Here is a 110533-nt window from a genome sequence, read left to right as displayed (position 1 = left end):
TATGCCGGCTCCGGGGCGACAGGACTGGGCCTTGGGCCAGCCAGCCGAACACCAGGCCGAGGACGGTCCACAGCACTACGTGGATGCCGAGCGAGGCGATACGGAAGTTCCACAGCAACGAGGCGGAGAACTCTTTCGGTACCTCGTTGATGGTCGGGAACAGTTTGCCAGCTACCGACATGATCACGGTGTAAAGCACGATGGCCATGACCGCTGCAGTCCAGCCGCCGCTGCGGGCTAGCAGCTTGCGGAACAGGTTGACCGCTACCACCAACGCAGCGATCGACACTACCAGCATCAGGAAGAACAGCTTGGTGCGCTGCCCGATGGTTTCGGGATCACCGACCGCCGGCGGGTTGGCTGGATACTTCAGGGCGGGCACCAGGATCACGCTGATGAATGCCAGCACGGCAAGAATAGCCGCCAGCCCACGGGGGCCGATCCTCAGGCTTCCCATGCGACCCATGGCGAAGGCGAACACCAACGCGAAAATGCCGCCGATGGACACGCTGTAGACCACCATGCCTGTGAACAACCCGATGGTGCTCTGCACTTCCCGGCTGACCAACTCTTCTTCTTCGTCAGCGGCGCCATCGCCGTGATCATGGCTGTGCGTCATGGTTTCTTCGAAGGCGATGGCCTGGTCGACAGAGGGCTCACCGAACACCTTGGCGAAACCAAAGGCGAGGATGCCCGCCAACAGCCCGGCTAGCATGCCGCGCAGCAGGAGATTACCAATCATGTCGCGTTCCTCGGTCAGTGGCAGGGAAAGCCCAGCATGTGGCGGCCGTCGTGCACGAACTCATGCACATAGGCACCCGAGATCAGTGAGGTGGCACCTTGTTCTGCGCCGACGAAATAGATGGCCAGCAGCAGTAGCAGGCCAGCGAAAATCGCCCAGGGCAGGATTTCGCTCAGTGGCAGCGAGGGCAGCGACAAGTCGCTATCGGGGTAGTGGCAACGGTAGTGGCCATGCGAGGCTCCTGGAGAATGACGCGTTCGGTCAGGATGTTGTGGTTGTCGACAAAACTGGGGTCTGGCTCTCGGGTATCGATTACAGTGGCGCGACCGCACCGGGCTTTCACCGGCTTCCCAATTCGTAACAAAATAATACATTCCTGTTGCTAACTTCGCTCGTGAAGGTTGCTCCTGATGAAACGTATTCTGTTAAGGGTAGATCGTAGCGGGCCTGCCAGGACTTTTCGTTGGGGGCGTTGAAGTCGGACAACTGCACGGCGTTGCCGATGAAGATCGCGCCACGGGTGACATAGTCGAACGGTGTATTGCCATCCACCTGCTGCCAGCCGAGGCTGAAGGTATGCGGACCCTGGCTGTAGCGCGAAATGACGCTCCAGGTGGTGTTGTCGATGCGTCCGAAGAGGGCCTTGCCGGTGTCGGTGGTGCGATACAGGTTCAGGTCTAGGCTCAGGCTCCGTCGATCGTCCAGGGCATGGCTCAGCGCGATGCCGTGTACTTCCCGCAGGTGGAAGTGATCGCTGACATCGCCAACGCCGTGTGGCAGATCGCCTGACCAAGATTGCTGTTACGTGGTCGAACTTGCGTTGGTAACCCGCTGCAGATTGCTCGCTTGTTAGATGGCGTGAGTAGCCGGAACCGTTTGATTCAACATCACCGACGAGATGGTTCCTACAGGGTATTGCGCACCCTTGGAGGAGCCGGGTTGCGATATCGCCAAGCACACGCAGACAGCACATCCATGTGATAGGTATATGGGCACATCCATTTATATATGCCGGCCAAGCTCATGATCGGCGCCGCTCGTTTGCTGCTGCATGTGCAAAGGGCGAGTGTTTGAGTTACTTCGTCCCAGTCAATTAACTTCAGAAATTCCAGTCGCTTAATGGTGACTGGATTTCTTATGTCTCACGGTTTAGGAAACAGTGGTCATTTGCTCAGATTTTTTCAGGGGGAGTTCCAGGTTATCCTTCATGGAAGGGTTGCCATGGGCTAATACCAACAGCTGGATGTGTGATAGTGGATGTTTCACGTGTGTGGGGTTGTCACTGACTGCACAAAAAATAAAAGGGCACGGAATGTTTCCGTGCCCTTGCATATTAGTGAATGCCGACAGGTTTGTCGTTCTTGTCATAGCAGATCGGATGTTCGCAATATCCGCCAGCGTTTAGAACTTCCAGTTCATAAACCTCTGGGAGGTAGTGCTTAAGCTCCGCCTTAGTTACTTTATTTCCGTTGATAGTGCACTCGTCGTCCGCACGTGGGTTGCACCATGCTTCCTTTACTTCGATATTTTTTGTGGGTTTTGTCATGACGTTTTCTTCAGTCCGAGGGGTAACATCACTGGAAGAGCTAATCCCAATTTGCGCGTCAAGGCTATACGCTCCGACAGTGTCTTTTACAGTCGTTGAACTGATGCCGTGGTCGAGTAAAAATTCTTGCAGTGTTGTTCGTGCTTGCGCGTAGGTAACTTCTTTCCCTTTTTTGTGGGGACCACCATCCATGCGATAGGCAATCGGGTAGCCATCTTTGCTTTCATATATGTAGTAGTAAATGGACAGGGTAAAGCTGAGGTCTTGTCCGTACATGCCATAGGCGCCCGAGCCATTGGACGCACGACAGGTGCCACGCTGGCATGCGCCGCTTATCTGATTACTGAAGCTAATGTTACGCTGTTGTTGAGCGTCCCACCTGGTAATATTTCTAGGTAGGGTGTACCAAGTGCAGCGATAGAATTTAGCGCCATACTGATTTTTGGCTTCTGCGCAGGGAATTGCATAAGGTAAATCATTCATTGATTTTTCGTTGGGTAGCGTGCTTGGATATAGATACCCATAGTCAACATCCGCTTGAGCATTAAGCGAGAATAATAGTGGTAATAAGCCTGCTGTTTTCAGTATGCTTGATTTGGCTTTCATGTGCTTTGTCTGCGATGATTTGAGAAGGTTTATTTATTTTTTGTTTGCCCGTTTTTTATAGGCTACTTTGAGTTTTTTATTGACGTAATCTTTTACGATTTCATAGTCCGGGTCGTAAGTTGCGAGCGTATGGCCAACCCCCGCTGCTGCGGTCAATGTGGCAAGGGCCAATGTGGCGGGTGTAGATACCACGCTAAAGACTGCTCCTAGGGCTCCGCCTTGGATCAGGGATCCTTTAACATCTGTCCTGACTCGGCACTTCATGCCGAGGGCCTCTATCTTGGTTTCTACCAGCTTGATCCCTTCCATGAAATTTCCTCTGAGGCCGACTACCTCGAAGGACGATTTGCCTCTCACGAGACCTTCAATCTGCGCTTCATTCAGACCAGTTACGACGATCATGCTGCTTTGTGCTCCCTGCTTGGGATTTGAATTGGCGAGAAGGTCGAATATCAACCTTTAGGGTTGAGTATCGGCTCGCGAGGTCCTTCATGTCAACAGGTTGATGGCCAACCATTCAGGTTGCTCTGGAGGACGGCATGTCAAAAACCGATTCGAAGCAGTTGGCTGAGGTTGTGGGCCAAGCGATTGCGCGCCAACGAATGCGTTGTAAGTTGAGTCAGGAACAGGTCGCTGAGCGATTGGGGATCGGTAGTGAAGCCGTATCACGTATCGAGCGCGGGGTCGTTATGCCAAACGTGGAGCGTCTGGTTGAACTCGCTTCGGTTTTCGGCTGCGAGACAGCTGACCTACTGACCGAAGGTAGCTCGCGCCCGGAGGATCAGGCGCGCCGCCTGCAGAACTTACTATCTATCCTGACGGCGGATGATCGGACGCTGGTGCTGGAGATGGTGGAGCGTCTGGTGGAACGTCTCAGCCGCAGCTGACCTGGCTGCTTACGTGGAATGGTCACTGCAAGGAGGTGGTGGCTTTGTCGGTGTTGCCTCTGATGTCCGGAACACTTTCAGCAGTAGGCAAAGAATCCAGCATGCCAGCAGCGCGGCGATCAGTAGTGGCGGAAAGCGCACCAGTAAAATCACCAACAGCAAGAGCGCCAGGCAGCCAGCGAGAATGCCAACGAACATAAACACGGCAGCCAAGACCCGTAATAGCGTCATCTTCATTTTCTCCTCACAGGTGACCCTGTTCTGCCAACGATAGGCAGCCTTCGCGACCTACGATGATGTGGCCCAGCGTCCGCACCCCGACTAGGTACAGTGCCTCCTTTCGCTTGTGGAGCAGGTTGCGGTCCGCCTGGCTTTCGGGCCCCCTGAGGGATGGTTGTGCACTTGGATCAATGCAGCGGCGTTGTGCTTCAGAGCTGCCTTGAGGGCGGCTATCAAGGTGGAGAAGGGCAAAAACCTCATGCTCGTAATCGCCCAGCGGCGCCTGCAGGTGGCTGGACACCGTCTTTGGAGAGGTCTGCGAACGTCCGCGGCGCATACGCAGATTCGCCAACTGCAGGGCCATCAATAGAATGTCGGTTTCGGTGATCGGTGACTCGATCAGGTAGGTGCGGGGCGAGTCATTGGCCTTCAGCTTGTGCAGACGCATACTGGGCTCCTTGGTATTGATCAATCAGTGGGGTATGCCAGGTGGTTGCCGGAGGCTGTTAATAGAGGGTGCTTTCATTTGTTCACCTTACAGATACAAAAACGCCCGGTCAGCGCAGAGCTGATCGGGCGTTATGGGGAATGAAAGTGGGGACGGAGGTCAGCCGCAGAAGCGGCTTCTAGGTCGGATGGGACAATATGCAGTGTTCGGGGCGGCGACCGTAGCGCCGAGTCCGAAACACGCTGGGTTATGGGGCGTTAGCGTATTGAGACGACTTTTCTCTTCTGGTTGTCATTGATGGCTGAGACCGACAGGTTGCCAGTAGCTGCTTCTTGGATGTACTCGGTCCACCACGCTGTCAGCGGGCAGTTACGTTCACTGATGTGGTGTTGTTTGTCTTCCAAGAGTCCAGCATGTCTGCCCATTGCTGCATCATCTCGGTCCGGTCATTCAGATACTCGGCATGGTTGTAGGTGCGTCTGACTGCGTTCTGTTCAGTATGTGCGAGCTGTCTCTCGATCCAGTCTGCGGAGAAACCCATTTCATTAAGTCTGGTGCTTCCTGTCGTCCGCGTTGCATGTGGACTGTACTTACCGCCCCAGCCTAGTGTGTTGAGCATCTGGCGGAACGAGGCTGAGACCATCGGGCGAGTGCGCTCGTCTCGGTGTGGGAACACATGGGCGTATTTGCCGGTGATACCTTGAAGAGCCTGCAGCATCTCCACCGCCTGCCTTGGGAGTGGGGTAGTGTGCTCCTTTCGCTTTTTCATTCGCTCGGCAGGGATGCGCCATAGGGCCTTGTCTAGGTCGAACTCAGACCAATGAGCCTCCACCGCTTCATTTGGCCGGCACAAAGTTAGCCACATGAGTCGGAAAGCGCAGAGGGTTTCATGGCGTCCGCCGTGGGATTCGACATCTCGCAGTAGCTGGCCAATTTCATCTGTAGAGAGTGGGCGTTTGTGTTGTGTCTTATTGGCAGGCAGTGCTTTTCGGACTGGGTGTACGGGATCACTGTTGGTACGTAGCGTTGAGATTGCCAGCTCGAATACGCCGGACATGGTTCGTTTGGCTTCGGCAGCTACAGATGGGCCATTGTCCTGTGCTGCTCCTTTGAGCACTTCAAGGATGTGGGCGGGGGTGATGGCTTTGATCGGCAGATTTCCGATTTTCGGAAAGACGACGCGTTTGAGCATATTGAGTCGTCTAGATTTGGTGATCTCCTCCCACTCCTTCAGCGACAGCCACTCTTTAGCGACCGCTTCAAACGTGATCGTTCTCTCATGCTCGCGTTTCACCCGCTCTTGTTGGCGATGGTGCGCAGGGTTGATACCTTGTACAACCAATGACCGCGCCTTTATGCGCTCATCACGGGCTTCTGAAAGGGTAAATCGACGTCCTCTTCGGCGCTCCTCGGATTGCTCGGGCGTTTCACCCTTGGGGGCGATCACATACTCCCCGATGGCGAACACACTTTCTTTCCTAGCGCTGCCGTCGCTCAGTTCGAATCGATAGCGCCACGCCTTAACTCCGTTGGGCTTCACCTCCAGATAGAGCCCGTTTCCGTCTGTTAGTTTGTAGGGCTTTTGCTTTGGCTTAGCAGTACGGCACTCGGTGTCGGTAAGCGGCATGGCTGAATCTCTCTATCTGTACCCGGTATTTTGATGGTGGCATCAGAGCTGTACCCGGTAGCGTACCCGGTAACATCGCGGATCGTATAGAGTCTTAATAGATCTTGCTGGAAAAGAAAAACCCCTTAAAGTGGCGTTCTTTAAGGGGTTTGGTGTCCTGTAGCGTCCGATAGAATCTAAATTTCTATTTAGACGTTGAAGCGGAAGTGCATCACATCGCCGTCCTTGACGATGTAGTCCTTGCCTTCCAGGCGCCATTTGCCGGCTTCCTTGGCACCGCTTTCGCCTTTGTACTGGATGAAGTCGTCATAGGCGACCACTTCGGCGCGGATGAAGCCTTTCTCGAAGTCGGTGTGGATCACGGCCGCGGCCTGTGGCGCGGTGGCGCCGACGCGGACGGTCCAGGCGCGGACTTCCTTCACGCCGGCGGTGAAGTAGGTCTGCAGGTTGAGCAAGCCATAGCCGGCACGGATGACGCGGTTCAGGCCAGGCTCTTCCAGGCCCAGGGCCTCGAGGAACATGTCCTTCTCTTCACCGTCGTCCAGCTCGGCGATTTCGGCTTCGATCTTGTTGCACACCGGTACCACGACCGCGCCTTCTTCCTCGGCGATGGCCTTGACCACGTCCAGGTGCGGGTTGTTCTCGAAGCCGTCTTCGGCCACGTTGGCAATGTACATCACCGGCTTGGTGGTCAGCAGGTGGAAGCCACGGATCAGCGCCTTCTCTTCTTCGCCCATGTCCTTCATGAGGCTGCGCGCGGGCTTGCCTTCGGTGAAGTGGGGGATGAGCTTCTCGAGGATGGCCTTCTGCGCCAGGGCGTCCTTGTCACCACCCTTGGCATTGCGTGCGACCTTCTGCAGTTGCTTTTCGCAGCTGTCGAGGTCGGCGAAGATCAGCTCAAGGTCGATGATCTCGATGTCGCGCTTGGGGTCGACGCTGTTGGAGACGTGGATCACGTTGTCGTCTTCGAAGCAGCGCACCACGTGGGCGATGGCATCGGTCTCGCGGATGTTGGCGAGGAACTTGTTACCCAGGCCTTCACCCTTCGAGGCACCGGCGACGAGGCCGGCGATGTCGACGAATTCCATGGTGGTTGGCAGCACGCGCTCGGGCTTGACGATCTCGGCCAGGGCGTTCAGGCGCGCGTCGGGCATCGGTACGATGCCGCTGTTCGGCTCGATGGTGCAGAAGGGGAAGTTCTCCGCCGCGATACCGGACTTGGTCAGGGCGTTGAACAGGGTGGACTTGCCGACGTTGGGCAGGCCGACGATGCCGCAATTGAAACCCATGGGAATTCCCCTCTTGGTGAAATCAGGCCTTTTGGCCGTGCAGTTCGCGCATCGCCTTGGCGAAATCGCCGACGAGGACATCTGGCAGCACGCCGAGGGCAAAATCGATACTGGCGTCGAGCTTTTCCTGTTCGGCACGCGGTGCGCGGCCCAGGACAAAGTTGGAGACCAGCTTGGCGTCGCCCGGGTGGCCGATGCCGAGCCGCAGGCGATGGAAGTCGTTCTGGTTGCCGAGCTGCGCGATGATGTCGCGCAGACCGTTGTGCCCGCCATGGCCGCCGCCTTTCTTGAGTTTGGCGACGCCCGGAGGCAGATCGAGTTCGTCATGCGCCACCAGGATGGCCTCCGGTTTGATCCGGAAGAAGTTGGCCAATGCCGCCACGGACTGGCCGCTGCGGTTCATATAGGTGGTGGGGATGAGCAGGCGAACGTCGTTGCCCTGATGGCTGAATTTAGCCGTCAGGCCGAAATACTTGCGGTCAGCGGTCAGGGTGACACGCTGGGCGCTGGCGAGGCGTTCAACGAAAAGAGCCCCTGCGTTATGCCGGGTCTGTTCGTATTCGGGGCCGGGATTTCCCAGGCCGACGATCAACTGGATGGCGGTCACGTCAGGGGCTCTTCCTTGGAGTTGGTGGGTTACAGTGCGCGGCACTGTAACCCGGTCAACACCGGCGCGCGAGTGATTACTCGGCAGCGCCTTCTTCAGTCGCTTCTGGAGCAACGCGCGGTGCGTGGACGTTGGCAATAGCCTTGTCATCACCGTGGGCCAGGGCCACGAACTCAACGCCTTTCGGAGCTTTCAGGTCCGACAGGTGGATGGTGGTGCCGACTTCGGCGTTGGCCAGGTCTACTTCGATGAACTCAGGCAGGTCCTTGGCTTCGCAGGAGACTTCGATCTCGTTCTCGGTGTGGGAGATCTCGCCGCCTTTCTTGGCCGGTACTTCTTCGTTGATGAAGTGAACCGGGACCTTGGCGGTCAGCTTCTGGCCAGCAACGACGCGGACGAAGTCGGCGTGCATGATGAAGCCTTTGGCTGGGTGACGCTGCATGGCCTTGACCACGACGTTCTGCTTGGCACCGTCGACGTTCAGTTCGATAACGTGGCTGAAGGCAGCTTCGTTTTCGAACAGCTTGGTGATTTCCTTGGTCAGGATGGTCACGGACTCGGCGTCCTTGTTACCACCGTAGACAACGGCTGGGATGCTGGCGGCATGACGCAGGCGGCGGCTCGCACCTTTCCCCAGGTCAGTACGCGCTTGGGCGTTCAGGGTGAAGTCAGTCATTTTGTTTCTCCAAAATAGCCTCCCGGATGGCGTTTGCGACCAGCGCCAGGCGGGGTTGGCAAAAAAGCCCCGCCCCAACAACAGGTGTTGGGGCGGGGCGCGTTTCGTCAACGGAGGTTTCGCGTAGGGCAGGGCCCTTAGCGGAACATCGCGCTGATCGATTCTTCGTTGCTGATGCGGCGTACCGCTTCAGCGACGACCGGTGCGATATCCAACTGGCGGATACGGTCACAGGCTTGTGCAGCAGCGGACAGCGGGATGGTGTTGGTCACCACCAGCTCGTCCAGCACGGATTTCTCGATGTTCTCGATCGCCCGACCCGACAGGACAGGGTGCGTGCAGTAGGCATAGACCTTGGCCGCGCCGTGTTCCTTCAGGGCCTTGGCCGCGTGGCACAGGGTGCCGGCGGTGTCGACCATGTCGTCTACCAGGATGCAGGTGCGTCCTTCGACGTCGCCGATGATGTGCATCACTTCGGAGTGATTGGCCTTTTCACGGCGCTTGTCGATGATACCCAAGTCGACACCCAGGGACTTGGCAACCGCACGTGCACGCACGACGCCGCCGATATCTGGGGAGACGATCATCAGGTTCTCGAAACGCTGGTCTTCGATGTCGTCGACCAGTACGGGCGAGCCGTAGATGTTGTCGACGGGGATATCGAAGAAGCCCTGGATCTGGTCAGCGTGCAGGTCGACAGTGAGTACACGGTCGATACCGACGACAGTGAGCATGTCAGCGACGACTTTCGCGCTGATGGCTACACGTGCCGAACGCGGACGGCGGTCCTGGCGGGCGTATCCGAAGTAAGGAATCACGGCGGTGATTCGGGAGGCTGAGGAACGACGGAAGGCATCAGCCATCACGACCAGTTCCATCAGATTATCGTTGGTTGGCGCGCAGGTCGGCTGAATGATAAATACGTCCTTACCGCGGACGTTTTCATTAATCTCAGTGCTGATTTCGCCGTCGGAGAACTTGCCGACAGAAACATCACCCAGTGGGATATGCAGCTGACGTACGACACGCCGAGCCAGATCGGGGTTGGCATTCCCCGTGAAGACCATCATCTTGGACACGCGCAGTACCTGAAGGCTGAGGGTATACCTGGATGAGTATAAGGAAAATGGCAGGGGCGGCTGGATTCGAACCAACGCATGGCAGGATCAAAACCTGCTGCCTTACCGCTTGGCGACGCCCCTGTATCTGTTGCTTCGAGTACCTGATACTCGATTCCTAGAGCAGACTTTGTAGCTTGCGATGCAACATCGATATGTTGCTTCCTTTTGCCACAAACCCTGTTTGGGTCTCTGAAAGAAGGGCCAGAACTTTACCAGCTTCAGCTTTGCTTGGGAAGGCCCCAAACACACAACTTCCAGTTCCGGTGAGCTTTGCATCGGTGAATTTGCCTAGCAAATTCAATGAGTTACGTACTTCCGGATAACTCTGCTCTACTACCGGTTGGCAGTCATTTCGACTGTTTCCCTTGGGAACGGGGCGCATCTTAAGGGGCAAGGAATCACGTGTCAACAGCGGATGTGAAAAAATTTCTGCTGTACTAACAGAGACTTGCGGGACCAGCACGACATACCAGGGTTCGTCGGGGTTGACCGGGGTGAGCTTTTCTCCGACACCCTCGGCGAAAGCGGCATGGCCACGGACGAAGACTGGCACGTCGGCACCCAGGGTCAGGCCCAGTTCGGCCAGTTGGTCTTCGCTCCAGCCTAGCTGCCACAGGTGGTTCAGACCCAGCAGGGTGGTCGCGGCGTCCGAGCTGCCGCCGCCGATGCCGCCGCCCATGGGCAGGATCTTCTTCAACCAGATATCGACGCCCAGGGTGCAACCGGCCAGTTGCTGCAGCTTGCGCGCGGCGCGGACGATCAGGTTGCTGTCGTGGGGCACCGAGTCGATTTCGCTGTGCAGACGGATTTCGCCGTCGTGCCGCACGGCGAAGGTCAGCTCATCGGCGTGTTCGAGGAATTGGAAGACCGTTTCCAGCTCGTGGTAACCGTCCGGTCGGCGACCGATGATGTGCAGCCAGAGGTTGAGCTTGGCTGGGGCGGGCAGGGTCAGGGTGTTCGCGTGCATGATCAATGCCCCAACTGGCGTGGTTGCCAGTCCTTGACCACCAGGGTGACATCCAGGTTCTGGCCATGCAGTTTCAGGCGCTCGGGCAGCCAATAGCCGTTCTGTTCGGTGTAGCTCAGGTACTGCACCTGCCAGCCGTCCTGGGTGAGGCTGGCCAGGCGGCTGTCGCCGTCCAGGGTCAGTTGGCTCTTGCTGTCGGGGGCGGGTAGGCCGCGGACCCACCAGACCAGGTGCGAGACCGGCAATTGCCAACCCAGTTGCTCCTCGAGCAGGGCCTCGGGGCTGGCTGCTTCGAAGCGGCCCTGGTTGGCCACTTCCAGCACGACGCCGCCGGGGCGTCCGGTCAGGCGTGCGGCGCCACGGCCCAGTGGGCCGGCCAGGCGGATGTCGTAGTAGTCCTGGCGCTGCAGCCAGAACAGTGTGCCGCTGCCGGAGTCGCGCGGTGCGCGGATGCCGACTTTGCCGTTGATCTGCCAGCCATCCAGGGTGCTCAGGTGCTGCTTGTGTTCACGCCACTGCTGTGGGGTGCCGTGACCCTGCAGGGCCTCCCGGGAACCGAAGCCGGCACAGCCAGCGAGCAGAGCGATCAGGGTAAAGGTAATGCAATGGCGCAGGAACATGGGGCTACAGGGTCTCGGATCCGGTCAGGCGCAAGAGCGTCTTGCGCAGGATAGGGCTGTCAGGCTGGGCTTCGAAGGCCTTGGCCCAGACTTGCCGGGCTTCGCGGCGCTTGCCGTTGGCCCAGAGTACTTCGCCCAGGTGGGCAGCGACTTCATGATCGGGGTAGCGCTCCAGGGCCTGGCGCAGCAGTCGTTCGGCCTCGTCGAGGTTGCCTAGGCGGTAATGGACCCAGCCCAGGCTGTCGAGCACGGCCGGATCGTCCGGGTTGAGCTGGTGCGCCTTGTCGATCAGCGCTTTGGCCTCGGCATAGCGGCTGGTGCGGTCGGCCAGGGTGTAGCCGAGGGCGTTCAGGGCCATGGAGTTGTCCGGCTCGCGGGCGATGATGGTGCGCAGGTCTTTCTCCATCTGCGCCAGATCGTCGCGCTTCTCGGCTAGCATGGCGCGGGTATAAAGCAGGCTGGGGTCATCCGGGTAGAGCTTGATGGCCTGTTCCAGCACCTGGTTGGCCTGGGCCTCCTTGCCGTTGTTGCCCAGGGTCTCAGCCTCGATCAGGTAGAGCTGGATGGCGTAGTCCGGCTGGGCTTCGCGGGCTTCGGCGAGCAGGCGCGAGGCTTCTGCGCTGCGGCCGTTGGCGATGAGGATGTCGGCCTGACGCAGTTGCGCCGGCAGGTAGTCGTTGCCCGGGCCGACCAGCGCGTACTCGCGCAGCGCGCCCTCGGGGTCGTCGCGCTCTTCGCGGATGCGCCCCAGGTTCAGGTGCGCGGCGTCGACATTGCTGTCGCGCTCGATCAACTCCTGCAGATAGCTTTCGGCCTCGTCCCAGTCCTTGTTCTCCAGGCTTACCAAGGCCAGGGAATAACGCAGCTCGTCATCTTCCGGATATCGCTGGACCAGGTCGACGAACTCGGCCTTGGCTTCGATCAGACGGTCTTGCTCGACCAGCATGCGCGCGTAGGTCAGGCGCAGGCGCTTGTCTTCGGGGTTCTCGCGGATGGCCTTGCGCAGCAGTGGCAAGGCTTCGGAGCCACGGTCCACGTTCTGGAGCAGGCGGGCGCGCAGCAGCACCGGGGCGATCTCGCCTTGCGTCGGTGGGTGCTCCTCGAGCAGGTCGAGGGCAGCCTGGGAGCTGCCATCCTGTTGCAGCAGCAGGGCCTTGCCGAACACGAGCTGGCTGTTGTCTGGGTACTTGGCCAACAGTTGGTCGAAGCTCTTCTGCAGGCCGTCGCGGGTTTCCTGGTCGGTTTCGGCGGCCGATAGGGCAAGGAAGTCGAAATGGGTGTCGCCCTGGCCCTGCAGCACCTTTTCCATATAGGTCATGGAGTCGTCGTAGCGTCCGACGCGGGCCAACTGAATGGCTGCGGCACGCTGGGCGTCGAGGTTCTGCGGGGCATTGCGTGCCCAGATCAGTGCGGTATCCAGGGCCGGTTGGTCGGCCCCCAGGTACTCGGCTATGCGGTAGGCGCGCTCGGAGATGCCGGCATCCTGGGTCTTTTCGGCTTGGTTGACGTAGTTCTCCAAGGCGAGATCGAAGCGATTGCGCTGACCGGCCAGCTCCGCGACCAGCAGGCTGTACAGGGTGTCCTGGCTGAAGGAGCCGTACACCACCGGCTCGGCTGGCTCCGTGGTGACCGGGGGCTCGGCGTCCGGGCTCTGTGGAGCCAGGCTCTGGCAGCCCTGGAGCAGGGCAAGGACAAGCAGCAATGCGTAGGGTCTATTCATATAGCGAGGCTTAGGAGGACTAACCGGCGGTCGGAGCATCATGACACAAGCGCTGGGGCAAACCCACCAGCGATGGTCGTGGTTTATTGAGACAATAGCGAACGGTGGTTGTTCTGAAACCTGCGAAGTAGGACAATTATCGGCTTCTCGTCACAACCAGCGACCTTGCATGGCCTTTCTTGCCCTCGGTATCAATCATAAGACTGCCTCGGTAGACGTACGCGAGCGCGTGGCGTTTACGCCTGAGCAGCTGGTCGACGCCTTGCAGCAGCTCTGTCGACTGACCGCCAGCCGCGAGGCGGCGATCCTCTCGACTTGCAACCGCAGCGAGCTATACATCGAGCAGGACCACCTGGCAGCCGACAGCGTCTTGCGCTGGCTGGCCGAGTACCACCAACTGAGCCTGGATGAGTTGCGCGCCAGCGCCTACATCCATGAAGACCATGATGCAGTACGGCACATGATGCGGGTGGCCTCGGGGCTCGACTCGCTGGTGTTGGGCGAGCCGCAGATCCTCGGCCAGATGAAATCGGCCTATGCCGTGGCCCGTGAGGCTGGGACCATCGGTCCCTTGCTCGGGCGCCTGTTCCAGGCCACCTTCAGCGCTGCCAAGCAGGTGCGCACCGACACCGCCATTGGCGAGAACCCGGTGTCGGTGGCCTTTGCTGCGGTCAGCCTGGCAAGGCAGATCTTCAGTGACCTGGGGCGCAGCCAGGCATTGCTGATCGGCGCCGGCGAAACGATCACCCTGGTTGCCCGGCACCTGCATGAGCAGGGCGTGCGTCGCATCGTCGTCGCCAACCGTACCTTGGAGCGGGCCAGCACCCTGGCCGAGCAGTTCGGCGCCCATGCCGTGCTGCTGTCCGACATTCCCCAGGAGCTGGCCAGCAGCGACATCGTCATCAGTTCCACCGCCAGCCAACTGCCAATCCTTGGCAAGGGCGCGGTCGAGAGCGCGCTGAAACAGCGCCGGCACAAGCCGATCTTCATGGTCGACATCGCCGTGCCACGGGATATCGAGCCTGAAGTCGGCGAGCTGGATGACGTCTACCTCTATACCGTCGACGACCTGCACGAGGTGGTCGCTGAAAACCTCAAGAGTCGTCAGGGCGCGGCCCAGGCGGCTGAAGAACTGGTGTCCGTGGGGGCAGAGGACTTCATGGTGCGCCTGCGCGAGCTGGCGGCGGTGGATGTGCTCAAGGCCTACCGCCAGCAGAGCGAGCGCCTGCGCGATGAAGAACTGAACAAGGCCCAGCGCCTGCTGGCCAATGGCGGCAACCCCGAAGAGGTGCTGGCTCAACTGGCGCGTGGCCTGACCAACAAGCTCCTGCACGCCCCCAGCGTGCAACTGAAAAAGCTCTCTGCCGAAGGCCGCCTCGATGCGCTGGCCATGGCTCAGGAACTCTTTGCCCTCAACGAGGGTTCGACGGATAAGACCCCGCAATGAAAGCGTCGCTGCTCAATAAACTGGATACCCTCCAGGACCGCTTCGAGGAACTGACCGCCCTGTTGGGTGATGCCGAGGTCATTTCCGACCAGACCCGCTTCCGCGCCTATTCCCGCGAATATGCCGAAGTCGAGCCGGTTATCGTTGCCTACAAGGATTGGCGCAAGGTGCAGGATGACCTCGAAGGTGCCCAGGCGCTGCTCAAGGACAACGATCCGGACCTGCGCGAGATGGCTGTCGAGGAAGTCCGCGAGGCCAAGGAACAGCTGATCGTGCTGGAGACCCAACTGCAGCGCATGCTGTTGCCCAAGGATCCCAACGATGGCCGCAACGTGTTCCTGGAGATTCGCGCTGGCACCGGTGGTGACGAAGCAGCGATCTTCTCTGGCGACCTGTTCCGCATGTATTCGCGCTATGCCGAGAAGCGTGGCTGGCGGCTGGAGATCCTCTCCGAGAGCGAGGGCGAGCATGGCGGCTACAAGGAGATCATCGCCCGGGTCGAAGGCGACAGCGTCTATGGCAAGCTGAAGTTCGAGTCCGGCGCGCACCGTGTGCAGCGCGTGCCGGAGACCGAGTCCCAGGGCCGTATCCACACCTCGGCCTGCACCGTGGCGGTGCTGCCGGAGCCGGACGAGCAGGTGGCGATCGAGATCAACCCGGCCGACCTGCGTGTCGACACCTACCGCGCTTCGGGCGCCGGTGGTCAGCACATCAACAAGACCGACTCGGCCATCCGCATCACCCACTTGCCCACCGGCATCGTGGTGGAGTGTCAGGAAGAGCGCTCCCAGCACAAGAACCGCGCCCGCGCCATGTCCTGGCTGTCGGCCAAGCTCAACGACATGCAGACCAGCGCCGCGCAGAATGCCATTGCCAGTGAGCGCAAGTTGCTGGTGGGCTCGGGCGACCGTTCCGAGCGCATCCGTACCTACAACTATCCACAGGGCCGGGTGACCGATCACCGTATCAACCTGACTTTGTATTCCCTCGACGATGTCCTGGCCGGTGGTGTCGGTGCCGTGATCGAGCCGTTGCTGGCCGAGTACCAGGCCGATCAACTGGCCGCCCTGGGTGAGTAAATGACCATCATCGCCAGCCTGCTGCGCGCCGCGCAGTTGCCGGACTCGCCCACCGAGCGCCTGGATGCCGAGTTGCTGCTCGCGGCCGCCATCGGCAAGTCACGCAGCTACCTGCATACCTGGCCGGAGCGCATTGTCAGCAGCGAGGCGGCGCAGACGTTCGCGGGTTACCTGGCGCGCCGCCGCGCTGGCGAGCCGGTGGCCTATATCCTGGGGCAACAAGGCTTCTGGACGCTGGACCTGGAAGTGGCGCCGCACACCCTGATTCCACGTCCGGATACCGAGCTGCTGGTGGAGAGCGCCCTAGCCCTGGTACCTACCACGCCAGCACGGGTACTTGACTTGGGCACCGGCACCGGCGCCATCGCCCTGGCCCTGGCCAGCGAGCGCCCGGCCTGGCAGGTCACTGCTGTGGACCGGGTAGAGGAGGCCGTGGCCCTGGCTGAACGCAACCGCCTGCGCTTGCACCTGGACAACGTTCAGGTATGTGCCAGTCATTGGTTCGACAGCCTGAATGGCCAGCGTTTCGACCTGATTCTCAGCAACCCGCCTTACATCGCCGCCGAGGACCCGCACCTGGCCGCTGGGGATGTGCGCTTCGAGCCCAGCAGCGCCCTGGTGGCGGGCAAGGACGGTCTGGATGATCTACGCGTGATCATCGCTCAGGCGCCAGGCCACCTGTTGCCGAACGGCTGGTTGCTGCTCGAACATGGCTATGACCAAGCCGCAGCGGTACGCGAGTTGTTGACCCAGCAGGGCTTCATCGAGGTGGCCAGCCGTCGGGACCTGGCCGGACATGAACGTATCAGTTTGGGGCGCCAGCCATGTTGAGCGATCAGGAGCTTCTACGTTACAGCCGGCAGATCCTCCTGGCTCAGGTGGATATCGACGGCCAACTGCGCCTCAAGCAAAGCCGGGCGCTGATCGTCGGTCTGGGTGGGTTGGGGTCGCCGGTCGCCCTCTATCTGGCGGCGGCGGGGGTCGGCGAGTTGCACTTGGCCGATTTCGACACGGTCGACCTGACCAACCTGCAACGCCAGATCATCCACGACAGCGCCAGCGTCGGCCTGAGCAAGGTCGACTCCGCGCTGCAGCGCCTGCAGGCGATCAACCCGGAGATCACGTTGGTCGCGCACCGCCAGGCGCTGGACGAGGACTCCCTGGCGGCGGCGGTAGCGGCGGTCGACCTGGTGCTCGACTGCTCGGACAATTTCGCCACTCGCGAAGCGGTCAACGCCGCTTGTGTGGCCGCTGGCCGGCCATTGGTCAGCGGCGCAGCGATCCGCCTCGAGGGGCAGTTGTCGGTGTTCGATCCACGCCAGGCGAATAGTCCCTGCTACCACTGTCTTTACGGTCATGGCAGCGAGGCCGAGCTGACTTGCAGCGAGGCCGGTGTGATCGGGCCTCTGGTTGGCCTGGTCGGTAGCTTGCAGGCGCTCGAGGCGTTGAAACTGCTGGTCGGTTTCGGTGAGCCACTGGTGGGCCGCCTGTTGTTGATCGACGCATTGGGTACGCGCATGCGTGAACTGCGGGTCAAGCGCGACCCTGCCTGTGCGGTGTGCGGGACGCGGCATGGCTGAGCGTTCGGCGCCGGTGGGCGTGATGGATTCGGGGGTCGGCGGCTTGTCGGTGCTCGCGGAAATCCAACGCCTGCTGCCCAATGAATCACTGCTCTATGTGGCGGACTGTGGTCACGTCCCCTATGGCGAGAAGACCCCGGACTACATTCGCCAGCGCTGTCGGGAGATCGCTGGATTCTTTCGTGCCCAAGGCGCCAAGGCCATGGTCCTGGCTTGTAACACTGCTACCGTGGCAGCGGTTGCCGACCTGCGCGAGCTTTATCCGGACTGGCCGCTGGTAGGTATGGAGCCAGCGGTGAAGCCGGCGGCAGCGGCGACCCGTTCTGGCGTGGTCGGGGTCCTGGCTACAACCGGGACCTTGCAGAGCGCCAGGTTCGCAGCCTTGCTCGACCGTTTCGCCAGCGATGTAAGGGTGGTGACCCAGCCATGTCCTGGGTTGGTCGAATGCATCGAGGCGGGTGACCTCGACAGTCCGGCCCTGCGCCAATTGCTGCAGGGGTATGTGCAGCCGTTGCTGGCCGCGGGTTGCGATACCCTGATCCTGGGCTGCACCCATTATCCTTTCCTGCGGCCCTTGCTGGCCGAGCTGGTCCCGGCTGATGTTGCCGTCATCGATACGGGGGCCGCCGTGGCGCGGCAACTGCAACGTCTTCTGGCCGAACAGCAGTTGTTGTCTGAGGGGCCTGCGTGCAATGCGCAGTTCTGGACCAGCGCCAATGCGGAACACCTGAGAAAGATTCTGCCAATGCTGTGGAATAAATCGGGCGGTGTGCAAAGCTTTCCGTTGTAAGAGAGACGTGAAAAGCCCTGCTTCAAGCTGAACTATCGTACTACTGCCGATTTCTATTGATCTGTCTGACAGCGGCAGACCAACTAACAACAGCATTAGGAAAAGGATGTTTCTCATGAAGAAACTGCTTTGCTTGGCGGCTGCTGCCGCTGTGACATTGGGGCAAGCAATGACTGTTCAGGCTGCAGACGTTTCCTTCGCGGTAGGGCAGACCGGAGATTCAACCATGGTCTACCGCCTTGGACTGCAGTCGAACTGGGATGTAAGTTGGTGGCCAACCAGTGTCGGTCGCCTGACCGGCTACTGGGATGGGGGCTATACCTATTGGGATGGGGACAAGACGGCGAGCAATCACAGCCTTTCGTTCGCGCCGGTGTTCGTTTATGAGTTCGCTGGCGAGTCGGTCAAACCCTATATCGAAGCGGGTATTGGTGTCGCTGCCTTCTCCAGTACCGAACTCGAAAACAACAAACTTGGATCGTCTTTCCAGTTCGAAGATCGCATCGGTTTCGGCCTGCGCTTTGCCGGTGGGCATGAAGTCGGTGTACGCGCTATCCATTACTCCAACGCTGGGCTCAAGACACCCAATGACGGTGTCGAGAGCTATACCCTGCATTACCGCATGCCACTTTGAGTCGTTCGCTCGCCCAAGGGTTGCAACCGTTTCATTCGCACTATCAATGAAGCAGGAGCAGGCCTTGGGTGATGCCCCTCATTGGGGCAATGGCCAAAGGCTGTTGAGGTCCAATGCTTCAAGCACCAGTTCATGGTGATGCTCTGGTAGGCGCTGGAGAATCGCCTCGGCGGCGCTGTCCGGCGACCATCGCTGCGGGAGAACCTGGATTGGCGTCACAGGGGCCTTCAGTGATTGCGGTGCCACTATGCTCAGCTCGATGCCTTGGCTCTTCAGGGTCTGGCGTTGTTCTCTGAACCAATGAGGCAAGCTGTTCCTAGCGGTGAGGGGCTGGGTGGGCTCGTGCAACTGCAATGCTGAATAGCGGCTCAATATGGCCACGACCTGGGGGGACCGCCCTTTTGCCAATAACGGCAAGGCGCAGGTCAAGCAATGTTCGCTGGCGCGCAGGTTGCTGTTGACGATGTCTGTGAACAGGTCGGCCGGCTGCAAGTCGGCGGGTAGGTAATCACAGGTACCGGCATTGATGATCAAGGTGTCCAGCGCTCCCCACTGGCGTTGAAGTTCGCTGGCTGCCTTCGCGGCTCCCTCGGCGTTTTGCAACTGCCCGGGCAATCGCAGCTCACGGCCTTCGAGCCTTTCTGCAACCTTCTCAAAGGCCTGTGGAGCCCGTGCGCTGGCGGCAACCCTGTCGCCCCGCTCGAGAATGTGTTCAACGAGTGCCAGCCCAAGTCCGTTGGTGGCTCCTGTTACCCAGAATTTGCGCGACATGCTCAAGATACTGCCCTCTGATCTTACTGAGTGGAAACTGCCCTCAAGGCGTCCACTACGCGCTGGCGACTGCTACCGAGATTCACAGTAGGACATGAGTAATTTTTTGTAGCAAATATCTTGCCGTGACTTGTTGTGATGTGGGTGCTTTTTTGATAGCGGCGGCCGACTTCGGTAGTCACTGGGGGGAGAAAACCACTGCAGGTGTGATGTATGAGTCGTGCCCGAGGCACGATACCTTGGCGGTATTGGGCTGCGGTTCAGCCTTGCGGCCGTTGTAGAGCATGTTGTCCCCTACCAGACGGGCACTGATGGCGATACGAGGAAGGCGCTGATCATCACCTTCTCTAGAGGTTTTTGTACAAGAAATTTTTTATGTACAAAATTAAGCTCCATCGAAGTGACAAGAGCATCAAGCGTTTTTTATACGGAGGCCTGCGGCCGAGGTTATTCGAGATGTTCCAGCAGCCTGCGGGCAGCTTCCTGCCCACTCAACCAGGCACCCTCGACACGGCCGGACAGGCACCAGTCGCCGCAGGCATACAGCCCTTGGTCGGCATCGGCCAGGGCGCCCCATTCATGGTTGCCCACTGGCCGTGCATAAAGCCAGCGATGAGCCAGGGCGAAGGAGGGGGCCGGTACTACGCAACCGACCAATTCGGCAAATTCACCCCAGAGTTGTTCGATCACCGCTTCCTTGGGCAGGTCGATGTGCTGCCTGCTCCAGCTTGACGAGGCGTGTAGCACCCAGGTGTCCAGGTGTTCGTCCCGGCCTGGTTTGCTGCGGTTGCGGGCCAGCCAGTCGAGTGAATTGTCCTGTACGAAGCAGCCTTGCATTGGCGTATCCAGCGGAGCTTGGAAGCCCAGCGCAATGGCCCAGGTCGGCTCCATTTGCACGCCAGCGGCGACAGCGGCCAGCTTGGGCGTGGCAGCCAGCAGCGGCGTGGCCTGGGGGGCTGGCACGGCGATCACCACACTGCTGAACGGGCCGTGGCTGCAGCCCTCGGTGTCTTGCAGATGCCAGTACTGTTTGCCACGGAAGACTTCAGCGATGCGGCAACCGAAATTCACCGTGACATCCTTGAGCAGTCCCCGGGTAATCGCGCTCATGCGTGGCACGCCGACCCAGCGCACCTGTTCGTCGGGCGAAGGCGTCAGTTCACCGTTGCGGTAGTTGTACAGCTGGGGCTTCCACTGCGCGGCCCAGCCGGCGCTGACCCATTGCTGGACCTGGTCAACGAAACGCCGGTCGCGAGCAGTGAAATACTGGGCGCCAAGGTCCAGAGCGCCAGCGTCGCTGCGCTTGCTGGCCATGCGTCCGCCACTGCCGTGGCCCTTGTCGAACAGGTGGACGGTCTGCCCGGCCTTTTGCAAGGCCTGGGCGGCAGAAAGGCCGGCGATACCGGCTCCGATGATGGCGATAGGTACTGTCATGATGGCCTCTTCGAACCTTGCTGTGAGCAGCCTACGCTGCCTGGCAAACCTGTACAATGCATAAAAGTTGTATAAGGTTATTCCGCTCGATAAGACAGGTTGGCCTATGTTTATCCGAGAGCGTTCGGTCAAAAAAGTGCCTTGATCTTAAAAATAGACCACTGGCGCCCGCAGAGAGGACACAGCCATGCATATATTGCTGACCGGCGGTACGGGTTTGATCGGCCAACATCTTTGCCAGTTCTGGCGCGACCAAGGGCACCGTCTGACGGTGTGGAGTCGAAGTCCCGAGCAGGTGCCCAAGCGGTGTGGAAGCGGTGTGCGAGGCATCGCCAGGCTGGAAGAGTTGGCGGCAGATGATCCTGTGGATGCCGTGATCAACCTGGCCGGCGCACCGATCGCCGACCGGCCCTGGACCGCCGCGCGGCGGACCTTGCTCTGGGCCAGCCGGATTACCCTGACCGAACGCTTGCTGGCCTGGCTGGAAAGCCGCGAGCAGCGCCCCGAAGTGCTCATCTCCGGCTCGGCCGTGGGCTGGTATGGTGACGGAGGCGAGCGTGAGCTGACCGAGGCCTCGCCCCCGGTCAAGGAGGATTTCGCCAGTCAGCTGTGCATTGCCTGGGAGGAGACCGCGCAGCGCGCGCAGTCGCTCGGCATCAGGGTGGTGCTGGTGCGCACGGGGTTGGTGCTGGCCGGTGATGGCGGCTTTTTGTCGCGCCTGCGTGTGCCCTTCAAACTGGGGCTGGGCGGGCCTCTGGGCGATGGACGCCAGTGGATGCCCTGGGTTCATATCGATGACCAGATCGCCCTGATTGATTTTCTCTTGCAGCACAAGGATGCCAGCGGTCCTTATAATGCCTGCGCGCCGGAGCCTGTGCGCAACCGCGAGTTCGCCAGGCGTCTGGGGCGGGCTTTGCACCGGCCAGCGTTGTTGCCGCTACCGGCGTTGCTGCTGCGGGCCGGGCTTGGCGAGCTGTCGATCTTGTTGCTCGGCGGCCAACGGGCCCGTCCGGTGCGTTTGCTGGCCGCGGGTTTCACCTTCCGCTTCAACGATCTGCAATCGGCCCTGGACAACCTCTCCAGGCGCCTCTGACATAGGACGCTGCATGACCGATCACGCTCTGCTGCTGGTCAACCTGGGCTCACCGGCCTCCACCTCGGTGGCCGATGTCCGCCGCTATCTCAATCAGTTCCTGATGGACCCCTATGTGGTCGACTTGCCCTGGCCGCTGCGCCGCCTGCTGGTATCGTTGATCCTGATCAAGCGCCCCGAGCAGTCGGCCCATGCCTATGCCTCGATCTGGTGGGACGAGGGGTCGCCGCTGGTAGTGCTGACCCGGCGACTGCAGGCGGCGATGGCCGAACATTGGCCCCATGGCCCTGTGGAAATCGCTATGCGTTACGGCGAGCCAGCCTTGCCTTCGGTGCTGGAGCGCCTGGCCGCCGAGGGTGTACGCAAGGTGACTCTGGCACCGCTTTATCCACAGTTCGCCGACAGTACGGTGACCACGGTGGTGGAGCTGGCGAAGCAGACAATCAGCGAGCGTCGGCTACCGTTGCAGATGAGCGTGCTGCAGCCGTTCTATGACGACCCTAAGTACATCGATGCCCTGGTCGCCAGCGCCAAGCCGTATCTTGAGCAGGAGCATGACCACCTGCTGCTGAGCTTCCATGGCCTGCCCGAGCGCCACTTGAAGAAGCTCGACCCCACGGGTCAGCACCGCTTCCAGGACCCGGACTGTTGCAAGGACGCCAATGCTGAGATGCGCGCGGTCTGCTATCGCGGTCAGTGTCTGGCTACGGCCAAGGCTTTTGCGCAGCGGATGGGTATCCCGGATGGCAAGTGGTCGGTGTCGTTCCAGTCGCGCCTCGGCCGGGCCAAGTGGATCGAGCCCTACACCGAGACGCGCCTGGATGAACTGGGCAAGGCTGGCGTGAAGAAGCTCTTGGTGATGTGCCCGGCCTTCGTCGCCGACTGCATCGAAACCCTGGAAGAGATTGGCATGCGCGGCCGCGAGCAGTTTATCGAGGCAGGGGGAGAGGAGCTGGTGCTGGTACCGTGCCTGAATGATCACCCGCAGTGGGTGCAGGCCCTCAATACGCTTTGCTCTAACGCTTAGCGTCAAGCTGCAAGTAGAAGTAGGGTATGCCAGGCTTTTACTTGCAGCTTGAAGCCGCTCAAGCGGCTTCTTTCTTCTTCCAACCGTCATTGCCCGGCAACAGCAGGTTCAGGGCAATGGCGACCACGGCACACAGGGCGATGCCCTTCAGGCCCCAGTCATCTGGGCCGTCGCCGCTGCCGATCAGTACGCCGCCGATGCCGAACACCAGGGTGACCGAAACGATTACCAGGTTGCGTGCTTCGGAGAGGTCGATCTTGTGGCGGATCATGGTGTTCATGCCCACCGCCGCGATCGAGCCGAACAGCAGACAGAGAATGCCACCCATCACCGGAACCGGGATGCTTTGCAACAGCGCGCCGAACTTGCCGATGAAGGCCAGGACGATGGCGAAGACTGCCGCCCAGGTCATGATCTTCGGGTTGTAGTTCTTGGTCAGCATCACCGCGCCGGTCACTTCGGCATAGGTGGTGTTGGGCGGGCCGCCGAACAGGCCCGCGGTGGTGGTGGCCAGACCGTCACCGAGCAGAGTGCGGTGAAGGCCGGGTTTTTTCAGGTAATCGCGCCCGGTCACGCTGCCCACGGCAATGACGCCACCGATGTGTTCGATCGCCGGCGCCAGCGCGACTGGAACGATGAACAGGATGGCTTGCCAGTTGAACGCCGGGGCGGTGAAGTTCGGCAGTTCGAGCCAGGGGGCGGCGGCGATCTTGGCGGTGTCGACCACGCCGAAGGCGAACGAGAGGGCGAAACCCACCAGCACGCCGGCGATGATCGGCACCAGGCGGAAGATGCCCTTGCCGAACACGGCGACGATCAAGGTGGTCAGCAGCGCAGGCATGGAAATCATCATGGCGGTGCTGTAGGGCAGCAGCTCGCTGCCGTCGCCCGCCTTGCCCATAGCCATGTTGGCGGCGATCGGTGCCATGGCCAGGCCGATGGAGATGATCACCGGGCCGATGACCACCGGTGGTAGCATGCGGTCGATGAAGCCGGTGCCCTTGATCTTCACCGCAAGGCCCATGAAGGTGTAGACGAAGCCGGCTGCCATCACGCCGCCCATGGTCTCGGCCAGGCCGAACTGCCCTTTGGCGAGGATGATCGGCGTGATGAACGCGAAGCTGGAAGCCAGGAAAACCGGGACCTGGCGGCCAGTCACCACTTGAAACAGCAAGGTCCCGAGACCGGCGGTGAATAGCGCGACGTTAGGGTCCAGGCCGGTGATCAGGGGCATCAGCACCAGCGCGCCGAACGCCACGAAGAGCATCTGCGCGCCCGAGACGACCTGGCGCCAGAGCGGGTCGTTGAAGCCGTCCTGCATGGTCAGGCGTCCTTTTGCTTGGTGCCGAAGATCTTGTCGCCGGCATCGCCCAGACCGGGAATGATGTACCCATCTTCGTTCAGGCGCTGGTCGATCGATGCGGTGTAGATCTGTACGTCGGGATGGGCCTTCTCGACCATGGCGATGCCTTCGGGGGCGGCAACCAGGACCATGGCGCGGATGTCACGGCAGCCGGCTTTCTTCAGCAGGTCGATGGTGGCGACCATGGAGCCGCCGGTAGCCAGCATCGGGTCGATGATCAGCGCCAGGCGCTGGTCGATTTCCGGCGCGAGTTTTTCCAGGTAGGTGTGCGCCTCGAGGGTTTCCTCGTTGCGCGCCACGCCGACGGCGCTGACCTTGGCGCCCGGGATCAGGCTGAGCACGCCATCGAGCATGCCGATGCCGGCACGCAGGATCGGCACTACGGTGATCTTCTTGCCGGCGATCTTCTCGGCTTGCACTTTGCCGCACCAGCCATCGATTTCGTAGGTTTCCAGGGGGAGGTCCTTGGTCGCCTCATAGGTCAGGAGGGCGCCGACTTCCTGGGCAAGTTCGCGAAAGTTCTTGGTGCTGATATCGGCACGGCGCATCAGGCCGAGCTTGTGGCGGATCAGCGGGTGGCGGATCTCACGAGTAGGCATAGGGGAGGGCTCCGGGAGGCGGGCAAAAAAACCGCGCTAGATTAATCTATTCAGTCCCGCATGTCGTCTAGTCATTCTGGACGTTAGTCCATAAATGCTTGATCTGGGACCGGCGGATGCGTACCTTTGCCCGCTTTTCTCATTCGCAGCCCCTGGAGAGCGCCATGTCCGCCGATCTCGAGCACATCCGTCAAGTCATGAGCGAGGCTGACTGCCTGTACACCGAAGCTGAGGTCGAAGCGGCCATTGCCCAGGTCGGCGAGCAGATCTGCCAGCGCATGGCCGACAAGAACCCAGTGGTCTTCTGCGTGATGAACGGCGGCCTGATCTTCGCCGGCAAACTGTTGACCCACCTGCAGTTCCCTTTGGAGCTGTCGTACCTGCACGCCTCGCGTTATCGCAACCAGACCAGTGGCGGCGAGCTGTTCTGGAAGGCCAAGCCAGAGATCTCGTTCATCGACCGCGAGGTGCTGATCGTCGATGACATCCTCGACGAGGGCCACACCCTCAGCGCCATCATCGACTTCTGCAAGCACGCCGGCGCCCGTGCCGTGCACACTGCCGTGCTGATCGACAAGGACCACGACCGCAAGGCCAGTCCGGAGCTCAAGGCCGACTATGTGGGCCTGCCGTGCGTCGACCGCTACATCTTTGGCTATGGCATGGACTACAAGGGCTACTGGCGCAACGCCAACGGTATCTTCGCCGTCAAGGGGCTGTGAGCCATGCGCCGACCGGCCTTCATCGACCAGTCGTTGTTTGCCGGGCTGGCGGAAAAAGCCTCTGCCAATCCGCGTGGGCGCCAGCACCACAGTTTCCATGAGATGGCAGAGCCTTGCCATCGCATGGCGGTCGGGCTGCAGCCCGGCACTTACATTCCGCCGCATCGCCACCTCAGCGATGATAAGGCCGAATGCCTGATCGTGCTCAAGGGCGCTTTGGGCCTGCTGATCTTCGACGACCAGGGCGAGGTGATCGACAAGCGCCGGCTCGAGGCTGGCGGCGAATGCCTGGGCGTGGACCTTGCTCCGGGTACCTACCATGGCCTTGTGGTGCTGGAGGCTGACAGCATCTTGTTCGAATGCAAGGCGGGTCCTTACCGTCCGGTTGGCGAGGGCGAGATGGCCCCTTGGGCACCGCGCGAAGGCGAGGACGGGGTGGCCGAATACCAGGCTTGGATGCACGCGCAATTCGATTGAGCCATCTGTCCGATCGCATGCTCTTGGATCGGCCTCTGCAGGCTTGTCCAAATCCGTCTCCACCCCATGCTAGAGTGCCTCTTCGATGCCAAGGAGCCCTACATGCGTGCGATTCTTCCCTTCCTGCTGGCAGTGAGCCTGCCGCTGTCTGCGGCGCCGCTGCACAGCCAGTTCCTTCCGCCCGACGACCTAGCCCTGCGTCAGGAAGCGCCAGAGAGCCAGCAACTGCTGCAGGTAACCGACTATTCGATCGTGGTTGGCACCCAGCGCCAGTCCAGCCAGCAACCGATCCCGATCACCTCATCCTTGCTGATGCGGCTGAAGGGCAAACCTTTGAGCAAGGGCGCGAGCGTCAGCCAGGTGCTGATCAGCTTCGACGGCGATGGCGGCAAGAGCCTGAAGAAGCCGGTCTACGACAGCAAGACGCGCATCCTGAAGCTGAACTACCCCATGAGCGACTATCCGGTGATCATCGACCTGCTGCGCCATGACACCCTTTATGTGCAGTTCCTCAGTTACCCGAATGGCCATGTCTGGGCCGATCTGCATACCGGTACCGTACGTACGCGTTGAGACGCGCCGCCAGCGGGGGGTAAACTGCCGGCCTTTGAAGTATCCGTGATGGCCCAGTTGGAGTCGGCAATGCGTAAAGACAAGAAACAAGTGATTGGTGACGAGATCAGCGACGACTACGTCAAGTCGTTCCTCATATTCGAGCCGGCCGATGGCGTGACCTCGCCTTCTCTGCACAAGCTGATCAAGGCCTACCGCGGCCTGCGCGTCGATGACTTCGAGCGTTTCGTCGGTTTCTTCGTCGAGGCCGGCCTGGACCTGGACGGCAAGGATGAGCACGGCAAGACGTTCGTCGAGCTGATCGCCGACCAGCGCAATGCCGCCGAGTACATTGAGATCATCGACAACGCCCGCAGCTGAACCGCTGCGCCCACCGCTACAGCGCGCTCTACAGATTTAGCGCTGTAGTGGTGGGCGATGAGTGTGTCCTTGTCGCACAGGCACAAAAAACGCCCCGAGGGTAATGCTGTTCACTTAAGACTTTGGGGCCGCTGCGCGCCCATCGCGACACAAGGCCGCTCCCACAGAGGGTTTGCCTTGTGGGAGCGGCCTTGTGTCGCGATGGGCTGCGTAGCAGCCCCACTTGGAGGCGCTCCAGCTTAAGTGAACAGCATTACCCCGAGGGGCGCTTTTCTTTGCTTAGGTGTTTCAGGCGTAGTGCTGGGCTGGGCTGTTTTCCACCAGTTCCAGAGCTTCGTCGTTGTAGGCGCTGATCTTGTGGTACAGGGCGGCGTCGGTCGCCAGGGTCTTTTCCCGGGCCGGGAAGATTTCCTTGAGCTTGGCGGCCCAGGCACCCTTGGCCTGTTCGGGGAAGCAGCGCTCGATCAGTTCGAGCATGATCGACACCGTCACCGAAGCACCTGGCGACGCGCCCAGCAGGGCAGCCAGGCTGCCGTCCTTGGCCGCGACCAGTTCGGTGCCGAACTGCAGGATGCCGCCTTTCTTCGGATCCTTCTTGATGATCTGCACGCGCTGGCCAGCCACTTCCAGACGCCAGTCCTCGGCCTTGGCCTCTGGATAGAAGCGGCGTAGGGACTCCAGGCGTTGCTCCATCGACTGCATCACTTCGCTGACCAGGTATTTGGTCAGGTCCATGTTGTCACGGGCCACGGCCAGCATCGGACCGATGTTACCCATGCGTACCGACAGCGGCAGGTCGAGCAGCGATCCGTGCTTGAGGAACTTGGTGGTGAAACCCGCGTAGGGGCCGAACAGCAAGGACTTCTTGCCGTCCACCACGCGGGTGTCCAGGTGCGGTACCGACATGGGCGGTGCGCCGACCGCGGCCTGACTGTAGACCTTGGCTTGGTGGCGCTTGACGATCTCGGGGTTGTCGCAACGCAGCCATTGGCCGCTGACTGGGAAGCCACCGAAGCCCTTGCTTTCTTCGATGCCCGACAGCTGCAGCAGTGGCAGGGCCGCGCCGCCAGCACCGAGGAAGACGAAGCGGGCATCGACTTCACGGGTGCTGCCGCTGTTGACGTCCTTGATGCTGACGGTCCAGCCGTTGGCGTTGCGACGCAGGCCGGTGACCTTCTTGCAGTACTTGACTTGAGCGTTCTCGGCGTTGCCGAGGTGCTTGAGCAGCTTGTTGGTCAGGGCGCCGAAGTTGACGTCGGTGCCCTTGATCACACGGGTGGCGGCGATGCGTTGGTCAGCCGGGCGGCCCGGCATCATCAGCGGCATCCACTCGTTCATCACTGCCTTGTCCTCGGTGTATTCCATCTCGGCGAAGGCGTGGTGCTGCTTGAGCAGCTCGAAGCGCTTCTTGAGGAAGGAAATACCCTTGTCACCCTCGACATAGCTCAGGTGTGGGACGGGGCTGATGAATGCGCGTGGCGAGCCGAAGCCGCCTTTCTTGCTCAGGTAGGCCCAGAACTGCCGGGAAACCTCGAACTGGGTGTTGATATGCACCGCTTTCTTGATGTCGATGCTGCCATCGGCGGCCTGGGGCGTGTAGTTCAGCTCGCACAGGCCGGCATGGCCGGTACCGGCGTTGTTCCAGGGATTGGAACTTTCCGCGGCTCCGGAGTCCATCGCTTCGACGACTTCCAGCTTGATCGTCGGGTCGAGTTCCTTGAGCAGTACGGCCAGGGTGGCACTCATGATGCCCGCGCCTACCAGTACTACATCAACTGCTTCGTTCTGCGCCATTTAACGCGTCTCCAAAATCTACAGCACCAAATTGACAGCATAGGATCCCTGGGGTCGCCAGGATCGCCATGTCCGATTCTTCGCAGTTCTTGCAACTTCCGCGGACACCGCCAACCGGTCTTTGCGTTCGTGTTATTGAACGCTTCTTGCCGCCAGTGCGGCAATTCGACTTATGGTCAAGGGTACCCGTCGTGCGTTGTGGACCGGCTTCAGGCACCCATCCAGGATGAGCACTTTTGCCAGCTGTTCGGGGCTGTTCGGGACGTATCTGTCGCTTTTGCACATGCCAGACTGTTCATTTGCTCGCCACACTCTCGTGAAGTTGTGAAAACCCGTTTTTTCACGCTCTTTTGGAGTCGTGAACCTCAAAAGGACTGCGCGATGGCAACCCGCAGGTTCGTGCAGAGCAGAAGGCCGGAAACGCAGGCGCATCAGCTGGTGCAAGACCTGAAGTGGAAGGCTCTCTGTGGGCGAAGCGGAAGGGTGCCGTTGGTCATTTCGGCGATTTGCGGGGCCCGATCAGGAGACGTCCTTATAATCGGGGGGAGATTATAACGATGTCTCGGGCAGAAAAGGTCTTTCTTCGCGACTTTTCTTACGGTTTTTGTCAAGCGGGCAGGATGCGTTGTTGCCAGCGACGGCTTGCACGGGCGCAAACCCGGGCGCTGGCCGGCAGCGGACGGCCCAGCCAGCCCAGATTGGTTTCATTGACCTGGACCCAGCCGCTGCTGGCCGGTGGCTGGGTGCATTGCTTGAACGCCAGGCAATTGCCCTCGGCATCCAGACGGACGTAGCTGTTGTGGCGCGGGCGGTGGAAGAGCAGGGTCCAGAGCGAGGCCATGGCGAGGTGTCCTGTTTGTGTGTCTGCGCCGATCATAACGTCGAGGTCGTTAAGCCATTGTGACAGGGGCGCGGGATGCTTCGGAGCCTGGGGCTGTGTCCGTTTCACTCTCCTGTGCGGTCGTGAATGAAACGGGAACAGAGCCTGGGTATACTGGCGCCTTTGCGGCTTTTTCTGGAGAAATACGCATGTTGCAACGTCTGTTGTTCGGTTTGATCGCGGTGGCCAGCCTGAGCCTGGTCGGTTGTGCCCACAGTCCGCAACAACTCAGCCCGCAACCCAAGCTCACCGCCCAGCTGGCGCCGGTCGGCCATGGTCAGCCGGTGGTGGTGAAGGTAGTCGATGGCCGCTCGTCACAGGCCTTGGGCACCCGTGGCGGCCTGTACCCCGAGACCAGCACCATCACTGTCAGCGGCAACGACATCCTGCCCAAGTTGCAGGCCCAGGCCGAAGCTGCGGTGCGCCTGCTCGGTTTCACCCCGACGGCCAATGCCAACAACGCACCGCAACTGACCGTGACTTTGGCGGAGCTGAAGTACCAGTCGCCCAAGGAAGGCCTGTATGTGACCGAAGCCACCATCGGTGCTACCTTCCGCGCTGACGTATCCAACGCCACCCGCCGCTACAGCGGCCGTTATGGCGCCTCGCTGGACCAGCGCTTCGGCATGGCGCCGAACCAGGAAACCAACACCAAGCTGGTCGGCGATGTGCTCAGCGATGCCCTGACCCGCCTGTTCAAGGACCCGACCATCGGTCAGGTACTGGGCGAGTAAGCTTCTGCGACCAGCATGAAAAAGCCCGCTGCCTGGCGACCAGGCAGCGGGCTTTTTCGTTCCCGGGGCGTCAGGCAGCTTCGACGTAGAGGTCGAGCATGCTGATACCCGTCTGCGCATCGACTTCGGGCAAGTCTTGGTGGGCATGGCCACCAAGGGCGCAATAGACCAGCCACTGCCGGTCTTGGACATTGATGGCGAAACCGTCGATCAGCGCTTGCTGTTCGTCGCTCTGGGCGACCAGATAGAGGCGATCCTGGTTTTCGGCGTGCAGCATGACAAGCTCCGGTATGAGGCAAAGGCCGACAGGGTGGCTTGTCTGGATGACGAGCGTGTGACAGATGAAATCAACCGTCATTTTGTCGCAAAGGGCAGGCGGGTAGGGCTGGCTTGGGTAGAATGCCGGCCTTCGCTGTATTTTTTCGAGGTTCTGCGATGTCGTTGCAAGTGCTCTGGGGGCTGCTGGCCGCCCATCCGGCCAAGCTGATCAACCTGCTGGCCCTGCTGATTACCTGCCCTGGCGGCCTGTTGCTGCACAGCGCCCGGCGCCGCGAAGTCTTGGTCCGTGAAAGCCTGGCGACCGATGACACGCTGGTCGATGACCTGAGGCAGCGTGTGCACCGTTTCTACTACATCCTGGGCTTTTCCTTTCTGGCCATGGCGCTGTTGCTGTCCTGGTTCAGTACCTGGCTCTGAGCGAGCCTGCCGCTAGGCTGCAACCCCGGCAGAGCCCATGGGCCTACAAGACCGGGCTGGCTGCCTTGACCTGGTACTGATTGCGCACCGGCGTCGCATACTGCTGGATCAGGTACGGTTGGTGCTCGATCGGGCAGGCGTCCAGGCGACGCTGCCATTCTGTCCGGGCGGCTGCCAGTTCCTCGGCCGGGAACAGCGTGTCCACCGCTGGCACCGTCAGCGTAGGGTCAGCCTCGGCCCACGCCGCATACGCCAGGTAATGCACCGGGAACAACCGGTAGCCACCGAGGATCAGGCGGTCGATTTCCCCTGCCAGTTGCTTGGTGTCCTCGAAATACTCGGTCACCGGCGGGGCAAAGTTGATGTGCACGCGGCCTTTGTAGCCGGTGATGCCTTGGGCGATGCTGATGTCATCTTCCCCGGGCTCCTTGCTGTAGGTGCCCGTGGTGGCGCGGATGTACAGCTCCCGGGCCTTGGCCAGGTCGCAGGGGTCGTACTCGTAGCTGATCGACACCGGGATCAGGTTCAGGCTCTGGATCACCGCGCCGAACGGCTCGCTCTTGCGGCTCATGTGGAACATTTTGAGGATCGCTGAGTCGGTGCGGTCGTCACCGTCCTTGGCGCGTCCTTCAGCTTGGGCGATCCAGATCGATACGCAATCGTTGCGGATCGAATGATTGATGTAGGCCGACAGCAGTTGGTAGGCCGCGAGCTTCTCGCGGCGGCCACTGAGCGAGCGGTGCACGATGAAGCTCTTGTTCAGGCGCATCATGTCGCTGACGAAAGGCTTCTGCAGCAGGTTGTCGCCGATGGCGATGCGTGGCGTCGGCAGGCCGGCGTGGTACACCGCATAGTTGACGAAGGCCGGGTCCATGACGATGTCACGGTGGTTGGCCAGGAACAGGTAGGCGGTGCCTGACTTGAGTTGCTCGACCCCGGTATAGGTGACGCCATCTGTGGCGCGTTCGATGGTTTGGTCGACGTAGTACTCGACTTTGTCTTGCAAGGTCGAAACGCAATTGACTCCAGCGAACTCCTTGCGCAGGCGCCGGGCGATCAGGGGTTTGAGCAACCAGCCGAAGGCACCGGCCGCACGTGGGAAGCGGAAGTGGGTGAGGATATCGAGGAATGCCGGGTCGCTGAGCAGGCGTGCCAGAACGGCAGGGACCTCAGCGTCGTCGTACGGTCGGATGGCATCGAATTCGCCCATCATGCTCTCTTGTTGGAAACGGCTAGGGTAATAAGGTAAGGCCGGGGGCCGAAAAAAAGGCTCGGACACACACAGGACCTGTAAATAGACCGGCAATTATACGCACAAGTCACTGCGGAGGCCGCGATGCTGGAAACTGCGATCTACGATTGTCCTTATTGCGGTGAAGAGGTCGAGACCACCCTTGACCTGTCGGGCGGCGACCAGACCTATATCGAGGATTGCCAGGTCTGCTGCCGTCCGGTCGTGTTCATCCTGCAGGTACATGGTGACGAATGGATGCTCGATGTGAAACGCGAGGATGACTGATGCGGCGAATCTACGAGCCGGAGAGCCTGCTGGAGGCCGAGCTGCTGATCGGCATGCTTGATAGTGAAGGTATCGAGGTGCACTTGGTCGGGCGTGACCTGATGGGCGCGGTCGGCGAGCTGCCGATGCAGGGGTTGTTGGGCCTGGCGGTGGCCGACGAGCAGGCCGATTACGCACGGCAGCTGATCGCCGAGTACAATGGCGCCCAGCCACTTGCCGGCGACGAACCGGAGAGCATTCCCGGAACCCTGATTTGCTAGGTCTTGATCGCTCATGTGTGGACGCTACGCCCTGTTTCGCTGGTCCCCGGCTTTTGCCGCCTTGCCAGGTTTTCCTGCTGACCAGCAGGCGCAATGGAACATCTCCCCCGGCGCCTCGGTGCTGATCCAGCGGCAGCTTGACGGCCAGCGGCAGCTGGCACGGGCCCGTTGGGGGCTGACCCCCCCCTGGTTGACCGACCTGTCGCGCACGCCCGCCCATGCCCGTGCCGAAACCTTGGTGGAGCAACCGATGTTTCGCGAGGCGTTTCGCCTGCGCCGTTGCCTGATGCCGGCCAACGGTTTCTATGAGTGGCGCGGCAACGTGCGCAAACGCCCTTACTGGCTGACGCCGGGGGAGGGCTCGTCGCTGTACTTCGCCGCGATCTGGGAGGCCTACCCGGTACAGGAGCAGGTGTGGCTGAGCTGTGCCGTGGTGACCCAGGCCGCGATGAGCCAGCGCCGGCCACTGATCCTCGATGCCGAAGGCCAGGCAGCCTGGCTCGACCCGGATACGCTGCTGCCGCGCTTGCATGAGTTGCTGGCCAGCGACCCGGTGAGCTTGCGCGAGCGGGTGCTGGCGACCTTTGTCAACGACCCGAAGCTCGATGCGCCGGAGTGCCTCACCCCGGCCTGATGGGGCACTCCCGGCTCGGGCTGCCGCCGGGAGAAAACTTCCTAGTGGCTATAGCGGGGTCAGGCAAGTCGGCCTAGGATACGCGGCATGTAAAAAGGGAGTGTTTTCATGCGTAGATCCTTTGTTGTCAGTGTACTGGGCGCCAGCATCCTGCTGGCCGGCTGTCAGGCGGTGAACACCACCAGCGGTGGCGCGGTGGGTGTCGAACGCAAGCAGTACATGTTCAGCATGCTCTCGACCGACGAGGTCAATCAGATGTATGCCCAGTCATACCAGCAGACTCTGGGCGAGGCTTCGAGCCAAGGTGTGCTGGACAAGACCAGCGCTAATGCCAAGCGGGTCCAGGCCATCGCCGACCGGCTGATCGCCCAGGCGCCGCAGTTCCGCCCAGATGCCGCCCAGTGGAAGTGGGAAGTCAACCTGATCCAGAGTGACGAACTCAATGCCAACTGCGGTCCTGGCGGCAAGATCATCTTCTACAGTGGCCTGATCACCAAGCTCAAGCTGACTGACGACGAGATCGCCGCGGTCATGGGCCACGAGATCGCCCACGCCCTGCGTGAACACGGGCGTGAAGCCATGTCCAAAGCCTATGGTGTGCAGATGGCCCGCCAAGGTGCAGGTGCCTTGCTCGGCCTGGGGCAGGACAGCTTGGCGGTAGCCGATACGGTAGTGCAGTACGCCATGACCTTGCCCAACAGTCGCGCCAACGAGAACGAGGCCGACCTGATTGGCCTGGAGCTGGCGGCTCGCGCCGGCTACGACCCGAACGCCGCGATCACCCTATGGAACAAGATGAGCCAGGCCTCGGGCGGTTCGCAGCCGGAGTTCATGAGCACGCACCCGGCGTCCGACAGCCGGATTGCCTCGTTGCAGGCGGCGATTCCGAAGGTGATGCCGTTGTATCAGGCGGCCAAGAAGTAAGTCGCTGGCGTTGCCCGGGCCCATCGCAGGCGGTGTGTCGGTAAGCGAGGGCTTTGCTCTCGATGGGCTGCCGGGCAGCCCTGCCTTTGGCAAGGCTGCGCTTTGCATCGCCAGTTGACGCAGGCTCCTACAGGGGGCTGCGGCGACCGCAAGAGTGGAGGCATGCAGAAAGCCTGTGCTGTCTGCGATGGGCCAGTAAGGGCAATGTATCACTTGTGCCCGCCCCCTGGAGTCGCCCCCGATCCCTGGCTTATCCAATCCAGCCGCTGGCCTTCATCGCCGAGTAGACCGCCACGATGGCGAGGACGAAGAAGGCGGTGGCAGCCAGGCGGCGGATCAGCGTCAGCGGCAATTTCTCGGCTGCGAAGTTGCCCGCCAGTACCACCGGTACGTTGGCGATCAGCATGCCCAGGGTGGTGCCGATGATGACCATGATCAGGTGCGGGTACTGGGCCGCCAGCATTACCGTGGCGACTTGGGTTTTGTCGCCGATTTCGGCGAGGAAAAAGGCGATCAGGGTCGTCACGAACGGGCCGAAGCGGCGGGCGGAGCTGGATTCGTCGTCATCCATCTTGTCTGGGACCAGGGTCCACAGGGCTGTGGCTGTGAAGCTGGCGGCGAGGATCCAGTGCAGGACCGTTTCACTGAGGAAGGCGCTGACCCAGGCACCTACCGCGCCGGCGGCGGCATGGTTGGCCAGGGTGGCGGCGACGATGCCGGCGATGATTGGCCAAGGCTTGCGAAAGCGGGCCGCGAGAATGAGCGCGAGCAATTGCGTCTTGTCACCGATTTCGGCAAGGGCGACGATCGCGGTCGGGACGAGCAATGATTCCAGCATCAGGATTCCTACGGGGGCGGGTCGACACGGCTATGACACGTACGACCTCCCCGCCCCGGGTAAGGTGTGCGTGTCATAGGTCTTGTCAAACCCTGGATCCGTCTGCGCGGATCTCTCTTTTCAGAGCTGGGTCGCACGCGCCATGGCCTGTGGGCCAAGTGTGTTGACGCGTGCCGGGCGAGCAGGGTGCTCGCGGGAGACTACTCCCCTAGGACGGGGCGGATTCTGCCTAGGTGATCCGCTTTGCGCAAGCCCTGTTTTTATCCGCGTGTTGCTTGGTAAATCCGAAAACCCTGGGCTTCAGCACGGGTCTGGCAATTGCCCAGGGCGCCTTCGATCAGTGGTTGATAGCGCAGGAAACTATTGGCTACTAAGCGTAGTTCGCCACCTTTTCGAAGATGTTCGCTGGATTTTTTTAGCAGGCTTTCCGAGGCCTGATAATCCGTGCGCACGCCGGTATGGAACGGTGGATTGCTCAGGATCAGCACCAGGTCCTGGGGCGCGGCAGCGATACCATCCCCGCTGATCACCTCACCTTCCAGACCATTGGCAGCCAAGGTCAGGCGGCTGCTGGCAACCGCGAAGGCATCGACATCCAGCAGGGTCACCTGGCTGGCCGGGTAGCGGCGTTTCACCGTCGCGCCGAGGATGCCTGCACCGCAGCCGAAGTCCAGCACATGGCCGACCGGCAGATCGTCGAGATGCTCCAGCAACAGGGCTGTGCCTTTGTCCAGGCGGCCATGACTGAATACGCCTGGCAGGCTGACCACCTGCAGCGGGCCGTCGGACAGCGGCAGTTCGAAGCGTTCGGCCAGGGTCTCCAGGGGCTTGGCTTCAGGCACGTTATCCACCGTTACCTGCCACAGCTGGCAGTGACGCGCACTGTCGAGCTTGCGCGGTTTGCCGAAGGCCTGCAGTTGCTTGGCCGCGCCTTCGATGCCGCCACGCTTCTCGCCGACCAGGTACAGCTCGCGGCCAGCCAGGCGCGCCGCCAAGGCATTGAGCAGGTAGGCCGCCAGTTCGCGGGATTTGGGCAGGAACAGCACGGCGGCGTCGAAGGCGGCGCCGGGCACGTCCACACCATAGTGGCTACGGCCGTGGAAGCGGCTGTCGAGCAGGGCCTGGTCGCCGGCATGCCAGCTCCAGCCGCTGGCCTTGGGCAGTTGGCCGAGCAGGTCATCGGCGGGCAGTCCGGCGAGCAGCAGCGGCCCTTGGAAAAGTTCGGCCTGACGAAGCAACACTTCACTGCGCGGGTCCATGAACGACGCCTCCTGAAAAAAGTGGCGGAGTGTATCAGAGCAGGCAGGTGCTTAGCCCACTACCCGCCGTGGCTGGCCAGCGAAGTAGGCCTGGGCGTTCTCGCTCAGTTGCCCGACGATGCGCTGGCGTGACTCCACCGCTCCCCAGGCACTGTGCGGGGTAATGATCAGGCGCGGAATGTCCGGCTCCAGCAGCGGGTTGCCGTTGACCGGCGGTTCGACGCTCAGCACATCGCTGGCGGCGCCACCCAGGTGGCCGTTGCGCAGAGCGTCGGCCAGCGCCTGTTCGTCGATCAGCCCGCCACGCGCGGTGTTCACCACCAGGGCGCCAGGTTTGAGCAGCGCCAGTTCGCGGGCAGCGATCATGTGCCGGGTCTGTTCGTTGAGTGGGCAGTGTAGGGTCAGGGCGTCGACTTGCGGCAGCAACTCGTCCAACGGCAGGCGCCCTTCGCGCGCCGGGCGGCCTGGAATCTGCCCGAGCAATACGCGCATGCCGAACGCTTCGGCCAGCCGTGCCACGGCTCCACCGAGTTCGCCATGGCCGAGCAGGCCGAGGGTTTTGCCTTCCAGCTCGACGATGGGGAAGTCCAGCAGGCAGAACTGGCTGGCCTTTGCCCATTGTCCCTCGGCAACGGCCTGGCGGTAGTCGCATAGGCGCGTGGCCAGGGCCAGCAGCAAAGCCAGGGTGTGCTGGGCCACCGATGGCGTGCCATAGCCCTGGCAGTTGCAGACAGTGATGCCTTGGGCGCGTGCGGCTTGCAGGTCGACATTGTTGGTGCCCGTGGCGGCCACCAGGATCAGTTGCAGTTGTGGATTGGCCGCCAGGCTGGCGGCATCGAGCATGACCTTGTTGCTGATTGCCACGGTTGCGCCCTGGAGGCGCTCGGCGACTTGCTCGGGGGCAGTGGCCGGATACAGCTGCAGGCTGTCGAACTGCTGTTCCAGATGACTCAGATCGAGGTCCCCCAGGTCCAGGGACTGGTGGTCGAGAAACACGGCGCGACGCAGGCTTGGCATGGGGACTCCGGTGGTGGCGGTGAGGCGTTGGGCTTCAGGTCGTGGGGCAATGGCTGGGCACGTTAACGCCTTTTAGAGGCGGATGTCATGCCGCGCCGCAGGCACAGATACACCTCAACTGTACCTGTCGCTCGGAAGGACAAGTCAGTAATCTACACCGCTTGTATCCAATTGTTGCAAGGAGCCAGTCCCATGTACTGGGCAGAATTTCTCACCGTTGCCCTGATTCACCTGCTGGCCGTGGCCAGCCCCGGCCCGGATTTCGCCGTGGTGGTGCGCGAAAGCGTGACCCATGGCCGTCGCGCCGGGACCTGGACCGCCTTTGGCGTGGGGACTGCGATCTTCCTGCATGTCGGTTACTCGCTGCTGGGGATCGGGCTGATCGTGTCGCAGTCGATCATGCTGTTCAACGCCCTGAAATGGCTGGCTGCCGCCTACCTGTTGTACATCGGCTTCAAGGCCTTGCGCGCCAGGCCGGCGCCAACGGCGCAGGAGGGGATGCAGCCGACTCCGGCGCTGCGTAGCCGGCGCGCCGCCTATGTGGCCGGTTTCATGACCAATGGCCTGAACCCCAAGGCCACCTTGTTCTTCTTGTCGCTGTTCACCGTAGTCATTGACCCCCACACTCCGTTGCTGGTGCAGGCGGGCTATGGCGTCTACCTGGCGTTGGCGACCGGGCTGTGGTTCTGCCTGGTGGCCCTGTTGTTCAGCCAGCAGCGTGTGCGCGCCGGGTTCGCCCGCATGGGCCACTGGTTCGACCGCGCCATGGGCGCTGTGCTGGTGGGGTTGGGAGTGAAGATCGCCTTGACCGAGATGCATTGAGGGCAGGGCCGTTGTGCCGCCGCTGTTCGGGGTTTTGCAAGACCATTGGCCCCGGCATAAAGGCACATGGCCACTCATACCCGCAGCGGTCAAATCATTCCTTTGGCTGATTTGACCGCTGGAGCTCCGTTCTAGAGTAAGGGCTGAATCGCCCAACCTGTGTTACTCCAGATAAGGGACTCCCATGCTGCAGACTCGCATCATCCCGCCTGCCGAAGGCGCCTATTCCTTTCCGTTGCTGATCAAACGTCTGCTGATGTCCGGCGGCCGCTATGAAAAGACTCGCGAAATCGTCTATCGCGACCAGTTGCGCTTCAGCTACCTGCAACTCAACGAGCGCATCGCGCGGCTGGCCAATGTGTTGACCGAGGCGGGGGTCAAGGCCGGCGACACCGTGGCGGTGATGGACTGGGACAGCCATCGCTACCTGGAGTGCATGTTCGCCATTCCGATGATCGGCGCTGTGGTCCATACCATCAATGTGCGGCTGTCGCCGGAGCAGATCCTCTACACCATGAACCACGCCGAAGACCGCTTTGTGTTGGTCAACAGCGATTTCGTCGGCCTCTACCAGGCCATCGCCGGGCAACTGACCACGGTCGAGAAGACCCTGTTGCTGACCGATGGTGAGGAGAAGACTGCCGATTTGCCCAACCTGGTCGGCGAGTACGAGCAGTTGCTTGCCGCTGCCAGCCCGCACTACGACTTCCCGGACTTCGACGAGAATTCGGTGGCCACCACCTTCTACACCACGGGCACGACCGGCAACCCCAAGGGGGTGTACTTCACCCACCGCCAGTTGGTGCTGCATACCCTGGCTGAAGCGTCGGTCACCGGCAGCATCGACAGTGTGCGCCTGCTCGGCAGCAACGACGTGTACATGCCCATCACTCCGATGTTCCATGTGCACGCCTGGGGCATTCCTTACGCGGCCACCATGCTCGGGATCAAGCAGGTCTATCCGGGGCGCTACGACCCGGAGCTGCTGGTCGAGTTGTGGCGCAAGGAAAAGGTCACCTTCTCCCACTGTGTACCGACCATTCTGCAGATGCTGCTCAATGCCAAGTCGGCCCAGCAGCAGGACTTCGACGGCTGGAAGATCATCATCGGCGGCAGCGCGCTCAACCGCGCCCTATACGAAGCGGCCAAGGTCCGCGGTATTCAGCTGACCGCTGCCTACGGTATGTCGGAGACTTGCCCGCTGATCTCCTGCGCCCATCTCAACGACGAATTGCTGGCCGGCAGCGAGGATGAGCGTGTCACCTACCGTATCAAGGCCGGTGTGCCAGTGCCGCTGGTGGAAGCGGCTATCGTCGATGACGACGGCAATTTCCTTCCTGCCGACGGCGAGAGCCAGGGCGAGCTGGTGCTGCGCGCGCCCTGGCTGACCATGGGATACTTCCGTGAGCCGGGCAAGAGCGAAGAACTCTGGGAAGGCGGCTGGCTGCACACCGGTGATGTCGCCACCCTCGACAGCATGGGTTTCATCGATATCCGCGATCGGATCAAGGATGTGATCAAGACAGGAGGCGAGTGGATTTCCTCCCTCGACCTGGAAGATCTGATCAGTCGCCATCCGGCGGTCCGCGAGGTGGCGGTGGTCGGCATCGCCGATCCGCAGTGGGGAGAGCGGCCCTTCGCCCTGCTGGTGGTGCACCAGGACCAGAGCATCGACGCCCGGACGCTCAAGGACCATCTCAAGCCTTTTGTCGAGCTGGGGCACATCAACAAGTGGGCCATTCCGAGTCAGATTGCCATTGTTACTGAAATTCCCAAGACCAGCGTTGGCAAGCTCGACAAGAAGCGTATCCGCGTTGATGTCAGCCAATGGCAGGCCAGTAACAGCGCTTTCCTATCGACTCTGTGAAGAGCTGGCAGCGTTCACGCCCTTCGGGGCGTGAACCGCACGCCAGAGAGCCTCGCGGCTTGTCAAACGGTGAAATTGAGCCATTCTTCCCTCTGCCACCACACAGGTCGGCTATTCGCGGCAGGTCGCAAGCAGGGAACGCAAATCACACTTTAGAGGGATCAAGCACCTGTACCTGCTGGCTATAGTCGGATCAGGGAATTTTCAGGAACGAGGAGCCGCACCATCGCGCATGTCACGGCTGCTGCAAGCAGGTGCCAGCGCACTGGACGACAGGGGCGTTTCTGGAAGGACTCACTGCCATAACAAAAAAAGTACATGGAGTAGCGTCGATGACATCAGCAAACCTGTTCTGGCGCCGGGCTAAACTGCCTCTGGCCGTCAGCCTCGCTTCTACGCTCGCCGGGCCTGCATTCGGCGTCAGTTTCAACATCGGGGAAATCGAAGGCCAGTTCGACTCGTCGCTCTCCGTAGGGGCCAGCTGGTCGACGGCCAAACCGAACAAGAATCTGATCGGGGTCAACAACGGCGGCAAGGGCTTGTCGCAGACCTCCGACGACGGTCACCTGAACTTCAAACGCGGTGAAACCTTCTCCAAGATCTTCAAGGGCATCCACGACCTGGAGCTCAAGTACGGCGACACCGGGATATTCGTCCGGGGCAAGTACTGGTACGACTTCGAGCTCAAGGATGAACACCGCCAGTTCAAGGACATCAGCGACTCCAACCGCAAGGAAGGCGCCAAGTCGTCCGGTGCCGAACTGCTCGACGCCTTCATCTACCACAACTACTCCATTGGCGATCAGCCAGGCTCGGTCCGCCTAGGCAAGCAGGTGGTGAGCTGGGGTGAAAGTACCTTCATCGGTAGCGGCATCAACGCGATCAACCCAATCGACGTGGCCGCCTTCCGTCGCCCTGGCGCCGAGGTCAAGGAAGGCCTGATCCCGGTCAACATGTTCTACGTCTCCCAGAGCTTGACCGACAACCTCTCGGCCGAGGCCTTCTACCAACTCGAATGGGACCAGACCGTCGTCGACAACTGCGGCACCTTCTTCTCCCAGCCGGACATCATCGCCGACGGCTGTACCGACAACCTGCGCGTGCTTAACAGCAGCCGTACCGTGCCGCCAGCTGCCCAGGCCTTCCTGGCCAGCCAGGGCGTGAACCTCAACGAAGAGGGGGTGATGGTGCGCCGTGGTGCTGACCGCGACGCCCGTGACAGCGGCCAGTTCGGCGTTGCCCTGCGCTACATGTACGACCCGCTGGGCACTGAGTTCGGCGCCTACTTCATGAACTACCACAGCCGCGCCCCGATCTTCAGCGCCACTGGCGCCGATCCGTCGGTGTTCGCCGGCATCGGTGCGCTACCTCCGGCATTGCAGGCACTGGCGCCGTTGATCGTGGCTGGCAACTCGCAGTACTTCGTCGAGTACCCCGAGGACATCCGCCTGTATGGCCTGAGCTTCTCCACCACCCTGCCGACCGGCACCGCGTGGAGCGGCGAAATCAGCTACCGGCCCAATGCTCCGGTTCAGTTGAACACCACCGATATCCTCTTCGCCGGCGTTCGTCCGCTGGGTGGCGCGCTGGGTAACGCCTCGTTGCTGGAAGGTACCCCAGGCCAGGACCTGCACGGCTACCGGCGCAAGGAAGTCACTCAGTTCCAGACTACGCTGACGCACTTCTTCGACCAGGTCATGGGGGCCAGCCGCCTGACCGTGGTGGGTGAAGTGGGCGTGACCCACATCGGTGGCCTGGAGAGCGCGCACAAGGCCCGTTATGGTCGTGACCCGGTCTACGGCCCTGGCCCATTGCCGGATACCGGCGGCCTCAATACCTGCTCGGCAATCCTCAACAACAGCACCATTGGTGGTTCCGGTGGCGGCGAGACGGCCAACCTCAGCCGCAAGTGCGAGAACGACGGTTACGCCACCAGCACCTCCTGGGGTTACCGCGCCCGCGCCATCTGGGACTACAACGACGTCTTCGCCGGGGTCAACCTCAAGCCCAGCGTGGCCTGGTCCCATGACGTCTCCGGTTATTCGCCCGGTCCTGGCGGCAACTTCGAGGAAGGCCGCAAGGCTATCAGCCTCGGGCTGGACGCCGAGTACCAGAACACCTACACCGCGAGCCTGTCGTACACCAACTTCTTCGACGGCAAGTACACCACCGTGGATGACCGCGACTTCATCGCCCTCAGCTTCGGCGTGAACTTCTAAGAATATTGATCCAGGACGACACCAGAATGAATACAACCAAGAGTCTGCTGAAAGCCGGTGTGCTGGGCCTGTCCTTGCTGGCGACCAGCGTCATGGCTGCGGTTTCCGCCGACGAGGCGGCCAAGCTCGGGACCACACTGACACCGATGGGCGCGGAGAAGGCCGGTAATGCCGACGGTTCGATCAGCGCCTGGCAACCCCTGTCGAAAACGGCGGGCAACGCCGATGCCAAGGGCTTCCTCTCCGATCCTTACGGCAACGAACAACCACTGTTCACCATCACCGCGCAGAACGTCGACCAGTACAAGGACAAGCTGTCGCCAGGCCAGGTCGCGATGTTCAAGCGCTATCCGGAGACCTTCAAGATCCCGGTTTACCCGACTCACCGTGGCTCCACCGTGCCTGACGAGGTCTTTGCCGCGATCAAGCAGAACGCCACCAAGACCACCTTGGTCGAGGGCGGCAACGGCCTGAACGACTTCCAGACCGCTGTGCCGTTCCCGATTCCCAAGAGCGGCGTGGAGGTGATCTGGAACCACATCACCCGTTACCGGGGCGGCAGCGTGACCCGCCTGGTGACCCAGGCCACGCCACAGGCAAACGGCTCCTATAGCCTGGTGTACTTCCAGGACCAGTTCGTCTTCCGCGACCGGATGAAGGACTACGACCCGAGCAACCCGGGCAACGTACTGTTCTACTTCAAGCAGAAAGTGACCGCCCCAGCCCGCCTGGCCGGTACCGTGCTGCTGGTCCACGAGACCCTGGACCAGGTCAAGGAGCCGCGCAAGGCGTGGATCTACAACGCCGGCCAGCGCCGTGTGCGTGCGGCGCCGCAAGTCTCCTACGACGGTCCGGGTACCGCCGCCGACGGGTTGCGGACCTCCGACAACCTGGACATGTACAACGGCGCGCCTGATCGCTACGAGTGGAAGCTCGAAGGCAAGAAGGAGATGTACATCGCCTCCAACAGCTACAAGCTCGATTCGCCAAGCCTGAAGTATTCGGACATCCTCAAGGCCGGGCATATCAACCAGGAGCTGGCCCGCTACGAGCTGCGCCGTGTCTGGCATGTGGTCGCGACCCTGAAGCCAGGCCAGCGGCATATCTACGCCAAGCGTGACTTCTACATCGACGAGGACACCTGGCAGGCCGCTGTGATCGACCAGTACGACGGCCGTGGCCAGCTGTGGCGTGTTTCCGAGGCCCACTCTCAGGACTACTACAACGTCCAGGTGCCGTGGTACACCCTGGAGGCCATCTACGACCTGCAGTCCGGGCGTTACCTGGCGCTGGGCATGAAGAACGAAGAGAGGCGTGCCTATGACTTCGGCTTCACCGCCACCCGGGCCGATTTCCAGCCGGCGGCGCTGCGTCAGGATGGTATTCGCTGAGTTGAAAAAACCTACCTCCGTGTGATCTCCCAGAACGCCCCGGCTTGCCGGGGCGTTTCTGTTATGGTTTGGGACATCTCAGCAGTCCTCAAGAGGGTCGCTGTCCAGAGGTATTGTTTCTTTTTGTTGTAGTCTTTTTTACGGGAAAGGCGGCAATCATCTTCAAATGTGTCATCCAACCCGCTAGTCTCGCTAAGTCCGTACAGCCGAAGTTTCCCCAACCCGAACGAGCTGGCCATGAGCGATCTGTCCCGTACGCACGTATTCACCAGCCAGGCCCTGGGCCTGCTGGACGGGCGTTTCTACCGGCCGCCGTTGCCTGATGGGCATGTGCCCCGCGCCCGTCTATGCCAGCGCCTGCAGGCAGGGTTGGCGGGGCGGTTGTTGTTGGTCAACGCGCCTGCCGGCTTTGGCAAGAGTTCGTTGGCCATCGAGTTCTGCCAGGGCTTGCCTGCCCACTGGCGCAGCCTTTGGCTTGGGTTGAGCCAGCGTGACAGTGACCCTGGGCGCTTTCTCGAGCGTTTGCTCGAAGGTGTGCAGCAATTCTGTCCAGCCTTGGGTGGCCAGGCCATGGGCCTGCTGAAGATGCGCCAACGGCATCAGCCGTTCGCCTTCGAAGAGTGGCTCGATGGCTTGCTCGATGAGCTGGCCCTCTATCTGCACCCCGATGATCCCCTGCTGCTGGTGCTGGATGACTACCATCTGGCCCAGGGGCCAGTGCTTGACCGCTGCTTGCAATTCTTCCTCAATCACCTTCCGGCGGGGCTGGTGCTGCTGGTCACCAGCCGCCAGCGTCCCGACTGGCACTTGGCCCGCCTGCGTCTGTCCCGGCAATTGACCGAACTCAACGAACAGGACCTTCGCCTGACCCCAGACGAGGCCCTGGCCGTGATCGGGCGACAGCCCACCGGCCTGCGCGGGCAAGCGCTGGACAACCTGATCCAACGCAGCGATGGCTGGGTGGCCGGGCTACGCTTCTGGCAACTGGCGGCCAGCGAAGCCGGCGACGACAACGCCATGCCCCAGGCCTTGCACGGCGGTGAGGGGATGATCCGCGACTACCTGCTCGAAGAGGTTATCGAGATCCTGCCGCCGGATGTTCAAGGCTTTCTTTACGACACGGCCTGCCAGGAGCGTTTCTGTAGCGAGCTGTGCGACGCCCTGCGCGAGCGTCATGACAGCGACGAGATCCTGCGTTATCTGCAGGCACACCAGGTGTTCCTGGTGCCGCTGGACGAGCATGGCCGCTGGTTCCGTTATCACCATCTGTTCTCCGACCTGCTGCGCAGCCGCCAGGCCCAGCCCCTTGGCAGCCTGCACCTGCGGGCCTGCCGCTGGTTCCAGGCCCAGGGGCTGCTCGACGAGGCGGTGGAGCAGGCCTTGCGCGCCGGGCACCTGGACGTGGCGGCCAACCTGGTGCAGAGCCTGTCGGAGGAGCAACTGCTGGCCGAGCAGAACGTCGGCATGCTGTTGCGGTGGAAGATGGACCTGCCGGACAGTCTGCTGATCAGTACGCCCCGGTTGATCGTGCTGTACAGCTGGGCCCTGGGCCTAGCCTGCCAACTGGATGCGGCCGAAGAGCTGGCCAGTCACCTGAGCCGCTTCTTACCCGCGCCCTCGGCCACGGCGCAGAAGTCCATGCTGGCCCAGTGGTTGGCCCTCAGTGGCGTGATTGCCCGTGGCCGCGGGGACCGTGAGCGGACCTTGGCCTACTGCAGCGAAGCGCTTGAGAGCCTGCCCTGCAAACGCTATGGGCAGCGTCTGGTATGCCTCTCGACCCTGTCCAACCTAGCGATCGTCGATGCAGATTTCTGGCGCGCACGGGGCTGGAACCGCGACGCCCTGGAGCTGGCCCAGCGAGTCGGCAACCCGTTGTTCGAGGCGCTGGCCTATTACGACCGGGCGCGGGTGCTACATGCCCGGGGCGAGGTCCTGCGGGCGCTGGATGAGGTCCGCCAGGGCTTGCAGCGCCTACAGGGGCTGTCTGGGCAGCGCTTGTATGCGATCCGCGCGCGCCTGACGTTGTACGAAGGTTATCTGCTGGCGACCCGGCTGCAGCCTGTCCAGAGCCGCAGCCGCCTGCGGGCCGGTCTGAGCGAGGCCCGGGCTTGCCGCGATATCAGCGTCCTGATCGGGCATTGCGTGATCGCTTCGCTGGATGGCCGCGAAGGGCGCTTTGCCGAGGCTTTTGCCGAGCTGGCCGAAGCCGAGCGCTTGATGCATATCTGGGATGTGCCGCCGATCTACTACCTGGCCATGATCACCCTGGTCAAATGCGAGCTGTGGCTGGCCCAGGGGCGTACCGACCTGGCCGAGTCCTGGTTGCTGCGCCTGGGCCAGACCTATGGCGGGGAGCAGGCGGCGGCCGCGCCGGAGTTCCATCCCTTGCTGCCACTGCACATCGAGCTGCAACAAGCCCAGCTCGAACAGACTCAAGGACGCCTGGCCGAGGCGGGTACCCGTTTGCAGGCGCTGGTCGAACGTGGCCAGGCCACGGGGGGCCTGATGCTCAGTGTCTGCGCCCTGTGCCAATGGGTCGCCCTGTTGCTGGCCAATGACCGCGACAAAGAGGCCCGGGACCTGCTGGGGCTGGCCCTGGAGGCGGCGCGGGGAGGCGTGCTGCAACCTTTCCAGCACCTGATAGAAGAGCGGCCGCACTGGCTGCGTGAGCAACTGGCCACGCAGGCTGGCGGCCCTATCCAGGCCAGCCTGCTGGCGCTGCTGCCGCAGGTGCAAAGCCCCAGCGCAGGCACCGGCGAAGCCCTGAGCAGTCGGGAAATGGCCGTGCTCGAGCTGATCGCCCAAGGTTGCTCGAACCAGCAGATCAGCGAACGCCTGTTCATCTCCCTGCATACCGTCAAGACGCACGCCAGCCACATCAACAGCAAGCTCGGCGTCGAGCGGCGGACCCAGGCGGTGGCCCGGGCCAAGGTGCTTGGCCTGCTAGGCTAGGGGCTTTGTGCCATCATTGCTCATCTTTGCCGACAAGCGGCCGATAACCTGTCCAACTGCCTGCAGTGCCGCGGGTGATGGCCGGGTCGCTGGAGCAGTTTGACTATCGTTTGTGCGCCGAACTGGGCCTGGAAGCCGAGCCTGTCATTGCATTTGTCTCTGCGCCACTTTCCCTATTTATCCATGACAGGTCGTGTTGATGCTGGTGTACGGGCAAAAAAGCTTTCTGATCGTCGATGACTTTACCGATTTCCGTACATCGACCCGCTCCATGCTGCGTGAATTGGGAGTACGGGACGTCGACACCGCTGACAGCGGCGAACAGGCGCTGCGCATGTGCGCGTCCAAGCGCTATGACTTCATTCTTCAGGACTTCCACCTGGGCGACGGCAAGAAGAATGGCCAACAGGTACTCGAAGACCTGATCCTCGACAAACTGATCAGCCATGAGTGCGTGTTCATCATGGTTACCGCCGAAAGCAGCCAGGCCATTGTTCTCAGTGCCCTCGAGCACGAGCCGGACGCCTACCTTACCAAGCCCTTCAACCGTATCGGCCTGGCCCAGCGCCTGGAAAAACTGGTGCAACGCAAGACCTTGCTCAAGCCGATTCTTCAAGCCCTGGACCGGGGGCGTCCCGCCGAGGTACTGGCCGCCTGTGCCGGGCTGTGCAAGAAGGACCCACGCTTCGCCCCCCTGTGTCTGCGCTACCGTGCCGATGCCCTGCGAGCGCTCAATCGCTTCGATGAGCTGGAGAAGTTCCTCAAGGTCATCCTCGCCAGCCGTGCCACGCCGTGGGCCTATGCGGCCCTGGGCAGCCTGCTGCACAAGCGCGGCCAGTACGGCCAGGCCCAGGGGGTCTACGAGCAGGCCCTCAAGGCCTTCCCGATCATGCCCGGTCTTTACGATGGCATGGCCGAGGTGCTGGTGGCCCAGGGCGATTCCAGGCGGGCCCAGCACATGCTGGAGGAGGCGGTGCGCCTGTCTCCGCTTTCCGTGCGCCGGCAAGCGGCGTTGGGCAAGCTGGCCCTGGGTAACGCAGACTTCGAGAGTGCCTCCAAGGCATACCGGCATGCGGTCAACCAAGGCCAGAGCTCGCGCTACAAGGACCCGGAAAGCAACCTCGGCCTGGTCCAGGCGTTGATGAACAAGAACAGCGGCTACGGCCTGGATGCCCGCACCCGGGTCGAGATCAACACGGTCCTCAGCGAAGTGGCCAGGGAGAATGCCGAGGACCAGGGCTTGCAGGTGCGTGCGCGGTTGATGAAGGCCGCCAGCCTGCAGCAGGCCGGTGACCCGGAAACCGCCGCCAAGCTGACCGAGCAGGCCATGATGCGGCTGGGCAAGATGGAGCAGTTTTTCTCGGTCGAGGCCGCGTTGACGGTGGCCAGGCAACTGCAGCAACTGGGGCAGGAAAGTGCCGGCTCCTCTATCCTCAAGAGCTGCGTGGAAACCTACGGTGATGATCCCAAGGTGATGCAGCGTGTCGCCAAGCTGACGGATGACCCGGTCGTGCTCGGCGCGGTCACCGAGGCGGTCGACCTCAACCGGCAGGGCGTGCGCGGCTATCAGGCAGGCCGGTTGAACGAGGCGCTGGAGATGTTTCGACGAGCCTTGGCCTTGCAACCGAAGAACATTAGCATCGCCTTGAACACTGCTCAGGCGCTGTTGCGTGTCGCCGGGGACAACCCGTCGCCGGCGATACTGCAGGAGTGCCGTCATTGCCTGGCCCATGTGGCCGGCATCCCCCAAAGCGATAGCCGCTATGACCGTTACCGCAAACTGCACATCCGGATTTTCGGCGCATGAACCAGGACAACCCGGGGCTGGATTTTTCCACGGTGATCGCCTCCACCGTACACGACATGAAGAACTCCCTGGCTGCCTTGACCCAGGCCCACAGCCAGTGGCTGGCGCGTATTCCCGAAGAGTGGCGCGCAGGCAGCGAGCAAGGGGTGATGGAGCATGAGTTCAGCCACCTCAACGGCATGCTGGTGCAGTTGCTCGGGCTGTACAAGCTCGGTGTCAATCAGTTGCCCATGTGCCCCGGTTACCATGAGCTGGACGACTTCGTCGAAGCGCAACTGGCAGCGCACCAGGACGTGCTCAGGCACCGTGATGTCCTGGCCACCTGGCGGATAGAGACCCAGAGCCCGCTGGGCTTCTTCGACCGTGAACTGGTCGCCTCGGTGGTTTCCAACGTGCTCAACAACGCCATCCGCTATGCCGGCCATGCTCTGCTGATCAGCATCGAGGAAGAGGACGAGCAGTTGCTGATCAGCATTAACGACGACGGGCCGGGCTATCCCGAAAGAATGCTCGAACGGCAGCAGGACTATGTCCAGGGGCTCGACCAGCGCAGCGGTAGCACTGGCCTGGGGTTGTACTTCGCTGCGCGCATCGCAGCCCTGCACGAGCGCGATGGGCTGAAGGGGAGGATAGTGATCGCCAATGGCGGCGCCTTGGGCGGGGGCTTGTTCAGGTTGTACCTGCCTTGATTGTCGCGGGCCTGGCAGGCCAGGCGCCGCAACGGGTTCAACTCATACCCAACAGGTTGGGCAGGACCAGCGAGATCCAAGGTACGTAGGTGATCAGTATCAGGAACAGCAACAACAGGATCAGCCAAGGGGCTGCTGCTCGAACTGTTGCCGTCAACGACATGCCCGTCACGGCGGAGGTGACGAACAGGTTCAGCCCCACAGGCGGGGTGATCAGGCCGATCTCAAGGTTGACCACCATGATGATGCCTAGGTGGATTGGATCGATACCCAACTCCATGGCGATGGGAAACATGATCGGGGCCAGGATCAGGATGATCGCCGATGGCTCCATGAAGGCACCCGCCACCAGCAGCACGATGTTTACCACTAGCAGGAAGGTCACGGGGGTCAAGCCGGCGTCTATCACCCAGGCGGTGATTTGTTGGGGCAGTTGCTCGGTGGTCAGTACATGGGCGAAGAGCATGGCGTTGGCGATGATGAACATCAGCATGATGCTCAGCTTGGCCGACTCCAGCAGTACCTTCGGGGCCTCGCTGAGCTTCATGTCCTTGTAGACGAACAGGGCGATGAACGCCGAGTATACGGCGGCCATCGCTGCAGCCTCGGTCGGGGTGAACATGCCGCTGTAGATACCGCCTAGGATGATCACCATCAGCAGCAGGCCCCAGATCGCCTTGCGTGCTGTTGTCAGCCACTCCCTGAATGTGGCGCGGGGCAGGGCCGGCATGTTCTTCTTCACGGCCACGATATAGATCGCGATCATCAACAACAGGCCAAGCGTCAACCCTGGTACCACGCCGGCCATGAACAGCTTGCCGACCGAGGTCTCCGTGGCAGCGGCATACACCACCATCACGATTGAGGGTGGAATCAGGATGCCCAGGGTGCCGGCGTTACAAATAATGCCCGCCCCGAACGCCTGTGGGTAACCGGAGCGGACCATGCCAGCAATGGCTATCGAGCCAACGGCGGCCACTGTCGCGGGGCTCGAACCAGAGAGTGCCGCGAACAGCACGCAAGCCAGTACCGCGGCAATGGCCAGGCCGCCGCGTATGTGTCCGACACAGGCGTTGGCGAAGTCGATCAGGCGCCGGGCCACTCCACCGGTGGTCATGAACGCGCCGGCCAGGAGGAAGAACGGAATCGCCAGCAGGGTATAGTGCTCCGACGTCTCGAACAGCTTGATCGCTAGGGAGCGCACCGAGTCCTGGCTGAACAGCATGATGGTCAACGAGCCTGCCAGACCGAGGGAAATGGCGATCGGTACGCCGATGAACATCAGCGCGAACAGCGCTACGAACAGGAACAGGATTGTCATTGTTTTCCGTCCTCGTGCTCGGTCATCTTGAGTGCTTCGGCAGCCTCGTCGGCCAGGCCCAAGCCGGTCTGGCGGTGGGTGAGGATGCGCACGAAGATCTCGGCGAATCGAATGAAGACCAAGGCGAAGCCCACCGGTACGATCAACCCGATATGCCACTGCATGACCCCGAAATGCCCGAGGTCTTCGGCGCCGATGCCAGCTCGCAACAGAGTTCCTATCCATTCGAGACTGGCGATGCTCAACAGTCCGGCATAGCCCAGGCAGCATAGGCAGGCAATGATGCCGATCACGCGCTGCACCGGTTTGCTGGCCAGTTTTACCAGGGCATCGACACCGATATGGCCAGCGGTGCGCACGCCATAGGACAGCCCGAAGAAGATCAGCCAGCCGAACAGGGCTTTGGTCAGCGCGTTGCTCCAAGTCATGGACTGCGCCGCATCAAGGACATGGTCCCCCAGGCTGTTGAACAGCTCGCTGCTGAACTCCCAGTGTTCGGCCAATGAGTAGAACAGGGTATAGAGGTTGTTCAGGACGACGTAGACGAAGGTCACCAGGGTCATGGCGGCCAGGAGGAAGACGATGAAGCCTTCCTCGAAATGTTCCCAGATACGCCTCAAGGCATTCATACGTGTTCTCCGATGCGTGACGGAGGCAGGCACCCCTTGCCTATGGTGCCTGCCAGCGGGCTCACTGCGCCTGGTTGGCCGCCTCGGCTGCCTGGATCAGATCTGGACCGATATCTCCTTCGAACTTCTTCCAGACCGGCCTCATCGCTTCACGCCATTTTTCGCGTTCCTCGGGCGTGAGCGTGATGATCTCGGTGGTCTTGGCGTCCAGGATGCGTTGCTTGTCGCTTTGGTTGAGGGCCTCGGCTTCCTTGTTCACATAGGCGGTGACTTCGCTGACGATCTTTTCCAACTCGGGTTTGACATCCGGCGGCAACGAATTCCAGAATTTCGTGTTGGTGATCAGCATGTAGTCGAGGACGCCATGATCGGACTCGGTGATGTACTTCTGCACTTCATGCATCTTCTGACTGTAGATATTCGAATAGGGGTTCTCCGCGCCATTGACCACCCCGGTCTGCAGGCCCTGGTATACCTCGGCGAAGCTCATCTTGCGCGGGTTGGCGCGCACGGCTTTGAACTGCTCTTCGAGCACTGCCGAGGCCTGGACGCGGAATTTCAGGCCGCGGGCATCGGCGGGCACACGCAGCGGTTTGTTGGCCGACAACTGTTTCATGCCGTTATGCCAATAGCCAAGGCCGGTGATGTTCTTATCTTCCATGGATTTGAGCAGGCCTTGTCCGGCAGGGCTCAGTTGAAAGCGGTCAACTGCATTGATGTCGTCGAACAGGAATGGCAGGTCGAACAGCTGGATTTTCTTGGTGTAATGCTCGAACTTGGCCAGCGAGGGGGCGATGATCTGCACATCTCCCAATAGCAATGCCTCCATTTCCTTACCATCCCCGAACAGTGACGAGTTCGGGTAGACGTCGACCTTGACCTTGCCCGGCAGGCGCTCTTCCGCCAGCTTCTTGAACATCAGGGCGCCCTGGCCTTTTGGGGTCTGCTCGGCGACAACGTGGGAAAACTTGATGGTGATCGGGTCGGCGGCCTGTGCCCAGCCAGCGGCGGACAAGGTCAATGCACATATCAATACTTTCAGTGTGGGGGTGGACATCCGGATACTTCCTCTTGTTATTGTCGTGTGGCGTGGTACAGCAGGCGTACAGGTCGAATTGACCTTGGCAAGTTTAGGCGGCAATCGGCGTCCTGTTTTGCACAAGATCAATGGCAGGCCCTGAAAATGACTGTCGGATACGGTCCGGTTGCTGCATATCCGCTGGCTAATGCGCACAATTGAGGTTATGTAAGGACGATCGCTTCAAGGCTCCACGTGCTCCCCACGGAAAAAATCATGCATGCCACTCGACCCACCCTAATCCGCGAAACCTTCCCCGTCGGCCCTTTGCAGTGCAACTGCACTCTCATCGGCGATCCAGTCAGCAAAAAGGCCATCGTCGTCGACCCGGGAGGCAATCCCGAGCAGATCCTAGCCCGCCTGGATGCCCACGGCCTGAAGGTGGTGAGCATCATCCACACCCATGCCCACCTCGATCACTTCCTCGCGTCTGGCCAGTTGAAGGAGCTGACCGGCGCGACCTTGCACTTGCACAAGGACGATCAGTTCCTCTGGGACAACCTGGAGATGCAATGCCAGATGTTTGGCGTACCCTATACGCCCGTGCCGGCGCCGGATCGCTGGCTCAGCGATGATGAAGAACTGGACTGCGGCTGTGGCGTGGCGCTGCATACCCCTGGGCATACGCCGGGCTCGATGAGCTTCTGGTTCGCCGATGCCAAGCTGCTGATTGCAGGTGACACCTTGTTCCGCCGTAGTATTGGCCGCACGGATTTGTGGGGTGGCGACCATGCGACTATCGTTCGCTCGATCAAGCAGCGCCTGTACAGCCTGGATGAAGAGGCGACGGTGGTCACCGGCCACGGCCCGGATACCCGTCTGGGCGACGAGATGCGCGAGAATCCTTTCGTGCGGGCCTAGTAGGGGCGTTACGGAATTTTTCCGCGCCGCCGCAATCCAAGGCTGGCATAGATCCGTATTCGATCCGCTGTACTTTTGAATTTCAGTAGGAGCTTGTCCATGTTCACCATGCGTCGTCTGATTATCGTCGCTACCACCGCTGCCCTGATGTCCGGTTGTGCCAGCCAGAACCCTTATGACAACCAGGGTCAGGCGCAGGGCTCCACGGGGATGAGCAAAACGGCCAAGTACGGTGGCCTCGGCGCCCTGGCCGGTGCCGTAGCCGGTGCGGCCATCGACCACAACAACCGTGGCAAGGGCGCGTTGATCGGCGCCGCCGCTGTGGGCGCCGCTGCCGCTGGCTATGGCTATTATGCCGACCGTCAGGAAGCCGCCCTGCGCGAGAGCATGGCCAACACCGGCGTTGAAGTGCAGCGCCAAGGCGATCAGATCAAACTGATCATGCCGGGCAACATCACCTTCGCCACCGACTCGGCCAGCATCGCGCCGAGCTTCTACTCGCCGTTGAACAACCTGGCCACCTCGTTCAAGCAGTTCAACCAGAACAACATTGAGATCGTCGGCTACACCGACAGTACCGGCAGCCGTCAGCACAACATGGACCTGTCCCAGCGCCGTGCCCAGTCGGTCAGCACCTACCTCACCTCCCAGGGTGTGGACCCGTCGCGGGTCTCGGTACGCGGCATGGGCCCGGACCAGCCGATCGCCAGCAACGCTGACGCCAATGGCCGGGCGCAGAACCGCCGGGTCGAGGTCAACCTGCTGCCGATTCCGGGCCAGCAGTATCAGTAAGCGGCAAGCTGCAAGAGAAAAGCTTTAAGAGAAAAGCGGGGCAAGCCGGCATGGCTTGCCCCGCTTCGTTTTAGCGGTTGGCCTGAATCGCGGTGAGGGCGATGGTGTAGACGATATCGTCGACCTGCGCGCCGCGAGGCAGGTCGTTGACCGGTTTGCGCAGCCCTTGCAGCATCGGCCCGAGGCTGACGCAGTCGGCGCTGCGCTGCACGGCCTTGTGGGTGGTGTTGCCGGTGTTCAGGTCAGGGAACACGAAGACCGTGGCACGGCCGGCTACCGGGCTGCCGGGGGCGAGTTCGCGGGCGATTTCGGGGTTGGCTGCCGCGTCGTACTGCAGCGGGCCGTCGATCTGCAGGCCATGTTCTGCCTGTTGGGCCAGCAAGGTGGCTTCGCGGACTTTCTCCACTTCCTCGCCGTTGGCCGCCGAATCGCTGGAGTAGCTGATCATCGCCACCCGTGGCGCAATGCCGAAGTCCCTGGCCGAATCGGCGCTCTGCCGGGCGATTTCCGCCAGTTCGGCAGCGCTTGGGTGCGGGTTCATCACGCAGTCGCCGTAGACCAGCACTTGTTCGGGGAACAGCATGAAGAACACCGAAGACACCAGGCTGCAGCCCGGGGCTGTCTTGATCAGTTGCAAGGCCGGGCGGATGGTGTTGGCGGTCGAGTGGACTAGGCCGGAAACCAGGCCATCGACCTCGTCCAGGGCCAGCATCATGGTGCCGATCACCACCGGGTCTTCCAGTTGCTGCTCGGCCATCGGCGCATTGAGGCTCTTGCTCCGGCGCAGGCTGACCATGGGCTCGACATAGCGTCCGCGGATCAGGTCTGGGTCGAGGATTTCCAGGTCGGCAGGCAGGCTGATGCCTTGGGCGCGGGCCACGGCCTCGACTTCCTCGGGCTTGGCCAGCAGCACGCAGCGGGCGATGCCACGGGCCTGGCAGATGGCGGCGGCCTGCACGGTCATGGGCTCGGCACCCTCGGGCAAGACGATGCGCTTGTTGGCCTGCTGGGCGCGCTGGATCAATTGGTAGCGGAACACCGCTGGCGACAGGCGCAGCTCGCGTGGGGTGCCGCAACGCTGGTGCAGCCAGTCGGCATCGAGGTGGCCGGCGACGAAGTCGGTGATGAACTCAGCGCGCTCGCGGTCGTCCACCGGGATTTCGCGGTTGAGCTGGTTGAGCTGGTTGGCGGTGTCGTAGGAGCCGGTGCTGACCGACAGGATCGGCAGCCCGGCCTGCAGTGCGCCCCGGCACAGTTCGAGGATGCGCGGGTCGGGCTTGCTGTCGCTGGTCAGCAGCAGGCCCGCCAGGGGCACGCCGTTGATCGCCGCCAGGCTGACGGCGAGGATGATGTCGTCGCGGTCGCCCGGGGTCACCACCAGGGTGCCGGGCTTGAGCAGCGGTACGGTATTGGCCACGGTACGCGCGCAGATGATGATGGTGTTCATCCGCCGTTGCTCATAATCGCCGGCATTGAGCACCTGGGCGCCGAGCAGTTCAGCGACGTCGCGGGTGCGCGGGGCGTTGAGCTCGGCTTGGTAGGGGATGCAGCCGAGCAGGCGGAAGTCATCGCCGCGCAGCAGGGGCGAATGCTCGCGCAGGCGGGCGGCGAAGGCGCTCATGCCTTCCTCGGCGCGCACCTTGTTGAGGATCACTCCAAGCACTTTCGGGTCTCGCGGCCCGCCGAACAACTGGGCTTGCAGCTCGACCCGGCCGGACAGTTCGCTGAGTACCTCGTTTTCCGGCGCCGACACCAGGATCACCTCGGCATCCAGGCTCTTGGCCAGGTGCAGGTTGACCCGGGCCGCATAGCTGGCATGACGGGTCGGCACCATGCCTTCGACCACCACCACGTCCTTGCCGGCGCACGCCTGCTGGTAAAGGGTGATGATTTCTTCGAGCAGCTCATCGAGCTGGCCATCGCCGAGCATGCGCTCCACATGGGCCAGGCTCAGGGGAGGCGGTGGCTTGATGCCGTGAGTGCGGGCGATGAGTTCGGTCGAGCGCTCAGGGCCTGTGTCTCCGGGGTGCGGCTGGGCGATCGGCTTGAAGAAGCCGACCTTCAGCCCGGCACGTTCGAGCGTGCGGACCAGGCCCAGGCTGATGGAGGTCAGGCCAACACCGAAGTCGGTCGGCGCGATGAAAAATGTTTGCATGCGTGCTTCTCGGATATGAGCGGTGCAATTGAGTCAATTGCCAAGGGTATCGCTATCGGCCCCTTGCGCGCACCAGCCACAGGCAAATGCCTGGCCGATGCGCTGGCGCCGTTGTTCGGGATCCAGCACCCAAGGGCGGGCCTGCCAGGGCGGCTGGTGACGCAGGTGTTGGGTGTGTCCGCAGGACAGCTCGACCACCCAGTGGCCGTCCTCGTCCTGATGAAAACCCAGCACCCGACTGACGGGGGCGGCATTGTCCGGGTTGCGTTCGCAATCGGGCGATGCCTTGGTTACACTTGTTCGTTCTACATTCTTATGCAAAAGGTCTCGCCCCATGCTGATCGCCGCCAACAAGGCTGTCTCCATCGACTATACCCTGACCAACGACGCCGGGGAGGTCATCGACAGCTCCTCCGGCGGTGCGCCGCTGGTCTACCTGCACGGTGCAAGCAACATCATCCCGGGTCTGGAGAAGGCCCTGGAAGGCAAGCAGGCCGGTGACGAGCTGAGCGTCGCCGTCGAGCCGGAAGAGGCCTACGGCGAGTACCTGGCCGAGCTGGTCAGCACTCTGAACCGCAGCCTGTTCGAAGGCGTCGACGAGCTGGAAGTGGGCATGCAGTTCCACGCTTCCGCGCCCGATGGCCAGATGCAGATCGTCACCATCCGCGACATCGATGGCGACGATGTCACCGTCGACGGCAACCACCCGCTGGCTGGCCAGCGCCTGAACTTCAAGGTCAAGGTCGTCAATGTGCGTGATGCCAGCGACGAAGAAATCGCTCACCGCCACATCCATGGCGAAGGTGGCCATCACCACTGATTTTCTGCGCTAAGCTCAGAGAGTCGCAGGCGCTCGGGCAAGCCGGACTTGCTCTCCAGGGGAGGGTAGACGGTTTGGCCGCGCGCCTTTTTAGTGGGTGGATTTCGCCTGCAGCGACAATCGGGAACCTGAGAGGGGAGTTCGTCATGAGTGCATTTCACGACCTGACATTGAAAGCGCTGGACGGTGAAGACCTGCCCTTGGCACCGTTCAAGGACCAGGTGGTGCTGGTGGTCAATGTTGCCTCCAAGTGCGGTTTGACGCCGCAGTACGCCTCGCTGGAAAAACTGCACCAGCAGTTCAAGGGCAAGGGTTTCAGCGTGCTGGGCTTGCCGTGCAACCAGTTCGCCGGACAGGAGCCCGGCACCGAGAAGGAAATCCAGGAGTTCTGCAGCCTCAACTACGGGGTTAGCTTCCCTCTGGGCAGCAAGCTGGAAGTCAACGGGCCGCAGCGCCATTCGCTGTATCGCCTGCTGGCGGGCGAGGGAGCTGAATTTCCTGGCGATATAACTTGGAACTTCGAGAAGTTCCTGGTCGGCAAGGACGGCCGCGTCCTGGCCCGTTTCGCGCCGCGCACGGCGCCGGATGACCCGGTGGTGGTGCAGGCGATCGAGAAGGCGCTGGGCTGAATTGGCGGGGGCGAAGGATCGCTCCTGCAATCGGGCCCGCTGCGCGGCCCATCGCAGCAGTGCGACGTCCCGGCAAGCCCTCTCCCATACCCCGGAATCACTCTAATCAATAGTACTGGGCCCACCTGACCCAGGCTCCTATGCTCAGGCGCATTTCCAACTCCCCGGGAGCGCCGCATGTCTGCCAACGCACTGTTCCAACCCTTCACCTTGGGCACCCTCGACCTGCCGACCCGGGTGGTCATGGCGCCGATGACCCGCACGTTTTGCCCTGGCGGCGTGCCCCACGCCCAGGTGGTTGAATATTATCGTCGCCGTGCGGCGGCCGGTGTCGGCCTGATCATCACCGAAGGCACTACGGTTGGGCACCAGGCGGCCAATGGCTATGCCAACGTCCCGCGCTTTCATGGTGAGGATGCCTTGGCTGGCTGGAAACAGGTGGTCGATGCGGTACACGCCGAGGGTGGGCGCATTGTTCCGCAACTCTGGCACGTGGGCAGTGTACGGCGCCTGGGCACCGAGCCCGACGCCAGCGTGCCGGGCTACGGCCCGAGCGGGAAGGTCAAGGATGGCAAGGTCCTGGTCCATGAAATGAGCCACGCGGATATCCAGGAGGTGATCGCCGCCTTCGCCCAGGCCGCCCGCGATGCCCAGGCCATCGGCATGGATGGCGTAGAGATCCACGGTGCCCACGGTTATCTGATCGACCAGTTCTTCTGGGACGCCAGCAACCGTCGTGATGATGAATACGGCGGCGACCTGGCAGGCCGCACGCGCTTCGCCATCGAGCTGATCCAGGCCGTTCGCGCAGCTGTGGGGCCTGACTTCCCGATCATCTTCCGTTTCTCCCAGTGGAAGCAGCAGGACTACAGTGCGCGATTGGTGGAGAGCCCGGAGGCCTTGGGTGCTTTCTTGCAGCCGCTGGTCGACGCCGGTGTGGATATCTTCCACTGCTCGACCCGCCGTTTCTGGGAGGCGGAATTCCCTGGGTCCGAGCTGAACCTGGCCGGCTGGACCCGTAAGCTCACCGGCAAGCCAACCATTACGGTCGGTAGCGTCGGCCTGGACGGTGAGTTCCTGCAATTCATGGTGCAGACCGACAAGGTGGCCCAGCCGGCCAGCCTGGAAGGGTTGCTGCAACGCTTGGGCAATGACGAGTTCGATCTGGTGGCCGTCGGCCGTGCCTTGCTGGTCGACCCACAGTGGGCGGCCAAGGTCCGTGATGGCCGTGACGAAGAAATCCTGCCGTTCAGCCGCGAGGCGCTGACGACCCTGGCTTGATCGCCAATGGCGCCACTGCCGGTTGATTGGCCACGGGGCTAGCTTGCCGGCAGGCGCTGTGCAGGTGACTCTCGAACTGCTCGATGATCGCTGGCCAGCCTTGGCGGCTGGCGTGTTGGCGGGCATTGAGGCGGACGCGGCGCAAGGTCTCGTCCTCTTCCAGCAACCAACTGGCGGCATCGATGAAGGCGGCCTGGTCGCCTGGCATGGCCAGGGCGCCGCTATGGCCGTGGCGGATATGCTGAGCCGCAGCCGCCTCATCATAGGCGACCACGCCCAGGCCTGACGCCAGGGCCTCCAGGACCACATTGCCGAAGGTCTCGGTCAGGCTTGGAAACAGGAACAGATCACCGCTGGCATAGTGTTGCGCCAGGGTTTCGCCCCGTTGCAGGCCACAGAACACCGCCTCCGGCAACTGCTGCTCCAAGGCTGCGCGCTGCGGGCCGTCGCCGACCACGATCAGGCGTATGCGCCGCTGCGGATAACTTTGCTGCAGGGCCAGCAGACAGGGGCGCAACAGGCCGAGGTTCTTTTCCGGGGCCAGACGGCCAACGTGCAGCAGGGCGATGTCGTCAGGCCCCAGCCCCCAGCTGGCACGCAGGTTCTGGCTGCGCCGGGCGGGATTGAACAGGCTGGCGTCCACGCCGCGAGCCATCAGGGCCAGGCGTTCGAAACCACGCCGTTCCAGCTCCAGGCGTTGGCTGGTGCTAGGCACCAGCGTGGTGGCGGTGCGCCGGTGGAACCAGCGCAGGTAGTGAGTGAGCAGGCGGGTCAACAGGCCCAGGCCGTACTGCCCCGAATACTGCGGGAAATTGGTATGGAACCCGCTTACCACGGCAAGCCCGAGCCGGCGCGCAGCACGCAGGGCGCTGAGCCCAAGGGGGCCTTCGGTGGCGATGTACAGCACATCCGGCCGGTGTCGCTGCCAGCGGCGCAGCAGTTTGTGCATCGACACCTGGCCCCACTGCAGTCCGGGGTAGCCCGGCAGGGGCCAGCCGCTGCATAGCATCAGATCGTCGTCATTGGCCTTGGTAGCGTCGCAAGCTTGGCGCGGGCGGATCAGTTCGACCTGGTGGCCGCGCAGGCGCAAGCCTTCGCTCAGACGGCCAAGGGTATTGGCCACGCCGTTGATCTCGGGTGGAAAAGTCTCGCTGACCAGGGTGACGCGCAAGGACGGAATGCTCATGAACAAAAGTCTCCGTCGCCCTGGTTGCCGTTATGTGACGACGGAGTGACGTGCTCATGACGCCTGCTTGCTGGCCTTTTCTCGTGTCAGGCGCGTTCGCGGACCCAGAACAAAGTGGCGCCTGCCACGGCAGCGGGCATCATCAGCAGGTTGACGAAAGGCACCATCAGCGCCAGGTAGGTGATGCCGCCAAAGCCCAGGCTCTGCCAGCGCTTCTGGCGCAGCCAGGCGAGCATGTCCTGCCAGCTCATCTTGTTGTTGTCTGCCGGGTAGTCGATGTACTGGATGGCCATCATCCAGATACCGAACAGCAGCCACAGCGGTGCGGCGACGATGTTCACCACCGGGATCAGCGACAGGATGAACAGGGCGATCGCACGAGGCAGGAAGTAGCCCAGCTTGCGCATCTCGCGGCTCAGTGTCCGCGGTACCATGGCCATCAGTTCGCCCCAGCTGAAGGCCGGGAAGTTGTCTTCGCCGCGCACCACCACTTCGACCTTCTCCGCAAGAAAGCCGTTGAACGGCGCGGCGATGATGTTGGCCACCAGGGTGAAGGTGAAGAACACCATCAGCACCAGCAAGGCCACGAACAGCGGCCAGAGGATGTAGCTGAGGAAACTCAGCCAGTCCGGCAGGCTCGGCATCAGGGCGTCGAGCCACAGGCTGAACTGGTGGCCGGCGAAGTAGATCAGGCCGACGAACAGCAGCAGGTTGATCGCCAAGGGCAGCAGGACGAACAGGCGCAGGCTCGGGCTCAGGACCAGTTTCAGTCCTTCGCGCAGGTACTGTGGGCCAGAGAGGACAGGGGCTTGCATCAAAGCGCTCCGGATAAGGGAAAACGCGCTGACCTTACCGAGTTTGGCGTCGCGGCGAAAGGCGGACGCTTATGGGGAAACCACCTGTAACAAAAGCCAAGTCGGAATTTCGGGTCTGTCCATAGGCAAAGAAGGAGCCAGGTTGTAGGTAAATAGAGCAGGTCTATAAGGTGGATTGTCGAAGGATATTTCCTTAATCTCTGCCACCTCGCTACAGTGCGCACAACTTTTCAACGCCTTCGGATACTGACTTTCAAGGAGTTTCCATGAGCATTCTGGTCAACAAGCAAGCCCCCGACTTCGAGGCGGCTGCAGTGCTTGGCGACGGTTCCATCGTCGACAGCTTCAAGCTCTCGTCCCTGCGCGGCAAGTACGTCGTGCTGTTCTTCTGGCCGCTGGACTTCACCTTTGTCTGCCCGTCGGAGATCATTGCCCACAACAACCGCATGGACAAGTTCCGCGAGCTGGGCGTGGAAGTGGTCGGTGTTTCCATCGACTCGCAGTTCACCCACCACGCCTGGCGCAGCACCCCGGTGGAGAAGGGCGGTATCGGCGAAGTCGAGTTCACCATGGTCGCCGACGTCAAGCACGAGATCACCCGTGCCTATGGCATCGAGCACGATGCGGGCGTTGCCCTGCGTGCCTCGTTCCTGATCGACCAGCAAGGCGTGGTGCAGCATCAGGTCGTCAACAACCTGCCGCTGGGCCGTGAAGTCGACGAGATGGTCCGCCTGGTCGAGGCCCTGCAGTTCACCGAGCAGTACGGTGAAGTCTGCCCGGCCGGCTGGCGCAAGGGCCAGAAGGGCATGAAGGCCGACGCCCAGGGCGTGGCCGACTACCTCGCGGCAAACGCTGCGGCCCTGTAAGGCAATCCGTTTTCAGGACCTGTGCGTTATAGCCTTCCCCAAGTGCTGCGCAGGTTCTTTTTTATTCCAGCCGGCGGTGCCGGCGTTCCGATACTGGCCGAGCATGGCCAGGTCGTAAGGAGTCTGTCATGTCTGAAGTACGTCATTCGCGAGTGATCATCCTTGGTTCCGGCCCTGCCGGCTACAGCGCCGCGGTCTACGCCGCCCGCGCCAACCTCAAGCCTCTGCTGATCACCGGCATGCAGGCCGGCGGCCAGCTGACCACCACCACTGAAGTCGACAACTGGCCGGGCGACCCCCACGGCCTGACCGGCCCGGTGCTGATGCAGCGGATGCAGGAGCACGCCGAGCGCTTCGAGACCGAAATCGTCTTTGACCACATCAACGCCGTGGACCTGGCACGCAAGCCTTACACCCTCCAGGGCGACAGCGGCACCTACACCTGCGACGCGCTGATCATCGCCACCGGCGCCAGCGCCCGTTACCTGGGCCTACCGTCGGAAGAGGCATTCATGGGCAAGGGTGTCTCGGCCTGCGCCACCTGTGACGGTTTCTTCTACCGCAACAAGCCGGTGGCTGTTGTCGGCGGTGGTAACACTGCCGTGGAAGAGGCCCTGTACCTGGCCAACATCGCCAGCAAGGTGACCTTGGTGCACCGTCGTGACACCTTCCGCGCCGAGAAGATCCTGGTCGACAAGCTGCATGCCCGCGTGGCCGAAGGCAAGATCGAGCTCAAGCTCAACGCTACCCTGGACGAAGTGCTGGGTGACGACATGGGCGTGACCGGTGCGCGCCTGAAGAACAATGACGGCAGCAGCGACGAGATCAAGGTAGACGGCGTGTTCATCGCCATCGGCCATACGCCGAACACCTCGCTGTTCGAAGGCCAACTGACCCTCAAGGACGGCTACCTGGTGGTCCAGGGCGGCCGCGAAGGCAACGCTACTGCCACCAACGTCGAAGGTGTGTTCGCCGCCGGCGACGTGGCTGACCACGTCTACCGCCAGGCCATCACCTCGGCCGGTGCCGGCTGCATGGCTGCACTGGATGTCGAGCGCTACCTGGACGGCCTGCAGAACGCTTCTTTCTGATCAGCCATCCGCATAAAAAAACCGGCTTGTCTGCCGGTTTTTTTATGCCTGCCTCCAGGGCTTGTGTAGGCTTCAGAGGCTCAGGCGCATGGACAGGTCCACAGCCTTCACGTCCTTGGTCATGGCGCCGATGGAGATGTAGTCCACGCCGGTGTCGGCGATCACCCGCAAAGTGCTTTCACTGACGCCGCCGCTGGCTTCGAGTTTGGCCTTGCCGGCGGTGATGCGTACCGCTTCGCGCATTTCATCGAGATTCAGCTCGTCGAGCATGATGATGTCGGCGCCGGCTGTCAGTGCCTGTTGCAGTTCATCCAGGCTCTCCACTTCGACTTCCACCGGCTTGCCTGGCGCGATGCGTCGTGCTGCGGTGATTGCCTCGGCGATGCCACCACTGGCGGCGATATGGTTTTCCTTGATCAGGAAGGCGTCGTACAGGCCGATGCGGTGGTTGTCGCAACCCCCGCAAGTGACCGCGTACTTTTGCGCCAGGCGCAGGCCGGGCAGGGTCTTGCGGGTGTCGAGCAGGCGCACCTGGGTGTCGGCGACCAGATCGGCCAGAAAGCGCGCGCGAGTGGCGACGCCGGACAGCATCTGGAGGAAGTTCAGCGCCGTGCGCTCGCCGCTGAGCAGTGAGCGGGCCGGGCCTTCCAGATGGAACAGCGCCTGGTTGGCTTTGGCCCGCTCGCCATCGGCGACCTGCCAGTGCACGGCGACGCGTGGGTCGAGCTGGCGGAACACCGCGTCAACCCAGGCCGTGCCGCTGATCACGCAGTCTTCACGGGTGATGATGGTCGCCTTGGCCAGGCGCTCGGCCGGAATCAACTGGGCGGTGATGTCGCCGCTGCCGATGTCTTCCAGCAACGCGCGGCGCACGTTGGCTTCGATTTCGGCGGTCAGGTCGGCGAGGCGTAGGTTCGGCATGGTGGACTCCACAAGCTAGATGCCGGCGATTATAGGGCAGGGGGGCGGTGTGTACAGCCGCCCTGGCCATGAGCTGTCGTTCTGGAGATGGTGGCCGAGCGGCTGCGCCTGTGAGTGGCGGGTGATTTCTCCGATGCATCCGTCATCGCCTCGCGGCATACTGAACGCACACATCCCTTGTGTTTCAGGATATAAACATGCAATTGAACCGCGAGACAGGCTGGTTCACCGGTGTCACCCATTGCCCCTCGCCGAATTTCAACCGCCGTGCGCAAGGCGAGTGCATCTCCCTGCTGGTGATCCATAACATCAGCCTGCCCCCGGCCTGCTTCGGCACTGGCAAGGTCCAGGCCTTCTTCCAGAACCGTCTGGATCCCGACGAGCACCCGTACTTCGAGAGTATCCAGCACCTGAAAGTGTCGGCTCATTTCTTCGTCGAGCGGGATGGGGCGGTCACTCAATTCGTGTCTTGCCTGGACCGTGCCTGGCATGCTGGTGTCTCATGCTTCGACGGACGTGAGGCATGCAATGACTTTTCCATCGGGATCGAACTGGAAGGCACCGATGAACTGCCTTACACCGACGCCCAGTACGCCGCACTGGAGCAACTGACCCGGCAGATCCGCAACGCCTGGCCAGCCATCGACTTGCGGCGCATCTGCGGCCACAGCGATATCGCCCCGGCGCGCAAGACCGATCCGGGCCCGGCATTCGATTGGGTGCGTTACCGCGCAGCCCTGCAGGACAACGAGGACAAGGCATGAGTTTTCTGGTGTTGGTGCTGGTGTTGTGGGTCGAGAAGTTCTCTGCCCTGCGCCAGCGGTTGCAACGCGATGGCTTCTTTTTGGGCGAACTGGTGCGGCTGGAGCGCAGCGGCAAGGTGCACCCCTGGTGGACATTGTCCATCCTGGTGCTGGCGCCGGTCGTGCTGCTGGTGTTGCTGCTGTATGTGCTGGAGCCGGTGGCCTACGGTCTGGTCGCCTTGCCGGTGCACTTGCTGGTGCTGATCTACAGCCTCGGGCGCGGTGACGCCAAGGCCGCGCTCGGCCCGTTCCGCGATGCCTGGCGACGGGGCGACGAGCAGGCCGCGCTGCATGTGGCCGAACGCGACCTGGGCGTGGCTGCCGACGATGCCCCGGGATTGCTGGCGCGGGTTCAGGGCTATCTGCTGTGGCAGGCCTACCAGAGCTTTTTCGCGGTGATCTTCTGGTACTTCCTGCTCGGCCCGGGCGCGGCCCTGGCCTATCGCTTGCTGGCCTTGTGCGCAGGGCATAGCCGCCAGCCGGCGCTGAAGGAGCGGGCCGAGCAACTGCGTCATGCCATGGACTGGTTGCCAGTACGGGTACTGGCCCTGAGCTTCGCCCTGGTCGGCAACTTCGTCGCGGTCGGACGGGTAATGCTGCATGAAGTATTGAACTGGCAGATCAGTGCCGGCCACCTGGTGGCCAAGGTCGGCCGGGTGGCGGACGATGTGCTGGATACCGAGGTCGGCCAGCAAGGGCTGGGCAGCCTGGACAGCTTGTGGGAGTTGCTGCTGCGCTGTGCCGTGCTCTGGTATGCCTGCTTTGCGCTGTGGACGGTGCTGGCCTGAGCTGGCGAAGGAGCGATTAACCTTAAGTTACAAACCTTCGGTTCGATATAGGTTATACAGGCTTGGTGAATGCCGACTATGGCCTTTTGCTACTTCGTAGAACAATAAGAATCGAAGGAGGTGACTTGTGAAGCACCTGCTCTATCCGGCCATCGCACTGATGAACCGGCTGAGCTTCGCAATGAAGTTCAGCCTGATCAGCGTCCTGTTCTTCCTGCCCATGTTGGTGACCAGCTTCTATCTGGTCCGCGATTCCTATGCCCAATTCCATGCCACCCGGGTCGAACTGCAGAGTCTCGACTTGCTGGGTGGCAGCCTGGCACTGCGTGGAGACCTGGAAACCCTTGGCAACCTCTTGCAGATCAATGCGGTGCTCGGCCAGTCGGGCAAGGCTGGGGATGTGGAGGCGCGGATTGCCGAACTGGAGCGCCAGGTGCAGGCACGCTTGGCAGGGCTGGCCGGTGCGGACCCGGTGCTCGAGGCCAAGCGCGTGGAGTTGGGTGACGCTTTCTCCACGGCCCAGGGCGAATCCTCCTTGCAGAACAAGATGGCGCTGTTCGACAAGCTGCTGGTCCAGGCCCAGGTGTTGAGCAAGCTGGTCGCCAGCCAGTCCGGCCTCAGCCAGGACAGTCAGTCTTCGGTGCGCCAGCTGAGCGAGCTGCTGACCAGCGTCACCCCACAGGTGACCCAAACACTGGGTGAAGGCCGGGCGATGGGGGCTTTCTCGCTGGGCCAGGGGTTCCTCAATTCCTCCACCAGCACCCGTTTCGAAGAGCTGTTACAGCGCCTCGAGCCGCTTGCTGCCGATTACGCTATCCGCCTGCAGGATGCCCTGGCCACGGAGCCACGTGCCCAGGCGCGCCTGGGCAGCCAGGCGGCCAGCAGCCAAGCGACGCTCAAGCAGGCTGGCGAACTGTTCGAGGAGCAGGTGGTGGTGGCCGAGACCCTCGACGCGCCGTGGCAGACCTTCTATGACCAGGTCAGCGGGCTCATGGCCCAGACCTACCAACTCAACGATGCCACCCTCGGTTTCCTTCAGGAGCAGTTGCAGGACCGCCTGGCAGAGCACCGGCTGCACATGATAGGTCTGGTTGCTGCGCTGGCCACGGTCTTGGTGCTGATCCTCTACCTCTATGGCGGTTTCTACGCCTCGACCCGCGACACCTTGGGCAAGCTGGGCGCAGTGATGGACAAGGTGGCGGCTGGCGACATGACTGTCAGCTTCCACGCCCAAAGCCGTGACGAGCTGGGTGATTTGGGGCGGGCGTTCAACGTGACGGTGCAGCGCATCCGTGGCCTGATCGAGCAGGTCGGGCAGACTGTGGTAGCGGTGGAGCAGCAGGCCGGGCAGGTGCTGTCGGTATCGACTCGCAGTAACCAAGCGGTCAGCGGCCAGCGCGAGCAGATCGAGCAAGTGGCCACGGCGATGAACCAAATGTCGGCCACCGCCCAGGAAGTGGCGCGCAGCGCGGCACTGGCGGCAGACAGCGCACACCAGGTCAATCAGGAGAGCGCCAGTGGCCGCAGCCTGATGGAAAGCCAGCAGGGCAGCATTGCGCGCCTGGCGGGGGAAATCGACCAGTCGGTGGCGGTGATCAACCAGTTGGTCAGTGACAGCCAAGCCATCAGCCGGGTGCTGGAGGTGATCCGCAGCATCGCCGAGCAGACCAACCTGCTGGCTTTGAATGCCGCTATCGAGGCGGCCCGGGCTGGTGAACAAGGCCGTGGTTTCGCCGTGGTCGCCGATGAGGTGCGCACCCTGGCCAAGCGGACCCAGGACTCCACCGAAGAGATCGCCCAGATGATCGTGCGCCTGCAGGGCGGCGTGGGCGCGGCGGTCAAGGCGATGGACAGTAGCCACCAGATGGCGACCGGAACCGTGGATGAGTCACGACAGGTGCAGCAGGCGCTGGTCAACATCCTTGGCGCGGTCGGCAGCATCGTCGAGCAGAACCAGCAGATCGCCGCCGCTGTCGAGCAGCAGACCGCCGTGGCCCATGACATCGACCAGAACATCGTGCAGATCAACCGGGCGGCTCAGGACACGACCCAGGGCGCCTGCCTGACCGAGGATGCCAGCCGGCAACTGTCGGCCCAGGTGGTGGAGCTCAAGCGCTTGATCGGGGCGTTTCAGGTCTAGGGCCAGCCGAACAGTTCGCAGGCATTGCGGCTGCTGGCCGCGGCCAATTGTTCGGGGGAGACGCCGATCAGCTCGGCCAGGGCATTGGCGATTTCCGGCAGGTGCTCCGGGCTGTTGCGCTGGCCGGGGAACATGGAGGGCGCCATGTCTGGGGCGTCGGTCTCCAGGACGATGTTGTCCAGCGCCAGGCGCGCCACGGTCTTGCGCAGGCGCAAGGCCTGGGGCCAGGTGGCGGCGCCACCGAGGCCGAGCTTGAAGCCGAGCTTGCTGTATTCGCGGGCTTCCTCGTAGCTGCCGGCGAAGGCATGGATGATGCCCGCGCGCTTGAGCTTGTAGCGCTTGAGCGTAGTGATCACCTGGGCGTGGCTGCGGCGCACGTGGAGCAGGGCTGGCAGCTCGAAATCGGCGGCCAGTTGCAGTTGGACTTCGAACAGGGCCTGTTGGCGCTCCTTGTCCAGCTCGGGCAGGTAGTAGTCCAGGCCGAACTCGCCCACGGCACACAGCTGGGGCTCGCCACGCAGGCGTTCCAGCCATTCACGCAGTTGCCCGAGGTGTTCGGGACGATGCTGGTCGAGGTACACCGGATGCAGGCCAAGGGCGGCGTGCAAGCGGCTGTCGCTGCGCACCAGCTCCCAGACCCGTTGCCAGTTCTCCTGATGGACGCCCAGCACCACCATGCGTTCGATTCCGCGAGCGCTGGCATTGGCCAGCAGGCGCCCGCGGTCGGCGTCGAAATCTGGAAAGTCCAAATGGGTGTGGGTGTCGATCAGGCGCATGCTCAGGTCGGTGTAATGCGTTGCTTGAAGGTGCGGGCGATGGCGTGCACACCCGGTTCGTAACGCTTTTCTTCGATAGCGGCCAGGGCCAGTTCCAACGCAGTGGCGGCGATCAGACCGTGTTGCTGGGCCATGGCATTGACCGGCAGCGGCAGGAAGTCGAGCAACTGGTTATCCCCAAAGGTGCCCAGTTGCAGGCTACGCGAGTCAGCCGGGCGCGCCTGCAGGGCATCGAACACCCCTTGCAGCAACACGTAGGAGGTGGTCACCAGGGCATCGGGCAGACCGCCTTGTTCAGCCATCAACTGGTCCATCAAGCGTTGGCCGCACTCACGGCTGAAGGCCTCGCCTTGATAGCGGCTGACGTGCCCTTGGAAGCCTTCCAGCGCTTGGTCGAAGCCGCTGGCACGGGCCTGACTGACGCTCAGCTCTGGCCGCGCGCCGATCAGCGCGATGTGCTTGGGCGTGGTTGCCAGCAGGCTCGTCGCCAGTTGCAGGCTGGCGTCCCGGTCATCGCTGATCACCGAGCAGAAATGCTCTGGGTCCAGGCGGCGGTCGATGGCGATGACTGGCAGGCCCTTGTCCTGCAGTTCGCGGTAGCTGTCGTCCTCGGGCGGTAGGCAGCTGGCGACGAACAGCGCATCGCAGCGGCGGGCGCGGAACAGTTGCTGCAACTGGCGCTCGCTGTCGGGCTGGTCGTCACTGCTGGCGATCAGCAACTGGTAGCCGCGGGCGCGGGCGCCTTGCTCCAGTTGCTTGGCGATGCGGGCATAACTGGGGTTTTCCAGATCCGGCAGGATGAAGCCGAGGGTCCGGGTATGCCGGCTGCGCAAGCCGGCAGCCTGGGGGTTGGGCGTGAAGCCATGGGCCTCGACCACCGCGCGCACCCGCTCGACAGTGCTGTTGCTGATGCGCTGCTGTTCGGCCTTGCCATTGATGACGTAGCTGGCGGTGGTCACGGACACACCGGCCAGACGGGCGATATCGCTGAGTTTCACCGAATTTTCCTTGTTATTACCAGGGCTGGCTGTGGAGCCTGACCGGAGAGTTTCTCTGATCGGCAGGTCCGTGCGCAGACGACCATTGTCGCAATTGTCCGACAAGATGGGGCTTTTTAGATGGAAGATTATCGAGTAACGTGCGCACTATTCCAGGTTAAACGTTTCAGCAGGCGATTTTACTGCCCCATCAGCCGCCTGCCTGGAGGGCCTCGACTGGTCCCCTGTAGGAAAATTCACAACAATACCTCAGTGCCACCTCAGGTACTGCAAAGGAGAAGGTCATGCTCGAGCTCGCCAAGGAGCAGATAGCCATGGGCCAGGCAGCCGCCGACAAGGCTGCAGCGTTACGCCTGCTGGCTGATCGTCTGGTCGCCGATGGGTTGGTTGCCGAAGGTTACCTGGAGGGTTTGCAGGCCCGTGAAGCGCAAGGTTCGACCTTCCTTGGCCAAGGCATTGCCATCCCCCATGGCACACCGCAGACCCGTGATCTGGTCTATGCCACAGGCGTGCGTCTGCTGCAGTTTCCTGAAGGCGTGGACTGGGGCGACGGGCAGATCGTGTACCTGGCCATCGGCATTGCCGCACGTTCGGATGAGCACCTCAGGTTGCTGCAACTGCTGACCCGCGCCCTGGGCGAGACCGACCTGGCCGAGGCATTGCGTCGGGCCAGTTCGGCCGAGGCCCTGCTCAAGCTGTTGCAGGGGGCGCCGCAGTCGCTGGCGTTGGATGCGCAATTGGTCGGTTTGGGCGTTGGTGCCGAGGATTTCGATGAGCTGGCCTGGCGTGGCGCGCGCTTGCTGCAACGAGCAGGGTGCGTCGAGACAGGCTTTGCTGCCGTGCTACAACAAGCCGAACCGTTGCCGCTCGGTGAAGGATTGTGGTGGCTGCACAGTGAACGCCAGGTCCGTCAGCCCGGCCTGGCCTTCGTCACGCCGCAACAACCCTTGCACTATCGGGACCAGCCTTTGAACGGGCTGTTCTGCCTGGCCAGTCTCGGTGCTGCCCATCAGGCATTGCTCGAACGCCTCTGTGAAGTGCTGATCGAAGGGCGTGGGCAGATGCTCTACCAGGCCACCAGCAGCCGCGCCGTACTGGAAGTGCTGGGCGGTGAAGTGCCAGTGGACTGGCCGAGCGCCCGCATCACCCTGGCCAACCCCCATGGCCTGCACGCCCGCCCCGCCAAGGTGCTGGCGCAACTGGCCAAGGGCTTCGAGGGCGAGATCCGCCTGCGCCTGGTCGACAGTGCGCAGCCGGCGGTGTCGGTGAAGAGCCTGAGCAAGTTGCTCAGCCTCGGTGCCCGGCGTGGCCAGGAGCTGGAGCTGATCGCCGAGCCGAGCATCGCCAGAGACGCCTTGCCGGTATTGCTGGCCGCTATAGAACAGGGGCTTGGCGAGGAAGTCGAACCGCTAGCCCCGGTGACCCAAGCGGTCGACGCCGCACCTGTGGCCAGGCTCGAGGCTCCGCCTGCCGGTAGCCGCATCCAGGGTGTCGCTGCGGCGCCAGGTATCGCCAGCGGGCCGGCCCACCTTCAGGTAGAGCGGGAGATCGACTACCCCCTGCGTGGCGAGTCGCCACAACAGGAGCGGGTGAAGCTGCGTGCCGCGCTAGACACGGTCAATGGCGAGTTGCAGGCGTTGGTCCAGCGCAGTGACAAGGCTATCGGCGAGATCTTCGTCACCCACCAGGAAATGCTCAGCGACCCGGCCCTGACCGATGAGGTGGAGCAGCGCCTGCGCCAGGGTGAGAGCGCCGCCGCGGCCTGGATGAGTGTGATAGAGGCGGCCGCGCGGCAGCAGGAGGCGCTCAATGACGCCCTGCTGGCCGAACGTGCCGCTGACCTGCGCGATATCGGCCGACGTGTGCTGGCGCAATTGTGCGGTATTCAGGACCCGTTGGAGCCAGAGCAACCCTATGTGCTGGTGATGGCCGAGGTCGGCCCGTCCGACGTCGCCCGGCTCGACCCGGCGCGGGTGGCCGGGATCGTCACTGCCCACGGTGGCGCCACGGCGCACAGTGCGATCGTTGCCCGCGCCCTGGGTATCCCGGCAGTGGTCGGCGCAGGCGAGGCGGTGCTGCTGATCGAGTCGGGCACTGCGCTGTTGCTCGATGGCCAACGTGGCAGCCTGAGCGTGTCACCGTCCCAGGACGAGGTGCAACGTGCCCTGGCCGAACGTGAGCGGCGCGAGCAGCGCCTGCAGGCCGCCTGGGCGCGGCGCCTGGAGCCCGCGGTGAGCCGCGACGGGCATGCCGTCGAGGTATTCGCCAACATCGGCCAGAGCACTGACCTCGACAAGGTGGTGGACCAGGGCGCCGAAGGTGTCGGGCTGTTGCGCACCGAACTGATCTTCATGGCCCATCCACAGGCGCCGGATGTGGCGACCCAGGAGGCCGAATACCGCCGCGTGCTTGACGGCCTGGCCGGCCGCCCGTTGGTGGTGCGCACCCTGGACGTGGGCGGTGACAAGCCGTTGCCTTATTGGCCGATCGCCGCGGAAGAAAACCCATTTCTCGGTGTGCGTGGCGTGCGCCTGACCTTGCAGCGTCCGCAGGTCATGGAAGACCAACTGCGCGCCTTGCTCCAGGCGGCAGGCGAGCGGCCGCTGCGCATCATGTTCCCCATGGTTGGCCAGGTGCAGGAGTGGCGTCAGGCGCGGGCCATGGTCGAGCGTCTGCGGCTGGAGATTCCGGTCCGCGACCTGCAACTGGGGATCATGGTCGAGGTGCCTTCGGCAGCCCTGCTGGCGCCACAGCTGGCGCGGGAAGTGGACTTCTTCAGCATCGGCACCAACGACCTGACCCAGTACACCCTGGCCATCGACCGTGGCCACCCCAGCCTTTCTGCCCAGGCCGATGGCCTGCATCCAGCAGTGCTGCAACTGATCGACATGACCGTGCGCGCCGCCCATGCCGAAGGCAAGTGGGTCGGTGTGTGCGGCGAACTGGCAGCCGACGCGCAAGCGGTGGCACTGCTGGTTGGCCTGGATGTGGACGAATTGAGCGTGTCGCCGCGCAGCATCGCCGAGGTCAAGGCACTGGTGCGTGAAACTCATCATGAACAGGCCCGCGCCCTGGCGCGCCAAGCCTTGCAGCAAGACAGCGCCGAAGCGGTACGGGCGTTGGTGGAGAACAACTGATGGCGAAGATCCTCACCCTGACCCTGAACCCGGCGCTGGACATCACCGTCAGCCTCGATGTGTTGCAGGCTGGGCATGTCAACCGCAGCCAGGCGCAGCACAGCCATGCCGCTGGCAAGGGCCTGAACGTCGCCCAGGTGCTGGCCGACCTGGGCCACAGCGTCACCGTGGGCGGTTTCTTGGGGCGTGACAACCTGCAGCCGTTCGAGTCGCTGATCGACTGGCGTGGTTTCAACGACTGTTTTATCCGGGTGCCAGGCGAGACGCGCAGCAACATCAAACTGGTGGAGGCCGACGGCCGAGTCACCGACATCAATGGCCAGGGGCCGGAGGTCGACGAGCGGGCGCAGACTGCATTGCTGCGCCTTCTGGAGCAGGGGAGTGGCGGTTATGACGCCGTGGTGGTGGCCGGCAGTCTGCCGCGTGGCGTCAGCCCGCAATGGTTCCGGCAACTGTTGCAACAACTTAAGGCACAGGGCCTGAAGGTCGCCCTGGACAGCAGTGGCGAGGCCCTGCGCGCAGGCCTGGAGAGCGCGCCTTGGTTGGTCAAGCCGAACACCGAGGAACTGGGCCAGGTATTGGGGTTGGAGGTGCACAGCTACGCCGATCAGCAAGCTGCCGCCGAGCGGCTGCTGACCGGCGGCGTGGAGCATGTGGTGGTGTCCCAGGGTGAACAGGGCGTCGCTTGGTTTGCCAAGGGCCAGGCGTTGCATGCGCAGCCGCCACGGGTGCGTGTTGCCAGCACTGTGGGCGCTGGCGACTCGCTGGTGGCAGGCATGGTTCATGGCCTGCTGCAGGGTGAGGAGGCGTCGCGGACCCTGCGCCGTGCCACGGCCATCGCCGCCCAGGCGGTGACCCAGATCGGTTTCGGCATTCACGACCGCGAACAACTGGCCCGTCTGGAGTCGGCCGTGCAACTGACAGAAGTACAAGAGGGTTGCCGATGAACATTGCCATTGTCACCGCCTGCCCCAACGGCCTGGTGTCCAGCGTACTCAGTGCCCGGTTACTGGCGGCGGCGGCCCAGCGCCGTGGTTGGAGCACCTGCGTCGAAGTGTGGGACCCCGAGCACCCGGAGCGGCGTTTGTCCGCGGAGGAGATCGCGGCCGCTGACTGGGTGCTGGTAGTGAGCACCGGGCCGCTGGACCTTGGGCGTTTCGTCGGCAAGCGCGTCTACCAGAGCACCCCGGCCCAGGCGTTGGCTGACCGCGAGGGGTTTCTCGAAGACGCGGCGGGTAAGGCGCAACTGCTGGAAAGCACCAAGAGCGATGAGCCGGTAGCCTCCCCGCAGGTGCGTAAGATCGTTGCGGTCACCGCCTGCCCGACCGGCGTGGCCCACACTTTCATGGCCGCCGAGGCCCTGCAGCAGGCGGCTCAGCAACTGGGCCACCAGTTGACGGTCGAGACCCAGGGCTCGGTGGGGGCACGCAACCCGCTGCCGGCCGAGGCCATCGCCGAAGCCGACGTGGTACTGCTCGCTGCGGATATCGAAGTGCCGACCGCGCGCTTTGCTGGTAAGCGCATCTACCGTTGCGGCACCGGCATCGCCCTCAAGCAAGCCCAGGCTACGTTGGCCAGGGCCCTGGACGAAGGCAAGGTGGAAAGTGCCGGCGAGGCCTCGGCCAGTCCGGCCAAGAGCGGTGAGAAGACGGGTATCTACAAGCACCTGCTGACGGGCGTGTCCTTCATGCTGCCGATGGTGGTGGCCGGTGGCTTGCTGATCGCCCTGTCCTTTGTCTTTGGCATCGAGGCGTTCAAGGAGCCGGGCACCTTGCCGGCGGCGCTGATGCAGATTGGTGGCGAGGCGGCGTTCAAGCTGATGGTGCCGTTGCTGGCTGGCTACATCGCCTGGTCGATCGCCGACCGTCCCGGCCTGGCGCCAGGCATGATCGGCGGCCTGCTGGCCAGCACCCTCGGGGCCGGCTTCATCGGCGGCATCATCGCCGGTTTTCTCGCCGGCTACAGCGCCAAGGCCATCAGCCGCTGGGCGCGCCTGCCGACCAGCCTGGAGGCGCTCAAGCCGATCCTGATCATTCCGCTGCTGGCCAGCCTGTTCACCGGCCTGGTGATGATCTACGTGGTCGGCCAGCCGGTTGCGGCCATGCTCGACGGGCTGACCCGCTTCCTCGACAGCATGGGTACCACCAATGCCATTCTCCTCGGCCTGCTGCTGGGCGGGATGATGTGCGTGGACCTTGGCGGGCCGATCAACAAGGCTGCCTACGCGTTCTCCGTGGGGCTCTTGGCCTCGCAGAGCTATGCACCCATGGCAGCGACCATGGCCGCCGGCATGGTGCCGCCGATCGGGCTGGGCCTCGCCAGCTTCCTGGCCCGGCGCAAGTTCGCCCAGAGTGAGCGCGAAGCAGGCAAGGCAGCGTTGGTGCTGGGGCTGTGCTTCATTTCCGAAGGGGCAATACCTTTCGCTGCCAAGGACCCGCTGCGGGTGATCCCGGCCAGCATCGCCGGTGGTGCCCTGACCGGGGCGCTATCGATGTACTTCGGTTGCAAGCTGATGGCGCCCCATGGCGGGCTGTTCGTGCTGCTCATTCCCAACGCCATCAACCATGCGCTGCTGTACCTGCTGGCGATCCTGGCGGGTAGCTTGCTGACGGCGGTGATCTATGCCGTGCTCAAGCGCAGCGATCAGATGGAACTGGCCGTGGCGCCGGTGAAGGGGTGATGCAATGAATTTGCTAGGCGAGGGCTTTGCCCTTGGTTCGCTGGCAAGCCGGCTCTGAGGGCACAACTGTCTTGCATTCAGCGATTAGGCCGATGCTTGTGCCGCAGCGGCACAAGCAGGTCGCCCAGCCCGTTGTGGTCGATCTCGTGCATCAACGCCAGCAACCCGCCCAGTTCCCCTTTCGGAAACCCTTTACGTGCGAACCAGGCCAGGTAATCACCCGGCAGGTCGGCGATCAGGCGCCCCTGGTACTTGCCGAAGGGCATCTGGCGGGTGACCAGCAATTCGAGGGTTTCCGGTTTCATCGGTGGCGCCTGGTTCGTGGAAAGTGCCGACCATACTGCAATCTGCACGAAGGCCAAAGGACAGTTCATGCAGAACGCGGTGTGGCGAGGTTGGTCGGCCTATTTCAACTCACTGATATCAAAGGGTTTCGTCTTTCATGGGTAACTGGCATGAAGGCTGCTCCTGTCTATAGGACTTCCACCTGTGCAAGGAGTATGTGCCATGAGCAACCCCAACAAAGACGTGATCGATGTGCTCAACGACCTGATTGAGTTCAGCAAAGATGGCGAAAAGGGATTCCGCGAGTCGGCGGACGATGTGAAGGACAGTCAGCTCAAAACGTTCTTCATGCAACGTGCAGGTGAATGCGGTAGTGCCGCAGTCGAATTGCAGAGCGAAGTCCGCCGCCTGGGCGGTGATCCGGAAACCTCCACTAGCGTCAGTGGCGACCTGCACCGTGGTTGGGTCAACCTCAAGTCCATGCTGACCGGCAAGGGTGAAGAGGCAGTGCTCAACGAGGTCGAGCGTGGCGAAGACCATGCGCTCAAGGCATACAAGGATGCACGCGAGAAGTTGATCAAGCATGGCCTGGCGGTCAGCGATCCGCTCTACACCCTGGTCGAACGGCAGTTGCAAGGCGTGCAACGCAACCATGACCAGGTCAAGGCCCTGCGCGACGCCGCCCGCGCCCGTTCCTAGGCCCGCTAGCGCGTTTCGGCCGCGGCGCCCAGTACCTGGATCAGGTCCTGCTGGGCGCCGGGTATGTCAACACTGAGGTCGATACTCTCACTCACTGGCAGCCAGGCGGCTGCCAGGTCGAGGGTCAGATCAGAAAACGTTCAATGGGTAGTCGACGATCACGCGATACTCGTCGACATTGTTGTCGACCTGCGCGTAGCCCTGGCCGACTCGGTGGCTGGCCCAGCGCAGCAAGACCGAGAGGTCTTTCAAGCTGCCTTCCTGGAACACGTACTGCACGTCGAGGTCGCGCTCCCAATGGCGGGCGTTCTTGCCCTCGGCGTTGTACCAGCCGCTGTAGCCCGAACTGTTCTGGTCGGCCTTGGTCATGTCCATCTCGCCGCGCGAGTAGGACAGGCTCGAGGTCAGGCCGGGCACGCCCATGCCCGCGAAGTCATAGTCGTACTGCAGCTTCCAGGAGCGCTCGTTCGGGCCATTGAAGTCCGAGTACATCCGCGAATTGTCGAGGAACACGCTGTCGCCCAGGTTGATGTAGTCGAACGGGGTGTTGCCGTTGACCCGCTGGTAGGCGGCGGTGACGCTGTGATAGCCGGCATTCACGGTGAAGTGCAGGCTGTAGGTGTTGTTGTCGATGCGCCCGAGCAGGGCCTGGCCGGTGTCCTGGGTGTGGTAGTAGTGCGCGCCCGGGTTGAGGCTGACCAGGTCGTTGACCACGTAGGTGTAGTCGAAGTCGACGTAGTACTGGTTCCAGATGTCTTCGAGTTCGGCCGCGTACAGGCTGCTGGTGAAGTTTTCGCTGCCGCTCCAGGTGCCGCCGGCCCAGTTCAGGTGACGACTCTTGCTGCCTTCGGGCAGGTCGCCATAGTACGTGTCGATGCGCCGGTGGCCACTTTGGTTGTAAGGCTTGGTGAAGCTGGCCTGGCCACCTTCGAGCAACAATCCATCGATGCTGTTGTTGGTCAGGCTGACGCCGCGAAAGGTTTGCGGCAGCATGCGCGATTCGCCGCCGGCGATCACCGGGTTGTTGAGGAACAGGTCGCCTGCCTTGAACTCGGTGTCGAAGGCCTTGATCTTGACTGCGGCCCCAGCGGTGGAGAATGAGTCCGGTGCCTTGCCGTAGTCGTAGCCGGGTTTGTTCGTCTTGTTGAACGGCAGGATACTCGTGCCTGCGGTGCCGCCACCACCATCGAGCTTCAGGCCCAGCATGGCATGGGCATCGATACCGAAACCGACGGTGCCCGGGGTGTAGCCCGATTCGAAGCGAGCGATGAAACCCTGGCCCCATTCGCGGCTGTCGCGGTTGCCACGGTCGAGTTGGTTGCGGTTGAGGTAGTAGTTGCGGGCGTGCAGGTTCAGGGTCGAGCCTGCAATGAAACCTTCGGCCTTTTCTTCGTCGGCCTGGGCGGTGAAGGGAATAGTTGCAGCCAATGCAACGAACAACGGGGTAAAGCGCAAAGCAGTGGACACCGGTACAAGCTCCTTTGATCTGTCGGTGGGCCAGTTTTTATTCTCTGGAACGCTAATGCTTCATGAAAAACGTACCAGCCTGGCTGGTATTTTCGGCACATAAAAAAAAGCCGCTGATTGGCAGCGGCTTTCAAAGACTAACACATCGTCGCATGACGCGAGCAATGCGGTAGTCGAGGGAGCAGGGAGAAGAACAGAACGGCAGATCAGCTGTCGGCATTGTCGTCGGCGACAACCTTGGAAGCGGTCTGCTGCACCTCTTTTACCGCATCGGCACGTTGTGCGGCATAGGCCTCGCGAGCGTGCTGGTGAGTCGCGGCGAGTTCGGCGTTACGGGCAACGAAGGCCGGCGATTCTTCAGCCATGGCCAGGGGCGACAACAACAGGGAAGACAGGACGAATACGCTGGCAACACCCATACTGTTGGACATTTGAAACAACCTTCTTGCAGAGCAAGTGCTAATTAAGACAGGTGTAAATTAGTCCGAAGTTAGGCCGTGAAACAGCGCCGAGTTGGAGAAGAACTGTTGCTAAAACGGTAACAATTGTCGAGAAAAACGTCAGGCTTTTACCGGAAACCCGCGTAATTGACAGCTCGGCAAGCGGATGCCGAAGGTGTTGGCGCCACCTTCGCTGTGGACGAAAACACTGCCGCCGTGCATCAGGGCGATGGCCTTGACGATCGCCAGGCCCAGCCCGTGGTTGCCGCCACCGCTGCTGCGGGCGGCGTCGACCCGGTAGAAGCGTTCGAACAGCAGCGGCAGGTGCTCATCGGGAATCGCAGGGCCGGGGTTGCTCACGGCGATGCTGACCTCTTCGGGGCCCCCATCGATACGGACCTGGATGACCTCCTGCGCGGCGGTGTGCTGCACGGCATTGTTCAGCAGGTTGATCAGCGCCCGGCGTAGCTGCGCCTTCTCGATCGGCGCCTGGGCGTCGCCACTGACCTGCACGCTGACTTGGGCGTCTTCGAGGATGTAGTCCAGGTAGTCGAGGGTGGTGGCCACTTCTTCGGCCAGTGAGGCACTGGTCAGCGCGGTAGCCTTGCTGCCTTGGTCGGCGCTGGCGAGGAACAGCATGTCGTTGATGATGCTACGCAGGCGTTCCAGCTCCTCCAGGTTCGATTGCAGCACCTCGAAATAGTGTTCGGCGCTACGCCCGCGAGTCAGGGCGACCTGGGTCTGGCCGATCAGGTTGGTCAGGGGCGAGCGCAGTTCATGGGCGACGTCGGCGTTGAACGCCTCCAGTTGCGAGTAGGCTTGGCTGACGCGGTCGAGGGCGACGTTGAAGGCGCCGGCGAACTGGGCCAGTTCCGGTGGCAGGTCGTGGGTCTGCAGGCGCCCGTCCAGGCGCGGCGGCGCCAGGGCCTGGGCTTCGGCTGACAGGGCCAGCAGTGGACGCAAGCCGACTCGGGCCACCCAGTAGCTGAGCACCGAGGCCAGCAGCACCCCCAGCACGGCCAGGCCGACAATGGCCACCAGCAGGCTGTGCTGGGCTTGCCAGAATGTCTCGGTGTCGATGCCGATCAGAAAGCGCAGCGCCGGGCGCGATTCCAGTGGCGGCAGTTCGCTGACCAACACCTTGTAGGGGTAGGGGCTGTCGCTCAGGCGCAGGTCGCGCATGCCTTCCGGCCCCAGGGCGAAGTGGCGGACTCCGGCGTCCGGATCGCCATACTCATAGGCCGGGTCGTCGCTGACCACCCAGAAGCGGATACGCCGGTCTTCTTCGCTGAGCAGGTTGAGCTTGTTGTGGATCTTGGCCCAATGCTCGAGGTTGCCGAAGCGGTTGAGGGTCGACTCCAGCACGCTGAAGCGCGCATCCAACTCCGCCGCCGGCAGCAGGTCTAGGCTGCGGTCGACCTGGCGGTACAGGGCAGTGCCGATTAGCAGGAACACACCCAGGGCGACCAGGATGAACAGCCCGCTCAGGCGCAGGGCGATGGAGTTAGTCGGCACGGTTTTCCAGTACATAACCCATGCCTCGGATGGTGTGCAGCAGCTTGTTTTCGAAAGGACCGTCGAGCTTGGCGCGCAGGCGTTTGATAGCTACCTCGACGACATTGGCATCGCTGTCGAAGTTGATGTCCCAGACCAGCTCGGCAATGGCGGTCTTGGACAGGATTTCCCCTTGGCGCCGGGCCAGCACCGTGAGCAGCGAGAACTCCTTGGCGGTCAGTTCCAGGCGCTGGCCTGCGCGGCTGGCCTTGCGGCTGATCAGGTCGACCCAGAGATCGCCCACCTGGATCTGCAGCGGCTCGTGGCTGGCGCTGCGGCGGGTCAGGGCTTGCAGGCGGGCGACCAGCTCAAGGAAGGAGAATGGCTTACCCAGGTAGTCGTCGGCGCCTTCACGCAGACCGTGAATACGGTCCTCGACCCGTTCACGGGCGGTGAGCATGATCACCGGCGTCTGCTTGCGCGCCCGCAGCGCCCGCAACACGCCATAACCGTCCAGGCCGGGCAGCATCACATCGAGGACGATCACCGCATACTCGCTTTCCAGGGCCATGTGCAGGCCGTCTACGCCGTCCCGGGCCAGGTCGACGGTGAAGCCCTGCTCGCTGAGGCCGCGATGCAGGTAGTCGGCGGTTTTTTCTTCGTCTTCGATAATCAGCACACGCATGGTCGGCTCTCAACTGGCAGTCGGCGCAGCCGCCTGAGCGGCTTGACGGCGGTGGAACAGGCGCTCCAAGGCCAAGTATATGACCGGGGTGGTGAACAGCGTCAGGGCCTGACTGACCAGCAGCCCGCCGACTACGGCGATACCCAGTGGCTGGCGCAGCTCTGCACCGGCGCCGAAGCCGAACATCAGTGGCACGGCGCCGAGCAGCGCGGCCAGGGTAGTCATGATGATCGGCCGGAAACGTGTCAGGCAGGCCTTGTGGATCGCCTGTTCGGGCGTCAGGCCCTGGCGCCGCTGGGCTTCCAGGGCGAAGTCGATGAGCAGGATGCCGTTCTTCTTGACGATGCCGATCAGCAGCACCACACCGATCAGGCCCATGATGGTGAAGTCCTGGCCCATCAGCCAGAGCAGCACCAGCGCGCCGAGGCCGGCCGAGGGCAGGGTGGAGATGATGGTCAGTGGATGGACGAAGCTCTCGTAGAGCACGCCGAGGATGATGTACACCGCTACCAGTGCGGCGAGGATCAGCCAGGGCTGGCTGGACAGCGAGCTCTGGAAGGCTTGGGCCGCGCCCTGGAAGTTGCCGACGATGGAGTCAGGCATACCCAGTTCGCGCTGGGTGCGTTCGAGGATCTTCACCGCATCGCCCAGGGCGACACCTGGGGCCAAGTTGAATGACAGGTTGGCTGCTGGGAACAGGCCGTCATGGCTGATCGACAAGGGCCCGGTGCTGGGCGGGGCAACCTTGGCCAACGCCGACAACGGCACCATCTCGCCCGTGAGTGGCGAGCGCAGGTAGAAGTAGTTGAGGCTCTCGGCCTTGCCGCGCTGGCGGACGTCGAGTTCGAGGATCACCTTGTATTGGTTGGTCTCGGTCTGGAACTCGCTGATCTGGCGCTGGCCGAAGGCGTCGTACAGGGCATGATCGACGTCGGTGGTGGTCAGGCCGAAACGGGCGGCCGCCTGGCGGTCGATGTCGATGTGGGTGACGCTGGCGCCCAGTTGCAGGTCGTTGGACAGATCGCGGAAGGCCGGGTTCTCCCGCAGGCGGTCAGTGAAACGCTGGGTCCAGAGGTTCAAGGCCACGCCGTCGTTGCTTTTGAGCACGTACTGGTACTGGGTACGGGTGGGGCCGGAGCTGAGGTTGATGTCCTGGCCGGCACGCATGTAGAGGACCACGCCGGGCACTTCGGCCAGCTTGGGCCGCAGGCGGTCGATCAGCTCGCTGGCCGAGACATCGCGGTCGCCACGCGGCGTGAGGGCGATCCAGAAGCGGCCGTTGGCGATGGTCTGGTTGCTGCCGGTCACGCCCACGGCGTGGGAAAAAGCACGCACCGCCGGGTCGGCCTCGATGATCTTGGCCAGGGCCTTGTGCTTCTCGATCATGGCCGGATAGGAAATATCGGCCGCCGCCTCGGTGGTGCCAAGGATGAAGGCGGTGTCCTGCAGGGGGAAGAACCCCTTGGGAATGGCGATGTAGCCGGCCACGGCCAGGGCCAGGGTCAGGCCGAACACGCCGAGGGTCAGGCGCTGGTGGGCCAGGGCGCGGTCGAGGAGCTTCTCGTAGTCGGCCAGTAGGCGCTGACCGAAACCGCCATGGTGCTCCGTGGGCGAGCGGCGCATGAACAGGGCACAAAGGGTCGGTGCCAGGGTCAGCGACACTACCACCGAGATCAGGATGGTGGAGGTGGCCGTGAGGGCGAACTCCTTGAACAGGCGCCCAACCACGCCACCCATGAACAGTAGCGGGATGAACGCAGCGATCAGCGAGAAGCTGATCGAGACCACGGTGAAGCCGATCTCGCCAGCGCCCTTGATCGCTGCGATACGGCTGTCTTCACCAGCTTCCAAGTGGCGGTGGATGTTCTCCACGACGACGATGGCGTCATCGACCACGAAGCCGACAGAGATGACGATGGCCACCAGGGTCAGGTTGTTCAGGCTGAAACCGAGCAGGTACATCAAGGCGCACGTGGCGATCAGCGACACACCGAGCACGCTGGACACTACGAAGGTGGCCGACCACTGGCGCAGGAACAGCGCCATCACCCCGATCACCAGGGCCACGGCGATCATCAGGGTCAGTTCGACCTCATGGAGGGAGGCGCGGATGGTCTGGGTACGGTCATTGAGCACCGAGACCTCGACCGAGGCCGGGAGCATCTGTTGCAGGCTGGGCAGGGCCGTGAGGACGCGGTCGACGGTGTCGACGATATTTGCCCCTGGCTGACGGAAGATCACCAGGTTCAGGCCTGGCTGTTCGCCGGACCAGGCCCTGACGTAGGCATTCTCGGCGCCGTTGATGACCTTGGCGACATCCTGCAGCTGCACCGGCGCGCCGTCGCGGTACGAAACGATCAGCCGGGCGTAGTCCTCGGGGTGGAACAGTTGGTCGTTGGCGGAGATAGTCGAGACGCTGTGCTCGCCGTACAGGGCGCCCTTGGCCAGGTTCAGGCTGGTCTGCTGGATAGCCTGGCGCAGGTCGGCCAGGGTCAGGCCGATGGCCGCCAGTTTCTCCGGCTGGGCCTGGACGCGGATGGCTGGGCGCAACTGGCCGGTGATGTTGATCAGGCCTACCCCTTCGATCTGGCTCAACTGCCGGGCCAGCAAGGTTTCGGCATAGTCGCTCAGCTCGTTGCCGGGCATCTGCGCCGAGCTGACGGTGAGCACCAGTACCGGGCTGTCGGCCGGGTTGACCTTGCGCCAGGTGGGTGGGCTGGGCATGTCCTGGGGCAGGCGCGCGGTGGCGGTGTTTATCGCCGCCTGGACTTCCTGGGCGGCGGTATCGATGTTCTTGTCGAGGGTGAACTGCAGGATCAGGTTGGTCGAACCCAGGGCGCTGCTGCTGGTCATCTGGGTCATGCCGGGGATGGCGCTGAACTGCACCTCCAGCGGCGTGGCCACGGAGGACGCCATGGTCTCCGGGCTGGCACCGGGCAACTGGGCGGTGACCTGGATGGTCGGGAAGTCGGCCTCGGGTAGCGGCGCCACCGGCAGGCGCGGAAAGGCGATGGCCCCGAGCAGGACCAGGGCGAAAGTCAGCAGCAAGGTGGCGATCGGGTGGTCGATGCACCAGCTCGAGAGCCCATTGCGATTGGTCATGGCTGGCTCCGGCGGTCAGCGACATCAGTGCTGGGTGGCACGTCGGGCGCGACTTCGACCTGTGCGCCGGGCCTGAGCCGCGACTGCCCATCGAGCACCAGGCGGTCGCCCACCTCGACGCCGGCGATGATGTTTAGCGTGCTGTCCTGGTAGAGCACCTTGACCGGCACGCTGCTGACCTTGTCGCCGTCCAGACGATAGACGAAATGCCCGTCGACGCCGCGTTGCACCACCGGTGGTGGCACCACCAAGGCGTTTTCGTCCACTGCCGTGCGCAGCTTCACCGTGACCAACTGGCCGGGCCACAGGCGCGCGTCGCTGTTGGCGAACTCGGCCTTGACCCGCACGGTGCCTGTATTGGCCGAGACCTGGTTGTCGATCAGCGCTAGGCGCCCTTCAGCGAGCAGGTTACTGTCGCCGTCATTGTCCAGGTACGCCTGGACCAAGGCCGGTGTCGGCGCCTTGAGCAGGGCCTGTAGGGTGGGCAGCATCTGTTGCGGCAGGGAGAACTCGATGGCGATCGGGTCGATCTGCGTCACGCTGAACAGGCCCTGAGCATCGCCCGAGCGCACCAGGTTACCTTCGTCGATATTGCGGATGCCGACCCGGCCTGTGACGGGCGAGCGCACCTGGGTATAGGAGAGCTGCACCTCGGCATTGGCGATGGCTGCCTGGTTGCCTTTCACCGTGGCCTGCAACTGGTGGTACAGGGCCTGCTGCTGGTCGAGGGTCTGGCGCGACACACCATTGTCCGTACTGAGCAGGCGGTAGCGCTTGAGATCGATCCCGGCCACCTGCAACTGCGCCTGGCTCTGGCCCAACTGAGCACGGGCCTGTTCCAGGCTGGCGCGGATGGCCCGGTCGTCAAGAGTGGCCAACAGATCACCAGCCTTGACCCACTGTCCTTCCTTGACCAGCACCTTGGTCAACACCCCTTCGACCTGGGGTCGCACCTCCACGCTGTGCAGCGACAGCACCGAGCCGATCGCGCTGATGTAGCGCGGGACATCCTGCTGGCCCACGCTGATCACCCGCACGGGGATGGCGGCTTGCGCCTGGGCGGTGGGCGCGCTCTGGCGCTGGGTCAGCCAGTAGGCCAGCGCCGCCAGGAGCAGGACGAGGGCGGCAAGAACGAGAGAGCGGGACGGACGTCGCATGCGGGTCGGGCACCGTAGCCGGAGGGAAGGGGAAGCGGTTCTCTATCATCAAGCTTATAGCGCTTGCATCAGGTCAGCAGCGTGACGCCAAGCTGACAGGCGTGACAGTTTCGGCTGTTTGATGGCCAAGTGCCAAGGCCTTGTGCTGGATCAATGTTGCGTTGGTCATTCCAGGACCTGGCCGGTCGCTGGCCATCAGAAGCCGATGAAGGCGTAGTAGGCGGGAGTTTCGCTGGTGATATGCATGCCGTGGGATTGCAGGCCCTGGCTCAGTTCCGGGTCCTGTACATGCAGCGTCCAGGAGTAGGGGCTGTGTTCGGGCGGCCGCAGGAGCGCCGCCGCCAGGGCATCCATGTTCGGCAGGTAGGCGGTGAAACCATTGCCCTTGAGGGCGCTGGTGGTCATGCCCAAGGCCTGGCAGATGGCGACCTTGGCGGCGATGTCGTCACGGTCGGCCTGGCGCGACGCTTCGACCAGCGTCGCCAGCTGCGGGTCCAGCAATCGCTGGCCGAGGATCAGTTGCGGGCCGTTGTCCCAGGCTTCGCTCGGGCAATCCTTGTTCTCCGGGCGCAGCGGGATGTGCGGGTTGATCTCCACCGGGTAGATGCGGCAGACCAACGGGCGTGATTCGTAGATGGTGCAGCGGTCATCGGCGTCAAGGTTGCGGCAGCGGCCAGGATTGAAGGCGGCGAAGGTCACCGACACCTGGATCTCGCCCGTGCCGCAAGGTACGGCGTGGGAGCGGCGCAGGGCATGCTCGCGCTGTTCCTCAGGCAGCCCCGGACCGTTGATGAGGAAGGCTTCGGCCAGCACCACCACCTGGCCACCAGCCTCGGCCCATTGCCGGGTTTCTGCCAGCGTCAGGGGTACATGGTGGCCGGTGCAGCACTTGCCACAGCCGGTGCAGGCGAAACGGATGTTGTCTGCCTGTGCGCTGCTCACGGTGCCCCGACGGTCCACTCGCTGACGAAGGCGCGCTGGTGTTGTTTGTCATAAAGGCACAGTTCGGTGCCCGTACGCTTTTGCATGTGCGCCTGTGGATAACGTCCCTCGATCAGCAGGGCACTGTAGCCGACCTGGTCGTCGAACTCGGCAGGCTTGCCGCGGGCGTGGGCATCCTTCAGCTGGCTGGCGGCCAGGCAGGACTTGAGCATTTGTTTGCGATGCTCGTTCCAGGCCTGGGTGCTTGAGGCCTGCACGGCGCTGCTGAACAGGGCGCAGCCGAGCAGGGCGGAAATGAGAAATTTCATACGCGATACCGGCAAAACATCCAAGGGCAAGGGCGCGAATTATGCCCGAGTATTCGCGGCCTTCAAGACCGCGAGTTTGTCTCTGAATATATCAGGGTTCGGCAAAAGCAACGGTACGTGCCGCGACGACCAGGCAATCGGTCAGCTCCGGCGACGAGAACTTGGTCAGCACGGCGTTGGCGCCAGCGGCCCTGGCCTTCTCGCTGTTCATGGCGCTGTCCAGCGAGGTGTGCAGCAGCACGTAGAGGTGCCGGAAGTCCGGGGTTTCGCGCAGGGTCCGAGTGAAGGTATAGCCGTCCATCTCGGACATCTCGATGTCCGACACCACCACGTTGATTTCCTGGTCGGTGCCCTGCAGTTCGAGCAGGACATTGATGGCGTCCTTGGCACTGCGCGCGGTGTGGCACTCGATTCCCAAGGTGCGCAGGGTGTGCACCGATTGTTGCAAGGCCACCTGGCTGTCATCGACCACCAGGATGTTGGTGGCGGCGAGCACGGCGGCGTCCTCGCTGCTCAATTCGCTGGGCTGTACCTCGTGCGGGGGCGGGGCGATGGCGTGGATGACCTTTTCGATGTCCAGCACCTGCACCAATGTATTGTCGACGCGGGTCACGCCGGTGATGAAGGCCTTACTGCCCGAGCCGAAGGGCGGTGGCTTGATGTCGGTGCTGTGGCAATGAATGATCTTGCTCACCGCCTGGACGTGCAGCCCCTGGCGTGAGCGGCTGATGTCGGTGACGATCAGGCAGCCACCGTCCGGGTCGGCCAGGGGCCGTTCACCGATGGCGCGGGAGAGATCGATCACCGACAGCGAATGGCCGCGCAGGGTCGCCACGCCTTTCACGTGAGGGTGCGATTCCGGTAGCTTGGTCAGGGGAGGGCAGGGAATGATTTCGCTGACCTTGAGCAGGTTGATTGCCATCAGCTTGCCGCTGCGCAGGGTGAAGAGCAGCAGGGACAGCGAGTCCGCGCCGGCATTGTGCGAGGCCATAGGCAACCTTCAGAAGCGATGAATTAATGAGGATGCCGGGTTATCGACCTGGCGCGCCAAGGCTTTAACGCCAGGTGTTGATTATCCTGTGGTCAGCGCAGGCCAAGCCGGCGTGCCAGGCGGCTGAGGTTGGCGCGGTCGATGCCCAGTTCACGGGCGGCCCCGGCCCAGTTGTTCGGGTGGCGTTGCAGGCAGTCTTCGATCAGCCGGCGTTGATAGTCGTCCATGGCCTGGCGCAGCCCGCCTTCCGCCAAGGCCGGGGCCTGGGTTGGTTCTGGTGTGGGGGCGACAGGAGGGAGCACGCTGCGCAGGTCCAAGTCGTCGGCATCCAGGGTGAGGATGCGCGGGCGCTCCGGGTGCTGGCCGAGGGCCTTGAGCGCCGAGCGACCGATCAGGTGCTCCAGTTCGCGCACATTGCCTGGCCAGCTATAGGCCAGTAGCGCCGCCTGGGCTCCGGCACTCAGGCGCAGGCTGTTCAGTCCCATGCGCGATCGGTTTTGCTCAAGGAAGTAGCCGGCCAGCAGCAATACATCACGGCCTCGCTCACGCAACGGCGGGACTTGCAAGGGGTAGACGCTCAGGCGGTGATAGACGTCGGCGCGGTAACGGCCGCTGCGTACTTCTTCGGCCAGGTCGCGGTTGGTCGCGGCGATCAGGCGCACATCCACTTGGTGCTCGCGGTCCGAGCCTAGGCGCTGCAATTGCCCGCTTTGCAGTACACGCAGCAGTTTGGCCTGCACGGCCAAGGGCAGTTCACCGACCTCATCGAGAAACAGGGTGCCGCCGTTGGCCAGCTCGAACTTGCCGCGGCGTTCGCCATGGGCTCCGGTGAAGGCCCCGCGGACATGGCCGAACAGTTCGCTTTCCACCAGGGTGTCAGGCAAGGCCGCGCAGTTGAGGCTGATCAACGGCTTGTCGGCGCGGCCACTGGCCCGGTGCAGAGCCTGGGCGACCAGCTCCTTGCCGACGCCAGTCTCGCCAGTAATCAGCACGGTCAGGTCACTGCTCCCGACCAGCCGGATCTCTTCGAGCAGCCGCTTGTGCGCCTTGCTCTGGCCGATCAGCTCCTTGTGCTGTTGGCCGCTGGCCTGGCGGTAGACCTCGGCGCGCAGGTGCTCATCCTCGGCACGCAAGGCCAGGCGCTCGATGCGTTCGGCGACGTTGACCGTGGCGGCTGCGAGGCTGGCGAAGGCCTGCAGGGCATCCATTTCCAGTGGCTGGAATTGACCGGGCGTCAGCGCGTCCAGGGTGACCAGGCCCCAAGGCCGCTCACCGACGAACAGCGGGCAGCCCATACAGTCGTGCACTTCCAGGTGGGCGTGGGGGCCATTGACCAAGCCGTCATAGGGATCGGGCAGGTCGCTGTCGCTGGCGAAGCGGGTCGGCTCGCGGCGGCTCAGCAGGATCTGGAAACGCGGGTGCTCACTGACCCGGAAGCGCCGGCCCAGGGTATCCGCAGACAGGCCATCGACCGCGAGCGGTACCAACCATTCGCCGTCCAGGCGCAGCAAGGCAGCGGCGTCGCAGGGCAGCAGCTCGCGCATAGCCTGGAGCAGGCGGCGGTAGCGCTCATGGTCGGGAAGGTCGCGGGACAGGTCGCTGACCAGGGGCAGCAGGGCGGTGAGCAGGGGTTTCGCGGTCATAATGACTCCTATTGGTCTTTATGACTATAACTCTGTGCGTGTCGTTTTGACTCTTTAATTTATAAGTAATTGATTTTTAAGTATTTTATTTCTGGCACGAATACTGAAGTACCTATGGCAGTCCTTCAAGAAGCCCAAGGCTCAGGAGTTGCTGTAATGCTCAACGCCCAACAACGTGCAATCATCAAGGCCACTGTTCCTCTGCTGGAAAGCGGCGGCGAGGCCCTGACCACCCATTTCTACAAGATGATGCTCAGCGAGTACCCACAGGTGCGTCCGCTGTTCAACCAGGCTCACCAAGCCAGCGGCGACCAGCCGCGTGCCCTGGCCAACGGCGTGTTGATGTACGCTCGCCACATCGACCAACTGGAACAGCTCGGTGGCCTGGTCGGCCAGATCATTAACAAGCATGTTGCCTTGCAGATCCTCCCTGAGCATTACCCGATCGTCGGTGCCTGCCTGCTGCGCGCTATCGAAGAGGTGCTGGGCAAGGATATCGCCACCCCTGAAGTCATCGAGGCCTGGGGGGCCGCCTACCAGCAACTGGCCGACATCCTCATCGAAGCCGAGGAAGGCCTGTACAGCAGCAAGGCCGAGGCCGTTGGTGGCTGGCGCGGTGCCCGCGAGTTCCGCTTGGCCCGTCGGGAAGAGGAGAGCAGCGAGATCGTCTCCTTCTATTTCGTCCCGGTCGATGGCCAACCGGTGCTCAAGGCCGAGCCGGGCCAGTACGTTGGCCTGCAGTTGTTCATCGACGGGGTCGAGCAGCGCCGCAATTATTCGCTGTCGGCCCTGTGCGACGGCGACCAGTACCGCATCAGCGTCAAGCGTGAAGCCGGCGGCAAGGTCTCCAACTACCTGCATGAGCAACTGAAGCCGGGCGATACCCTGCAACTGTTCCCACCGTCGGGCGACTTCACCCTGTCCCAGAGTGACAAGCCGCTGGTGCTCATCAGTGGTGGCGTCGGTATCACCCCGACCCTGGCGATGCTCGAAGCGGCACTGGGCCACGAGCGCCCGGTGCATTTCATCCATTGCGCGCGCAACGGTGCCGTGCATGCCTTCCGTGACTGGATCGACGGGCTGGCCGCGCGTCACCCGCAGCTCAAGCGCTTCTATTGCTATGCCGAGGACGACGGCAGCTCGCAGGCTGACGCCGTAGGCCTGCTGAGCCAGGATCTGCTGGGCGAATGGATGCCCGGCGAGCGTGATGTCGATGCCTACTTCCTCGGACCCAAGGGCTTCATGGCGGCGGTCAAGCGCCATTTGAAAGGCCTGGGAGTGCCGGAGAAACAGAGCCGCTACGAGTTCTTCGGACCGGCTGCGGCGTTGGAGTAATAGCGGGTGTCATGGCCTCTAGGTGCATGCCTAGGGGCTTGTGGCGCTCTGGCGATCTCGCGGTGCATTGAGAGTTCTTCGGTGCCCTCAAGCCCCCGCGTGGGTGGCGCGTGATCTTGAGGGCGCTAACAAGGCTCAAGGCATGCGCTGTTGACTTGTTGCTTGCAGCTAGTCGCTTAAAGCTTGAAGCTTTAATCCTCCTTTAATCACTGTATCCTTCACTCCCGGATGTCGAGGGGCTTTGGCCTGCCTGACGCCCGGGTCGCTGCGTTTTTTCGCGGGTGGGGTTGAACCGCTGTGGTTTCGGTCGGTCCTAGCCACCTGCGGATAGGCCTGCGCAGCGCAGCCACTATCCATCGAAGGAAACGGCAATGAACGAACACACATCGCGCCTGAATCGGGAACGGCGCTTTCTGGTGCTGCTGGGGCTGATCTGCCTCTCTCTGATCGGCGGCGCCCTTTATATGCAGATTGTCTTGGGTGAGGCACCTTGCCCGTTGTGCATCCTGCAACGCTATGCGTTGCTGTTGATCGCCCTGTTCGCCTTCATCGCTGCAGCCATGCCGGGACCACGCAGCCTGACCTTCTTCGAGGGCCTGGTCGTACTCAGTGCCATCGGAGGAATCGTTGCGGCCGGCAACCATGTGTATATACTCGCCAACCCTGCAGTCAGTTGTGGCATCGATACCTTGCAGCCGATCGTCGACGACCTGCCGTTGGCACGGGTCTGGCCGCTGGTGTTTCAGGTCGACGGCTTTTGCTCCACGCCTTACCCGCCGATCCTGGGACTTTCCCTGGCGCAATGGGCGTTGTTGGCGTTCATCCTGACCGCTCTTCTGGTGCCGCTCGGCATCTATCGCAATCGTCGTCGGGCTTAGACAAAAGTCCTGCTTTGACGCAAGTCTATTGCACAGTGTGATTGCTACCGAAAGTTGCCCCCAGGTTGATCAGGATCAAGAAGAAACCCTTGTAGGATGAGGGTTTCAGGCCTATTGGCCAGGGTGCGACAAACTGTCGCGAAGCTGATTTTTTGAGCAGCATTGTTACTGTTTCTGTAAAAGACTGTTGCTCAATAAGTCATAGTCAAGGGTTGGCGACCTATCTACAATCGCCCCCAATTTCCGTTCGGCACTGCTTGCGAGTCGCAGGATTGAAGGGAGCCAAGGCTCCTTTTTGCTGACTTCGACAAGTATCGCCCACGGCGATACCGGGCGGACCCTCCTCCGTGATTTCCCGCACCAAATGGACTTGGTCTGAAACAGGCCTTTTGCCTACGAAGTCAAAAAAGCACCGTAAACCCGCTCGATGCCCAGCCCCCGCAGTCGGACGCCAGGCATGAGCGAATTCGAGCCCCAAATGCTGACGCTTGGCAGGACGAAGTGTTGGCGACCAAAACACAAATTGCATTGAAGCAAGCTGATCTAGAGGTCGTGAGATGAGTAAAAAGCGTTACCCCAGACTGTTTGGCATTCTGCCCTTTTTAGGCATGCTTTTACTCAGTGGGTGCAACTGGACCCTGCTCGATCCGAAGGGGCAGGTCGGCATTGAGCAAAAGAACCTGATCCTGATCGCAACCGGCCTGATGCTGCTGGTCGTCGTGCCAGTCATCGTCATGACCCTGGCGTTCGCCTGGAAGTACCGTGCTTCCAACAAGTCCGCCACCTACACCCCTGACTGGGCGCACTCGACCAAGATCGAGGTCGCGGTGTGGACCATTCCGGTGCTGATCATCATTGCCTTGGGTTATGTCACCTACAAGACCACCCACTCGCTCGACCCGTATCGTCCACTGGATTCCGATGTGAAGCCGGTGCAGATCGACGTGGTCGCCCTGGACTGGAAATGGCTGTTCATCTACCCGGAGCAGGGCATTGCCACGGTCAACAAGATCGTCTTCCCAGCTAACACGCCTATCAACTTCCGTGTCACTTCCGACGCCGTGATGAACTCCTTCTTCATCCCAGGCTTGGGCGGCCAGATCTACGCCATGGCCGGCATGACCACCAAGCTGCACCTGATCGCCAACGAGAACGGTGAGTTTGACGGTATCAGCGCCAACTACAGCGGCGCCGGTTTCACCGGTATGAAGTTCAAGGCAACTGCAACCTCCCAGGCTGACTTCGAAGCATGGGTCGCTGAAGTCAAGCAGTCGCCGAAGAAACTGGACAAGGCCGAATACGAAGCCTTGGCCAAACCTAGCGAGTACAACCCAGTCGCGCTGTACAGCGAGGCTTCGGCTGACCAGTTCCAGACCATCGTCGACAAGTACGAAGGTATGAATCGCGGTCGTCCGAGCCACGAAGAAGTAGGCAGCAAGGATCTGGCCACAACCCAGAGTGTGGAGTCGAGTAAGCAACCAGCTGCCGGGGCAGAGGAGTAAGAGATGTTCGGTAAATTAAGTCTGGAGGCGATACCCTATCACGAGCCGATAGTCATGGTGACACTCGCCATTATCGCGCTCGGTGGTATCGCTTTGGTCGGTGCTATCACCTATTTCCGCAAGTGGACCTACTTGTGGACCGAGTGGCTGACCACGGTCGACCACAAGAAAATCGGGGTGATGTACATCATCGTCGCGATGGTCATGTTGCTGCGCGGCTTTGCCGACGCCATCATGATGCGTACCCAGCTGGCTGCTGCCACTGGTGGCGCCGAAGGCTACCTGCCGCCTGAACACTATGATCAGATCTTCACCGCTCACGGTGTGATCATGATCATCTTCATGGCGATGCCGTTCTTCACTGGCCTGATGAACCTGGCCGTGCCTCTGCAGATCGGTGCACGTGACGTTGCCTTCCCGTTCCTGAACTCCCTGAGCTTCTACCTGCTGCTGGCAGGCGTACTGCTGGTCAACATCTCCCTGGGTGTTGGTGAGTTTGCCAAGACCGGTTGGGTTGCCTATCCGCCGCTCGCGGGTATTCAGTACAGTCCGGGCGTAGGTGTCGACTACTACATCTGGGCGCTACAGCTATCGGGGCTAGGAACAACGCTGACCGGCGTGAACTTCCTGGTCACCGTGATGAAGATGCGCGCCCCTGGCATGAAACTGATGGACATGCCGATCTTCACCTGGACCTGCACCTGGGCCAACGTGCTGATCGTAGCTTCCTTCCCGATCCTGACCGCCGCACTCGCTCTGCTGACTGTTGACCGTTATCTGGACTTCCACATTTTCACCAACGAGCTTGGTGGGAACCCGATGATGTACGTCAACCTGTTCTGGGCGTGGGGTCACCCTGAGGTCTATATCCTGATCCTGCCGGCCTTCGGTGTGTTCTCGGAAGTTACCTCGACCTTCACCGGCAAGCGTCTGTTCGGCCACCACTCGATGATCTACGCATCGGGCGCGATCGCCGTGCTGGGCTTTGCGGTATGGCTGCACCACTTCTTCACCATGGGTGCCGGCGCGAGCGTCAACACCTTCTTCGGCCTGGCGACGATGCTGATCTCCATTCCGACCGGTGTGAAGTTGTTCAACTGGCTGTTCACCATCTACCAGGGCCGTCTGCGCTTCACCGCGCCGATCATGTGGACCCTGGGCTTCATGGTCACCTTCTCGATCGGTGGTATGACTGGCGTTCTGCTGGCTGTTCCAGGTGCTGACTTCGTTCTGCACAACAGCCTGTTCGTCATCGCCCACTTCCACAACGTGATCATCGGTGGTGCGGTGTTCGGCTACATTGCCGGCTTCGCCTTCTGGTTCCCGAAAGCCTTCGGTTTCACCCTGAACGAGAAGTGGGGCAAGGCTGCCTTCTGGTTCTGGATCTCCGGCTTCTACGTAGCGTTCATGCCGCTGTACGCCCTGGGCTTCATGGGCATGACCCGTCGTCTGAACCACTCCGACAACCCAGCCTGGGAACCGTACCTGTACGTTGCCGTCGTCGGCGCTGTGCTGATCATGTTCGGTATCGCTTGCCAGCTGATCCAGCTCTACGTTTCGGTCCGCGACCGCAAGCAGAACCTGGACGTAACCGGCGACCCATGGGGCGGTCGTACTCTGGAATGGTCGACTTCGTCGCCACCTCCGTTCTACAACTTCGCCCACATGCCTGAGAAGGTTGGCCTGGACGCCTGGCACGAAGCCAAGGAATCCGGTGTCGCCTACAAGGCTCCGGCCAAGTACGAAGCGATCCACATGCCGAGCAATACCTCCACCGGTTTGTTCATGGGCCTGTTCCTGACTGTCTTCGGCTTTGCCTTCATCTGGCACATCTGGTGGCTGGTTGGCGCGAGCCTGGTTGCAACCATCGCTGTCTTCGTTCGCCACGCTGCGCGTGATGACCAGGGCTACATGGTTCCGGCCGAAGAAGTGGCGCGCATCGAAGGCGAGCGCATGAAGGCGCTGGCCCAGGCTGGTGCACTGCCTGCCGGCGGCGCACGTGTCGAATCGTTTGAACGGGTGTAATCAATGTCCAGTCAAGTAATCCACGGCGGCGCTCATGGTCACGACCATGGGCACGACGATCACCACCACGACTCGGGCCAGATGACCGTACTCGGTTTCTGGCTGTACCTGATGACCGACTGCATCCTGTTTGCGTCGCTCTTCGCCACCTACGCGGTGCTGTCCGGCAGTTTTGCCGGCGGCCCGTCGGGTCATGACATCTTCCAGCTCGATTTCGTAGCTGTTGAAACCGCGTTCCTGCTGCTGTCCTCGATCACCTTCGGCTTCGCCATGCTGAAGATGTTCGCTGGCAACAAGGCAGGCGTGCTGGGCTGGTTGGCCGTTACTTTCCTGTTCGGCGCCGGCTTCATCGCGATGGAGATCTATGAGTTCCACCACCTGATCGTTGAAGGCTACGGCCCGCAGCGCAGTGGCTTCCTGTCGGCGTTCTTCGCGCTGGTCGGTACCCACGGTCTGCACGTGACTGCCGGTCTGATCTGGATGGCGATCATGATGTATCAGATCAACAAGCACGGCATCACGCCGACCGCCAAGACCCGCATGAGCTGCCTGAGCCTGTTCTGGCACTTCCTGGACGTGGTCTGGATCTGCGTATTCACCGTCGTCTATCTGCTGGGGGTTCTGTAATGGCCAATGCGCACGACACTCATCATGAAGGCAATCACGGCAGCGTGAAGTCGTACATGATCGGCTTCGTCCTGTCGATCATCCTGACCGCGATTCCATTCGGCCTGGTGATGTACCCAAGCCTGCCGAAGAACCTGACCGTCCTGATCGTGGTGGCCATGGCCGTCATCCAGGTCGTGGTGCACTTGGTGTACTTCCTGCACATGGACCGCTCGAAAGAGCAGCGTTCCAATGTCTCGACGTTCCTGTTCACCGTTCTGGTAATTGCGCTGCTGGTCGGCCTGTCGCTGTGGATCATGTTCAGCATCCACTTCGAAATGCTGGCCAAGTGAGGTAAGACTGCATGTCCGTTAAGCACTTTATCCAAATCACCAAACCGGGGATCATTTTCGGTAACGTGCTTTCTGTGGCAGGCGGTTTCTTCCTTGCCGCTAAGGGGCATGTGGACTTCGCCCTGTTCCTGGCGGTGGTTGTTGGTACTTCGTTGGTGGTTGCGTCCGGTTGTGTGTTCAACAACTGCATCGACCGTGACATCGACCAGAAGATGGAACGTACCAAGAACCGCGTCATGGTCCAGGGTGGCATGTCGCTGCCCCTCGCGCTGGTCTACGCCACTCTTCTCGGGGTGGTAGGCTTCAGCCTGCTGTACGTCCAGGCCAACCCGCTGTCGGCGTTCTGCGCGCTGATCGGCTTCATCATCTACGTCGGCTTCTACAGCCTCTGGTTGAAGCGCAAATCGGTGCACGGCACCCTGGTTGGCAGCCTGTCCGGTGCCATGCCTCCGGTGATCGGCTACTGCGCCGTGAGCAACAGCTTCGACCTGGCTGCGCTGACCTTGCTGGTGATGTTCAGCTTGTGGCAGATGCCACACAGCTTCGCGATCGCGATCTTCCGCTTCAACGACTACCGCGCCGCCAAGATTCCGGTCCTGCCGGTGGCACGCGGCATCCTCGCGGCGAAGAAGCAGATCCTGCTGTATATCCTGGCTTTCGTGCTCGCCACTCTGATGCTCACCCTCGGCGGTTACGCCGGTCTGGGTTATCTGGCCGTGGCGGCCGCCATGGGCCTGTACTGGTTGTACATGGCTTGGGGTGGCTACAAGGCCGAGGACGACAGCAAGTGGGCGCGCAAGGTATTTGGCTTCTCCATCCTCACCGTCACCGCCTTGAGCGTGATGATGTCGGTGGACAGCCAGACTGCTGCTGACGTGCTGATGACCTACGCACGCTGACAGTCGCCTGTTGTGGAAAACGCCTCGGCCCTCGCCGGGGCGTTTTTGTTTGCGTTGTACAGGTGCAAAGTCCCGTACTGACCTAATGCTGTTCACTTAAGACATCTGTCGTATGGTTTGGGGCCGCTGCGCGCCTCATCGCGACACAAGCCCTCTGTGGGAGCGGCCTTGTGTCGCGATGGGTTACGTCGCACCTCCGCCTGAAGGCACTCCAGATTAAGTGAACAGCATTACTTTACTGGCAGGCCTTCCGTCTGCTTTCACTGTTTTCTCCACACTAACCTGCCGCGCTTTCCAACCACGCGAGAGTGCAGCATGAGTGTGTTCACAGTGTATTTCTGCGGTACTGGCTCCCATCGTTTCGATGACCAGAACCCCAACTTCTGGAATGGCGAGCTGGTCTCGACCCTGGCGTCGAACGATCAGGGCCGGGAGTTCGCCGATTGGATCGCGATCGATGGGCCAGGCAGTGGCAATCTGCAGGAAGACGAGCTGTTCGTCGAAAGCGGTGGCTACTACAACGTGACCGGGCAACTGTTCGGCAAAGGCTGGGAGGAAAATGTCTCCCACGCCCTTCACGTGATCAAGGGCAAGAGTACCTGGCAGCGCCGAAAACTCAGCGACGACGAATACGAACAGCTGAAGAAGGCAGGCGTGCCCATTCCTGACTACAAGGCCACGGCCTCATGGTTCTGGCGCACCTATGATTACGGGGAGCGTAAGGTCACTCCGCAAACCTTGCAGGAGCAGATCATCAAGCAGTTCCGCAAGCCGCTTATCCCGACCCAGGTCAACCTGGTGGGATGGAGCCGGGGAGGCATCAGTTGCCACATGCTGGCCAACGCCATGGCCAGGGACCCGGAGCTCAAGCAGGTCCCAGTCAATATTTTCGCCATCGATCCCGTCCCAGGGGTGGGGAACCTGCAATCCCATCGGGTTGAACTGACGGCCAATGTGAAAGAGTACGTCGGGTTTTACTCCCGCGACGAGCGCTCCAAGGGGTTTGCCTGCGTGATTCCGAGTACCCATGCAAGTACCCGTACCCACGTCTTCCCGATGCCCGGCAGGCATGCCACGTTGGTCGGCAATGCCTCGGTCGACGGCGCCGGTTCCGGCAAGGTGCTGGCCGAACCAGGCCTGATCGTGCGGCATTTCGCCGAGCTATGCCTGGCGCGCTGGGGCGTTAAATTGGACAAGCGGCTGCAACTGACGGAAAAGCAGGTGAAGGATTACCACCAAGCGCTGATCCGTGACGAAGGCAAGTACGTTGCCATGCGCCAGAAGTCCTATACGGTGCTCACCGAAAAGGAAGGCGGGGAGCGTTTCGTGCACAATGGCACCTGTGGCGCGGCCTTTTCCCAGGTCAAGGGTGGTTCGTTGAACCCGAGCCATGGCCTGGCCGCCGAGCGCTGGGACGCCGACAGTTACAAGCCCCTCTGCTGAGCCTTTCGGGGCATTACGCTGACTGACGAGAGGCGGGCCTTCTGCTCGTTCGGGCTCGCCTCTTTACAAGCCGCCTGGATCGCGACTATCTTCTGCCTCGGCCACCGCAGTGGCCAACGTCGCTCGGACGGTTCCGGGCGCTTACGTCTCCGAGGAAAGCATGGCCAACCAAGGTTCGCCGCGCCGCTTTGCGCGCATCGATCGTCTCCCCCCTTACGTCTTCAATATCACTGCCGAGCTCAAGATGGCCGCGCGTCGTCGTGGCGAGGACATCATCGACCTGAGCATGGGCAACCCCGACGGGGCTACGCCGCCGCACATCGTCGAGAAGCTGGTGCAGGTCGCCCAGCGTGACGACACTCATGGCTACTCCACGTCTCGAGGCATCCCCCGGCTGCGCCGCGCGATCTCGCGTTGGTATCAAGAGCGTTACCAGGTCGACATCGACCCGGACAGCGAAGCCATCGTCACCATCGGCTCCAAAGAGGGCCTGGCGCATCTGATGCTCGGCACCCTGGACCACGGCGATACCGTGCTGGTGCCCAACCCCAGCTACCCGATCCATATCTACGGCGCCGTGATCGCCGGTGCCCAGGTGCGTTCCGTGCCTCTGGTACCGGGCGTGGACTTCTTCAATGAGCTGGAGCGGGCGATCCGCGAATCGATCCCCAAGCCGAAGATGATGATCCTCGGGTTCCCGTCCAACCCGACAGCGCAGTGCGTCGAACTCGACTTCTTCGAGCGTGTCGTGGCCCTGGCCAAGCAGTACGACGTTTTGGTGGTCCATGACCTGGCCTACGCCGACATCGTCTACGACGGCTGGAAGGCCCCGTCGATCATGCAGGTGCCGGGGGCCAAGGACATCGCGGTGGAGTTCTTCACCCTGTCCAAGAGCTACAACATGGCGGGCTGGCGCATTGGCTTCATGGTCGGCAACCCCGAGCTGGTCAGCGCCCTGGCGCGGATCAAGAGTTACCACGACTACGGCACCTTCACACCCCTGCAAGTGGCGGCCATCGCCGCCCTGGAAGGCGACCAGCAGTGCGTGCGTGACATCGCCGAGCAGTACCGCCAGCGCCGTAACCTGCTGGTCAAGGGCCTGCACGAGATGGGCTGGATGGTCGAGAACCCCAAGGCCTCGATGTACGTCTGGGCCAAGATTCCCGAGGCCTATGCGCACCTGGGATCGCTGGAGTTCGCCAAGAAGCTGCTGGCCGAAGCCAAGGTCTGCGTCTCGCCGGGCATCGGCTTCGGCGACTATGGCGACGACCATGTGCGCTTTGCCCTGATCGAGAACCAGGACCGCATCCGCCAGGCCATCCGGGGGATTCGCCAGATGTTCCGGGCCGATGGGCTGACACGGAAGTAATCTGCAAACTATAAGCATCGAGCGGCAAGAGGAAAGCGGAACTGTGTTGATGCCTCTATCGTAGGTATCAACACTGTTCCGCTTTTTTCTTGGAGTTTTGGCACCCGTCATTAGCCTGGCTCCGGTTTTTTCTTCATCCCCCTCTTCTCAGCGCGCAGCGCTTGCATTACAAATAGCGCGCGGGCCCAGCCCCGATAACGACAACTCTTCCCCCTCTTCTCATCATGTCCGAACATAATCCTTGTTTGAGCTGCGGCGCCTGCTGCGGGCATTTTCGTGTGTCTTTCTTCTGGGGCGAGTGCACCTCTGCCGGAGGCGTGGTTCCCGATGACCTTGTGGTGCAGATCAACCCGACGCGGGTGGCGATGATCGGTACCGACAGTAAGCCTTGCCGTTGTATTGGCCTGGAAGGCGAAATTGGCAAGCAGGTCAGTTGCACCCTCTATACCCAACGTTCCAGTCCATGCCGCGAGTTCGAGGCGTCGTGGGTCGGCGGTGTCCACAACCCGAGCTGCGATGCGGCACGGGCGGCCTATGGATTGCCGCCGCTGGAGGCCAATGAACCGATCTGGCCGGAGGAGGGTGCCGAAGTCGCTTGAGCGGGCTGAAACGGTCAGGCCGGGATTGTCGTAGTGCAACGGTGACCCGGCTGACGCTAGACTGTCACTTTCCAGAAATGGACAGGAGTCCGGCGTGACCCAGCCCCGCAGTTTCCCCAGTGACCTTTGCCTCGACAGCCCGCGCCTGCAACTGCGCCCCATGCGCCATGCCGATGCGCCGCGTTGGCTGGAGATCATGGCCGACCCGCAGGTCATGCGTTACTGGCACCATGCGCCCTGGCAAGAGCTGGCCGAGGCCGAAAGCGCTCTGGCCGCCGACCGCGAGGCCTACGCTAATGGCCAGCTCCTCAAGTTGGGCATGTACCGCCGCGACAACGGCGAGCTGATCGGTATGGTCCAGTTGTTCAACATCGACGAAATTTCCCGCCGTGGCGAGATCGGTTACTGCCTGGCCACCAGTGTGCAGGGCCGTGGCTATATGGACGAAGCCCTGACCTGCTTCATCGACTACCTGGCCCATACCCTGCACATGCGCCGCCTGGAGGCGGAGATCGACCCGCGCAACAGCGGCTCGGCGCGTACCCTGGAGCGCCAGGGCTTCGTCCTTGAAGGTACACTGCGGGCGCGCTGGTGCGTGGCCGGCGAGTTTTCGGACTCCGGGCTCTATGGCTTGTTGCTGGAGCCGCCTGTCGCCTGAGCCATCCGTGCTGTATGGTCGGGCTGTTTTCGGATTCACCCTGGAGCCCTGTTTGCCAGCCTACTACTTGACCATCAGCCTGCTGCTCTACCTACTGGGCCAGTGTTTCACCGGCGCGCACATGAGCGGCGGCACGCACATGCCAGCCTTGCAGATGCTGCTCTATGGTCCCTGGGGTGTGCCGTTCGGGCTGTTCCAGTGGTTCGCCAACCCGCTCCTGGCCTTGGCCATGCTCTGTCGTCGGCGCTTTCGCCGTTGCTCCCTGGTGCTGGGTCTGGCCGCGCTGTACCTGGCCGCCAGCAGCCTGGGTATCGAACGCCTGCCGGACAACCGCAGCTATGCCTTTCAGGATGTGACCAGTTTGGGCGCCGGTTTCTACCTGTGGTTGCTGGCTATCCTGGGTTTCTGCGCGGGGCAGGCCTGGTGCTGCTGGCAGGCCCGCAGTGCCAGTGACATGCCGCGCTGGCGCCTGCTCGACGGGGTGTTGTTCATCGTTCTGGGCGTTGCCCTGTACGCCGCCACACAGATCCCTTCGCTGCGCTTCGAGCCGGGCAAGGTGTTGATGCCGCCGGAGTATCAAGCGCGCCCTGGGAGTGGGGAGTCGATTTAGGCACGCCAGGGCTCCTGTCGCTCTAGCGCGTCGTCCCCCACTGCACCACTAGCATCCCCAGTACGATCATCCCCACGCCGGCCAGGCGCAGGCTGTTGACCGGGCGTTCCGGCAGGCCCATCAGCCCCCATTGGTCGATGACCAGTGATGACAGTACCTGCCCGGCGATCACGCAGACGATGAAACCGGCCGCGCCCAGGCGAGGGGTGAGGATCAGCGCGGCGGTGATGTAGAGCACCCCGGCCACTCCGCCGAACCAGGCCCACCAGGGCGCCTGAGCCAGGTCCTGCAATTGCGGCAATGGCGCGCGCATGAGCAGCAGGGCCGGCACCAGCATCAACAGGCTGACCAGCAGCGACACGCCCGCCGCCCATAGCGGGTGGCCCAGCAAACGGCCGAGCGCAGCGTTGCTGCCAGCTTGGAAGGGGACAGCGGCACCGGCCAGCAGGGCGATGAGCAGCGGGAACAGAGTGATCAGCGTAGGGTAGGGCGGCATGGGAAAAACTCCAGGGAAGGCACTTGGCGCAGTCTTGGTTATGCATTTCAATAATGGAAATTCGAACGCTGCACAGGATGTATTCGTTCCATGGATGATTTGCGCCGTATCGACCTCAACTTGCTGCTCACCCTGCATGCCCTGCTCGCCGAGCAGCATGTCTCCCGGGCCGCATTACGTCTGCACCGCAGTCAGCCTGCGGTGAGTCATGCGCTGGCACAGTTGCGTGGGATCTTTCGTGACCCTTTGCTGGTGCGCAGGGCCGGGCGGCTGCACCTGACCGCCCGCGCCCAGGCGCTGCGTGAGCCCTTGCAGCAGGCCCTGCAACAGCTCGATGGCCTGCTGGGCAGCCCGGGTTTCGAGCCGGGCAAGGCTCGGCGGGCCTTTCGCCTGGCGATGTCCGATTACGGCGCGCGGGTAGTGTTGCCCAGGCTGATGCGCTTGTTGCGCCATGAGGCGCCCGGCATCGACCTTATCGTCTCTCAGGGCAGCCGCGAGGCCATGCTCGGGCAGTTGATCGACGGAGAAGTCGACCTGGCGCTCGGGGTGTTTCCTGACTTGCCGGTGGAGTTGTGCAGCGAAGTCTTGTTCCAGGAGACATTCACTTGCGTAGCCGACCGCAGCGGCTTGCCGGCGCGCGGAGGCCTGGCCTTGGCAGAATGGCTGGCGCGCCCCCATGTGTTGGTGGCCGTGCGTCCCGGTATCGACAACGAGATCGACCTGGCGCTCAAGGCGCTTGGCACCCAGCGCCGGGTGGCACTGGCGCTGCCACACTGGGGCGTGGCGCAGTCGGTGATCGTTGGCACCGACCTGGTCTTGACCGTGGCCCGGCGAAGCCTGGCCGGTGCCCGCCTCGATGCTGCCCTGCGCACCTTTGCGCCACCGTTGCCGATCGCTGCCTTTTCTTTCACCCAGGCCTGGCATCCTCGACGCGAGGGTGATGCCGGGCATCGCTGGCTGCGTGAGCGTGTGCTGGCCATTTGTGCTGAAAGCTAGTGGCGCTGTAGGGCGAATCCATTTTTCGACAATGGGCCGGACAAGCATCTCTCAGATGCTAGGCTCAGTTCCCACCCGACCGAAAGGACCTCACATGTTCAAGCGTTGCCTGCTGGCCAGTGCCGCTGCACTGGCGCTCACCACCCTGCCGGCCCAGGCCGATGACTATTCCACGGCTTACACCCAGTGCATGGACAAGGCGTCCAGCACCCTGGCCATGGGCGCTTGTATACAGGCCGAGACCCGTAAGCAGGACGACCGTCTGAACCAGGTCTACCGGCAACTGATGGCCAAGCTGGACACGGAGCAGCAAAAGCGCCTGCGCGAGGTGCAGCGTATCTGGATCAAGTACCGTGACGGCAATTGTGCGTTCCATGGCCGCTTGAGCAGCGGCAGCATCTACCGTATCGAAGGCGCGATGTGCGAGCTCGACATGAGTCGCGACCGCGCCGCCGAACTGGAACGGATCCTCAACCCCGAGCAGTGAGCGGTCGCGGTTCGCGGGCCGCGCGGGCCCGCAAGTACTCACGCACTTCCACGTGGTCGCCCGCGAATTCGATGCGGCCGGCCTTGGACTCACGCTGGTAGGCGTACATCGGGTCGTAGTACTCGTTGAGCAGGCCTTCGATCCAGCCACGGTGCAGCTCGACCGCGCCGCTGCGCTGTTGTTCGTCCAGGGCTTGCTGGAGCAGGGCGCTGAAGCGCTGGTAGCGTTCTCCTCCCAGGCGCTTGTGGATGTTCACCATGCTCTGGCGCAGGCGCTCGGCGAACAGCGTGAAACCGGACTCTTCACCGTGCAGGTCGATGAACTCGGCGCAGAGGTTGGTCACGTAGTCGCGCAGAATGCGTTCGACACGGTTGGCAAAGCTGTCTTCAAGCCATACCAGCGGGTACTGCTGCATGCCTTGGTAAAGCTCCAGTGGCACCGAGCAACTGCCGACGATACGTCCTTCGTCCTCGATCACGAACTGGCCGATGCCGCTTGCACGCTTCTTGAGGATGTCGATCGCCAGATGGTTCTCGAAGTCGATCTGCGATGGTTGGCCGGTGGCGCGCTTGCCGAAGCTGGACCCGCGGTGGTTGGCATGGCCTTCCAGATCGAGGACGTTGTCCAGCTCGTGCAGCACGTCTGTCTTGCCGGTGCCTGTGAGGCCGCCAATCAGGACGAAGTCACACTCGTTCACCGCTTGCTCAGTGGTGTTGAGCAGGAAGTTGCGCATGGCCTTGTAGCCGCCGACCACCCTGGGGTACTCGATACCGGCGAGCTCCCTGAGCCACTGTTGGACGATCTGCGAGCGCAGGCCACCCCGGAAGCAGTACAGATAACCCTGGGGATTGGCCTTGGCGAAGGCTGCCCAGGCATCGAGGCGCATTTGCTTGCTGTTGCCGCTGACCAGTTGGTGGCCCAGGGCGATGGCGGCGGCCTGGCCCTGCTGCTTGTAGCAGGTGCCGACCTTCTGCCGCTCCTGGTCGTTCATCAGTGGCAGGTTGATGGCGCCGGGGAAGGCGCCCTTGGAGAACTCGACCGGTGCACGCATGTCCATCAGCGGCACGTCGTCGAGGAAGAGTTGGCGGTAGTCGGTGCAGTCGTCGCGCATCACAGCACCTCGACCGCGTGGCTCTGTCGCTCGACCAACTGGCCGATCGGTGCCAGGTTCAGGCCCAGCTCGGCGGCCACGGCAAGGAATTCGGCTTCGCCTTCCGGGGTTACTGCCACCAACAGGCCGCCGCTGGTCTGCGGGTCGCACAGCAGGTGCTTCTGCTCGTCGCTCAGCGGGGCGATCTTGTGGCCGTAGCTGTCGAAGTTGCGCAGGGTTCCGCCGGGGACGCAGCCCTCGGCCAGGTAGTGTTCGACGCTGGGCAGGCGCGGTACGGCGCTGTAATTGAGGTGCGCAGTCAGACTGCTGCCTTCGGCCAGCTCCACCAGGTGACCGAGCAGGCCGAAGCCGGTGACGTCGGTCATGGCCTTGACCCCGTCGAGCTTGCCGAAGCGGCTGCCCGGGGTGTTGAGGGTGCACATCCAGTCGCGTGCCAGCCCCTGGTCCTGCTCGCGCAGCTTGGCTTTCTTCTCGGCGGTGGTGAGGATGCCGATACCCAGTGGCTTGGTCAGGTACAGGCGGCAGCCTTCGGTCGCCGTGTCATTGCGCTTGAGGTTGCGCTTGTTGACCACCCCGGTCACCGCCAGGCCGAAGATCGGTTCCGGGGCATCGATCGAGTGGCCGCCGGCCAGGGGGATGCCAGCCTCGGTACATACGGCACGGCCACCGCGGATCACTTCGCGGGCCACTTCCGGCGGCAGCACGTTGACCGGCCAGCCGAGAATGGCGATGGCCATCAGCGGGTCGCCACCCATGGCGTAGATATCGCTGATCGCGTTGGTGGCGGCGATGCGGCCGAAGTCATACGGGTCGTCGACGATGGGCATGAAGAAGTCGGTGGTCGAGACCACCCCGCGCTCGTCGTCCAGGGCATACACTGCCGCATCGTCGCGCGAGGCGTTGCCGACCCAGAGTTTCGGGTCCAGGGCCTGGGTGCCGCTTTCGGCGAGAATCACATCAAGCACCTTCGGCGAGATCTTGCAGCCGCAACCGGCGCCATGGCTGTACTGGGTCAGACGGATAGGCTCGCTCATACGCACCTCGGATTATCGTGATGCGCGATTGTAGCAAAGCTGGTCTTTGGGCTATCGCCTCTTATACTTCCCGTGCTGGCTCATGAAGCCGGCCTTTCCCCGCTATTGAACCGGAGAACCCCCATGCTCAAACGTCCCCTGGCGCTGGTCGCAGGCCTCGTGCTGTCATGTTCCGCCTTTATCGCCCAGGCTGCAGACACCTTGCGTGTCAGCGCCATTCCCGACGAAGCGCCCACCGAACTGCTGCGCAAGTTCAAGCCATTGGGCACCTACCTGGAGCAGCAACTGGGAATGAAGGTGCAGTTCGTGCCGGTATCCGACTACCCGGCGGTGGTCGAGTCGCTGGCCAGCGACCGCCTCGACCTGGCATGGCTGGGTGGCTTTACCTTTGTCCAGGTGCACCTGAAGGACCCGACCGCCACGCCGCTGGTGCAGCGTGAGCAGGATGCCGAGTTCACCAGCAAATTCATCACCGCCAACCCGGATGTGAAGAGCCTGGCCGACCTCAAGGGCAAGACCTTCGCCTTCGGCTCGATCTCATCCACCTCCGGCAGCCTGATGCCGCGTTACTTCATGCTCAAGAACGACAACATCAAGCCTGAAGGGTATTTCAGCCGTATCGCCTATTCCGGTGCCCACGACGCGACGGCTGCCTGGGTGCAGGCTGGCAAGGTCGACGCTGGCGTACTCAACGCCAGTGTCTGGGACAAGCTGGTCGCCTCGGGCAAGGTCGATACCGATAAGGTCAAGGTCTTCGCGACCACGCCGACCTACTACGACTACAACTGGACCGTGCGCGGCAACATGGACCCGGCCCTGAAAGAAAAGATCAAGAAGGCCTTCCTCGACCTCGACCCAGCCAACCCGGAGCATAAGGCGATTCTTGACCTGCAGGCTGCCACCCGCTTCATCGAGACCAGCCCTGAAAACTACAAGGGCATCGAGGAGGCTGCACGCGCTGCCGAGCTGCTCAAGTGAGTATCCGCCTGTACGGCGCGAGCCTGCGGCATGGCCAGGTCCAGGCCCTCAAGGGTGTGGACCTGGCGATCGATACCGGCGAACGGGTGGCGATCATCGGCCCATCCGGGGCCGGCAAGTCCAGCCTGCTGCACCTGATGGCCACCGCGAGCCGGCCCAGCGCGGGCAGTCTTGAGCTGCTCGGTGAACAGCCCTGGGCCCTCTCGGCTCGCGCCCGGCAGCGCCTGCGCGCGCGCGTCGGGCTGGTGCACCAGGCGCCTCCCTTGCCACCGCGCCAGCGGGTGGTCACTGCGGTGCTGGCTGGTCGCCTGGGGCAGTGGGGTACCCTGCGCGGGCTGCTCAACCTGCTGTATCCGACGGATGTGCCGGGGGCACGCCAGGCGCTGGCCGATCTGGGCCTGGCCGACAAGCTGTTCGTCCAGTGCGGCCAGTTGTCCGGCGGGCAGTTGCAACGGGTCGGCATTGCCCGGGCCCTGTATCAACAGCCACAGGTGCTGCTGGCTGACGAGCCGGTTTCGGCCATGGACCCAGTGCTGGCCGACCACAGCCTGGGCCTGCTCAACCGCCATGCCGGCGAGCGGGGGGTGACCCTGGTCGCCAGCTTGCACGCGGTGGAGCTGGCCCTGGCGCACTTTCCGCGGATCATCGGTATCCGCGAAGGGCAGGTGGTCTTCGACAGCCCGGCCGAGGCCGTGACCGACAGCTTACTGGATGCGCTGTATGCCAACGAACAACTGGTCCCTCCACCGTTGCCTGAACCGACCCTGACCGTGCAGATCCCTCGATGCTGATGCGTGACACCCGCGACCCGGCTGCGCTGCCCCGCTTGCTGTTGACCCTGCTGGCGTTGGCCTTGCTATGGCCAGGCCTGCGGCTGAGCGAGCTGAACCCCGGTGTACTGCTGCAAGCGGACAACCGCCAGCAGATGGGCAGTTTCGTCAGCGGGTTCTGGCCACCGGCCCATGACGCTGACTTCCTCGCGTTGCTGTTCGAGGCCACGCTGCAAACCCTGGCCGTTGCCACTGCCGGCATGGCCCTGGCGCTGCTGTTGGCGGTACCGACGAGCCTGTTGGCCAGCCGCGCGTTGTCGCTGGGGGCGGCGTCGCGTGGCGGCCGGCCAGGAGGCTTATCGCGGACCGTGCGTTTGCCCGTGCGCGGACTGTTGGTGTTCCTGCGCAGCGTACCGGAGATCGTTTGGGCGCTGCTGTTCGTCCGCGCCGTTGGCTTGGGGCCGACCGCTGGCGTACTGGCGATCGCCATCACCTACAGCGGCATGCTCGGCAAGGTCTATGCGGAGATCTTCGAGTCGGTCGACCAGCGCCCGGCGCATGCCTTGCTTCAGGCCGGCAGCAGCCGCTTGAATGCGTTCTTCTACGGCATCCTCCCGGCGGCAGCGGCGGAGCTGGTGTCCTATACCGTCTATCGCTGGGAATGTGCAGTGCGCGCTTCGGTGGTGATGGGGTTTGTCGGCGCCGGTGGCCTTGGCCAGCAGATCGACTTGTCCATGCGCATGTTCGCCGGGTCGGAAGTGGCGAGCATGCTCCTGGCCTTCCTCGTGCTGGTGTTCCTGGCCGACCAACTCAGCCGCTTTTTGCGCGGGAGGTTGGCATGAACCGCGTGATCAACACCCTGGTGATCCTGACCATCCTTGCCGCGGCAGTCGGGTCGTTCGCCTATCTGAGCCTGGACCTGGAGGCGCTGGTTGGCGACGGCGGGTTGCAGCAAATGGCGGCCTACGCCACGCGTTTCCTGAGCCCGGACCTCAGTACCGGGCACCTGCGAGCGGTAGGGTATGGGGCGTTGGAGACCTTGGCCATGTCGGGCCTCGGGACCTTGCTGGCGATGGTTCTTGGCCTGCTCCTGGCCTTGCCCGCGGCTGGTCGCTTCGGGTGGCCGCTGCAGGGCGCCGCGCGCCTGTTGCTCAATGCGCTGCGGGCCATTCCCGAACTGGTCTGGGCGGCGCTGACTGTGCTGGCAGCGGGCCTGGGGCCGAATGCCGGCACCCTGGCCCTGGCGCTACACACCGCAGGCGTGCTGGGCCGGCTGTTCGCCGAAGCCCTGGAAAACGCCCCGGTTGAACCGGCAGCCGCCATCCGCCTACAGGGCGGCAGCCAGGTTACCGCCTTTTGTTTCGGCACCTTGCCGAACCTCTGGCCGCAGCTACTGGCCTACAGCCTGTACCGCTGGGAGAACAACATCCGTATGGCCAGTGTGCTCGGCTTCGTCGGCGCCGGTGGCCTGGGGCAGATGCTCTACACCACCCTGAGCCTGTTCCAGGAAGCCCAGGCCAGTACCGTGATCATTGCCATGCTGGTGCTGGTATTGCTGGTGGATGCATTCAGTGACTTGTTGCGTCAGCGTTATGTGAGGGTGTGATCGAGCGAATGGTGCAGGGACAGCGAGCCCAGCAGCATCTTATGCTGGCGGCCGTCCCCATCGGCTCCTTCCCAGGGGCTTACTCCACCTCAAGCTTTCCGCGTTGCGCATCCCGCTGCATTGAGTCCAGGTTGCGCTCGATGGTCTCGCAGATGGTGTCCATCTGGATCTGATGTTCGCTGAAGCGGAACGGGCTCTGCAGGTCAGTGCCGATGCGCTCGATGGCCAATAGCATGAAGCCGACCACGGTCGAGGCCAATGGGGTGAACCAGCCGAGGGACTCCACCAGGCCGATCGGCACGATCAGGCAGAACAGGGTGATGAACAGCCGTGGAAAGTACACGTAAGGGTAGGGCAGGGGCGTGTTGGCGATCCGCTCCATGCCGCCTTGGGCGTTGGACAGGTCGACCAGAGTCGATTCCAGCCGCGCTAGACGGATGCTGTCCAGGCGTCCGGCCTTGTACTCCTTGGCCAACAGCGCCGCAGAGCCTGTGAGGATATCGTTGGCGAAGTTGTTGGAGCCATTGCGCCGTTCGAATTCCTGTGGCGGGATGAAAGCCATCAGCTCATCCGGACAGGCATCGCCCTTGAGGTGAGCGGCCAGGCAGTTCACATAGGCAATGTGACGGCGCAACAGCGTCGCCTTGAGAGGATTGATTCCCTCGTCCGAATCATCGATCAGGGTCAGGACCTGGCGGCCGTAGCTGCGTGAACCGTTCACCAACGCCCCCCACAAAGTACGCGCCTCCCACCAGCGGTTGTAGGCGCTGCTGTTGCGGAAACTGACCAGCACCACCAGCGCGGAACCGAGCAAGGTCAGCGGCATCAGAGGCAGGGTGAACTTGCTGTTGAAGAACAGCATGAAGTCGATGGTTACCAGCACGTCCCAGATCAGCAGCCAGAACAATGACCAGCCGATGTAACCGACGGTCTTGACGATCAGGCGGTATTTGCGGGCGATGGCGTCTTTCACTGGGTACCTCGAAACGGACCGGATGCAGATTCGGACGTCAGGCATGGCCCGGGGTTCGCTGCAGTTCATCGGGGGGAGAGGGAGTTGTCCTAGGCGATGCGCTTCAGAGGTGTGCCAGCAGCAGAGTTTGGGTTATCAAATCAGCTGTTTCATTTGAATCAACGCCACCCGCTGGTTCCCCGGCCCCAGGCGTTCCTCGATGGCGAATGGCGCGAACCCGAGCTGTGGATAAAGCAGCAACCCTGCCGTGTTGTGGTTGAAACAGGACACCCACACCTCCCGCGCCTCGAACTCGCGCCGTGCCAGTTCGATCATCTGCTGCACCAGGTAGCGGGCAACGCTCTTGCCACGGGCAGCTGGCGCCACAACTACATTGCCCAGAGCGCAAATACCGCCATGCTCGGCCTTATAGAAGTTGGCAAACCCCAGCACCACGCCGTCGCCTTCCACCACGGTCGAGCCACTGCGCTGGGCAATGGCCTCGCTCAATTGGGCTGGGGTCAGTGGGTAGCTGGCCCTGGGAAACATGTAGAACAGCTCGTCCGGGCCTTGGGGAAAGCAGCAGAGAGTAGCGATATCGTTGGTGTGGACGGGGCGGTGGGTCAGGTGCATGGGGTAGCTTCCTGCAACGTAGGACCTGCAGCTTAGCTGGCCTTCGCCGGTTGCATGAAGCGGATATGGCGCTGCATGACGCCGAGCGCGCGCCGGGAACAAGAGGATTAACCCAGCGAAGTACGCGTGTTCCGGGGCTGCACAGGGACCAAAAATCCCGCCCACAAAAAAACCGACCCTAAGGTCGGTTTCTTTCTGCGTTTGGTGCCCCGAGGGAGACTCGAACTCCCACTCCTTTCGAAAACGGATTTTGAATCCGCCGCGTCTACCAATTCCGCCATCAGGGCTTGTGGCGGCGAAGTATAGAGAGGCTCTGAGACGCGGTCAATCGGGTTTCATGGTGAATTTTCACGCATTGGGCTAAACTTTCCGGCCCTGTCGAACCGAACACCATCATGCGCGTCGCCGATTTTTCCTTTGAACTCCCCGATTCCCTGATCGCTCGCCACCCATTGGCCGAGCGTCATAGCAGCCGTTTGTTGACTCTCGATGGTCCCAGCGGGGCATTGGCGCACCGGCAGTTCACCGATCTTCTCGAGCATTTGCGCCCGGGTGACCTGATGGTGTTCAACAACACCCGGGTGATTCCAGCGCGGTTGTTCGGCCAGAAGGCTTCTGGCGGCAAGCTGGAGATTCTGGTGGAGCGAGTGCTGGACAGCCACCGGGTGTTGGCCCATGTGCGTTCGAGCAAAGCGCCCAAGCCGGGCACGCAGTTGCTGATCGATGGCGGTGGTGAGGCCGAGATGGTCGAGCGCCATGACACGTTGTTCGAGCTGCGTTTCGCCGAAGAGGTGCTGCCGTTGCTCGACCGGGTCGGACACATGCCGCTGCCTCCTTATATCGACCGTCCGGACGAGGGCGCCGACCGTGAGCGCTACCAGACGGTG

At 62.3% G+C, this 110533-nt stretch carries 110 protein-coding genes, 2 tRNA genes, 2 pseudogenes and 2 riboswitches (2 of these 116 only partly in view); of the genes and pseudogenes, 60 read left to right on the top strand and 54 right to left on the bottom strand.

The genetic code is table 11. From position 1 onward, the window contains the following. From ACYU03_RS21805 to ACYU03_RS21785, 5 genes and pseudogenes are all read right to left on the bottom strand, one after another. Positions 1 to 760 carry the 5' portion of a CbtA family protein gene (locus ACYU03_RS21805; RefSeq protein ID WP_461891523.1) on the bottom strand. 20 nt of this gene lie to the left of the window's left edge, so the window shows 760 of its 780 coding nt (coding positions 1–760); its start codon is at positions 758 to 760; its stop codon lies off the left edge, out of view. Beyond that, on the bottom strand, positions 757 to 939 hold the full coding sequence (locus ACYU03_RS21800) for a CbtB domain-containing protein (protein ID WP_461886691.1): 183 nt from the start codon (positions 937 to 939) through the stop codon (positions 757 to 759). The genes ACYU03_RS21805 and ACYU03_RS21800 overlap by 4 nt, the downstream gene beginning before the upstream one ends. 71 nt (positions 940 to 1010) lie before the next feature. After that, positions 1011 to 1148: riboswitch (cobalamin riboswitch) on the bottom strand. Next, positions 1133 to 1468 (bottom strand): annotated as a pseudogene (locus tag ACYU03_RS21795) (OprD family outer membrane porin); the annotation flags it as partial. Its footprint overlaps the riboswitch before it by 16 nt. A gap of 607 nt (positions 1469 to 2075) precedes the next feature. Continuing rightward, on the bottom strand, positions 2076 to 2894 hold the full coding sequence (locus ACYU03_RS21790; protein WP_461886690.1) for a hypothetical protein: 819 nt from the start codon (positions 2892 to 2894) through the stop codon (positions 2076 to 2078). A gap of 33 nt (positions 2895 to 2927) precedes the next feature. Then, positions 2928 to 3296 carry a hypothetical protein gene (locus ACYU03_RS21785; RefSeq protein ID WP_176508814.1) on the bottom strand — a complete coding sequence of 123 codons (369 nt, stop codon included), beginning with the start codon at positions 3294 to 3296 and terminating at the stop codon, positions 2928 to 2930. Between the two features lie 137 nt (positions 3297 to 3433). On the opposite strand from ACYU03_RS21785, the gene ACYU03_RS21780 reads away from it, so the two are divergent. Next, positions 3434 to 3781 (top strand): helix-turn-helix domain-containing protein, encoded by a 348-nt coding sequence (locus ACYU03_RS21780; protein WP_302118615.1) that lies wholly within the window; start codon positions 3434 to 3436, stop codon positions 3779 to 3781. A gap of 9 nt (positions 3782 to 3790) precedes the next feature. On the opposite strand, the gene ACYU03_RS21775 is transcribed toward ACYU03_RS21780, so the two are convergent. The 11 genes from ACYU03_RS21775 to ACYU03_RS21725 all read right to left on the bottom strand — a co-directional run bounded on the left by ACYU03_RS21775 (position 3791) and on the right by ACYU03_RS21725 (position 13075). Continuing rightward, complete coding sequence (locus ACYU03_RS21775) at positions 3791 to 4012, bottom strand: hypothetical protein (RefSeq protein ID WP_461891522.1); 222 nt, start codon at positions 4010 to 4012, stop codon at positions 3791 to 3793. 13 nt (positions 4013 to 4025) lie between these two features. Beyond that, a complete protein-coding gene (locus ACYU03_RS21770; RefSeq protein WP_461886689.1) occupies positions 4026 to 4448 on the bottom strand; it encodes a JAB domain-containing protein in 423 nt (140 codons plus the stop codon). A 358-nt stretch (positions 4449 to 4806) separates the two neighbouring features. After that, positions 4807 to 6075 (bottom strand): tyrosine-type recombinase/integrase, encoded by a 1269-nt coding sequence (locus ACYU03_RS21765; protein WP_461886688.1) that lies wholly within the window; start codon positions 6073 to 6075, stop codon positions 4807 to 4809. A 188-nt stretch (positions 6076 to 6263) separates the two neighbouring features. Then, complete coding sequence (gene ychF / locus ACYU03_RS21760) at positions 6264 to 7364, bottom strand: redox-regulated ATPase YchF (RefSeq protein ID WP_461886687.1); 1101 nt, start codon at positions 7362 to 7364, stop codon at positions 6264 to 6266. Positions 7365 to 7386: 22 nt separating this feature from the next. After that, positions 7387 to 7971, bottom strand: a complete 585-nt coding sequence (gene pth, locus ACYU03_RS21755; protein WP_461886686.1) for an aminoacyl-tRNA hydrolase — start codon at positions 7969 to 7971, stop codon at positions 7387 to 7389. Between the two features lie 76 nt (positions 7972 to 8047). Next, the gene (locus ACYU03_RS21750; RefSeq protein WP_461886685.1) at positions 8048 to 8647 is read right to left on the bottom strand and encodes a 50S ribosomal protein L25/general stress protein Ctc; all 600 of its coding nucleotides are present in this window, start codon (positions 8645 to 8647) and stop codon (positions 8048 to 8050) included. A gap of 137 nt (positions 8648 to 8784) precedes the next feature. Further along, positions 8785 to 9726, bottom strand: a complete 942-nt coding sequence (locus tag ACYU03_RS21745) for a ribose-phosphate pyrophosphokinase (protein ID WP_099773531.1) — start codon at positions 9724 to 9726, stop codon at positions 8785 to 8787. Between the two features lie 48 nt (positions 9727 to 9774). After that, positions 9775 to 9849: transfer RNA gene (locus ACYU03_RS21740), tRNA-Gln, on the bottom strand. A 34-nt stretch (positions 9850 to 9883) separates the two neighbouring features. Continuing rightward, positions 9884 to 10735 (bottom strand): 4-(cytidine 5'-diphospho)-2-C-methyl-D-erythritol kinase, encoded by an 852-nt coding sequence (ispE, locus tag ACYU03_RS21735; protein WP_461886684.1) that lies wholly within the window; start codon positions 10733 to 10735, stop codon positions 9884 to 9886. A 2-nt stretch (positions 10736 to 10737) separates the two neighbouring features. Next, entirely contained in the window at positions 10738 to 11355 is a 618-nt protein-coding gene (gene lolB / locus ACYU03_RS21730) for a lipoprotein insertase outer membrane protein LolB (protein WP_461886683.1), read from the bottom strand. Between the two features lie 4 nt (positions 11356 to 11359). Next, positions 11360 to 13075: a tetratricopeptide repeat protein gene (locus ACYU03_RS21725; RefSeq protein ID WP_461886682.1), complete on the bottom strand. Its 1716-nt coding sequence runs from the start codon at positions 13073 to 13075 to the stop codon at positions 11360 to 11362. A 169-nt stretch (positions 13076 to 13244) separates the two neighbouring features. Between ACYU03_RS21725 and hemA the strand changes: the two genes are divergently transcribed. From hemA to ACYU03_RS21695, 6 genes are all read left to right on the top strand, one after another. After that, positions 13245 to 14522 carry a glutamyl-tRNA reductase gene (gene hemA / locus ACYU03_RS21720; RefSeq protein WP_461886681.1) on the top strand — a complete coding sequence of 426 codons (1278 nt, stop codon included), beginning with the start codon at positions 13245 to 13247 and terminating at the stop codon, positions 14520 to 14522. Further along, a complete protein-coding gene (gene prfA, locus ACYU03_RS21715; RefSeq protein WP_461886680.1) occupies positions 14519 to 15601 on the top strand; it encodes a peptide chain release factor 1 in 1083 nt (360 codons plus the stop codon). Before hemA ends, prfA begins: the two co-directional genes overlap by 4 nt. Continuing rightward, on the top strand, positions 15602 to 16432 hold the full coding sequence (gene prmC, locus ACYU03_RS21710) for a peptide chain release factor N(5)-glutamine methyltransferase (protein WP_461886679.1): 831 nt from the start codon (positions 15602 to 15604) through the stop codon (positions 16430 to 16432). It begins immediately after the preceding gene. Next, positions 16426 to 17181, top strand: a complete 756-nt coding sequence (locus ACYU03_RS21705; protein WP_461886678.1) for a molybdopterin-synthase adenylyltransferase MoeB — start codon at positions 16426 to 16428, stop codon at positions 17179 to 17181. Before prmC ends, ACYU03_RS21705 begins: the two co-directional genes overlap by 7 nt. Further along, positions 17174 to 17971 carry a glutamate racemase gene (gene murI / locus ACYU03_RS21700; RefSeq protein ID WP_461886677.1) on the top strand — a complete coding sequence of 266 codons (798 nt, stop codon included), beginning with the start codon at positions 17174 to 17176 and terminating at the stop codon, positions 17969 to 17971. Before ACYU03_RS21705 ends, murI begins: the two co-directional genes overlap by 8 nt. A gap of 115 nt (positions 17972 to 18086) precedes the next feature. Next, positions 18087 to 18605: an acyloxyacyl hydrolase gene (locus ACYU03_RS21695; protein WP_461886676.1), complete on the top strand. Its 519-nt coding sequence runs from the start codon at positions 18087 to 18089 to the stop codon at positions 18603 to 18605. A 78-nt stretch (positions 18606 to 18683) separates the two neighbouring features. Here ACYU03_RS21695 and ACYU03_RS21690 read toward each other — a convergent pair whose 3' ends face one another. Together ACYU03_RS21690 and ACYU03_RS21685 are read right to left on the bottom strand one after the other, a co-directional pair. Further along, a complete protein-coding gene (locus ACYU03_RS21690) occupies positions 18684 to 19382 on the bottom strand; it encodes an SDR family NAD(P)-dependent oxidoreductase (RefSeq protein ID WP_461886675.1) in 699 nt (232 codons plus the stop codon). Between the two features lie 441 nt (positions 19383 to 19823). Then, the gene (locus ACYU03_RS21685; protein ID WP_461886674.1) at positions 19824 to 20810 is read right to left on the bottom strand and encodes an NAD(P)/FAD-dependent oxidoreductase; all 987 of its coding nucleotides are present in this window, start codon (positions 20808 to 20810) and stop codon (positions 19824 to 19826) included. A gap of 187 nt (positions 20811 to 20997) precedes the next feature. On the opposite strand from ACYU03_RS21685, the gene ACYU03_RS21680 reads away from it, so the two are divergent. Both ACYU03_RS21680 and hemH read left to right on the top strand, forming a co-directional pair. Further along, positions 20998 to 21903 carry a TIGR01777 family oxidoreductase gene (locus tag ACYU03_RS21680; protein ID WP_461886673.1) on the top strand — a complete coding sequence of 302 codons (906 nt, stop codon included), beginning with the start codon at positions 20998 to 21000 and terminating at the stop codon, positions 21901 to 21903. 13 nt (positions 21904 to 21916) lie between these two features. Continuing rightward, entirely contained in the window at positions 21917 to 22930 is a 1014-nt protein-coding gene (gene hemH, locus ACYU03_RS21675; protein ID WP_461886672.1) for a ferrochelatase, read from the top strand. Positions 22931 to 22988: 58 nt separating this feature from the next. On the opposite strand, the gene ACYU03_RS21670 is transcribed toward hemH, so the two are convergent. Next, on the bottom strand, positions 22989 to 24251 hold the full coding sequence (locus ACYU03_RS21670; RefSeq protein ID WP_461886671.1) for a uracil-xanthine permease family protein: 1263 nt from the start codon (positions 24249 to 24251) through the stop codon (positions 22989 to 22991). A 2-nt stretch (positions 24252 to 24253) separates the two neighbouring features. After that, complete coding sequence (gene upp / locus ACYU03_RS21665; RefSeq protein WP_461886670.1) at positions 24254 to 24892, bottom strand: uracil phosphoribosyltransferase; 639 nt, start codon at positions 24890 to 24892, stop codon at positions 24254 to 24256. A 164-nt stretch (positions 24893 to 25056) separates the two neighbouring features. Here upp and ACYU03_RS21660 point away from each other — a divergent pair, with 164 nt between their 5' ends. The 4 genes from ACYU03_RS21660 (at position 25057) to ACYU03_RS21645 (ending at position 27024) form a co-directional block, all read left to right on the top strand. Further along, positions 25057 to 25614, top strand: coding sequence for a hypoxanthine-guanine phosphoribosyltransferase (locus ACYU03_RS21660; protein ID WP_461886669.1), 558 nt, complete (start codon positions 25057 to 25059; stop codon positions 25612 to 25614). Between the two features lie 3 nt (positions 25615 to 25617). Then, positions 25618 to 26091: a WbuC family cupin fold metalloprotein gene (locus ACYU03_RS21655; protein ID WP_461886668.1), complete on the top strand. Its 474-nt coding sequence runs from the start codon at positions 25618 to 25620 to the stop codon at positions 26089 to 26091. 102 nt (positions 26092 to 26193) lie between these two features. Continuing rightward, positions 26194 to 26664: a hypothetical protein gene (locus ACYU03_RS21650; RefSeq protein WP_461886667.1), complete on the top strand. Its 471-nt coding sequence runs from the start codon at positions 26194 to 26196 to the stop codon at positions 26662 to 26664. Positions 26665 to 26733: 69 nt separating this feature from the next. Next, positions 26734 to 27024: a PA4642 family protein gene (locus tag ACYU03_RS21645; protein WP_461886666.1), complete on the top strand. Its 291-nt coding sequence runs from the start codon at positions 26734 to 26736 to the stop codon at positions 27022 to 27024. Positions 27025 to 27312: 288 nt separating this feature from the next. On the opposite strand, the gene mqo is transcribed toward ACYU03_RS21645, so the two are convergent. Next, on the bottom strand, positions 27313 to 28818 hold the full coding sequence (gene mqo / locus ACYU03_RS21640; RefSeq protein ID WP_461886665.1) for a malate dehydrogenase (quinone): 1506 nt from the start codon (positions 28816 to 28818) through the stop codon (positions 27313 to 27315). A gap of 607 nt (positions 28819 to 29425) precedes the next feature. Continuing rightward, a complete protein-coding gene (locus ACYU03_RS21635; protein WP_461886664.1) occupies positions 29426 to 29659 on the bottom strand; it encodes a hypothetical protein in 234 nt (77 codons plus the stop codon). Between the two features lie 188 nt (positions 29660 to 29847). On the opposite strand from ACYU03_RS21635, the gene ACYU03_RS21630 reads away from it, so the two are divergent. Then, positions 29848 to 30432 carry a YajG family lipoprotein gene (locus ACYU03_RS21630; RefSeq protein ID WP_461886663.1) on the top strand — a complete coding sequence of 195 codons (585 nt, stop codon included), beginning with the start codon at positions 29848 to 29850 and terminating at the stop codon, positions 30430 to 30432. Positions 30433 to 30502: 70 nt separating this feature from the next. Here the strand turns inward: ACYU03_RS21630 and ACYU03_RS21625 are convergent, their stop codons facing one another. After that, positions 30503 to 30709, bottom strand: a complete 207-nt coding sequence (locus tag ACYU03_RS21625; RefSeq protein ID WP_461886662.1) for a hypothetical protein — start codon at positions 30707 to 30709, stop codon at positions 30503 to 30505. 158 nt (positions 30710 to 30867) lie between these two features. Here ACYU03_RS21625 and ACYU03_RS21620 point away from each other — a divergent pair, with 158 nt between their 5' ends. Continuing rightward, complete coding sequence (locus ACYU03_RS21620) at positions 30868 to 31128, top strand: hypothetical protein (RefSeq protein WP_461886661.1); 261 nt, start codon at positions 30868 to 30870, stop codon at positions 31126 to 31128. Between the two features lie 43 nt (positions 31129 to 31171). Here ACYU03_RS21620 and ACYU03_RS21615 read toward each other — a convergent pair whose 3' ends face one another. Continuing rightward, positions 31172 to 32338, bottom strand: coding sequence for a 1-acyl-sn-glycerol-3-phosphate acyltransferase (locus ACYU03_RS21615; protein ID WP_461891521.1), 1167 nt, complete (start codon positions 32336 to 32338; stop codon positions 31172 to 31174). A gap of 126 nt (positions 32339 to 32464) precedes the next feature. Here ACYU03_RS21615 and ACYU03_RS21610 point away from each other — a divergent pair, with 126 nt between their 5' ends. From ACYU03_RS21610 to ACYU03_RS21595, 4 genes are all read left to right on the top strand, one after another. After that, positions 32465 to 32647 (top strand): CPXCG motif-containing cysteine-rich protein, encoded by a 183-nt coding sequence (locus ACYU03_RS21610; protein WP_461886660.1) that lies wholly within the window; start codon positions 32465 to 32467, stop codon positions 32645 to 32647. Next, positions 32647 to 32907 carry a putative signal transducing protein gene (locus tag ACYU03_RS21605; protein ID WP_461886659.1) on the top strand — a complete coding sequence of 87 codons (261 nt, stop codon included), beginning with the start codon at positions 32647 to 32649 and terminating at the stop codon, positions 32905 to 32907. Before ACYU03_RS21610 ends, ACYU03_RS21605 begins: the two co-directional genes overlap by 1 nt. A gap of 13 nt (positions 32908 to 32920) precedes the next feature. Next, positions 32921 to 33541 carry an SOS response-associated peptidase gene (locus ACYU03_RS21600; RefSeq protein WP_461886658.1) on the top strand — a complete coding sequence of 207 codons (621 nt, stop codon included), beginning with the start codon at positions 32921 to 32923 and terminating at the stop codon, positions 33539 to 33541. Positions 33542 to 33649: 108 nt separating this feature from the next. Then, on the top strand, positions 33650 to 34465 hold the full coding sequence (locus ACYU03_RS21595; RefSeq protein WP_461886657.1) for a M48 family metallopeptidase: 816 nt from the start codon (positions 33650 to 33652) through the stop codon (positions 34463 to 34465). A gap of 250 nt (positions 34466 to 34715) precedes the next feature. On the opposite strand, the gene ACYU03_RS21590 is transcribed toward ACYU03_RS21595, so the two are convergent. The 3 genes from ACYU03_RS21590 to ACYU03_RS21580 all read right to left on the bottom strand — a co-directional run bounded on the left by ACYU03_RS21590 (position 34716) and on the right by ACYU03_RS21580 (position 37579). Beyond that, entirely contained in the window at positions 34716 to 35300 is a 585-nt protein-coding gene (locus ACYU03_RS21590; RefSeq protein ID WP_461891520.1) for a TMEM165/GDT1 family protein, read from the bottom strand. 90 nt (positions 35301 to 35390) lie between these two features. Next, positions 35391 to 35524: riboswitch (yybP-ykoY riboswitch) on the bottom strand. Positions 35525 to 35563: 39 nt separating this feature from the next. Further along, positions 35564 to 36562, bottom strand: a complete 999-nt coding sequence (locus tag ACYU03_RS21585) for a methyltransferase (protein WP_461886656.1) — start codon at positions 36560 to 36562, stop codon at positions 35564 to 35566. Between the two features lie 51 nt (positions 36563 to 36613). Next, entirely contained in the window at positions 36614 to 37579 is a 966-nt protein-coding gene (locus ACYU03_RS21580; protein ID WP_461886655.1) for a 2-hydroxyacid dehydrogenase, read from the bottom strand. 192 nt (positions 37580 to 37771) lie between these two features. On the opposite strand from ACYU03_RS21580, the gene ACYU03_RS21575 reads away from it, so the two are divergent. The 7 genes from ACYU03_RS21575 (at position 37772) to ACYU03_RS21545 (ending at position 49326) form a co-directional block, all read left to right on the top strand. Then, positions 37772 to 38401: a LysE family translocator gene (locus ACYU03_RS21575; protein WP_461886654.1), complete on the top strand. Its 630-nt coding sequence runs from the start codon at positions 37772 to 37774 to the stop codon at positions 38399 to 38401. A gap of 184 nt (positions 38402 to 38585) precedes the next feature. Further along, positions 38586 to 40268 carry a fatty acid--CoA ligase gene (locus tag ACYU03_RS21570; RefSeq protein ID WP_461886653.1) on the top strand — a complete coding sequence of 561 codons (1683 nt, stop codon included), beginning with the start codon at positions 38586 to 38588 and terminating at the stop codon, positions 40266 to 40268. A 332-nt stretch (positions 40269 to 40600) separates the two neighbouring features. Further along, on the top strand, positions 40601 to 42487 hold the full coding sequence (locus tag ACYU03_RS21565) for a DUF1302 domain-containing protein (RefSeq protein WP_461886652.1): 1887 nt from the start codon (positions 40601 to 40603) through the stop codon (positions 42485 to 42487). A gap of 26 nt (positions 42488 to 42513) precedes the next feature. Next, on the top strand, positions 42514 to 43878 hold the full coding sequence (locus ACYU03_RS21560) for a DUF1329 domain-containing protein (RefSeq protein ID WP_461886651.1): 1365 nt from the start codon (positions 42514 to 42516) through the stop codon (positions 43876 to 43878). A gap of 237 nt (positions 43879 to 44115) precedes the next feature. Then, the gene (locus ACYU03_RS21555; RefSeq protein WP_461886650.1) at positions 44116 to 46830 is read left to right on the top strand and encodes a LuxR C-terminal-related transcriptional regulator; all 2715 of its coding nucleotides are present in this window, start codon (positions 44116 to 44118) and stop codon (positions 46828 to 46830) included. 199 nt (positions 46831 to 47029) lie between these two features. Next, on the top strand, positions 47030 to 48637 hold the full coding sequence (locus ACYU03_RS21550; RefSeq protein ID WP_461891519.1) for a tetratricopeptide repeat protein: 1608 nt from the start codon (positions 47030 to 47032) through the stop codon (positions 48635 to 48637). Further along, complete coding sequence (locus ACYU03_RS21545) at positions 48634 to 49326, top strand: sensor histidine kinase (RefSeq protein ID WP_461886649.1); 693 nt, start codon at positions 48634 to 48636, stop codon at positions 49324 to 49326. Before ACYU03_RS21550 ends, ACYU03_RS21545 begins: the two co-directional genes overlap by 4 nt. Before the next feature lie 37 nt (positions 49327 to 49363). Here the strand turns inward: ACYU03_RS21545 and dctM are convergent, their stop codons facing one another. The 3 genes from dctM to dctP form a co-directional block, all read right to left on the bottom strand. After that, positions 49364 to 50647: a C4-dicarboxylate TRAP transporter large permease protein DctM gene (gene dctM, locus ACYU03_RS21540; RefSeq protein ID WP_461886648.1), complete on the bottom strand. Its 1284-nt coding sequence runs from the start codon at positions 50645 to 50647 to the stop codon at positions 49364 to 49366. After that, the gene (locus ACYU03_RS21535) at positions 50644 to 51276 is read right to left on the bottom strand and encodes a TRAP transporter small permease (protein ID WP_461886647.1); all 633 of its coding nucleotides are present in this window, start codon (positions 51274 to 51276) and stop codon (positions 50644 to 50646) included. The genes dctM and ACYU03_RS21535 overlap by 4 nt, the downstream gene beginning before the upstream one ends. 61 nt (positions 51277 to 51337) lie before the next feature. Further along, the gene (dctP, locus tag ACYU03_RS21530) at positions 51338 to 52333 is read right to left on the bottom strand and encodes a C4-dicarboxylate TRAP substrate-binding protein DctP (RefSeq protein ID WP_461886646.1); all 996 of its coding nucleotides are present in this window, start codon (positions 52331 to 52333) and stop codon (positions 51338 to 51340) included. Positions 52334 to 52570: 237 nt separating this feature from the next. Here dctP and ACYU03_RS21525 point away from each other — a divergent pair, with 237 nt between their 5' ends. Both ACYU03_RS21525 and ACYU03_RS21520 read left to right on the top strand, forming a co-directional pair. Further along, complete coding sequence (locus tag ACYU03_RS21525) at positions 52571 to 53215, top strand: MBL fold metallo-hydrolase (protein ID WP_461886645.1); 645 nt, start codon at positions 52571 to 52573, stop codon at positions 53213 to 53215. A 99-nt stretch (positions 53216 to 53314) separates the two neighbouring features. Next, the gene (locus ACYU03_RS21520; protein ID WP_461886644.1) at positions 53315 to 54007 is read left to right on the top strand and encodes an OmpA family protein; all 693 of its coding nucleotides are present in this window, start codon (positions 53315 to 53317) and stop codon (positions 54005 to 54007) included. A gap of 70 nt (positions 54008 to 54077) precedes the next feature. Here the strand turns inward: ACYU03_RS21520 and pta are convergent, their stop codons facing one another. Together pta and ACYU03_RS21510 are read right to left on the bottom strand one after the other, a co-directional pair. Further along, positions 54078 to 56162, bottom strand: a complete 2085-nt coding sequence (gene pta, locus ACYU03_RS21515; protein WP_461886643.1) for a phosphate acetyltransferase — start codon at positions 56160 to 56162, stop codon at positions 54078 to 54080. A 33-nt stretch (positions 56163 to 56195) separates the two neighbouring features. Beyond that, positions 56196 to 56498, bottom strand: a complete 303-nt coding sequence (locus ACYU03_RS21510; RefSeq protein WP_461886642.1) for a DUF3565 domain-containing protein — start codon at positions 56496 to 56498, stop codon at positions 56196 to 56198. Here ACYU03_RS21510 and ACYU03_RS21505 point away from each other — a divergent pair. From ACYU03_RS21505 to ACYU03_RS21495, 3 genes are all read left to right on the top strand, one after another. Next, positions 56497 to 56982 carry an FKBP-type peptidyl-prolyl cis-trans isomerase gene (locus ACYU03_RS21505; protein WP_461886641.1) on the top strand — a complete coding sequence of 162 codons (486 nt, stop codon included), beginning with the start codon at positions 56497 to 56499 and terminating at the stop codon, positions 56980 to 56982. The genes ACYU03_RS21510 and ACYU03_RS21505 overlap by 2 nt on opposite strands. Before the next feature lie 146 nt (positions 56983 to 57128). Then, positions 57129 to 57611 carry a glutathione peroxidase gene (locus ACYU03_RS21500; RefSeq protein ID WP_461886640.1) on the top strand — a complete coding sequence of 161 codons (483 nt, stop codon included), beginning with the start codon at positions 57129 to 57131 and terminating at the stop codon, positions 57609 to 57611. Between the two features lie 177 nt (positions 57612 to 57788). After that, positions 57789 to 58892 carry an NADH:flavin oxidoreductase gene (locus ACYU03_RS21495; protein ID WP_461886639.1) on the top strand — a complete coding sequence of 368 codons (1104 nt, stop codon included), beginning with the start codon at positions 57789 to 57791 and terminating at the stop codon, positions 58890 to 58892. Here the strand turns inward: ACYU03_RS21495 and ACYU03_RS21490 are convergent. Continuing rightward, positions 58861 to 60078: a glycosyltransferase family 4 protein gene (locus ACYU03_RS21490; protein WP_461886638.1), complete on the bottom strand. Its 1218-nt coding sequence runs from the start codon at positions 60076 to 60078 to the stop codon at positions 58861 to 58863. The two genes, ACYU03_RS21495 and ACYU03_RS21490, sit on opposite strands and share 32 nt — an antisense overlap. 86 nt (positions 60079 to 60164) lie before the next feature. Beyond that, positions 60165 to 60893 (bottom strand): sulfate transporter CysZ, encoded by a 729-nt coding sequence (gene cysZ / locus ACYU03_RS21485; protein WP_461886637.1) that lies wholly within the window; start codon positions 60891 to 60893, stop codon positions 60165 to 60167. 266 nt (positions 60894 to 61159) lie between these two features. On the opposite strand from cysZ, the gene ACYU03_RS21480 reads away from it, so the two are divergent. Together ACYU03_RS21480 and trxB are read left to right on the top strand one after the other, a co-directional pair. Continuing rightward, positions 61160 to 61759, top strand: a complete 600-nt coding sequence (locus tag ACYU03_RS21480) for a redoxin domain-containing protein (RefSeq protein WP_461886636.1) — start codon at positions 61160 to 61162, stop codon at positions 61757 to 61759. Between the two features lie 128 nt (positions 61760 to 61887). Then, positions 61888 to 62850 carry a thioredoxin-disulfide reductase gene (gene trxB, locus ACYU03_RS21475; RefSeq protein ID WP_461886635.1) on the top strand — a complete coding sequence of 321 codons (963 nt, stop codon included), beginning with the start codon at positions 61888 to 61890 and terminating at the stop codon, positions 62848 to 62850. Between the two features lie 72 nt (positions 62851 to 62922). Here trxB and nadC read toward each other — a convergent pair whose 3' ends face one another. Continuing rightward, complete coding sequence (gene nadC / locus ACYU03_RS21470; protein WP_461886634.1) at positions 62923 to 63771, bottom strand: carboxylating nicotinate-nucleotide diphosphorylase; 849 nt, start codon at positions 63769 to 63771, stop codon at positions 62923 to 62925. A gap of 197 nt (positions 63772 to 63968) precedes the next feature. Between nadC and ampD the strand changes: the two genes are divergently transcribed. The 4 genes and pseudogenes from ampD (at position 63969) to ACYU03_RS21450 (ending at position 67502) form a co-directional block, all read left to right on the top strand. After that, positions 63969 to 64535 (top strand): 1,6-anhydro-N-acetylmuramyl-L-alanine amidase AmpD, encoded by a 567-nt coding sequence (gene ampD / locus ACYU03_RS21465; protein ID WP_461886633.1) that lies wholly within the window; start codon positions 63969 to 63971, stop codon positions 64533 to 64535. Next, entirely contained in the window at positions 64532 to 65362 is an 831-nt protein-coding gene (gene ampE / locus ACYU03_RS21460) for a regulatory signaling modulator protein AmpE (RefSeq protein WP_461886632.1), read from the top strand. Before ampD ends, ampE begins: the two co-directional genes overlap by 4 nt. Positions 65363 to 65522: 160 nt before the next feature. Next, a pseudogene (locus tag ACYU03_RS21455) lies at positions 65523 to 66644 on the top strand (HAMP domain-containing protein); the annotation flags it as partial. Positions 66645 to 66788: 144 nt separating this feature from the next. Further along, a complete protein-coding gene (locus tag ACYU03_RS21450; protein WP_461891518.1) occupies positions 66789 to 67502 on the top strand; it encodes a methyl-accepting chemotaxis protein in 714 nt (237 codons plus the stop codon). On the opposite strand, the gene ACYU03_RS21445 is transcribed toward ACYU03_RS21450, so the two are convergent. Both ACYU03_RS21445 and cra read right to left on the bottom strand, forming a co-directional pair. Then, positions 67499 to 68278: a TatD family hydrolase gene (locus ACYU03_RS21445; protein WP_461886631.1), complete on the bottom strand. Its 780-nt coding sequence runs from the start codon at positions 68276 to 68278 to the stop codon at positions 67499 to 67501. The two genes, ACYU03_RS21450 and ACYU03_RS21445, sit on opposite strands and share 4 nt — an antisense overlap. A 2-nt stretch (positions 68279 to 68280) precedes the next feature. Then, positions 68281 to 69276, bottom strand: a complete 996-nt coding sequence (gene cra / locus ACYU03_RS21440) for a catabolite repressor/activator (RefSeq protein ID WP_461886630.1) — start codon at positions 69274 to 69276, stop codon at positions 68281 to 68283. A gap of 284 nt (positions 69277 to 69560) precedes the next feature. On the opposite strand from cra, the gene ptsP reads away from it, so the two are divergent. Genes ptsP through ACYU03_RS21425 form a run of 3 tightly spaced genes read left to right on the top strand, consistent with a single transcriptional unit; the run spans position 69561 to position 75093 of the window. Continuing rightward, positions 69561 to 72413 (top strand): phosphoenolpyruvate--protein phosphotransferase, encoded by a 2853-nt coding sequence (gene ptsP / locus ACYU03_RS21435; protein WP_461886629.1) that lies wholly within the window; start codon positions 69561 to 69563, stop codon positions 72411 to 72413. Beyond that, positions 72413 to 73360, top strand: coding sequence for a 1-phosphofructokinase (gene pfkB / locus ACYU03_RS21430; RefSeq protein ID WP_461886628.1), 948 nt, complete (start codon positions 72413 to 72415; stop codon positions 73358 to 73360). Before ptsP ends, pfkB begins: the two co-directional genes overlap by 1 nt. After that, positions 73357 to 75093: a PTS fructose-like transporter subunit IIB gene (locus tag ACYU03_RS21425; RefSeq protein ID WP_461886627.1), complete on the top strand. Its 1737-nt coding sequence runs from the start codon at positions 73357 to 73359 to the stop codon at positions 75091 to 75093. The genes pfkB and ACYU03_RS21425 overlap by 4 nt, the downstream gene beginning before the upstream one ends. 77 nt (positions 75094 to 75170) lie before the next feature. Here the strand turns inward: ACYU03_RS21425 and ACYU03_RS21420 are convergent, their stop codons facing one another. Next, complete coding sequence (locus tag ACYU03_RS21420; RefSeq protein WP_461886626.1) at positions 75171 to 75398, bottom strand: DUF3820 family protein; 228 nt, start codon at positions 75396 to 75398, stop codon at positions 75171 to 75173. A 202-nt stretch (positions 75399 to 75600) separates the two neighbouring features. Between ACYU03_RS21420 and ACYU03_RS21415 the strand changes: the two genes are divergently transcribed. After that, entirely contained in the window at positions 75601 to 76077 is a 477-nt protein-coding gene (locus tag ACYU03_RS21415) for a ferritin-like domain-containing protein (protein ID WP_461886625.1), read from the top strand. A gap of 129 nt (positions 76078 to 76206) precedes the next feature. Here the strand turns inward: ACYU03_RS21415 and ACYU03_RS21410 are convergent, their stop codons facing one another. The 10 genes from ACYU03_RS21410 to norR all read right to left on the bottom strand — a co-directional run bounded on the left by ACYU03_RS21410 (position 76207) and on the right by norR (position 88306). After that, on the bottom strand, positions 76207 to 77544 hold the full coding sequence (locus tag ACYU03_RS21410) for an OprD family porin (protein WP_461886624.1): 1338 nt from the start codon (positions 77542 to 77544) through the stop codon (positions 76207 to 76209). A 206-nt stretch (positions 77545 to 77750) separates the two neighbouring features. Next, positions 77751 to 77975, bottom strand: coding sequence for a hypothetical protein (locus tag ACYU03_RS21405; RefSeq protein WP_461886623.1), 225 nt, complete (start codon positions 77973 to 77975; stop codon positions 77751 to 77753). A gap of 129 nt (positions 77976 to 78104) precedes the next feature. After that, positions 78105 to 79514, bottom strand: a complete 1410-nt coding sequence (locus ACYU03_RS21400) for a heavy metal sensor histidine kinase (protein ID WP_461886622.1) — start codon at positions 79512 to 79514, stop codon at positions 78105 to 78107. Further along, positions 79489 to 80163 carry a heavy metal response regulator transcription factor gene (locus tag ACYU03_RS21395; protein ID WP_461886621.1) on the bottom strand — a complete coding sequence of 225 codons (675 nt, stop codon included), beginning with the start codon at positions 80161 to 80163 and terminating at the stop codon, positions 79489 to 79491. Before ACYU03_RS21395 ends, ACYU03_RS21400 begins: the two co-directional genes overlap by 26 nt. Positions 80164 to 80172: 9 nt before the next feature. Continuing rightward, entirely contained in the window at positions 80173 to 83265 is a 3093-nt protein-coding gene (locus ACYU03_RS21390) for a multidrug efflux RND transporter permease subunit (protein ID WP_461886620.1), read from the bottom strand. Next, entirely contained in the window at positions 83262 to 84422 is a 1161-nt protein-coding gene (locus ACYU03_RS21385) for an efflux RND transporter periplasmic adaptor subunit (protein WP_461886619.1), read from the bottom strand. The genes ACYU03_RS21390 and ACYU03_RS21385 overlap by 4 nt, the downstream gene beginning before the upstream one ends. Before the next feature lie 195 nt (positions 84423 to 84617). Continuing rightward, complete coding sequence (locus tag ACYU03_RS21380; RefSeq protein WP_461886618.1) at positions 84618 to 85364, bottom strand: YkgJ family cysteine cluster protein; 747 nt, start codon at positions 85362 to 85364, stop codon at positions 84618 to 84620. After that, positions 85361 to 85672 (bottom strand): hypothetical protein, encoded by a 312-nt coding sequence (locus ACYU03_RS21375; RefSeq protein WP_461886617.1) that lies wholly within the window; start codon positions 85670 to 85672, stop codon positions 85361 to 85363. Before ACYU03_RS21375 ends, ACYU03_RS21380 begins: the two co-directional genes overlap by 4 nt. 91 nt (positions 85673 to 85763) lie before the next feature. Then, positions 85764 to 86663, bottom strand: coding sequence for a chemotaxis protein CheW (locus ACYU03_RS21370; protein WP_461886616.1), 900 nt, complete (start codon positions 86661 to 86663; stop codon positions 85764 to 85766). A gap of 92 nt (positions 86664 to 86755) precedes the next feature. After that, positions 86756 to 88306, bottom strand: coding sequence for a nitric oxide reductase transcriptional regulator NorR (gene norR / locus ACYU03_RS21365; RefSeq protein WP_461886615.1), 1551 nt, complete (start codon positions 88304 to 88306; stop codon positions 86756 to 86758). A gap of 156 nt (positions 88307 to 88462) precedes the next feature. Between norR and hmpA the strand changes: the two genes are divergently transcribed. The 12 genes from hmpA to ACYU03_RS21305 all read left to right on the top strand — a co-directional run bounded on the left by hmpA (position 88463) and on the right by ACYU03_RS21305 (position 100583). After that, positions 88463 to 89641 carry an NO-inducible flavohemoprotein gene (gene hmpA, locus ACYU03_RS21360; protein ID WP_461886614.1) on the top strand — a complete coding sequence of 393 codons (1179 nt, stop codon included), beginning with the start codon at positions 88463 to 88465 and terminating at the stop codon, positions 89639 to 89641. A 371-nt stretch (positions 89642 to 90012) separates the two neighbouring features. Next, positions 90013 to 90519, top strand: coding sequence for a disulfide bond formation protein B (locus ACYU03_RS21355; RefSeq protein ID WP_461886613.1), 507 nt, complete (start codon positions 90013 to 90015; stop codon positions 90517 to 90519). A 557-nt stretch (positions 90520 to 91076) separates the two neighbouring features. Continuing rightward, positions 91077 to 92021, top strand: a complete 945-nt coding sequence (gene cyoA, locus ACYU03_RS21350; protein WP_461886612.1) for a ubiquinol oxidase subunit II — start codon at positions 91077 to 91079, stop codon at positions 92019 to 92021. 3 nt (positions 92022 to 92024) lie between these two features. Next, positions 92025 to 94046, top strand: coding sequence for a cytochrome o ubiquinol oxidase subunit I (cyoB, locus tag ACYU03_RS21345; RefSeq protein ID WP_461886611.1), 2022 nt, complete (start codon positions 92025 to 92027; stop codon positions 94044 to 94046). Between the two features lie 3 nt (positions 94047 to 94049). After that, the gene (gene cyoC / locus ACYU03_RS21340) at positions 94050 to 94673 is read left to right on the top strand and encodes a cytochrome o ubiquinol oxidase subunit III (RefSeq protein ID WP_461886610.1); all 624 of its coding nucleotides are present in this window, start codon (positions 94050 to 94052) and stop codon (positions 94671 to 94673) included. Then, positions 94673 to 95005 (top strand): cytochrome o ubiquinol oxidase subunit IV, encoded by a 333-nt coding sequence (gene cyoD / locus ACYU03_RS21335; protein WP_186713218.1) that lies wholly within the window; start codon positions 94673 to 94675, stop codon positions 95003 to 95005. Before cyoC ends, cyoD begins: the two co-directional genes overlap by 1 nt. Before the next feature lie 11 nt (positions 95006 to 95016). Next, entirely contained in the window at positions 95017 to 95904 is an 888-nt protein-coding gene (gene cyoE, locus ACYU03_RS21330) for a heme o synthase (RefSeq protein ID WP_461886609.1), read from the top strand. 315 nt (positions 95905 to 96219) lie between these two features. Beyond that, positions 96220 to 97347, top strand: a complete 1128-nt coding sequence (locus ACYU03_RS21325; protein WP_461886608.1) for a hypothetical protein — start codon at positions 96220 to 96222, stop codon at positions 97345 to 97347. Positions 97348 to 97507: 160 nt separating this feature from the next. Beyond that, complete coding sequence (gene alaC, locus ACYU03_RS21320; protein WP_461886606.1) at positions 97508 to 98716, top strand: alanine transaminase; 1209 nt, start codon at positions 97508 to 97510, stop codon at positions 98714 to 98716. A gap of 224 nt (positions 98717 to 98940) precedes the next feature. After that, positions 98941 to 99315, top strand: a complete 375-nt coding sequence (locus ACYU03_RS21315; RefSeq protein ID WP_461886605.1) for a YkgJ family cysteine cluster protein — start codon at positions 98941 to 98943, stop codon at positions 99313 to 99315. A gap of 94 nt (positions 99316 to 99409) precedes the next feature. Next, complete coding sequence (locus ACYU03_RS21310) at positions 99410 to 99973, top strand: GNAT family N-acetyltransferase (protein ID WP_461886604.1); 564 nt, start codon at positions 99410 to 99412, stop codon at positions 99971 to 99973. Between the two features lie 52 nt (positions 99974 to 100025). After that, positions 100026 to 100583 (top strand): hypothetical protein, encoded by a 558-nt coding sequence (locus ACYU03_RS21305; RefSeq protein WP_461886603.1) that lies wholly within the window; start codon positions 100026 to 100028, stop codon positions 100581 to 100583. 22 nt (positions 100584 to 100605) lie between these two features. Here the strand turns inward: ACYU03_RS21305 and ACYU03_RS21300 are convergent, their stop codons facing one another. Next, complete coding sequence (locus ACYU03_RS21300; protein ID WP_461886602.1) at positions 100606 to 101079, bottom strand: DMT family transporter; 474 nt, start codon at positions 101077 to 101079, stop codon at positions 100606 to 100608. A 90-nt stretch (positions 101080 to 101169) separates the two neighbouring features. On the opposite strand from ACYU03_RS21300, the gene ACYU03_RS21295 reads away from it, so the two are divergent. Both ACYU03_RS21295 and ACYU03_RS21290 read left to right on the top strand, forming a co-directional pair. Next, entirely contained in the window at positions 101170 to 102075 is a 906-nt protein-coding gene (locus ACYU03_RS21295; protein WP_461886601.1) for a LysR family transcriptional regulator, read from the top strand. A 94-nt stretch (positions 102076 to 102169) separates the two neighbouring features. Continuing rightward, a complete protein-coding gene (locus tag ACYU03_RS21290) occupies positions 102170 to 102562 on the top strand; it encodes a lysozyme inhibitor LprI family protein (RefSeq protein WP_461886600.1) in 393 nt (130 codons plus the stop codon). Here ACYU03_RS21290 and mnmH read toward each other — a convergent pair. Together mnmH and selD are read right to left on the bottom strand one after the other, a co-directional pair. Then, entirely contained in the window at positions 102546 to 103673 is a 1128-nt protein-coding gene (gene mnmH / locus ACYU03_RS21285; protein ID WP_461886599.1) for a tRNA 2-selenouridine(34) synthase MnmH, read from the bottom strand. The genes ACYU03_RS21290 and mnmH overlap by 17 nt on opposite strands. After that, the gene (gene selD, locus ACYU03_RS21280) at positions 103673 to 104707 is read right to left on the bottom strand and encodes a selenide, water dikinase SelD (protein ID WP_461886598.1); all 1035 of its coding nucleotides are present in this window, start codon (positions 104705 to 104707) and stop codon (positions 103673 to 103675) included. Before selD ends, mnmH begins: the two co-directional genes overlap by 1 nt. 123 nt (positions 104708 to 104830) lie before the next feature. Between selD and ACYU03_RS21275 the strand changes: the two genes are divergently transcribed. Genes ACYU03_RS21275 through phnE form a run of 4 tightly spaced genes read left to right on the top strand, consistent with a single transcriptional unit; the run spans position 104831 to position 108061 of the window. Next, the gene (locus ACYU03_RS21275) at positions 104831 to 105685 is read left to right on the top strand and encodes a putative selenate ABC transporter substrate-binding protein (RefSeq protein ID WP_461886597.1); all 855 of its coding nucleotides are present in this window, start codon (positions 104831 to 104833) and stop codon (positions 105683 to 105685) included. Next, complete coding sequence (locus tag ACYU03_RS21270; RefSeq protein ID WP_461886596.1) at positions 105682 to 106476, top strand: phosphonate ABC transporter ATP-binding protein; 795 nt, start codon at positions 105682 to 105684, stop codon at positions 106474 to 106476. The genes ACYU03_RS21275 and ACYU03_RS21270 overlap by 4 nt, the downstream gene beginning before the upstream one ends. After that, a complete protein-coding gene (locus ACYU03_RS21265; protein ID WP_461886595.1) occupies positions 106470 to 107297 on the top strand; it encodes a PhnE/PtxC family ABC transporter permease in 828 nt (275 codons plus the stop codon). The genes ACYU03_RS21270 and ACYU03_RS21265 overlap by 7 nt, the downstream gene beginning before the upstream one ends. Beyond that, positions 107294 to 108061, top strand: a complete 768-nt coding sequence (gene phnE / locus ACYU03_RS21260) for a phosphonate ABC transporter, permease protein PhnE (RefSeq protein WP_461886594.1) — start codon at positions 107294 to 107296, stop codon at positions 108059 to 108061. Before ACYU03_RS21265 ends, phnE begins: the two co-directional genes overlap by 4 nt. Positions 108062 to 108140: 79 nt before the next feature. Here the strand turns inward: phnE and ACYU03_RS21255 are convergent, their stop codons facing one another. The 3 genes from ACYU03_RS21255 to ACYU03_RS21245 all read right to left on the bottom strand — a co-directional run bounded on the left by ACYU03_RS21255 (position 108141) and on the right by ACYU03_RS21245 (position 109933). After that, the gene (locus ACYU03_RS21255) at positions 108141 to 109034 is read right to left on the bottom strand and encodes a bestrophin family protein (protein WP_461886593.1); all 894 of its coding nucleotides are present in this window, start codon (positions 109032 to 109034) and stop codon (positions 108141 to 108143) included. Between the two features lie 135 nt (positions 109035 to 109169). Then, a complete protein-coding gene (locus ACYU03_RS21250) occupies positions 109170 to 109646 on the bottom strand; it encodes a GNAT family N-acetyltransferase (RefSeq protein ID WP_461886592.1) in 477 nt (158 codons plus the stop codon). 202 nt (positions 109647 to 109848) lie between these two features. Further along, positions 109849 to 109933, bottom strand: a tRNA-Leu gene (locus tag ACYU03_RS21245). 108 nt (positions 109934 to 110041) lie between these two features. Here ACYU03_RS21245 and queA point away from each other — a divergent pair. Next, on the top strand, positions 110042 to 110533 hold the 5' portion of the coding sequence (gene queA / locus ACYU03_RS21240) for a tRNA preQ1(34) S-adenosylmethionine ribosyltransferase-isomerase QueA (RefSeq protein WP_461886591.1). The gene runs 558 nt beyond the window's last position; the window shows 492 of its 1050 coding nt (coding positions 1–492); it begins with the start codon at positions 110042 to 110044; its stop codon lies off the right edge, out of view.

It is taken from the genome of Pseudomonas sp. X10, assembly GCF_054889225.1.
The sequence above is the reverse complement of the archived record's forward strand: the minus strand, read 5'-3'. Positions and strand labels throughout refer to the sequence as shown.

Bases quoted from the DNA above. Each gene is read 5' to 3' on its own strand.
- ACYU03_RS21790 (WP_461886690.1), bottom strand. From the start codon at position 2,894: ATGAAAGCCAAATCAAGCATACTGAAAACAGCAGGCTTATTACCACTA.
- ACYU03_RS21785 (WP_176508814.1), bottom strand. From the start codon at position 3,296: ATGATCGTCGTAACTGGTCTGAATGAAGCGCAGATTGAAGGTCTCGTG.
- ACYU03_RS21780 (WP_302118615.1), top strand. From the start codon at position 3,434: ATGTCAAAAACCGATTCGAAGCAGTTGGCTGAGGTTGTGGGCCAAGCG.
- ACYU03_RS21775 (WP_461891522.1), bottom strand. From the start codon at position 4,012: ATGACGCTATTACGGGTCTTGGCTGCCGTGTTTATGTTCGTTGGCATT.
- ACYU03_RS21770 (WP_461886689.1), bottom strand. From the start codon at position 4,448: ATGCGTCTGCACAAGCTGAAGGCCAATGACTCGCCCCGCACCTACCTG.
- ACYU03_RS21765 (WP_461886688.1), bottom strand. From the start codon at position 6,075: ATGCCGCTTACCGACACCGAGTGCCGTACTGCTAAGCCAAAGCAAAAG.
- ychF (WP_461886687.1), bottom strand. From the start codon at position 7,364: ATGGGTTTCAATTGCGGCATCGTCGGCCTGCCCAACGTCGGCAAGTCC.
- ACYU03_RS21750 (WP_461886685.1), bottom strand. From the start codon at position 8,647: ATGACTGACTTCACCCTGAACGCCCAAGCGCGTACTGACCTGGGGAAA.
- ispE (WP_461886684.1), bottom strand. From the start codon at position 10,735: ATGCACGCGAACACCCTGACCCTGCCCGCCCCAGCCAAGCTCAACCTC.
- lolB (WP_461886683.1), bottom strand. From the start codon at position 11,355: ATGTTCCTGCGCCATTGCATTACCTTTACCCTGATCGCTCTGCTCGCT.
- ACYU03_RS21725 (WP_461886682.1), bottom strand. From the start codon at position 13,075: ATGAATAGACCCTACGCATTGCTGCTTGTCCTTGCCCTGCTCCAGGGC.
- hemA (WP_461886681.1), top strand. From the start codon at position 13,245: ATGGCCTTTCTTGCCCTCGGTATCAATCATAAGACTGCCTCGGTAGAC.
- prfA (WP_461886680.1), top strand. From the start codon at position 14,519: ATGAAAGCGTCGCTGCTCAATAAACTGGATACCCTCCAGGACCGCTTC.
- prmC (WP_461886679.1), top strand. From the start codon at position 15,602: ATGACCATCATCGCCAGCCTGCTGCGCGCCGCGCAGTTGCCGGACTCG.
- ACYU03_RS21705 (WP_461886678.1), top strand. From the start codon at position 16,426: ATGTTGAGCGATCAGGAGCTTCTACGTTACAGCCGGCAGATCCTCCTG.
- murI (WP_461886677.1), top strand. From the start codon at position 17,174: ATGGCTGAGCGTTCGGCGCCGGTGGGCGTGATGGATTCGGGGGTCGGC.
- ACYU03_RS21695 (WP_461886676.1), top strand. From the start codon at position 18,087: ATGAAGAAACTGCTTTGCTTGGCGGCTGCTGCCGCTGTGACATTGGGG.
- ACYU03_RS21685 (WP_461886674.1), bottom strand. From the start codon at position 20,810: ATGACAGTACCTATCGCCATCATCGGAGCCGGTATCGCCGGCCTTTCT.
- ACYU03_RS21680 (WP_461886673.1), top strand. From the start codon at position 20,998: ATGCATATATTGCTGACCGGCGGTACGGGTTTGATCGGCCAACATCTT.
- hemH (WP_461886672.1), top strand. From the start codon at position 21,917: ATGACCGATCACGCTCTGCTGCTGGTCAACCTGGGCTCACCGGCCTCC.
- ACYU03_RS21670 (WP_461886671.1), bottom strand. From the start codon at position 24,251: ATGCAGGACGGCTTCAACGACCCGCTCTGGCGCCAGGTCGTCTCGGGC.
- upp (WP_461886670.1), bottom strand. From the start codon at position 24,892: ATGCCTACTCGTGAGATCCGCCACCCGCTGATCCGCCACAAGCTCGGC.
- ACYU03_RS21660 (WP_461886669.1), top strand. From the start codon at position 25,057: ATGTCCGCCGATCTCGAGCACATCCGTCAAGTCATGAGCGAGGCTGAC.
- ACYU03_RS21655 (WP_461886668.1), top strand. From the start codon at position 25,618: ATGCGCCGACCGGCCTTCATCGACCAGTCGTTGTTTGCCGGGCTGGCG.
- ACYU03_RS21650 (WP_461886667.1), top strand. From the start codon at position 26,194: ATGCGTGCGATTCTTCCCTTCCTGCTGGCAGTGAGCCTGCCGCTGTCT.
- ACYU03_RS21645 (WP_461886666.1), top strand. From the start codon at position 26,734: ATGCGTAAAGACAAGAAACAAGTGATTGGTGACGAGATCAGCGACGAC.
- mqo (WP_461886665.1), bottom strand. From the start codon at position 28,818: ATGGCGCAGAACGAAGCAGTTGATGTAGTACTGGTAGGCGCGGGCATC.
- ACYU03_RS21635 (WP_461886664.1), bottom strand. From the start codon at position 29,659: ATGGCCTCGCTCTGGACCCTGCTCTTCCACCGCCCGCGCCACAACAGC.
- ACYU03_RS21630 (WP_461886663.1), top strand. From the start codon at position 29,848: ATGTTGCAACGTCTGTTGTTCGGTTTGATCGCGGTGGCCAGCCTGAGC.
- ACYU03_RS21625 (WP_461886662.1), bottom strand. From the start codon at position 30,709: ATGCTGCACGCCGAAAACCAGGATCGCCTCTATCTGGTCGCCCAGAGC.
- ACYU03_RS21620 (WP_461886661.1), top strand. From the start codon at position 30,868: ATGTCGTTGCAAGTGCTCTGGGGGCTGCTGGCCGCCCATCCGGCCAAG.
- ACYU03_RS21615 (WP_461891521.1), bottom strand. From the start codon at position 32,338: ATGGGCGAATTCGATGCCATCCGACCGTACGACGACGCTGAGGTCCCT.
- ACYU03_RS21610 (WP_461886660.1), top strand. From the start codon at position 32,465: ATGCTGGAAACTGCGATCTACGATTGTCCTTATTGCGGTGAAGAGGTC.
- ACYU03_RS21605 (WP_461886659.1), top strand. From the start codon at position 32,647: ATGCGGCGAATCTACGAGCCGGAGAGCCTGCTGGAGGCCGAGCTGCTG.
- ACYU03_RS21600 (WP_461886658.1), top strand. From the start codon at position 32,921: ATGTGTGGACGCTACGCCCTGTTTCGCTGGTCCCCGGCTTTTGCCGCC.
- ACYU03_RS21595 (WP_461886657.1), top strand. From the start codon at position 33,650: ATGCGTAGATCCTTTGTTGTCAGTGTACTGGGCGCCAGCATCCTGCTG.
- ACYU03_RS21585 (WP_461886656.1), bottom strand. From the start codon at position 36,562: ATGGACCCGCGCAGTGAAGTGTTGCTTCGTCAGGCCGAACTTTTCCAA.
- ACYU03_RS21580 (WP_461886655.1), bottom strand. From the start codon at position 37,579: ATGCCAAGCCTGCGTCGCGCCGTGTTTCTCGACCACCAGTCCCTGGAC.
- ACYU03_RS21575 (WP_461886654.1), top strand. From the start codon at position 37,772: ATGTACTGGGCAGAATTTCTCACCGTTGCCCTGATTCACCTGCTGGCC.
- ACYU03_RS21570 (WP_461886653.1), top strand. From the start codon at position 38,586: ATGCTGCAGACTCGCATCATCCCGCCTGCCGAAGGCGCCTATTCCTTT.
- ACYU03_RS21565 (WP_461886652.1), top strand. From the start codon at position 40,601: ATGACATCAGCAAACCTGTTCTGGCGCCGGGCTAAACTGCCTCTGGCC.
- ACYU03_RS21560 (WP_461886651.1), top strand. From the start codon at position 42,514: ATGAATACAACCAAGAGTCTGCTGAAAGCCGGTGTGCTGGGCCTGTCC.
- ACYU03_RS21555 (WP_461886650.1), top strand. From the start codon at position 44,116: ATGAGCGATCTGTCCCGTACGCACGTATTCACCAGCCAGGCCCTGGGC.
- ACYU03_RS21550 (WP_461891519.1), top strand. From the start codon at position 47,030: ATGCTGGTGTACGGGCAAAAAAGCTTTCTGATCGTCGATGACTTTACC.
- ACYU03_RS21545 (WP_461886649.1), top strand. From the start codon at position 48,634: ATGAACCAGGACAACCCGGGGCTGGATTTTTCCACGGTGATCGCCTCC.
- dctM (WP_461886648.1), bottom strand. From the start codon at position 50,647: ATGACAATCCTGTTCCTGTTCGTAGCGCTGTTCGCGCTGATGTTCATC.
- ACYU03_RS21535 (WP_461886647.1), bottom strand. From the start codon at position 51,276: ATGAATGCCTTGAGGCGTATCTGGGAACATTTCGAGGAAGGCTTCATC.
- dctP (WP_461886646.1), bottom strand. From the start codon at position 52,333: ATGTCCACCCCCACACTGAAAGTATTGATATGTGCATTGACCTTGTCC.
- ACYU03_RS21525 (WP_461886645.1), top strand. From the start codon at position 52,571: ATGCATGCCACTCGACCCACCCTAATCCGCGAAACCTTCCCCGTCGGC.
- ACYU03_RS21520 (WP_461886644.1), top strand. From the start codon at position 53,315: ATGTTCACCATGCGTCGTCTGATTATCGTCGCTACCACCGCTGCCCTG.
- pta (WP_461886643.1), bottom strand. From the start codon at position 56,162: ATGCAAACATTTTTCATCGCGCCGACCGACTTCGGTGTTGGCCTGACC.
- ACYU03_RS21505 (WP_461886641.1), top strand. From the start codon at position 56,497: ATGCTGATCGCCGCCAACAAGGCTGTCTCCATCGACTATACCCTGACC.
- ACYU03_RS21510 (WP_461886642.1), bottom strand. From the start codon at position 56,498: ATGGGGCGAGACCTTTTGCATAAGAATGTAGAACGAACAAGTGTAACC.
- ACYU03_RS21500 (WP_461886640.1), top strand. From the start codon at position 57,129: ATGAGTGCATTTCACGACCTGACATTGAAAGCGCTGGACGGTGAAGAC.
- ACYU03_RS21495 (WP_461886639.1), top strand. From the start codon at position 57,789: ATGTCTGCCAACGCACTGTTCCAACCCTTCACCTTGGGCACCCTCGAC.
- ACYU03_RS21490 (WP_461886638.1), bottom strand. From the start codon at position 60,078: ATGAGCATTCCGTCCTTGCGCGTCACCCTGGTCAGCGAGACTTTTCCA.
- cysZ (WP_461886637.1), bottom strand. From the start codon at position 60,893: ATGCAAGCCCCTGTCCTCTCTGGCCCACAGTACCTGCGCGAAGGACTG.
- ACYU03_RS21480 (WP_461886636.1), top strand. From the start codon at position 61,160: ATGAGCATTCTGGTCAACAAGCAAGCCCCCGACTTCGAGGCGGCTGCA.
- trxB (WP_461886635.1), top strand. From the start codon at position 61,888: ATGTCTGAAGTACGTCATTCGCGAGTGATCATCCTTGGTTCCGGCCCT.
- nadC (WP_461886634.1), bottom strand. From the start codon at position 63,771: ATGCCGAACCTACGCCTCGCCGACCTGACCGCCGAAATCGAAGCCAAC.
- ampD (WP_461886633.1), top strand. From the start codon at position 63,969: ATGCAATTGAACCGCGAGACAGGCTGGTTCACCGGTGTCACCCATTGC.
- ampE (WP_461886632.1), top strand. From the start codon at position 64,532: ATGAGTTTTCTGGTGTTGGTGCTGGTGTTGTGGGTCGAGAAGTTCTCT.
- ACYU03_RS21450 (WP_461891518.1), top strand. From the start codon at position 66,789: ATGAACCAAATGTCGGCCACCGCCCAGGAAGTGGCGCGCAGCGCGGCA.
- ACYU03_RS21445 (WP_461886631.1), bottom strand. From the start codon at position 68,278: ATGCGCCTGATCGACACCCACACCCATTTGGACTTTCCAGATTTCGAC.
- ptsP (WP_461886629.1), top strand. From the start codon at position 69,561: ATGCTCGAGCTCGCCAAGGAGCAGATAGCCATGGGCCAGGCAGCCGCC.
- pfkB (WP_461886628.1), top strand. From the start codon at position 72,413: ATGGCGAAGATCCTCACCCTGACCCTGAACCCGGCGCTGGACATCACC.
- ACYU03_RS21425 (WP_461886627.1), top strand. From the start codon at position 73,357: ATGAACATTGCCATTGTCACCGCCTGCCCCAACGGCCTGGTGTCCAGC.
- ACYU03_RS21420 (WP_461886626.1), bottom strand. From the start codon at position 75,398: ATGAAACCGGAAACCCTCGAATTGCTGGTCACCCGCCAGATGCCCTTC.
- ACYU03_RS21415 (WP_461886625.1), top strand. From the start codon at position 75,601: ATGAGCAACCCCAACAAAGACGTGATCGATGTGCTCAACGACCTGATT.
- ACYU03_RS21405 (WP_461886623.1), bottom strand. From the start codon at position 77,975: ATGTCCAACAGTATGGGTGTTGCCAGCGTATTCGTCCTGTCTTCCCTG.
- ACYU03_RS21400 (WP_461886622.1), bottom strand. From the start codon at position 79,514: ATGTACTGGAAAACCGTGCCGACTAACTCCATCGCCCTGCGCCTGAGC.
- ACYU03_RS21395 (WP_461886621.1), bottom strand. From the start codon at position 80,163: ATGCGTGTGCTGATTATCGAAGACGAAGAAAAAACCGCCGACTACCTG.
- ACYU03_RS21390 (WP_461886620.1), bottom strand. From the start codon at position 83,265: ATGACCAATCGCAATGGGCTCTCGAGCTGGTGCATCGACCACCCGATC.
- ACYU03_RS21385 (WP_461886619.1), bottom strand. From the start codon at position 84,422: ATGCGACGTCCGTCCCGCTCTCTCGTTCTTGCCGCCCTCGTCCTGCTC.
- ACYU03_RS21375 (WP_461886617.1), bottom strand. From the start codon at position 85,672: ATGAAATTTCTCATTTCCGCCCTGCTCGGCTGCGCCCTGTTCAGCAGC.
- ACYU03_RS21370 (WP_461886616.1), bottom strand. From the start codon at position 86,663: ATGGCCTCGCACAATGCCGGCGCGGACTCGCTGTCCCTGCTGCTCTTC.
- norR (WP_461886615.1), bottom strand. From the start codon at position 88,306: ATGACCGCGAAACCCCTGCTCACCGCCCTGCTGCCCCTGGTCAGCGAC.
- hmpA (WP_461886614.1), top strand. From the start codon at position 88,463: ATGCTCAACGCCCAACAACGTGCAATCATCAAGGCCACTGTTCCTCTG.
- ACYU03_RS21355 (WP_461886613.1), top strand. From the start codon at position 90,013: ATGAACGAACACACATCGCGCCTGAATCGGGAACGGCGCTTTCTGGTG.
- cyoA (WP_461886612.1), top strand. From the start codon at position 91,077: ATGAGTAAAAAGCGTTACCCCAGACTGTTTGGCATTCTGCCCTTTTTA.
- cyoB (WP_461886611.1), top strand. From the start codon at position 92,025: ATGTTCGGTAAATTAAGTCTGGAGGCGATACCCTATCACGAGCCGATA.
- cyoC (WP_461886610.1), top strand. From the start codon at position 94,050: ATGTCCAGTCAAGTAATCCACGGCGGCGCTCATGGTCACGACCATGGG.
- cyoD (WP_186713218.1), top strand. From the start codon at position 94,673: ATGGCCAATGCGCACGACACTCATCATGAAGGCAATCACGGCAGCGTG.
- cyoE (WP_461886609.1), top strand. From the start codon at position 95,017: ATGTCCGTTAAGCACTTTATCCAAATCACCAAACCGGGGATCATTTTC.
- ACYU03_RS21325 (WP_461886608.1), top strand. From the start codon at position 96,220: ATGAGTGTGTTCACAGTGTATTTCTGCGGTACTGGCTCCCATCGTTTC.
- alaC (WP_461886606.1), top strand. From the start codon at position 97,508: ATGGCCAACCAAGGTTCGCCGCGCCGCTTTGCGCGCATCGATCGTCTC.
- ACYU03_RS21315 (WP_461886605.1), top strand. From the start codon at position 98,941: ATGTCCGAACATAATCCTTGTTTGAGCTGCGGCGCCTGCTGCGGGCAT.
- ACYU03_RS21300 (WP_461886602.1), bottom strand. From the start codon at position 101,079: ATGCCGCCCTACCCTACGCTGATCACTCTGTTCCCGCTGCTCATCGCC.
- ACYU03_RS21295 (WP_461886601.1), top strand. From the start codon at position 101,170: ATGGATGATTTGCGCCGTATCGACCTCAACTTGCTGCTCACCCTGCAT.
- ACYU03_RS21290 (WP_461886600.1), top strand. From the start codon at position 102,170: ATGTTCAAGCGTTGCCTGCTGGCCAGTGCCGCTGCACTGGCGCTCACC.
- mnmH (WP_461886599.1), bottom strand. From the start codon at position 103,673: ATGCGCGACGACTGCACCGACTACCGCCAACTCTTCCTCGACGACGTG.
- selD (WP_461886598.1), bottom strand. From the start codon at position 104,707: ATGAGCGAGCCTATCCGTCTGACCCAGTACAGCCATGGCGCCGGTTGC.
- ACYU03_RS21275 (WP_461886597.1), top strand. From the start codon at position 104,831: ATGCTCAAACGTCCCCTGGCGCTGGTCGCAGGCCTCGTGCTGTCATGT.
- ACYU03_RS21265 (WP_461886595.1), top strand. From the start codon at position 106,470: ATGCTGATGCGTGACACCCGCGACCCGGCTGCGCTGCCCCGCTTGCTG.
- phnE (WP_461886594.1), top strand. From the start codon at position 107,294: ATGAACCGCGTGATCAACACCCTGGTGATCCTGACCATCCTTGCCGCG.
- ACYU03_RS21250 (WP_461886592.1), bottom strand. From the start codon at position 109,646: ATGCACCTGACCCACCGCCCCGTCCACACCAACGATATCGCTACTCTC.